The sequence below is a fragment of the Marinobacter sp. ELB17 genome (genome assembly GCF_000169375.1).
GTDB lineage: Bacteria > Pseudomonadota > Gammaproteobacteria > Pseudomonadales > Oleiphilaceae > Marinobacter.
The window spans coordinates 1-115343 of the sequence record NZ_AAXY01000008.1; the positions used below are offsets into that span (position 1 = coordinate 1).

Below are 115343 nucleotides of genomic sequence, written 5' to 3' on the forward strand. Positions count from 1 at the left end.
AATCTCTGCCCCTCTAAATCGGGCTGTCCCTCAAGCGAGATGCGCATTCTACAGACTTCTCGGAACAGGTCAACGGAGAAAGTGAAAAAGATTCCCCATGTCTCGGTTTACCCTTACTTAGCGCTACAAACGCGCGCCCTTTGCAATTAGAAAAGGGGCCTAAGCCACTTATTTATACTCTACCCACAACTTACTTACACCCTATATTACGCTGGGCGACGGGGCTTTTTACGAAATAAGGCCCGCACCGGCCCTGTCAGCGCATACACCAAGAAGGCGCTGAACAACACGGTGGCTGGATCCAGCGCAATGACCACAAAAATCAGCACCACCAGCAGAATCGCTGCGAACGGTACCCTACCCCGCATGTCGAGATCTTTGAAGCTCTGGTAAAGAACATTACTGACCATCAAAACGCCAGCACCGGCAACCACAAACAGTGTTAAAGCCGTTAACCAAGCTGCTGGCTCGAACGCATGAAAGCACCAGACCATTCCTGCCACGGCCGCTGCTGCCGCAGGGCTTGGCAAGCCAACAAAGTACTTCTTATCGACCGACCCGATCTGAGTGTTGAAGCGAGCCAAGCGCAGAGCCGTTCCGGCTACATAAATAAAGGTTACCGCCCAACCCAGCTTACCCAGACCATTAAGCGACCAAAAGAACGCCACCAACCCCGGCGCTACACCAAAGGCCACCATATCGGCCAGGGAATCATACTCTTCGCCAAATTTACTTTGGGTGTTAGTCATGCGCGCAACGCGCCCATCTAGCCCATCCAGAATCATAGACACGAAGATGGCAATAGCAGCGTTGTCGAAAATGCCGTTGGCAGCAGAGACAATCGCGTAGAAGCCCGAAAACAAAGAGGCTGTAGTGAGCGCATTAGGCAGCAGGAAAATACCTTTATGGCGAACAGGCGCCCCTCCAACCAACTCTTCTTCAATAACCTCTCCCGGCGGGAGCTCGTGAACGTCTTCCGTACCTTGGCCGGCAGAAGCAGGCACATCTGGCTTGTTGGCCGGATTAGATTCGGCAGATTTCTTTTCGTCAGTCATTCCAATTACTCCGGAAAGTATTTGGCCGCAGTATATACGAAAAACGCGGCCACACGGGCCGCGTCTTACAAAACCGAAAGCCTGGGCTTTTAGTTTTTGTCTTTATCTACGATCTTGTTGGCAGAGATCCACGGCATCATACCGCGCAGCTTTTCGCCTGTCTGCTCAATAGGATGGGCAGCGTTAATACGACGTGCAGCAGTCATGGACGGGTAGTTGAGAGCACCTTCCGAGATGAACATCTTGGCATATTCGCCGCTCTGGATACGCTTCAATGCGTTGCGCATGGCCGCACGGGATTCCGCGTTGATGATTTCTGGGCCTGTAACATACTCGCCATACTCTGCATTATTAGAGATGGAGTAGTTCATGTTGGCAATGCCGCCTTCGTACATCAGGTCGACAATCAACTTGAGCTCGTGCAGACACTCGAAATAGGCCATTTCAGGCGCATAACCCGCTTCGGTCAGGGTTTCGAAACCGGCTTTTACCAGCTCAACCGCACCACCACACAGAACCGCCTGCTCACCGAACAGATCGGTTTCAGTTTCGTCTTTAAACGTGGTTTCAATAATCCCGGTACGGCCGCCACCCAAACCACTGGCGTAAGACAGGGAAAGGTTTTTAGCGTTACCGGATGCATCTTGGTAGATGGCAATCAAGTCAGGGATACCGCCGCCTTTGACAAATTCAGTCCGTACGGTATGACCAGGCGCCTTAGGGGCGATCATGATCACGTCCAGATCTTTACGGGGAACAATCTGGTTGTAGTGAATAGCGAAACCGTGAGCGAAGGCCAGCGTAGCGCCCTGTTTCAGATTCGGCTCAACTTCGTCACGATAAAGCTGTGACTGAAACTCGTCTGGTGTCAGAACCATCACCACGTCGGCAGCTGCAACAGCTGAAGGTACATCAGCCGTTTTCAAGCCATAGGCTTCTGCCTTGGCAATCGAAGACGAACCGGCGCGCAAACCAACCGTTACGTCTACACCGGAATCTTTCAGGTTGCAGGCATGGGCATGCCCTTGGGAACCAAAACCAATAATGGCTACTTTTTTGCCCTGAATGATCGAAAGATCACAATCCTTATCGTAATAAACCTGCATGACTAACCTCTATTGTTTGAGCGGCCCTGGGGGCCTGCGTTCTACGTTATGAATTCTTTAAAATCAATAGCCTTGAAAACCAATAGCCTTAAAGGCTGAGCACTTTTTCACCGCGAGCAATACCGGATACACCGCTACGCACTACCTCCAGAACACCGGTTGCACCAATGGCCTGAATAAAGCCATCCAGCTTGGCACTGTCGCCCGCCAGCTGCACGGTATACACCGAACTGGTGACGTCAACGATCTGGCCACGGAAGATGTCTACGGTGCGTTTGATTTCAGCGCGCTGGGAGCCCGTTGCTTTCAGCTTCACCAGCATGAGTTCACGTTCGATATGGGCACCCTCGGTGAGGTCAACGAGCTTGATCACTTCAATCAGCTTGTTCAGCTGCTTGGTAATCTGCTCAATCACCCGCTCGGAACCCGTAGTCGTTACAGTCAAACGCGACATTGTCGGGTCTTCGGTGGGCGCAACCGTCAGGGTTTCAATGTTGTAGTTGCGCTGCGAAAACAGACCCACTACCCGCGACAGCGCACCCGGCTCGTTTTCCAACAAAACAGAAATGATTCGACGCATGGTTACACCTTCTCCGTTTTGCTGAGCCACATATCTTTCATTGAGCCACGGGCCACATGCATCGGGTAGACGTGTTCAGAAGGGTCCACGTAAATGTCCACGAACACCAGTTTGTCTTTCATGGCCAGTGCTTTTTTGAGCATGGGCTCCAGGTCTTCCTTACGCGTAATCTTAATACCCTCGTGGCCATAGGCCTCCGCGAGTTTGACGAAGTCCGGCAAGGAGTCCATGTAAGAATGCGAGTGACGTGCCCCGTAATTCATATCCTGCCACTGTTTAACCATACCCAGAGCCTGATTATTCAGGTTGATGATCTTCACCGGCAAGTTGTATTGCTTGCAGGTCGACAGCTCCTGGATATTCATCTGGATACTGCCTTCGCCGGTGATGCAGAGCACTTCTTCATCCGGAAAGTTCAGCTTTATGCCCATCGCTGCCGGCAAGCCAAAGCCCATGGTGCCCAGACCACCGGAGCTGATCCAGCGGTTGGGCTTGTCAAACTTGTAGTACTGAGCGGCAAACATCTGGTGCTGCCCCACATCGGTGGTGACATAGGCATCGCCGTTGGTCAGGCGGTGCAGCATTTCCACCACTTCCTGCGGCTTGATAACGTCATCACTTGTTTCATAGCGCATACCGTGAAAAGCGCGCCATTCGTCGATCTGCTTCCACCAGGATGCCAGCGCATCGGCGTCGGGCCTGACCTTGCTTTCCTTGATCAGCGACTGCATTTCTTTCAGCACAGAATCCACCGGCCCAACAATGGGCACATCGGCGCTGATGGTTTTGGAAATTGACGCCGGATCGATGTCAATGTGAATAATGCGGGCACCAGGGCAGAACTTCTCGGTCGCGTTGGTAACGCGGTCGTCAAAGCGCGCACCGATAGCCAGAATAAGGTCCGCGTGATGCATAACCATATTGGCTTCGTAGGTGCCGTGCATGCCCAACCAACCAATGTGCTGCTTGTCGCTCGCCGGATAACAACCTATACCCATCAAGGTATTCGTGATGGGGTAACCCAGGCCGCGCACCATTTCAGTCAGTTGGCCAGAAGCCTTACCCAGAATGACACCACCGCCCGCGTACACAATCGGTCGCTTGGCCGCCAGCAGCATGTCCACTGCTTTTTTGATCTGACCGGCGTGGCCACGAATGGCGGGATTATAAGACCGCAATTTGGTTTTTTTCGGAAACACATACTCGTAGCGATCATTAGGTGCGGTCATGTCCTTTGGAATGTCCACAACCACCGGGCCAGGTCGGCCGGTTGTCGCAATGTAGTAGGCCTTGCGAATAATTTCCGGAATTTCGGACGGGTGACGCACGCTGAGGTTGTGCTTCACCACCGGGCGGGAAACACCGATCATGTCGGTTTCCTGGAAGGCATCTTCGCCAATCAGCGTTGATGCTACCTGCCCACACAAAACCACCATCGGAATGGAATCCATAAAAGCAGTCGCAATACCGGTGATGGTGTTTGTCGCACCGGGCCCCGAGGTAACCAGCACTGTACCCGCTTTGCCGGTAGCACGGGCATAGCCATCAGCCATGTGCACCGCCGCCTGTTCGTGCCTGACCAGGATGTGCTTGACGGTATCCTGCCTGAACAGGGCATCGTATATATGCAGGGCTGCCCCACCCGGATAGCCATAAATGTTCTCTATGCCTTCATCCTGTAACGAACGGATGAGCATATCGGCGCCAGACAATAACTCCACGTTTTCGACCCTCTTCTGCAAATGAGTTAATCGGGGTACCACCCCGGCTACCTGGATATACGGTTGTGTGGCTTTTTGTGAAAGCTGAACCGATACTCCATGACGCCCAGCCAACAAAGGTTGTCTCCCGGCCAGCCGCCCTCCTGAGGGTTGCGGAGAACAGCCAGTCAACAGATTGCACGTAAGCAACAACCGTAACCGCAACGATGGGCGGTGTGTTAGGCGCGGTAATAAACGGGGGAAATATGAACGGGATTGCCGACTACATCCCCTCCCGCATTCAGGCAATTAGTAATTCTGACAGCGGGAAACTCCCTGTCAATAGCCGCTTTGGCTAAATAGACTGTTACTTATTTGAACCAGGCAAAAGAAAAAAACCAAATGAGCTGGCATGATTGTCCCAATACGCTACGACTACAGCATAATTGGCCATTCAACCGTTTCCTGCGACAGGTCAACCACAGCGGACAATAAACGATGACGATACAACTAAAAATAATGGCTCTGTTATTGGCAATGGCGCCAGCCATGGCAAATGCAGCGACAGTATACAAGTGGACCGATGCAGACGGCGTTACCCACTTTGGCGATCGCCAACCCACAGGCACTCAAGCTGAACAGATTAGCGTAAGGTCTGGCCAGTCCAACTTCGTGAACAGTAACTCATCAGCCCAGCAGCAGGTGAATGAGCTGGAGCAGCGGCAGCAAGCCGCCAGCGAAGAATCACGCGCATTCGATGCTGCGGCTACCCGCCAGGCGCAACGCAAAACAAACTGCGCCGTGGCGCAACAGAATCTTGAGATAATCAGCAACAACGCCCGTATCCGAATCACCGAGGATGGCGAGCAACGATTCCTGACCCCAGACGAGATCTCGCAGCAAAAACAGACGTACGAAGGCATCGTTGAACAAAACTGCGGTGCTGAAAAAGCACTCTGAACCCGCCCGTAACGGGCATGTTCAGGGCACACTCAATGCATTGCAGCCTGACCATCACATATTCAAGGCCTGTTAGGCCTTACTAAACACCAGCGCGCCCTCTTCAACACGGGTGCGAATGGTATCCCCAGGGCCGAAGCTGCCTTGCAGCAACTGCTGCGCCAAGGGGTTTTCGATCATCCGCTGAATCGCCCGCTTCAGCGGCCTTGCGCCGTAAACCGGGTCGTAACCGACGTTGGCAAGCAACGTCATCGCGCTTTCGTCCAGCTCCAGAGCAATATCCTGCTGCTGCAAGCGCTTGTCGAGAAGCTCGATCTGCACTTTGGCGATGCCACGGATCTGGTTCGCTGCCAAGGGATGAAACACCACCACTTCGTCTACCCGGTTTATAAACTCGGGGCGAAAATGAGTGCCGACTTCGTCCATCACCAGGGCTTTCATGGCGTCGTAGTTTTCTTCTCCCGCATGCCGCTGGATGATTCCAGAGCCCAGGTTAGACGTCATCACTATCACGGTGTTGCGGAAATCGACGGTGCGGCCTTGGCCGTCGGTCAGACGTCCATCGTCAAGAACCTGCAGCAGAATGTTGAACACATCCGGGTGCGCCTTCTCTACCTCGTCCAGCAAAAGCACGGAATAAGGTCGCCGGCGCACGGCTTCGGTCAGGTAACCACCCTCTTCATAGCCCACATAACCCGGGGGCGCACCGATAAGTCGCGCTACGGAGTGCTTCTCCATAAACTCCGACATGTCTATGCGTACCATGGCGTCGTCGGTATCAAACAGAAACGATGCCAATGCCTTACACAACTCAGTTTTTCCGACACCGGTGGGGCCGAGGAATAAAAAGGAGCCGTTGGGACGATGGGGGTCCGACAGCCCGGCGCGGGAGCGGCGCACGGCGTTGGCCACCGCTTCTACGGCCTCGTTTTGTCCGATCACCCGCTTGTGCAAGGCCTCTTCCATGCGCATCAATTTATCGCGTTCGCCCTCAAGCATTTTCGACACCGGAATACCGGTCCACTTGGAGACGATTTCTGCAATTTCTTCCTCGGTCACCCGGTTGCGCAGCAGGTCATTTCCATCATCTCGGCTTGGCTTGCCATATCCAGCTGGCGCTCAAGCTCAGAATTCGGCCATACTGCAACTCGGACATTCGGCCAAGGTCACCGGCTCGCCGGGCACTCTCCAACTCGGTTCGCGCGTGTTCAAGCTCGCTTTTGATTTTCTGCGAGCCGTGTAAGGCGGCCTTTTCAGCGTTCCAAACTTCCTCTAAATCAGCGTATTCACGCTCCACCCCGTCAATCACGCTGGAGAGTTCTTCCAGACGTTTTTTCGATGCCGGATCAGTTTCTTTTTTCAGCGCTTCGCGCTCAATCTTCAGCTGAATCAGGCGGCGTTCCAGGCGGTCCAGCGGTTCCGGCTTGGAGTCCATTTCCATACGAATCTGGCTTCCAGCCTCGTCCACCAAATCAATGGCTTTGTCCGGCAGTTTACGGTCGGCAATGTAACGACTCGACAGTTTGGCGGCAGCAATAATGGCACTGTCGGTTATTTCAACACCGTGGTGCACCTCATAGCGCTCTTTCAGGCCACGCAGTATAGCAACGGTGTCTTCTTCGCTAGGCTCGTCTACCAGCACTTTCTGGAATCGGCGCTCAAGGGCAGCGTCTTTTTCAATGTGTTTCCGGTACTCATCCAGGGTGGTCGCGCCCACGCAGTGAAGCTCACCGCGGGCCAACGCCGGCTTCAACATGTTACCGGCATCCATCGAACCTTCGGCCTTACCGGCACCCACCATGGTGTGAATTTCGTCAATAAACAGGATGATCTGACCTTCTTGTTTTGTTAGTTCTTTCAACACAGCTTTCAGGCGTTCTTCGAACTCACCGCGAAATTTAGCACCGGCAATTAGCGAGCCCATATCCAGAGACAATACGCGCTTGTTTTTCAGGCCTTCGGGTACTTCGCCATTCACAATACGCTGGGCAAGACCTTCCACAATGGCGGTTTTACCCACGCCAGGATCACCAATCAATACCGGATTGTTCTTACGACGGCGCTGCAGTACCTGAATAGTGCGGCGGATCTCGTCGTCACGACCAATCACTGGGTCAAGCTTGCCCGACTCGGCCATTTCGGTCAGGTCGATGGTGTATTTATCCAATGCCTGGCGATTTTCTTCGGCGCCAGCGTCATCAACGGATTCCCCACCGCGGGCGTTTTCGATGGCTTTTTCCAGCGCGGCCTTGTCCACACCTTGTTCGCGAAGAACCCGCCCCAGGCTACCGCGATCTTCCAGCGCTGCCAGCAACATCAGTTCGCTAGAGACAAACTGGTCTTTACGCTTTTGCGCGAGTTTGTCGGCAATGTTAAACAGGCGGCCCATATCGTTGGACATGGCAACGTCGCCAGCGCTGCCTTTCACTTCGGGCAGGCTCTCAATTTCTTTAATGACCGCTTGGCGAATTCGGGTGGGCTCGCCGCCAGCCTGTTTCAGCAGCGGTTTAATGGAGCTGGAATCTTGGTCTAACAGAGCCTGCATCAAGTGCAACGGCTCTATAAAATTGTGGTCTTTGCCAACAGCAAGGGACTGCGCGTCGGCCAGAGCGCTTTGCAGGCGGCTGGTTAGCTTGTCGATTCTCATGAAGGGCGCTCCGGTTCTTTGTGCAATGGGCCGGTATCGGCCTATTGAATCTGCTTTGTTACTTAATGTAGGGGCGAATAGGCAGACTTCAAGCTAGTAACCGATGGAGTGTCAGAAAATTGACGGGGGTCAGTTACGGCTAGCATTTAACACAGCTGCTGCTTTAATGAAGCGCTATCAGCGTGGCCATTCGGCCGGTTTGGCCGTCGCGGCGGTAGGAGTAAAAGCGCTGGGCATCGCTAACGGTGCATAGGCCGCCACCATCTATCGAGCTAACGCCCGCTTGTTGCAAACGCTGCCTTGCCAGTTGGTAGATGTCGGCCATGTAGTGGCCGGGACGTGCGCCCCGGCTTGCGAACGCGCTGGATGCTTGCGAGCGGTGGTTGATAAACGCCTGGCGCACTTCTGGTCCTACTTCGAACTGGTCGGAGCCGATGGCAGGACCGAACCAGGCCATCAGATTTTCGGCGGGTTCGGCCATTGCTGCTATCAGGTTTTCTAACACGCCACCGCACAGGCTGCGCCAGCCGGCGTGGGCTGCGCCGACTATCGTTCCTTGGCGGTTGCAGAGTAGGACCGGCAGGCAGTCGGCGGTGAGGATGGCGCACACCACGCCGGGTTCACGGGTGTAGCTGGCGTCAGCGGGCGGAAGTTGGCTTAGGCTTTGTGCCTTAAGCTCAACCACGTCCGTGCCGTGCACCTGATTTAACCAGGCAAAGCCTTGTGCCGGCAGGCCAAGGTGATCCGCCAATCGTTGGCGGTTGATGGCGACATGCTGAGGGCGATCGTTAACGTGATCGCCCAGATTCAGCTGATCCCAGGGCGCCGCGCTAACGCCGCCCTGGCGGGTGCTGCTGAACGCCTGTACGCTGGCCGGAGCTGGCCAGACAGGCGCTATTAACTGCAGATCAGAATTCATCGTTTTCCATATCTTTTACGTGCTTACGCAGTGCTGCCAGCAGCAGCTGGAAATCCTCTGGCAAGGGCACATCCCAACTCATTGTTTCGCCGGTTTGCGGGTGTTCCAGGGTCAGCTGACGCGCGTGCAGGGCCTGGCGATGAAAGCCAGACAGCACTTCGCGCAACTCTTCGGTAGTGCCTTTGGGCAAACGCAGGCGGCCGCCGTAGACAGGATCGCCCACCAGCGGGTGTTTCACGTGGGTCAGATGCACACGAATCTGGTGGGTACGTCCGCTTTCCAGTTTGCAGCGCACATGAGTGTGGGCCGAAAAGCGCTCAATCACGCGGTAGTGGGTAACGGCCGGCTTGCCGGATTTCACCACCGCCATCCTCTTACGTTCGGTGGGGTGGCGCCCGATTGGGGCATCCACAGTAGCGCCGCCGGTCAGTGTGCCTACTACAACGGCTTCGTATTCACGGCCCATGGTGCGGGTTTGCAGCTGGTTTACCAGCGAGGTGTGAGCAATCAGGCTGCGCGCCACTACCATGACGCCGGAAGTGTCTTTATCCAGGCGGTGCACAATGCCGGCGCGCGGCAGGTTTTCTACTTCCGGCGCTATATTCAGTATCGCGTTCACCAGGGTACCGTCGGCATGACCAGCCGCCGGGTGCACCACCAAACCGGCTGGCTTGTTGATGATCAGTATGTGCTCGTCTTCATAAACAATATCCAGGGTGATGGCTTCTGCCTGCCAGGTCACCTGCGCTTCCGGTTCGGCATCCAGCTCGAGCTTGTCACCCAGCATCACTTTATCACGGGGTTTGCACTGGCCGCCGTTCACAGTCAGGGCGCCGCTTTTTACCCAGGATTGCAGGCGCGAGCGTGAGTGCTCGGGCATTAGCTCTGCGGCGGCCTGGTCCAGGCGCTTGTCGCTCAGTTTGGGTGGTATTACAAAACTGGCGATAATTCGGTTTTCAGCTGACATTAAGCCCCCAGGGCCTGGTTGTGTTACGTTTGGCTCATATTACGACAAACAGCCGGGCTTCTGTTGTGCTTCTACTGCACATCCAGTGCCTTCCCCGTTACAATGGCGGCTCTTTGAACTTTTCGACATTATACGGGATTCCGGCATGAGATCAGTTGTCCGTTTATGGGTAGTGTCCGTAGTGGTTGTGCTATTCAGTGCCTGCGCCTCAAATACGCAAGAGCAGGTATTGCCCGAGCAAACCTATTACGAGAACGCCCGCAGCGCCATGAATTCGGGCAATTTCAACGAAGCGGAAACCAATCTGGATGCTCTGGAAACTTACTATCCGTTTGGCCGTTACGCCGAGCAAGCCCAGCTTGACCTGATTTTTGCACGCTACCAGAACCTTGATCTGGAAGGCGCCCGCGCCGCGGCGGATCGCTTTCTGCGCCTGAATCCGCAAAGCGAACACGGCGACTACGCCCTATTCATGCGTGGCCTGGCCTCGTACAACCTGGACATTGGACTGGCCGCGCGCTACTTCCCGATAGAAGCCAACGCCCGTGCCCCAGGCGAACAGTTGCAGGCGTTCCGCGACTTTTCCGAGTTGCTCAACCGCTATCCTGACAGTTTGTACGCCGCCGATGCCCGCCAGCGGATGATTGCAGTGCGCAACCGCATGGCTGAGCTGGAACTTCACGCGGCGCGCTATTACATCACGCGGGAAGCCTACATTGCAGCCAATAACCGCGCCCGCTATGTGGTGGAGAATTACCCCAGCTCACCCGTGGTGGAAGAAGCCATCATTATTCTGGCGGAAACATTTCGCTTTTTAGACATAAAAAAAGGCAGCCAAGACGCCATTGCGCTGCTGCGGACAAATTTTCCGGACAGCATAGCGTTTAACCAAAACGGGGAATTTGAGCCCGATATTCTGCGCAAAGAGAACCGCTCCCTTACCAGCGTGATCACTTTTGGCCTGATGGGCGACGAATAACGTCGCTGTTTGCAAGTCGCGAAATCGGGGCCAATAACGGCCCCGATTTTTGTGATAGCCGACCAGCTACAGCTTTTTCAATCTCGTCTACCATCCAAACCTTATTGTGCCTAGTTCCAATTACCAAATTGATCGAACGTGTTTGTACGCTCGGATTCGTTCGTCTACTGTAACCAGCGGTACGTTGAAGTGTCTGGCGAGCGCGGTGATCATTCGATCGGCAGGGTCTTTGTGGAAGTCACCCGGTAAGCGAGTTGATTCAACACCTACGACCTCGTCAACTGGCACAAACCGCACTCCTTCAATCTCGCTGACAGTCTCTAACCAATCATCGAGATTCATTCCCAGGGTCAATCGGTCGCGCCCAACAAGCAAAGCAATCTCCCATGCTGATATAGCTGACACCAGAATGATTCCATCCTCATTCTGCTGCTCGTGCTCTATGGCGGCCTTGGCGTTCGGAGAAAGCTGTCCATCACCATTTACCCACCATATCAAGGTGTGCGTATCGAGAGCGATCAAACCAGCGCCTCCCAGTCATCCTCTGCTACCGGCTCGGTCGGATTCCGAAACTCCAAAACACTGCCGCGCAGCCGCTCAAGTGGCGAGCGCTGGTCATTCCGATAGCGTCGAATCTCTACTGTTGGCTGGCCTCGATCCGTAATCACCAACGAACCACCAGAGGCTTCTACCTTCCGGAAATACTCAAGGGCTTTGGCCTTGAATTGCGATTTTGTTACGAGCTCTTGGTTCATTGTCACACCGTAGTCATTGGCTATAGTCATCACTATATATCGATATAGTGACTACCGCAAGGGATCACTTGTAATTGGCCACTTTTACGCTTGACCCCTTCGGTTAATGGTTTGTGGAATATCCCGGGGAGGCATGGCCTCAGACCACAGCCGCCTCCTCGTCTTTCAGCGCCAGCTCCACGTGGAAGTGCGCCGGACCGGTCAGGTTGACCAAGGCGTCGAGACCAAACTTGTTGATGCGACCGTTCAGCAGGTCGTTCAGGCGGGGTTGGGTGATACCCAGGCGCTGTGCCGCCTCTTTCTGAGTGACGTCCCACTCCTTCACGCGCCTGGTGATCTGAATCATCAGCTCGGAGCGCAGGCGCATGTTCAGGGCTTCTTCAGGGGTGTCTTCAATCGCATCCCAAACACTTTCGAATCGTTCGTTTGCCATGTCTGTCACCTGGTTAGGTTCCATGTAGTTCTGTTGGGTCTTAATAAAGTTAGTAACTTTGCGCCGCATTCCAATATCAGTTTTGAGCAAACCAGAGCAAACCTGATAGCGATAACCAGTGTTCTTGAGCGTCATTACCTTTGCCACAACGAGCCTCCCGTTTTCCCATTACTCGGTTACCCGATAGCTAGGCGCAATCTTCTTCGCAAATTCGGGGCCAATTGGTACTTTTATACGCCGCTTTTCCAGCCGTTAGTAATGGGATAACGGCGGTCTTTACCGAAGCCCCGCTCTGAAACCCGCACACCTATTGGCGCCTGCCGGCGTTTGTATTCGTTAATATCCACCAGGCGAATCACCCGTTCTACGTCTGTGCGGTCAAAGCCTGCGGCAATAATCACCTCGGCGCTTTCATCCTGTTCGACATAGCGTTGCAGAATGGCATCCAGAACGTCATAACCCGGCAGGTTGTCTTCGTCTTTCTGATCTGGCGCCAGCTCAGCCGACGGCGGCCGTGTAATCACCCGTTCGGGTATAACCGGCGCCACCGTATTGCGATAACGCGACAGCTCGAACACCTGTGTTTTAGCAACGTCTTTGAGCACATCAAAGCCGCCGGCCATATCGCCATAAAGCGTCGAGTAACCCACCGCCATCTCGCTTTTGTTGCCTGTGGTCAGCACCAAAGAGCCGAATTTGTTCGACAGCGACATCAGCAAAACACCCCGCAGGCGAGCCTGAAGATTCTCCTCGGTGGTGTCCACAGTGGTGCCGGTGAAGGGCTCGGCCAAGGTCGCCATAAAGGTATCGTACATGGGTTCGATTGAGAACACATCGTAGTGCACGCCCATAGTGCTGGCCTGGGCCTCTGCGTCTTGCAGGCTGATATCCGAGGTGTAGCGAAACGGCATCATCACCGCCCGCACCTGCGCCTTGCCCAGCGCGTCTACCGCTATGGCCAACGTCAGCGCCGAGTCGATACCCCCTGACAAACCCAGTACCACAGACTTGAAGCCATTTTTCCCCACATAATCCCGAACACCCATCACCAACGCTTGGTAAACCGCCGCGCTTGCGGACAGCGGCTGTGGTAATGGTTGAGTAACCGGCTGGCAGATTTCGCCACATTTAAAGTCTACAACGAACAGGCCCTGTTCAAACTGCGGCGCTTCTGCAGCAATTTCACCTTTGCCGTCGGCCACCAGCGAACCGCCATCAAACACCAACTCGTCCTGAGCGCCAACCAGGTTGACGTACACAATGGGCACGCCAGCGGCTTTGGCCTTACGCTGAACCAGAGCTTTACGCCGCAGCTGCTTGCCCTTGGAATACGGCGACGCATTCAGATTCAGCACCAGTTTTGCGCCAGCCGCTGCGGCAGTCTCAACCGGACCCTCTGCCCACAAGTCTTCACACACCGTAATACCGACATTGACGCCCCGCAAACTGACAACCGATGACTCAAAGCCACTGGCAAAATAGCGTTTTTCATCAAAAACCTGATAGTTAGGCGGGCACTGTTTGAAATAACGATGGCTAATCTTGCCGTTTTCCATCACCAGCGCAGCATTATAGAGTTTGCCGTTTTCACGCACCGGCGCACCAAACACCACAACCGGTGCCAACCCTGCCCCGCAGATTTCATCGATTGCCGCTTGTACGCGAATGTCCAGGCTTGGCCGCAGCAGCAAATCCTCCGGCGGGTAGCCGGTCAACGCCAGCTCGGGGAATACCACAATGTCAGCCTGGTGCTGGTCATCGGCTTGCCTTACCGCCGCAACAATCCGCTGGGCATTGCCGGGTATATCACCGACCAAAAAATCCTGTTGAACCATCACCAAGCGCAAAGGGCCCGGTGTTTGTGGGGATCGGGGCTGATCCGCTGTTAACGACATAGGTCGGTTCCTGTTACTGATGCCTTAAAAAAGGCTATTATAAACGCGCAGCCGCGCCAAGTCTGCGGCAGCACCCTTAGTGGGCGTAAGCACCTCCACCGGCAGCCAAAGGCTGCCTCCACCGTGTATATGGCACTATTTATGACAGCGTCTTCCACGCCGCCCACGCTCTCCAATCCGTCAACACTTTCCACAACGACGGCGCCCGCAGCCAGCGCCGGCGACTTGCTGAGTACACGCCAGCGCGGCGAGCTGTTTCGGGTCTATAACTACTATCGTCTGGTGCTGGGCATATTGCTTATCGGGCTACTGCTGGTGGATACCACCAGTTTTGACGGTCGCTTCCGCCAACTGGACTACTTTCAGGCGGGCGTAATCGCTTATCTGGCCGTAAACGCGTTTATAGCGGTGTTAATGATTGCCGGTTTCCAGCCCAGTGAGCGCCACATCAGCGTCTCCATTTTGCTGGATATACTGATTATTCATGGCCTGCTGGTCAGCAGTTCCGGCATCACCAATGGCATGGCAAACCTGGTGATCGTGTCAGTCGCCGCTGGCAACATCATGACGCCAGGGCGCATGGGTACATTTTACGCTGCCTTAGCCACTCTCAGTTCACTGGCCATTGCACTTTGGGCCATGCTGGAACAGGGCAAAAGCGCCGATGACGTGGTGCGGGCCGGGTCATTGGGTATTGTTTATTTTGTGACCGCCGCCGCTTTGCAATACATCGCCATCCGCCTGCGCCGCAGCGAAACTCTTGCCAACAGTCACGCCCGAAGCCTCGCCGAGCTGGAACAGATTAACCAACAAATCATTCAGCGCATGCGCACCGGTATACTGGTGTTAGACCGTGAAGGCCAGGTTCGCCTAATGAACGCCGCTGCCAACGAGATGCTGGCAGGGTATACGGTTTCTGCGCAGCTAGCAGAAACTGAAAAAACAGCGGGCGCACACCTTCTGCCCGCAAGCCTGCTAGCAGGATTCAAAAGCTGGCTGCTGCACCCGCAACAAAGCACCGCGCCATTTCAGCCCACAAGCACGTTGCCCCCCATACAAGCCACGTTTGCGCACCTGAACCAAAACGGCGGCGAGCTGGTATTGATGTTTCTGGAAGACATCAGCCGCGTAACCCAGCAGGCTCAACAAATAAAGCTCGCCTCACTGGGCCAATTAACGGCCAACATCGCCCATGAAATTCGCAACCCGCTGGGGGCGATCAGCCACGCAGCGCAGCTCTTGGACGAGTCGCCGAATATGGATACGGCCGACCAAAAGATGCTGGCGATTATTCATCGCCACTCAAAACGTGTGAACGCCATTATAGAGAATGTGCTGGGTGTGTCTCGCCGCGAAACCTCAGCCGCCGAGCCGATTGATCTACAGCCCTGGTTAGAACAGTTTCGTGACGATTTTTTGCAAACCCACAGTCAACATAAACCCGTGCTTATCCGCCTTAGCGTCCAGCCTGGCGCTTACCCCACGGCACGTTTCGACACCAGCCAGTTGGAACAAATTCTGATCAACCTATGCGACAATGGATTACGCTACAGCCAATTGCACTCTGGCGAGGCTAAAATAGAAATACTTGCCGGAATCGCCGCCGACGGCGCCCGCGCCTACATTGATATCAAGGATTACGGCCCGGGAATTGCCAAAGAAAACACGTCGTCTGTATTCGAACCGTTTTTTACAACCGACAAAAGTGGCACCGGCCTGGGCCTTTATCTGGCAAAAGAATTGTGTGAGGCGAATCAGGCCCACCTGTCGCTGATTAACGCCGAACGGCCAGGTTGCTGCTTTCGCATTATGTTTGCCCATCCCGGGCGTGTAATCTGAAGGGAAATATGACCAAACTCACTGCGCTGATCGTAGACGACGAACCTGACATCCGTGACCTGCTAGAGATCACCCTCAGCCGCATGGGCTTGAACACGGTCACCGCAGGCACTCTGGCAGAGGGCATCGCGGGCATGCAAAAGCACACCCCAAGTGTGTGCCTGACCGATATGAACCTGCCAGATGGCAAAGGCATCGAGCTGGTGCAATGGATTCAGCAGCATGCGCCCAACACGCCGGTCGCCGTTATAACCGCCTACGGCAGTATGGACATCGCCATTGAATCCTTGAAAGCAGGTGCTTTTGATTTTGTGTCAAAGCCCGTTGAACTACCGCGGCTGCGGGAGCTGGTCAACACCGCCCTGAAACTGGCCCAAAACCCAGAGCCTGCGCAAGAAGACAATAGCGACCCAGGTTTGCTGCTGGGTAATTCCGCCCAGATTCTTACCCTACGCAACCAGGCTCGCAAACTGGCCCGCAGCCAGGCGCCGGTCTTTATTCAAGGCGAATCTGGCAGCGGTAAAGAGCTGGTCGCGCGCACCATTCACCAGCAGGGCCCTAGATGTGATGGGCCGTTCATAGCCGTAAACTGTGGCGCCATTCCGTCTGAATTGATGGAAAGCGAGTTTTTCGGCCACAAAAAGGGCAGTTTCACCGGTGCCGTCGATAACAAAGCAGGCCTGTTTCAAAGCGCCAGTGGCGGCACCCTGTTTCTGGACGAAATCGCCGACTTACCGCTGCCCATGCAAGTAAAACTGCTGCGAGCTATTCAGGAAAAAGCGGTACGCCCGGTTGGCGACAGCCACGAAGTGCCAGTCGATATCCGCGTGCTTAGCGCAACCCATAAAGACCTTCCGAGGCTGGTAAAAGATGGTCTGTTCCGCCAGGACCTGTTCTATCGCATCAACGTGATTGAAATCCGCGTGCCGCCGCTGCGCGAACGCAGCGGCGACATTGCGCTGCTTGCCAGGCACATACTGCTGCGCATCGCCCGCGAATACGAGTGCACACCCATCGCTCTTACCGATGCCGCCGTCGACTATTTAAAGGGCTATCATTTCCCGGGTAATGTGCGTGAGCTCGAGAACATATTGGAGCGGGCGTTCACTCTGTGTGACGGCGATTTTATTGATAGCGGCGACCTTCAGCTTGGCAGCTCTTGTAGCAGCATGGGTACGCCTTCGGTGGCACCGACAGCTGAGGGAATGGCAATGGCGGATATCGAAATTTTGGGGCAAGGCCTGGGCCTCGAGGGATATCTCGATAGCATAGAGCGTAAGGCTATTGAGCAGGCGCTGGAAGCAACGCGCTGGAATAAAACGGCTGCGGCGAAAAAGCTGGGGATTAGTTTTCGGGCGTTGCGGTATAAGTTGAAGAAGTTGGGATTGGATTAACAAACTACAGTGCTCGATACTGTAGTCTGAAGTTGCTCAGGAAGAGCAAACTCTCATATAAAAAGGATTTTTACCATGAAAACCCAGGTTCGAGGTGGTGGCTTTACTCTGCCAAGTTATAATCAAATCGTACGTTCCAATACGGCGAATAGCGTTCGCAATGAGTTATTTGGGCTTTTGAACTTCGCCCGTTTAGGAGCCATGCATCGCCAGCACATCGTTACAGTCTGCCCACTGAATAGCCATAATAGCTGCCACGGGCATCTCCCTTTCCGATACAAGCCTGAAGGCCCTAACTTTGGCAACAAGCCATTTTCTGAGAGACTAACTGATTTATGTAACGTCACCCGGCGCTCGGAGGAGCAACTTCTGACCGTACCTGAAGGCCATATCGAACTGGAAAACCACCTAGGGGGATAGGCGCGAGGTAGTAAAATGGCCGGAGATTAGCTTTCCGATCCTGCGGTCAAAGTTAAAGAAGTTGAGGGTAAAATGGGAGGCACCTGATCATCCATCACACAAGCCCTTAACCTGCAGCATTCCTAGCTCGCCAAGAATAAGTCGAGCCTCAACACACTGATAAAATTAGTGACAAGGATGTCATCAAATGCGATATTTCATATCAATGCGGGGCTTTTCTTTGCTCGAATTGCTAATTGTGCTTTCCATTTTTTCGATACTTACAACGATTGCATTTGCTAATCTCACCCCCTCCATTGCAGAACATCAGACCGAAAGAAAAACCAGAGATCTGTTGAAGTTATTTAACTTAGCCAAAACCACTGCGATTAGCGACAGCATATTAACGACAATATGCCCAATCGATGATGGTGGTCAGTGTTCTAAAAACTGGAACCTCTATCCGATCGCACTGTTCCTTGACCCCAACAATGACAGGGAGCTCAAGAACACAGGAGCGCTAATTCAAATACTCCCCCAAACTCCAAACGTGCGACTTGATGTTGCTCCCAATTGGAAGAGTTACTTCCAATACGACAGATTAGGCACATCCCATGGCAGCATGGGCAATGTGTCAATTTGCAATACAGGAAGTACGCTTTACTCCAGCAGGCAATTGGTAATCAGCCTTTCTGGGCGCGCCCGCCTGAGCGTGGACCGTAATTATGACGGAATAGCTGAGCGCAGTGATGGCACGACTGTCCAGTGCTCTGACTGAACAGCACTGCCTGCACCGACACCGACACCGACACTTAATCAACCAGCATTACCAACAGCTAGCGCTAGTCCCCGTTTTCTGTCCTATCTGATTAATAGTGAACGTAGCGCACTGGGCGTCGTCCGCCTGACTACCAACAGCCGTTGCCGTAATCGAATAGCACGTGAATGGAGGCCCACCTGCACAAGCGGCGTTACCCACTGACAAAGCATAGTAGCCTTCAGGAGAGCTTTGGCCGTCGCTGTTGGTCACCAACGCACCAAGATCCCCACTGCCGGCATAGGAGTTGTTTGTCGCAAAAAATTGTTCCTGACGAGCTGCCGCTTCCGACAGCGCAATTTTTGCGTCTGACCGGCGTGTTTTTTGAATACTATCTTGATAACTCGGTAAGGCAATCGCTGCAATGATGCCAATGATAGCCACCGCTATGAGCAGTTCAAGAAGCGTAAAACCCTGACTTCGACACTTCATTACGTTCTCCTGGGAAAGGCGAGGAGTTGTTTGACTCCTCGCCAATAGAGATTATTGGAGGTTCACTTCTCTCCAAGACTGGCGGGAGCTGCTGGTAGAACCTACCTTCGCGTCGGTGAGCTGCAACTGCCCGGTCGAACTCTGGGTTACTATGGTTACAATGCTGTCGCTACTATTCCCAAGCTTGCTGGCCGCATCGTTGCTGACAGCAGTTGGCCCCGAAGCTAATCCTTGGCCGAGATCTATATACGGCGATGCAACTTCATCATCCGCAACCTTACTGGAATCTTCAGGTGAGAAGACTTCGAAAGGTGGTGCCACACCGGCCTGAAAATCAATACCGAATAGACGGCTTGTGCCCTCAGGTTTACATGACAGCGCAGACGGCGTGTATTCCGTAAAGAACAACACCGAGCGCACCGAATCCGACGAGCTTAGGTTGCGCCCCGTCGGATCGGAGCCGTCTTTTTTGAGATCTCGGTACCAACCTAGCCTTTGACGCGGCAACTCGTACTTGAGCTGATTGAAACTGTCCACGATCGTACCATCAGGCATACTGACTGAAGAGCCGGATTCTGATATAGCACCAGTATCTCTCACCTCGATACCGGTCACATTCTTCAGTTCGCCAGTAGTCACGGTAGCGTCCGTCTCGGTTCCAGAGGCGACAGGCTCGTAAATACCAAAATATCGATTTTGCTCTGTCGTAACGTTATCTTCGGCGGCGAAAAGGCGACCTGTACCGAAATAGACCCAACGGCGGCCTTGACTGTCTTTGGTCAGATACGGTCTGGCAACAACCGGACGATTGGTATCAATCAGCGTGCTTGTCGTGGTCAATCCGGTCAGATCAAGGCGTAATCGCTCCACGGATCCGGTTGAAGTCGCTGCGGGATCACCCGATATAACACCAAAGTAGGCAGTATTGTCTACATAGTTGTCTTCCCAGTCCACAACGCCTATATCTCCGACAAAACTATTGGAATATCCCCCACCCAGCGTCTTGGGATACCCGCCGAGGAACGACCGAGCCTCCAGGTCATAGACGAAAATCTTTGCCTGCTGTTCACTAACTACCTTTTCAATATCCGTCGGTCCAGACCCAAAGACCAGATACCAGTTGTTGACAGCCGGTGACTCATAGCTCGTTCCTTGCACCCGCTGCTTGAACAACGCTGGAACACTGGTGGTGAACCCAAGGTCAGGGTGTGAAATTTCAGCCATCAACTCAGGCGGCTGCTCTGGATCAGTAACGTCCATTACGATGTAGGTTGATCGCAGCGTCTGGTCATCCGTGCCGTCCGCATTCGAATCCACCTGAGTCGTGCCGCCGCCCAAGCGCATTCCCACCACCAATACTGTTCCCCAGCCATTCGGATGCGTTGCGTCATCAGGAAACACATTTGCATCAAATGTAAGAGGTTGCCCGTCAACGTAATATGTATGCGCATAGCTAGGGTTGGTCAACCACTGCAGATGTGGAAGCGCCGCCTTAGGAATATATGACCACAATTCAGAACCCAATGGGTGAGCCACTGTGGTGGTGGCGTCGGCAAAGCTGTTAGTCGTTTCAAAACTCCTCGCGGAATCATTCCAGAAACCAGCGTTAAAGGCATGCAACATCCCATCATTGGCGCCCACGTAAACCACGTTGCGGCGATCTTTATACTGCGCTCTGAATTCCGCGTAAGTACTGTCCTGGTGCAAAACGTCGTAGTTGCTGGAAGGCTTTGCAACCAATGCAGGCGTCGAGTTTACGATATCTCCCAAGCGCCTAACCTCCGAGCTCCCATCTCCGTCTAGATCAATAGTCCGATTACGAAACCCGGCGATACCTTCTTCACCACGGATAAAGCGAACCACTTTGTTGGAAAGTTCACCACTTCCCGTATCCAGATAATTCAGGAACGTATCGTCAAACGCCGTGCGGTAGACAATTTTAGCTGAGTTCAAAGCAGTCAACTTGTTATTAAGCGCATCAAAGGCTGTGACACGGTCCTCTTTCGCTAATGCCAGTTGATCCTCTGCCTCAGAAACATCAGCAGCTGATGCGCCCTCCGATTTCAATCTGTCCAACTCCGCCTGCTTCAGCAAAACACTATCACTGGCTGCTCCAGCCTGTGCCTGTGCCACGTCATATTCGCTTTGCGCGGTGTCCAAGTCAGATTTAGCAGCCTGTTCCGCAGCCACTAGGCCGGCAAGATCTGTGCTTAGCAATGCCGTGAAGCCAAGTGTATTCTTGCCATCAATGGAAGATAGAATGTAGCGCCCGGTTGATGCGTTGGCACTGTAGACTCTCTGCGTGACAGGGTCAGATATCGCACTTAATTGGTCCTGCGCCCGCCAGAGGGACTTAAGATCTTCCAACCTAACGGTTTCGACAGGCGTACCGGTGCTTGTATCCGGAGGGGTTAGACTGTCTCCAGATAAAAATAGCTCAACTTCGGTTTTATCATCGACGACATTGTAGGAATAGATTGCAACCCGATCGACATCGTAGCCATCAAGCTGGGCATTTTGGTTCGTGTCCTCTCGAAGCAGACCAAATCGGTCAATAAATAAGCCAAACAGACTTCCGGTCCAAGTCACCTCGGCTCCAGCGGCATCCTCGATTGAAGGACTGTAGAGCGCTTGAAAAACAGCACCCTCGCCACGAGCATTGTTTGCCAATACGGAGGCTGCCGAAGAGCTTGATGACCGATTGAAAATGTTGAGAAAAATCGATCCGAGTGCCGCGTCAAGCGTAGTCGAGTCATTAGCAAATAACGTTGCTTTTGTGCCACCAGCAATCGCAATCTTGTTCAATAAAGACTTATCAACACCCGTTGGCAGTCCAAAGCCTACAACGTAGGTGCGCACGCCTTGGCTGAGCAGTGCCGCCGCTTCATCAGCTACGGCATCAACCGCAGACGTTACATCCGTAGTCTTGGAACCAGACTTGTTTACCGAGGGCAAGCCGTCGGTCACCAGCACCACATAGTCCTGTGTGCCACAGAAATTGGGGGTAGGCGCCAACGTTGATACGCCAGAAGCTGCCTCCCCGTTTGACAACGTTCCCCCAAAATACTTACTGGCGCTTTCCAGTGTTCCAGCCAAGGGTGTTAGCCCGGCGTTACGCAGCGGGGTATCCGATGATGAAGAAAACTGCGACGTATTAAGTTTGTTCAACAATCGAGTCTTATGGGCGGCGTCCACGTCGTCGATCGCAACGTGTAACATTCCCTGCCCTGGTGACGAATTAGAAAACCATGACAAGCTCACATACTGCCATGTCAGGTAGGTACCGAAATCAAGAATGTTTTGGGCAAAGTCGCTATCGGACGCCTCAAATCGACTACTAAACAGGTACTGTGAAAACCCCGCAGCGCCAGAATCACTCGTATTCGTTTTTCTCTGGTAGCAGTCATAATTATCCCAAGGACCCGAAGCAGTCTCAGAGCCGTTATCAAAGTCTGCTGTACTAGAATAACAAAACGCATTACCAAGATTACTCGATGAATAGAAAGGCAGAGCGACGTTATAGTAAATATAGGCGCCAGAATTTGTTGGATTACTTACTCGGTTCCGTTTTGTCACAGACGCACGATCACCTGTGAACGTCGCATCGTAGTTATTCGGATTAAAGCTCGCATCGTATTGACTATCGTGCAAATACCTCTTATTGATACCCGATTGCTTATAGGCCATTAAACCGATTCGCGTTCGATCACCGAAATTGTTCACTATGGCTTTAACAGCTGTTCGGGCAATCTCTGATTTACTGCCCGAATTAGCACTTCCGACGGCGCGCCCTGTGGGCGCTTCGTCCATACTGTTGGAGTTGTCCAAGACAACCAGGACGTTGGGCTTATCGCCAGAGGCACTTACATTAATTAACGGGGGAACCGCTACAAAATCGGCGGCATTTTCAGCGTAAGAATAACTTGCTGAAAGAAGTAGGCTTAACGTGGCCGCAAGGCCAGTCAGCAACCTTGCTGTAAAACTCGGAATCCAAAAAAAGAATGACATAACAGTCTCCAGAGACGGGATTCGTCCCAGATTTAATAAATCGTGACTTCTATCAAGTAATCATTCCTAAACTTGAGCATAACTTCAGATTTCGACTCACTGACCGGTTGGCTCTTTTCCCTTTGATCCCGCACTTTCGCAGCGGCCGGAACCTCAAACACGCCAACCGACGTAATCAATTTTCGATCATTGGAATATTCAATAAGGTCACCACGCAAGAAACGCTCACCGGAAACAGAAGACGGTGCTTCTGTCACGGAAGTTATCGTGGTTACTGCTCCAACACCCGATGACAAAAAGCCTAATCCAACCAAACAGGCTGAACAAAAAAGCATCCGCTTGAGACTTCCGCGATTTTTCATGATTACTCTCCTGATGAACCACTAACGTGATCATTGCAATACCTTGAAGGTAGATTGAAGCATCACCCGGGCGCCACCATTGGCACCTTCAACAAAGCTCGATATGCGATACATGTACGCCCAGTCTGCACCGTAAGGTGGCGGAGCAACCGGCGTTGCTGACGCGTTAGGGTCGGCCACGACGTAGCACAGGAACTCGATGATGTAGCGCGGTTTGTTCGTTAACTCTGGAAAATTCTGGCTGGAGGCCACTGACCGAGCACTAGAAGACCAGGTCGCAGGGTCCCTATGAGGTTCAGAGCTACTGTCAAACACACAAGCGCTGGCGGAAGAGTATGTGCCGTTAAAGCACCTGCCCCCATTACAAATATCAGTGAAACAGTCGCCCCCGGCGCCGCATCCCGCTGCAAAGTCTGCTTCATTGAACCCTTGGCTTATGGATTGCGCCGCCCTTTCACCCTCGGCTAACACCGCTTCCGCTGCCTGGAACGCACGTTGTCGATCCTGATAATTGGTCGCCATTTTCTGGCCAAGGGATACGCCGCCAATAGAGCCGACCGCTACGATCGTCAAAATCAGAAGCAATAAGAGGCTTACCAACAAGGTATTACCGCGCTGTGACTGCATCATGACGTGGCTCACTTATTACGGATTTTGATGGTTGACACAAACTGTTGACGCAGAAATCGGTCATCCGGCGTGTAGTCTGTTCCCGCAAAACGGAACGGTTGTGGCTGGCTGGCAATCGCAGCCAGAGACCTTACCAGCATGTTCAGTCGCACCACCGTCACATCACTCCAGTCAGTTACGTCATCCGAATCAACATAACGCTCCGGGGCGCCGTCACCGTTCAAATCTTCCCCGTAAATGAACTGTATATTCTCAACACCCTGAACCAACTCTTCACTGGCGACCGCAGCAGAGCCGGACTGTATCACTCGTCGATACAGCGAAGGCACGCCGTTAGGGGCTAAATCAACGTAATACCCGTGGGCTTGAGCCCGCATCACAGTGGCGCCACGATCAGGGCTATACCGATAGTCAACCGAAGGAGCGACGCCACAACTGGAACCCAGTGCTTTTTGACAGTTACCCGGACTCACGCTTCCGCCCGGATTATGATTCACCTTGTTCGTTCCATTGCCAGTGTGCTGCATAACAGAAGTGTGGTTGCAGTCGGTAACGACGAGTATGTCGCCATTCGCGAAATCGTGTGAGCCGGCAACATCAATCACTGCGGATGAGGTATTGTGCGAAGTTACATTGAATTGCCCCGTTGAGTCGTCGGCCCGCCGTATGGTCAGGAGGTCACTTCCGGGAACCGCCGCCGCATTCACAACCGGACCTAAGCTATTCGGAAACTCAGGGCTTGGATAACCTGCGTCGTCGCCATCCCAGCCACGAACCGCTCTGGTGAAGTCGATTTGCCACCCGCTGCCACCAACGGGGTTGAGAGTGTTCACAAATTTACCTTCTGTACTGCACCCCCAAAAGCCCGCCATTCGCACATCTCTGTTCAATTGGTCCAAGGCAAAGCGAGCATTTTCCTGCATCCACCCGAGTTCCTCGTTGAAGGCGTAAGTCCGCTTTGAGGAAAGATATACCTGAGAAGCTCCCAGCAATAGCAGTAGCCCCAGCCCAATGGATATCATCAACTCAATCAAGCTGAAACCTGACTGCTTTTTTGGTAAGAGAAACATCATCTAGCCCTCAAAAAGCGGTCCGAAACGAGACCTGTTTAATAATGGGAGTCCCACTGCCGATCTTGTCTTGCCCTGCCTTCGTCGCAGCTTCAACGCGTGCGTTGTCGAATTGAAGGGTGACTATAAATGCCGGTTCTGCGCCGCCGGTTTTAACAATCGATCCTTTGCCATCAGGGAGCACCGCCGCCAGATCCGCTCTCCAACTGCCTAAGTCGAAATCTGCTATTTGAATCGCAGTGCAATTCGCCGACGGTGAATAGCAATTGCTGAACGAAGGCACCGCATCAGAAAAATCGATCTGATAGTTGTCAACCTGCGACTGATTCGCTCGCATGCGATCCATTATGTCGTATGCCAAAACATTCGCTCTGGATTGATAGAGGACACTCTGATTCATTTGAAGAGCGCGAGTTTGTAGTCCAGCGATACCGAGGATACCAACGGAAAGGACCAACAAAGAGACCAACACCTCTATCAAACCGACACCGGTAGATCGCCTAATACTTTTATGCTCTTTTAGTCTCACTGTTCGTTTCTCCGCTCTACTTTTAATCATCGAATGTCGTTGCTAAGGACAGGTCAGATCATTGCCAAGAATGTCTTCCCGGATACTGTTCGAGTCTGTATCTGATGCAAACCGCAGCGTTCCGGAGCTCTGAATAATCAAGCCGCGAGCACCAGAAGCCTGATTGTCTTCGCCACAAACCTTAAAGGTACCTCTTTGGTCAACCGTGTATCCCTGCCCATTAAATTGAATAAAGCCAGCGCTGGCGTCACTCCAAGTCATAGAAAAGTCAGTATTCACCGTGTCACGAACCTGCAGCATCGTCTCCCCGATGGTATAGGCTCCGTCAGCGTTCGCGTCACCAAATACAATCCAACCCTGCTGCCAATTTCCGCCACAGGAAGCCTGATTAGCACTGGCACAAATAGTGACGACCCGATTTCGTTTAATCGCTTCTGATCGCGCATAGCGAATAGCGCCAGTAGCTTCCTGCAAGTATGAAGTCGTGCGGTTCGAGGAGAGCAACGATATAAAACTGGGCGAAGCAAGTGCTACCAGAATACCGAGCAATGCAATTGTCACTAAAAGCTCAATGAGCGTAAAACCAAGTGTTTTTCTAATCATAGGTAACTACATCCGGTTAGTCCGCTGTTAGAAAGTATCAGTATTTCCGGGCATTGGAATGCGTTAGATGATGGGCGGTGCAATTCAAGGGATAAGCGGCGGAAACTCTAAAAATTGTGGATTTACTCACATTCTCACCGCGGCTTCTATAACGGTCGGCGAGCACAAACCATCACATTTACGGATCGGCGGCATCAGTCGTCTATTTGGACAGCATCAATCCGCAACTCTTTCGGCATAGAAAACACAATATTCTCTTCACGCCCGGCAATCTCCTCCGGCACATCACCGCCGAGTTCACGCAGGCGGGCAATCACGGCACTTACCAGTACTTCAGGGGCCGAAGCTCCAGCGGTTACGCCGATGGATTTTTTGCCGTCTAGCCAGGCGGGGTCAATTTGTGCGGCTTCGTCGATCAGATAGGCCGGTGTGCCCATGCGCTCCGCCAGCTCGCGCAGGCGGTTGGAATTGGAGCTGTTGGGGGAGCCCACCACCAGCATCAGGTCGCACTCGTCGGCCATTTGTTTGACGGCGTCTTGGCGGTTTTGGGTGGCGTAGCAGATGTCGTCTTTGCGCGGGCCTTCAATTTTTGGGAACTTTGCCCGCAAGGCATCGATTACCCGCGCGGTATCGTCCATCGACAGGGTGGTCTGGGTGACATAAGCCAGTTTTTCAGGGTTTTTGACGTCCAGCTTTGCTACGTCGGCTTCGTTCTCCACCAGGTAGATATCGCCGCCGTTGGCAAAGTTATACTGACCCATGGTGCCTTCCACTTCCGGGTGGCCATGGTGGCCAATCAGCACGCATTCGCTGCCGTCACGGCTGTAACGCATGACTTCTATGTGAACTTTGGTGACCAGTGGGCAGGTAGCGTCGAAGACTTTCAGGCCGCGGTCGGCTGCCTCTTTTTGCACGGCTTGAGACACTCCGTGGGCGCTGAAAATCACCAGTTTGTCGTCTGGCACTTCGCTTAGTTCTTCCACGAAGATGGCGCCGCGCTTGCGCAGGTTATCTACCACGGATTTGTTGTGCACCACTTCATGGCGTACATAAATAGGTGCGCCAAACACGTCCAGAGCGCGATTAACGATATCAATGGCGCGGTCGACACCGGCGCAGAATCCACGGGGGTTTGCCAGACGAATTTGCATAGTGTTCCTATCTCAGGCCACAGGAGTTCAGTGCGCAGGGCCTACCGGCTCTACGTCTATAATTTCTACGTCGAAGGTTAGTGTACGCCCAGACAGCGGGTGGTTGAAGTCCACTTCTACTTCGTCGCCCTCTACCCAGCTGATGGTACCCGGCAGCTCTTGCTGACGCGCGTCGGCAAAGGAGACCACCACACCTGGCTCCAGCACCATGTCGGCACCGAACACATGGCGCTTCATCACCTGTAAGTTGTTGGGGTTGCGCTGGCCAAAGGCTTTTTCCGGTGGCACCTGATAGCTGGCTTTGTCACCGGCTTTCATGCCCATCAGATAGGCTTCAAAATTCTCTGGCAGACTTTCATCGCCAATGTCCAGGGTGGCCGGGTTTTTGTCGAAGGTGGTATCAACCACTTCGCCGCTGTCGAATTTCAGGGCAAAATGCAGGGTAACCCGAGTGCCTTTATCTACAGGGAGCTCTTTCATAGTAGTCAGTCGCCTTTTGTGCCCGCATCGGCGGGTTTGCGAAACGTATCGAGTATTATCATGGCGGCGCCAATGGTGATGGCGGTGTCGGCCAGATTAAAGGCCGGGAAGTGCCAGTTCTGCCAATAAAAATGGAGAAAATCCACCACGTAACCGTGCACCACACGGTCATACACATTACCCAAAGCGCCACCAAGAATCAGCGCGAAGGCAATGGCAGACCAGGTTTCATGGCGCTCCAGCTTTCTCAGCCATAGCACCAGCACTACGCTGACCACCAACGCCAGGATCACAAAGAACCAGCGCTGCCAGCCTGCGGCACCGGCTAAAAAACTAAAGGCGGCGCCAGTGTTGTGCAGCAGCGTAAAGTTAAACAGTGGCATCACCGGTACCGGGTTGCCGTAGCTGAGCATGGCGGTGGCCATTGCCTTGGTGCCCAGATCAATAGCGATCACCAGCGCAGTCAGCCACAACCACCTCAGTTTGCCCGCGCGGGGCTTAACGCTAACGTCGGATTTTCCCATGGCAGAGCCCATCAGGCGAAAGCGCGGGTTTCACCCGAGCCATACACGTTGGTAACACAGCGACCGCACAAATCGGGGAGGTCTGCGTGGCTACCTACGTCGGCGCGGTGGTGCCAGCAGCGCTCGCACTTGGTATTGCTGGCGGGGCGCACCTGCACCAACAGCCCTTCATAACCGGTTTGTTCGGCGTCAACCGCCTCGCTTGCCGGCTTCACGTCAGCTTCCGAGGTAATCAGCACAAAGCGCAACTCTTCGCCCAGATGCTTTAGTTTCTCGGCCAACTCGCCATCGCAGAACAACGTTACTTCTGCGCTTAGGGAACCCTTGATAACGCCTTGCTTGCGGGCGTCTTCCAGGCGTTTGTTCACCGCTTCTTTCACGGCGGAAATGTCGCGCCAGTAATCACGGCCCAGCTCCACGCTCTGCGGCATTTCACTCAGGCCTTGGTACCAGGTTTCGTAGAATACGGTGTCGCCGCGCTCACCCGGCAGGTGCTGCCAGATTTCATCGGCGGTAAAGCTCAAAATCGGCGCAATCCAGCGCACCAAAGCTTCGGCTACATGGTAAAGCGCGGTCTGGCACGAACGCCGAGCCAGGCTGTCAGCTTGGGTCGTATACTGGCGATCTTTGATGATGTCGAGATAAAAGCCGCCCAGAATGGATTCACAGAAGTTGTACACCTTCTGGTAAATCCGCAGGAAGGCGTAGTTTTCATAATCTTCGTGGATTTCATTCTGCAATTGCAGAGCGCGATCCACCATCCAGCGGTCCAGCGCCATCATGTCGGCCGGGGCGACTGTGTGCTTGGTTGGATCGAAACCTGTCAGGTTACTCATCAGGAAGCGCGCGGTGTTGCGGATGCGGCGATAACCGTCGGCACTTTGCCGTAGAATGTCTTTGGAGACCGTCATTTCACCGCTGTAATCGGTCGCCGCTACCCACAGGCGCAGAATGTCGGCGCCCAGATCGTTAGTCACCTCTTGCGGCGCGATCACGTTGCCCAAGGATTTAGACATTTTGTAACCCTTGCCATCCACGGTAAAGCCGTGGGTGAGCACCTGCTTGTACGGTGCCACGCCGTTGATGGCAATGGAAGTTTTCAGGGACGATTGAAACCAGCCGCGGTGCTGGTCAGAACCTTCCAGGTACAAATCGGCCGGGAACTGGCTCAGCTCTTCGCGCACCCGCAATACCGATTCGTGGGTCACACCGGAGTCAAACCATACGTCCAGGGTGTCCAACACTTTCTCGTAGTGATCGGCGTCGTCGCCCAGAATCTCGCGGGCATCCAGGTCATACCAGGCATCAATGCCATCGATTTCGATAGCCTGAGCCACTTTTTCGATCAGGCTCTGGGTGTTCGGGTGCAGATTCTGGGTTTCTTTGTGGATAAACAAGGTAATCGGCACGCCCCAGGTGCGCTGGCGCGATACGCACCAGTCCGGCGACTGGCGCACCATGGCTTCGATGCGGTTCTGACCCCAGGTAGGCACCCAGCGAACGCCCTTAATCGCTTCCAGAGCGTCGGCGCGCAGGTTTTCTTTTTCCATGCTGATAAACCACTGCGGTGTGGCGCGGTAAATCAGCGGTGTTTTGGTGCGCCAGCAATGGGGAAAGCTGTGGCGGAACTTTTCTTTGCGTACCAGCTTGCCTTCCCGGGTCAACGCGTCGCAGACCGGGTCATCCGCCTTGTACACGTGAACGCCAGCGAACTCGCCGGTCGCACTGGTGTAGGTGCCATCGGCCTGAACCATGTTCAGGGTGCCAATGCCGTAGGTTTTGCCCACCACAAAGTCCTCCACACCGTGGTCTGGCGCGGTGTGAACGGCGCCGGTACCTGCGTCGGTAGACACGTGATCGCCCAGAATCACCGGGACGTGTTTGTCATAAACCGGGTGTTGCAGCGCCAAATGCTCCAGCTGGGCACCGGTGCATTGTGCCAGCACTTGGTAACCGGCCACATCCCAGCGTGCCATAACGCCCTCTACCATAGCGCTGGCCAGAATCATTCGCTCCGGACCGGCGCCGACATCGGCTTGCACCAGCGAGTAATCCAGCTCGGCGCCCAATGACACCGCCTGATTGGCGGGAATGGTCCAGGGCGTGGTTGTCCAGATGACGACGGACACATCGCCTTCACCGGCGCTGGTATTGAACAGCGACAGGGCTTTGGTTTGATCCACTGCGGTAAAGCGCACGTCGATCTGGGTAGAGGTCTTGTCCTGATACTCTACTTCCGCTTCGGCCAGAGCCGACTGCCCTACCACGCTCCAGTAGACCGGTTTGTAACCGCGCACCAGGTGGCCCTTGTCTACAATTTTACCCAGCGCACGCACAATGCCCGCTTCTACTTTCGGGTCCATGGTCAGGTAAGGCTTGTCCCACTCACCCATCACGCCCAGGCGGATAAAGTCGGCTTTCTGGCCGGCAATCTGCTTGGTGGCGTAATCGCGGCAGGCCTGGCGGAAGGTTTTGTAATCTACCTTCACACCGGCTTTGCCGATTTTCTGCTCTACTTTGTGCTCGATAGGCAAGCCATGGCAATCCCAACCGGGCACGTAAGGCGCATCAAAGCCCATGAAGCCACGGGACTTAACAATGATATCCTTCAGGATTTTGTTAACCGCGTGCCCAATGTGAATGCTGCCGTTGGCGTAAGGAGGGCCATCGTGAAGAATGAACTTGTTACGCCCGGCGCGCTGTTCGCGCAAGTTGCCGTAAACGTTCAGGTCCTGCCAGCGTTTGAGCATTTCAGGCTCGCGGTTGGCCAGGTTACCGCGCATGGGAAAAGCGGTTTCCGGCAGATTCAGAGTGTGCTTGTAGTCGCTCATGATGGCTGTGCGTGCTCTATTGGGTCAGTTTAAGTCAGTCTGTGTTCGCAGTACGGTTCGCAGCTAGGCTCTCAGCAAGCCAGCGCCGGGCGCTGCTGAAATCTTTGGCAATCTGGGTTTTCAGGGCGCCAACCGATTCAAAGCGGACTTCATCACGCAGGCCGTGGTGAAAGGTGACGTCAAGCCTCTGCCCGTAAAGCATACCGGCGTAATCAAACAGGTGCACTTCCAGTGCCGGGTGTTTGCCGTCGACGGTCGGCCGCAAGCCAATATTGGCGATGCCGTCGTGCAGGGTGCCATCGGCCAACCTTACCTTTACCACGTAAACACCCCGCAAGGCGGGTATTTGGGCCAGGCGGATATTCGCCGTTGGTGCGCCAATCTCACGCCCCAGCTGGCGCCCATAAACAATGCGGCCAGCAATGTGATATTTCCACCCCAGAAAATGTTCGGCGCTATCCAACTGGTTATCAGCCAGCAGTTTACGGATGCGGGTGCTGCTAACGCGGTCGCCCTCGATCACCACAGTGCGGGTGTTTTCAACTGTAAAGCCGGCGTCAGCGCCCACTTTCTCCAAAAAATTAAAATCACCGGAACGATCACAACCAAAACGGAAGTCGTCTCCCACCACCAGGTGCTTCACCGCCAGGCCTTGAATCAGCAGGCTATCCACAAAGCCCCAGGCCGAAAACTGGCGGAACTGCTCGTCAAAACGCAGGCACAGCACCGCATCAATACCCTGCCCTCGCAAAGCTTCCACTTTCTGGCGGAAACCGGTCAACCGCGGCGGCGCATCCACACCGCGAAAGAACTCCTGAGGCTGGGGTTCAAAAATCACCACCACCGAGGGCAGGTTGTGCTTTGCGGCTTGTGTTTTTACCTGTTCCAGAATCGCCTGATGGCCGCGGTGCACGCCGTCAAAGTTGCCCACGGTAGCCACACAGCCACGCGCCAGTGGGCCTTCGCCCGATTGCGACAGCGTTTTCAGGTTGGTCAGGCCGCGAATCAAGCGCATGCAAAGCAAACCTCTTTGCTAGTGAATATTGCCAATGAATAGCGGCAATAAAATCGTGCCAAGAATTACAGCCAATAAGCGCTTGGCACATGATAAGGCGCGGGATTATACCTCACCTGTGGCGAAAATGTCTGATACGCACCCCGGCCAGCGCCAGTGTAACAAAGTACGCAAGTGTGCCTGCAATCACCAGTATTGCCATATCCTGGGAACGCTGAAAGCCGCCGGCCGCCAGCCACTGATTCACCGGCGCGTTCAGCCACAAAATCACCGCCACCAGCGCGCCGTTCGCCAGCGCGAGCTGCAGCCCAAACTTGCCCCAGCCGGGCTGGCTGCGCCAGGCGCCGATGGCCTTCAAACCGCGCCACAGCAAAAAGGCGTTGAGCCAGGCCGACAGCGATGTGGCCAGCGCCAGGCCTGCGTGCGCCAAGGGGAAGATCAGTATCAGGTTGAACACCATATTAGCGACCATGGCGATGATGCCAATTTTTACCGGGGTGCGAATGTCCTGGCGGGCAAAAAAGCCCGGCGCCAGCACCTTGATCACCATGAATGCCAGCAGGCCCGCGGAATAAGCGCGCAGGCTTTGAGCCGACATGGCCACATCGCGATCAGTCACTTCGCCATAGTGAAACAGAGTGGCAATGAGCGGCTCAGCCAGCAATCCCAAGGCCAGCGCAGACGGCACACCAATAATCAACACCGCCCGCACCGCCCAATCCAGAGTGGCGGAGAACTGATCCGCCGAGTCCGCCGTGTGCTTACGAGATAAGCTGGGCAAAATCACCGTTGCAATGGCTATGCCGAACACCCCTAAAGGCAACTCCGCAAGGCGGTCGGAATAGTACAGCCAGGACACACTGCCGGTTTGCAAAAACGAGGCAAGAACGGTGTCCAGCAGCAGGTTTATCTGGCTTACCGATACGCCGAACAGCGCCGGCACCATCAGCTTCAGAATCCGGCTAACGCCCTCATGGCGGTAATCCACCCGTGGCCGCGGCATCAAACCCAGACGCATCAAAAACGGTAGTTGGAAAAACAGCTGTAAGGCACCGGCAATCAACACACCCCAGGCCAGCGCCATTATCGGCTCGTTCATGAGCGGCGCTAGCCAGACGGCGGCAGCAATCATCGCGAGATTCAGCAACACCGGCGTAAACGCGGGAACGGCAAAGCGATCGTAGCTGTTGAGAATGCCACCGGCGAACGCCGTCAACGAGATCAGCAATAAATAAGGGAAGGTGATCCGTAACATGTCGCTGGCCAGTGCGAATTTTATGTCGTCGCCCAAAAAACCCGGGGCAAACACCGCCGTCAGCACCGGCGCGCCAAGCATGGCCACCAGAATGACCCCCAACAGCACCAGGCCCAACGAGCCGGCAACCGCATCCACCAGGCGCTTTACTTCGGTTGCCGGCTGGTTTTCACGATAAGACGACAGCACGGGCACGAACGCTTGCGAAAACGCACCTTCGGCAAACAATCGGCGTAGAAAATTAGGAATCTTGAAGGCCACAAAAAACGCGTCCGCACCGGCACCAGCACCAAAATAGCGAGCGATCACCATATCCCGCACCAGCCCCAGCACCCGCGACGTCATGGTCATCACCCCTACGACACCAGACGAACGCAGCAGGCCCGGCGCAGGTTTAATCGCGCTCACGGCGGGCACCGACGGCTCTGATGGGCGCGGCGATTCGGGTGTCGGGCCTTGGGGCCCGGGAGACTGTTCAGACATGGTGTTTTGGCCGACAAAAATAGAGAAGCGGGAGTTTATCACAAGCCCTGCCTCCGCTGGCATTGATCACTTTTTGACTTGACAAGTCTCATCGTTGGCGGCATAGTTCCGCGTCATTTATTTCGACGCGCTGGATCTGGCGCGCCCGCGATGAAAGAGAGTTGCGATACGGGTGACTGAAGGGTCACTGCAACTGCATCTGGCGCTCTCAAACCAAATATTCAGCAACGAATTCAAGTACTTTCAGGAGTTTTACGGTGGCAAATTCCCCGCAATCCAAAAAGCGTGCACGTCAAAACGAGAACAGTCGCAAGCACAACACCAGCCTGCGTTCCATGGCTCGTACGTACATGAAAAAGATTCACGTTCAAATCGCTGAAGGCAATTATGAAGGCGCGAAAGCTGCTTTTCTGCAAGCCCAGCCGATTCTGGACAGCATGATTAACAAGGGTATCTTCCCCAAGAACAAGGTTGCTCGCATTAAGAGCCGCCTGAATATCAAGGTGAAGGCACTGCAAGCGGCGTAAGCCACTTTGGTGCACGAAAAACCGGCCAGTTGGCCGGTTTTTTTATGTCTGCAGAAACGGCAAGGAATAACGCTAAGAAACTATCATTATCTAAGAGGCAATCACCATGTTGTCGCGGTGAATCAGCTCTTCACCGGTCATAAAGCCCAGCAATTCCATGATGCGATCACTAGACTGGCCAGCAATCAAACGTGCAGCAGCGGCGTCGTAATTCACCAGGCCACGAGCCACTTCGTTACCCTGCTCATCCAGACACGCCACCATCTCGCCGCGGCGGAATTCACCACTGATACGGGTAACGCCTACAGGCAGCAAGCTGCGACCACCCTGTCGCAACACCCGCGCCGCGCCATCATCAATCACTAAAGCACCACGGGTTTGCAGGTGACTGGCCAGCCACTGTTTGCGAGCCGCTACACGGCCCTGCTCCGGCAATAAAAGCGTACCCAACGCTTCGCGTTCGCGCAGCCGGCCCAGAACATTGTCGATGCGCCCGCCCACAATCACCGTGAAGGCTCCTGAGCGTGCTGCTAGCCGCGCCGCACGAAGCTTAGTCTGCATACCCCCGCGACCCAGCGCGCCGGCGCTACTGCCGGCCATGACATCCAGGTCGCGGTTACTGGCGAAGCACTCGTTCACCAATGTTGCGTCGCTGTGTTTGCGCGGGTCTTTATCAAACAGACCCAGCTGATCTGTGAGGATAATCAGGCCGTCAGCTTCGACCACGTTGGCCACCAACGCACCTAGGGTGTCGTTATCACCAAAACGGATTTCATCGGTCACCACCGTATCGTTCTCGTTCACGATCGGCACTACGCCCAGCTCCAATAACGCCCGCAGGGTGCTGCGGCCATTCAGATAACGCTTGCGATCAGACAGGTCGTCGTGGGTCAGAAGAATCTGGGCGGTGTGTATGCCGTGGCGCTTGAACTGTGCCTCCCAGGTTTGTACCAATCCCATCTGCCCTACGGCCGCGGCTGCCTGCAATTCATGCGCCTGCTGTGGCCGGCGAGTCCAGCCTAACCGGCTCATGCCCTCGGCAACAGCGCCGGATGACACCACCACCAACTCGACACCGGCTTGCATTAGCGCCGCCATCTGGTCTACCCAGCAGCCCAGAGCAGGCACATCGAGGCCTTTACCGTCGTTGGTTAGCAGAGCACTTCCGATTTTTACCACCAGGCGGCGGGCCTGTTGCAGCTGGGCGCGTTCAGTCATGATTTTAATACGGTCTCTTACAGGTGCCACCTACTCCGGGGCGTAAACCACTTCTACGTCACCATCATCGTCGTCGAAGTCGTCATCGTTGTCTTCTTCGCGGGCCGCGCGGCGAGCCATCTTTTCTTCGGTGATGCGGGCGCGGGCCTCTTCATCCATCTGGCGGCGGCGGACTGCTTCCTGCTCGGCAGCTTCGGGGTTTTCAGCCTCTTCTGCCGCACGCTCCTCAATCCAGCGCATAACGGCTTGAGTCAGGGGCTTGGTACCTTCGCCGCTCAGGGCAGAGATACTGAATACCGGACCTTTCCATTCCAGCTCATCAACGATGGCCTGGCAGCGGTCTTCGCGCTCGTCTTCCGGCACCATGTCAACTTTATTCAGCACCAGCCAGCGATCGCGATTAGCCAATGTTTCGCTGAATTTTTCAAGCTCGTGGGCGATGGCTTTTACCGCATAGGCCGGCGATGAACCGTCATAAGGGGCCACGTCTACCAGGTGAAGCAGTAGGCGGGTACGCACCAGGTGCTTCAGAAAACGGATGCCCAGACCGGCACCTTCGGCTGCGCCTTCGATTAGGCCGGGAATATCGGCAATCACAAAACTCTGGTGATTCTGCACTCTGACCACGCCCAGGTTTGGCACCAGGGTGGTAAACGGATAGTCCGCCACTTTTGGCGTCGCCGCAGATACAGAGCGAATAAAGGTCGACTTACCGGCATTGGGCATGCCCAACAGGCCCACATCGGCCAGTACTTTCAGCTCTAGCCGCAGATTCCGGGTTTCACCCTCAGAGCCTTTCGAAGTCTGCCGTGGCGCACGGTTAATAGAGGACTTGAAGCGGGTGTTGCCCAGGCCGTGAAAACCACCCTGAGCGACTTTCTGGCGCTGACCTATGCGAGTCAGGTCACCCAGAACTTCGTGGGTGTCCATGTCCACTATGGTCGTACCCACCGGCACCGGCAGCACCAGATCTTCGCCTTTGGTACCGGTGCAATTGCGGCCGGAACCCTGTTCGCCGTTATGGGCTCTGTGCTGGCGCTGAAAGCGGTAGTCAATCAGAGTATTCAGGGCATCGTTGGCTTCCAGATACACAGAACCGCCATCGCCACCATCGCCACCGTCAGGTCCGCCCCGAGGCACGTATTTTTCACGGCGGAAACTCAGGCAACCGTGGCCGCCTGTACCTGCTTCCACAATGATGGTGGCTTCGTCTACAAATTTCATATTGGCTGTTGCTCTTTATGGTATTGGCTGCTGATCTTTACGATGCTGGCTGAAGCTCTTGCTGATAACTGTGCACTAAAAGCGAAACCCTACAAACCAAAAAACCCCGCAGCCTCAATGAAGCAGTGCGGGGCTTTCGGAGACCACTACTTATGCAGCTGAGACGATGCTTACATATTTGCGGTTCTTAGGGCCTTTTACTTCAAACTTCACCTGACCTTCGGCTTTGGCGAACAAGGTGTGATCCTTGCCCAGTCCAACGTTAATGCCTGGATGAAAACGGGTTCCACGCTGACGAACAATGATGCTGCCTGCGGATACGCTTTCGCCGCCGTAGCGCTTCACACCAAGTCGTTTCGACTCGGAATCGCGACCGTTACGGGTACTGCCTGCTGCTTTTTTATGAGCCATGATAAGCCTCCTGATTAAGGGGTGATTCCCGGGATTAGCCCTGGATACCCGTGATCTTTACTTCAGTAAACCACTGGCGGTGGCCCTGACGCTTCATAGAATGCTTCCGGCGACGGAACTTGATGATCTGGATCTTGTCGTGACGACCGTGGCTGACGACTTCTGCAGTCACTTTGGCGCCGTCAACAACCGGTGCGCCTACTTTAACATCGTCGCCGTTGGCGATCAGCAAAACACGGTCGAATTCAATGTTACTACCGGTTTCTACTTCCAGCTTCTCCAGCTTCAGAGTTTCGCCTTCCTTTACACGGTGCTGTTTGCCACCGCTAACAATAACTGCGTACATGTCTGCTCTCCGCGATTGACCCATCCCTGCTCTTATCCACCTGGTTCTAAGGGAAGCGCTTTGGCAACCCTATAGCAGGGAGCGCAGGTTGGGATGAGTTGGGCGCGTGATTGTACGAAAAGCCGCCACGCAATACAAGCTGTGTTGACACTCTTGACCGAGTTACGTTGACACTCTTCGCCTTGTTACCTAGCATTGCCGCGACCTGCCTGTTTTATCGACAGCAACAACACCGCCAAACACCGGAACCCTTCATGACAGCCCAACGCATCTACGACACCGTGGCAGACGACTTCAGCCGCGTTAACGAACTGATTATCCAGCGTTTGTCATCCGATGTTCCGATGGTCGAAAAAATTGCGCAGTACATTATTGAAAGCGGTGGCAAGCGCTTGCGGCCCCTGCTGGTCCTGCTCGCAAGCCGCGCTACCGGCTATAACGAAGACAATCACCTGAAACTGGCCGCTGTTATCGAATTTTTGCACACCGCCACCCTGCTCCATGACGACGTGGTGGACACCTCCGACATGCGCCGCGGGCGCAGCACCGCCAACGCCAAGTGGGGCAACGCACCCAGCGTGCTGGTGGGCGACTTTCTATACGCCCGCGCCTTTGAAATGATGGTCGAGCTGGAAAGTCTGCCGATTATGAAGGTGCTATCACACGCCACCGCGGTGATTGCCGAAGGCGAAGTGATGCAACTGATGAATGTGAAGAATCCAGACTTGACCGAAAACCAGTACATGCAAGTGATTCATAACAAAACGGCGATGCTGTTCGAGGCATCGTCGCACTCCGGCGCCTTGCTAGCCGGCGCAAACCACGCCCAGGAAGAAGCGCTGAAGAATTATGGAAAGCACTTGGGGCTGGCATTTCAACTAGTGGACGACGTACTGGACTATCGCGGTGACGCCGAAACCATGGGTAAAAACGTGGGTGACGATCTGGCCGAGGGTAAAACAACATTACCGCTGATTTATGCCATAGCCAACAGCAACGATGACGAAAAAAAGCTGATTCGCCGTGCGATCCGCAAGGGCGGGCTAGACGATCTACAACCGGTGCTGGCGATTATAAACACCACCGGCGCGCTGAATTACGCCATGGACAAAGCCAAAAATCAGGCGCAGCAGGCCAAGGACTGCTTGCAAAGTCTACCCGCTAGCGAACACCTCGACGCGCTCCACCTGCTGACCGACATTGCGGTTGCCCGCATCAGTTAAACAGCAGCCACCCGGCAATCAAAACCCTTTACCCACAAAAAAACCTGCATCGCAACGATGCAGGTTTTTTTGTGGCACGCAGCCTTTCCAAAACGTGAGCGTTATTCGAAAGCCCAGCGCAGGAAGTTTTTCTTTTCTTCGTCTGAGGCGTTTGCCCACACAGCTTTCAAAGTGTCCAGCGCATTGCCTTGCGCTGCGACTGATGTCGCTTGAACGCCTGCTGTTCCCGGAATAGGTGTTCTGGCCAGTGCCTGGCTTGGCACGTAATTCGTTGATACGGTCGCTACCTGGCCAGCACTGCTTACAATCTCCGCTGAAAAATCTTTCATCTCACGCTCGGCTTCTCTACGCGTTGTCGGCTTGTTAAAGCGGAACTCGTAGACGGTGCCGGCTTTGGCGTCGAAGCTGGCCAGATTCGGCTTGCTTTCAACAATATCAACCTTGGACTCGCCATTATCCACGACGGTGGTCTTTGCCCAGATGGTTTTGTAAACAAACACCACATCGTTCTGGCCGGGCAAAAGAGCGTAGTCGAGCGCCAGATCGTCCATCAGGAAGTTGCCCACGGAGCGCCCGTTAACCTGGGTTACCCGAATTTCTCCCGGTGCTCTCAACGTCGCCGCATTCACGGCCTGGGCCGGGTTACCTTGCCAGGTTTCTACACGGCTCATGGAGCTGGAACAGCCAGCAAGAACGACCAGCATAACGGCAGGAAGCAGCAACCTGAAAACAGAAAACGAGCCAGACAGACGGCAATGATTCATTGGATCTCCTTGATGCAACAATAAAGAAAAGGTGCAAAATCAACTGTATTGGCTACAGCCAGTTTTTGTTCTACGCATTCTGACCAGCGGCCGTGAGCAGGGCAAGCGCCGCAGGGCCAGTTTTACAAAAACTATGCCGTTGTCAGGAAAAAACCTGCGGCATAATCCATAAATCAATCAGGTAAAGGCAAACCAAGGCCATTATGGCGGCCACTACATCATCCACCATAATACCGAAGCCCCCAGGCAGGCGCTCGTCCAGCCAGTTAATGGGCCACGGCTTTATAACATCAAAAAAACGGAACATGACGAAAGCAAGTAATACGCCAACGATGTGGTCTGGAAACAGCCCCAGGGCAATCCACATGCCCACAAACTCGTCCCAGACAATACCGCCGTGATCGTGCACTTTCAGATCGCGGGCGGTTTTTCCGCACAGCCACACACCCACGATAAACGCCAGAGCCACAATGGCCCAGTATATGGGCTGGGGTAGCCAGGAAAACGTATACCAGATAGGAATGGCCGCCAGGCTGCCCCAGGTTCCGGGTGCACGGGGCATTGCGCCGCTGCCAAAGCCAAACGCAAGAAGGTGAACAGGATCGCGCAAAAATCCGGGGGGCAATAGGCCTTCCGGCAAATCCGGTTCTGTTGAAAAGTCGTTCTGGCTCATCGGGGCCCTGATGAAGGATGAAGAATGTCAGCCACCCGCTGCTAAGTGATCGAAAAGTGATCGAAGCCCGGACGCCGTAAATAAACCATACCTGCGTCTGCATTTAGCCGCAAGCCTGGCTCCTGCTGCACCTGCCCGATCACCGTCAGTTGCCGTTGCAATCCGCGGCTGGCGGCGGCCCAGCACTGTTCGGGGACGGTTACGCAGAGTTCGTAATCGTCGCCGGACTGCAATGCAAACCCTGCCGCTGCGTCGCCCTTGATCCGCCGCAGGGCTGCCGATAGAGGTAGTGCTGCAAGATCGATGGTTGCACCCACGCCAGAGGCTCGCAAAATATGCAGCAAATCGGCATGCAACCCATCAGAGATATCAACCGCTGCTGAAGCCACCGAACGCAGCGCAATACCCAGTTCCAGCCGTGGCTGCGGATAATGATAGCGCTGCAGTACACTGGCTGCGTCAGTCGCGGGAGCCGTGTCGTACAAAAAGTCCAGCGCCGCACCGGCATCACCCAGTTGGCCGCTAACGCACACCAAGTCTCCCTCACGTGCGCCGTCGCGACGCAGAGCCTGGCCCTGGGGAACGGTGCCATGCACTTGCAGGCTCAGCGTTAGGGGGCCTCGAGTCGTATCACCACCCGCCAGCGCAATGCCAAACTGTTGGCTGGCCTCAGCCAGCCCGGCGGCAAAGCCTTCCAACCAGGCCTCATCGGCGGCAGGCAAGGTCAGAGCCAGTGTAAAGCACACCGGCTGTGCGCCCATAGCGGCCAGATCACTCACCGCAACAGCGAGCGAGCGCCATCCCAAAAAGCGCGAACAATAACCAACGGGGAAGTGCACGCCTTCAACTAGCGTGTCCACTGAAAACACCAGGTCCTGGTGGGCAGGCACACGCTGAATAGCGCAATCGTCACCCACTCCAAGCAACAAACCGGAGCCGTCTAAGGCGGGCTTCGCCGCCTTCGCCATTGGCGAAAAGTAGCGGCGAATCAGCTCAAACTCGCCCATGGCAGCCACTAGCGCTGGCGGATTTCAGCCAGCCGCAGCCGCCGGCTTAGTTTGTCCAGTATGCTGTTTACAAACCGGTGACCCTCGGTACCGCCAAAGCGTTTCGCCATTTCAATGCCTTCATTAATGACGACCTTGTAGGGCACATCCAGGCGAAATTTCAGCTCATAGGCGCCTAAGCGCACAATGGCCAGTTCTACCGGATCTACTTCTTGCAGCGGGCGATCCAAAAAAGGCTCGATCAAGCGGTCCAGTTCAGCCTGCTCACGGCTGGTGCCGTGCAGCAGGTCACGAAAATACAACAGGTCCACTTTGCTCATGTCGTTATCGACCATGAACTCGGCTTCAATGTTAGAAATTGCGCTTTTGCTGAAATGGCGCTGGTATAACCCCTGCATCGCCATTCCACGGGCGCGGCGGCGATCACCGGCTTTGGGCTGGGCGGATTTTCCCGGGCTCGAAGTTGGCTCGGGGGTTGAACCGGGAATAGTATCTTCGGGTAGGCTCATTACTCACCCAGCTTCTTGAACAGGCTGACCATTTCAAGCGCTGTAATAGCCGCTTCTGCGCCTTTATTACCGGCCTTGGTGCCTGAACGTTCAATAGCCTGTTCGATGGAATCCACAGTCAGAACACCAAAGGCTACCGGAATATCGGTTTCCAGGCTGACGGCACCCAAACCACTGGCAGCTTCGCCAGCAACGTACTCAAAGTGCGGCGTGCCACCACGAATAACAGCGCCCAGGGCGATAATGGCGTCGTAATTGCCCGTTTCTGCAACGCGCTTGACCGCCAACGGCATTTCGTAAGCACCCGGTACACGAATCACAACAATGTCTTCATCCGCGATACCGTGGCGGGTCAGGGTATCCAGAGCACCGTCCACCAGGCTCTCTACCACAAAACCGTTAAAACGCCCCACAACCAGAGCATAACGGCCGCTGCAGTGGATAAAATCGCCTTCAATTACTTGAACTTCCGCCATCGGTGGCTCCTGTCAGGCTGCCGCAGCATACGGCAGCGGATTGATCATTCGGGGATATAAGGCACGTATTCGACCACTTCCAAATCAAAGCCGGAAATGGCGGAGAATTTCATCGGCGGGCTTAACAGGCGCATTTTGCCCACACCAATATCACGCAGAATTTGCGAACCAGTGCCTACCGTAAAGTACACGCCAGAGCTGTCTTTGCCGGCACCGCTACGACCATGTTCATAGAATTCCTGAATACGGTCTTCCAGGTTGTAACTGTCTTCAGCGCCGTTAAGCAAAACCACAACACCGAGCTTCTCAGCAGCCACCTTTTGCAGCGCCCGATGCAACGGCCAACTACGAGAATCGCGCCGGCGGGCTCCCAGCAAGTCGCGCAGGGTATCGGTAATGTGTACACGCACATGCACCGACTGCTCCGGGGAAATATCCCCCATGGTTAAGGCCAGATGAATGGTGCCATGAATGCTGTCACGGTATGTGTGCAGCTTAAACAGGCCGTATTCGGTGTCCAGCTCGTTTTGCTCTATGCATTCAACCGTGCGTTCGTTGGTGGTGCGATAGTGAATCAGGTCTGCGATGGTGCCGATTTTCAGGTTGTGCTCGGCGGCAAAGGCTTCGAGATCTTCGCGCCGCGCCATAGAGCCATCATCTTTCATGATTTCACAGATCACGCCCGCCGGCTCACAACCCGCCAACGCAGCCAGGTCGCAGCAAGCTTCGGTGTGGCCAGCGCGGCTGAGCACGCCGCCGGCGTCTGACATCAGCGGAAAAATATGGCCCGGCTGCACCAGATCTGATGCTTGGGCATCGCGGCCTACAGCGGCTTGCACGGTACGAGCGCGGTCGGCAGCTGAAATTCCGGTGGTAACACCCTCCGCCGCTTCAATAGACGCGGTGAACTTAGTACCAAAACCAGAAGCATTCTGGTTAACCATCAGCGACAGCCCCAGCTGCCTACAGCGATCGCGGGTCATCGGCATACAGATCAGCCCACGACCAAAACGCGCCATAAAATTGATATGCTCGGCCTCGCAATGCTCGGCCGCCATGACCAGATCGCCCTCGTTCTCGCGATCCTCGTCGTCCATCAAAATAACCATTTTGCCCTGACGAATATCTTCAACAATATCTTCGATCGTATTCAGTGCCATACGCGGTTGCACCCTTGCAGCGCTCCTGCCCGGAGCCACCGTGAATTGATAGTTAGCGACGCGCCAGAATCAGCCTCTGGTCGGCGCCTAGCTGACGCCGGTCAAGCACCTGCCATTGTATTTTGTCTGCCATGGATTCCAGCGGCAAATTGGCCGTTGGCCGCCCGGTACTGCCAAGGAATACCGGGGCCTGATAGAGCCAGAGTTCATCCACCAGATTCTCACTGATAAAGCTGCCTGCCAGAGTTGGCCCGGCCTCTACCAGCACTTCGTTGATGCCTATATCGCCCAGCGTGTCCAACATTTCAGCCACGTTTACGCCCTTGTCGTGCCAGGCCACGCCGCGTAGGCGTATGCCCAACGCAGCCAGATCTTGAGCCGCGCTGGTCGCCAGCGAGGCAGTAGCACAGAATACCTGTACTTTACCGCCGCGGAAGATCTTCGCAGATGCTGGCGTGCGGGTATCGCGGTCGGCAATTACCCGTAGCGGTTGCCGCCCGGGCTCGGTGGCGCTGCCAATATCGCCCATTTCTTCGCGCCGCACCGTTAGCGACGGATCATCCGCCAGCACCGTACCCACTCCGGTCAGAATGGCGTCGCTCATGGCGCGCAGGCGCTGAACGTCACTGCGCGACTCTGGCCCGGTAATCCATTGGCTCTCACCCGATGCCATAGCCGTGCGGCCGTCCAGACTGGCGGCCATTTTTAGCCGTACCCATGGGCGCCCGCTAGTCATACGCTTCATAAAGCCCGGGTTTAACTTAGCGGCCTCGCCTGCCAACAAACCCACGTGAACGCGAATACCGGCAGCCCTGAGCATCTCCAGCCCGCGCCCGGACACATTGGGGTTTGGGTCCAGCGTAGCAGCAAAAACCCGTGCCACGCCGGCTTCTATCAGCGCTTTGGCGCAGGGAGGTGTGCGCCCGAAATGACTGCAGGGCTCCAGTGTGACATACGCCGTAGAGCCGCGGGCGGAAGTACCGGCCTGGCTCAAAGCACGCACTTCAGCGTGGGCTTCTCCAGCGCGTTCGTGCCAGCTTTCACCTAGAATGCGATCCCCGCGGGCAATCACGCAGCCCACACGGGGGTTCGGGTGAGTGGAATAACGGCCACGCCAGGCCAGCTGAACAGCACGGGCCATAAAGGCCCGGTCGCGAGTGGTGATCATGACTTTCTTTCCGCGCCCGAATCCGCCAGTGCCTTAGCTACGTCTGCCACCGAATCACCATTGCCGGCGGTAAGACGCTCGATTTCTTCCTTGAATTCGTTCACATCCTGAAAACTGCGATACACCGAAGCAAATCGCACATAGGCTACTTTGTCTAGCTGGCGCAGCTCAGTCATCACCTCTTCACCCAAACGCATAGATTTTACTTCGCGCTCGCCGGTGGCACGCAGCTGCGCCTTGATGTGGCTCAGCGCGGTATCTATTTGCTCGATACTAACCGGGCGTTTTTCAAGCGCCTTCATCAACCCGGAACGCAGTTTTTCTTCGTCAAAAGGCTGGCGGGTGCCGTCCTGTTTCACGACCCGCGGCATAACCAGCTCGGCGGTTTCAAAGGTAGTGAACCGTTCGCGGCACGAAAAACATTCCCTGCGGCGACGCACCTGATTTCCCTCTGCCACCAGGCGCGAGTCAATCACTTTGGTATCGTCTTCACCACAGAATGGACAATGCATAATCAGAAACTCTGGAGAGAACCCCAGGCCCAGCCCAAACGGGCCTGGCCTGGAGTAACAACTGGCAACTTACGCGTATACCGGGAAGCGGGCGCACATGGCTTCAACCTGCCCGCGCACACGGTCAATCACGGCTTCGTCGTTCAGGTCGGCAAGAATGTCACAAATCCAGCCGGAAAGTTCGCGACATTCCGCTTCGGCAAAACCACGAGTGGTAATAGCTGGCGTACCAATGCGCAGACCCGACGTAACAAAAGGCGAGCGCGGGTCGTTCGGTACCGCGTTTTTGTTCACGGTAATATGAGCCCGGCCCAGTGCTGCATCGGCGTCTTTACCGGTGATGTCCTGTTTGATCAGGCTTAACAGGAACAGATGGTTTTTGGTGCCGCCGGACACCACGTCAAAACCGCGATCAACAAACACTTCGGCCATGGCCGCAGCGTTTTTAACCACTTGCTGCTGATACGTCTTGAACTCGGGGCTCATGGCTTCTTTGAAGCAGATCGCTTTGGCCGCAATCACGTGCATCAGCGGGCCACCTTGGCCACCGGGGAATACCGCGGAGTTCAGCTTCTTGTGCAGAGCTTCGTCATCACAGGCCAGAATCAGCCCGCCGCGGGGGCCGCGCAGGGTTTTGTGGGTGGTGGTGGTCAGCACGTGGGCGTGGGGGACTGGGTCAGGGTAAACACCCGCTGCCACCAGACCAGCTACGTGAGCCATGTCGACAAACAGGTAGGCACCCACTTTATCGGCAATCTCGCGGAAACGGGCGAAATCAAGATACTGCGAATAAGCGGAGAAGCCGGCAATGATCATCTTCGGCTTGTGCTCCACCGCCAACGCTTCCACGTCGTCGTAATTGATCAGACCTGTGTCGGTGTCGATACCATATTGAACAGCGTTGTAAATTTTGCCGGAGAAATTCACGCTGGCGCCGTGGGTCAGGTGGCCACCGTGAGCCAGGCTCATGCCCAGTACCGTATCGCCCGCATTCAGCAGAGCTAGAAACACCGCCGAGTTGGCCTGTGAACCAGAGTGCGGCTGCACGTTGGCGTAGGCCGCTCCGAACAATTCTTTGGCGCGATCAATAGCCAGCTGCTCGGCAATATCTACAAACTCACAACCGCCGTAGTAACGCTTGCCGGGATAACCTTCCGCGTACTTGTTGGTCAAATCACTGCCCTGCGCCTCCATCACCCGCGGACTAGTGTAGTTCTCCGACGCAATCAGCTCGATATGAGCTTCCTGGCGATGGCTCTCCGCCTGCATGGCGTTCCAGAGCTCGTCGTCAAAACCGGCGATTTTCATATCACGATTAAACATGGATGCGCTGCCTCTGTGTGCTTGGCTGACCGTAAAATTTAGCCCACTATCATAGCTCATTGTCGGGGGTAAAATCACCCTTTAAACCGCCAGCGACTGTTGACGCAGGCCAACACATGATTCCGTACTGTTCAAATCGGAGACAGATTTGCGCTCGGGGACAGGTTTCAAATCTGTCCCCGATCTGTGAAACCTGCTGCCTGGGGACAGATTTCGAACCTGTCCCCAAATACAGTGAAATCTACTTCAATTGCTATAACTGGGCCATTTCGCTACCTTAATGCGGTTAATTCCGCACATTTGAAACCCCGGAGGATTCCACTCTTATGGCCCAGTACGTATACACAATGAACCGCGTTGGCAAAGTGGTTCCGCCCAAACGCGAGATACTCAAGGACATTTCCCTGAGTTTTTTCCCGGGCGCCAAAATTGGCGTGCTCGGCTTGAACGGGTCTGGCAAATCCACTCTGCTGCGCATTATGGCCGGCATTGATCAGGATTATTCCGGCGAAGCCCGCCCCCAGCCCGGCATTAATGTGGGTTATTTGCCCCAGGAGCCAGAGCTGGACGACAGCAAGACCGTTAAGGACATTGTCGACGAAGCCGTAGCCGATGTTCACAACGCGCTAGCAGAACTCGACCAAGTGTACGCCGCTTATGCCGAACCGGATGCCGACTTTGACACCCTGGCCAAAAAGCAGGAAAGACTGGAGGCTGTGATTCAGGCCACCGACGGCCACGACATTGAACGCAAAATGGAAGTCGCCGCCGATGCTCTGCGCCTGCCTGCCTGGGACCAGATGGTAAAAAACCTGTCCGGTGGCGAACGCCGCCGCGTTGCCTTGTGCCGCCTGCTGCTGTCGGGCCCGGACATGCTACTGCTGGACGAGCCCACTAACCATCTGGATGCCGAATCGGTTGCCTGGCTGGAGCGCTTTCTGCACGACTACGAAGGCACCGTTGTAGCCATCACTCACGACCGTTACTTCCTGGATAACGTTGCTGGCTGGATTCTGGAGCTGGATCGCGGCCACGGCATTCCGTTTGAAGGCAACTACAGTCAATGGCTGGAAAACAAACAGAATCGCCTGGAGATGGAATCCAAGCAAGAAGCCTCACATCAAAAAGCTGTGAAACACGAGCTGGAATGGGTGCGCAGTAACGCCAAAGGCCGCCAGTCCAAGAGCAAGGCCCGCCTGGCGCGCTTTGAGGAAATGAGCTCGCAGGAATTCCAGAAGCGCAATGAAACCAATGAACTATATATTCCGCCCGGGCCCCGTTTAGGTGACGAGGTGATTGAAGTGAACGGCATTAGCAAAGCTTTTGGCGATCACCTGCTGTATGAAAACGTGTCGTTACGAGTACCACAGGGTGCCATAGTGGGCATCATCGGCGGAAACGGCGCAGGTAAATCCACACTGTTCCGCATGATCATCGGCGCAGACCAACCCGATGCCGGCACCATTACCGTCGGCGAGACCGTAAAGCTGGCTTATGTGGACCAGAACCGCGATCTGGACGGCAGCAAAACCGTTTGGGAGCTGCTCAGCGAAGGCCGGGACATTATCAAGATAGGCAACTACGAAACGCCGTCGCGGGCCTATGCCGGCCGTTTTAACTTCAAAGGCTCCGACCAGCAAAAGCGGGTGGGCGACTTGTCCGGTGGCGAGCGCAATCGCCTGCACCTGGCCAGCCTGTTAAAAGAAGGCGGCAACGTGCTGCTGCTGGACGAACCTACTAACGATCTGGACGTAGAAACCTTGCGTGCTCTGGAAGAAGCCCTGTTGAACTTCCCTGGTTCGGCTTTGGTGATCTCTCACGACCGCTGGTTTCTAGACCGGGTAGCTACTCACATTTTGGCGTTTGAAGACGACGGCGAAGTGATTTATTACGAAGGCAACTTCAACGACTACGACGAAGACCACAAGAAACGCAAAGGCGATTCTGCCATGGTGCCACAACGCATGAAGTACAAAAAGTTAGCGTGATCTAGTCAGCTTTGGGAGTCTGCCCGCCCATGGGCGTCAGCAGATTCCCTAATTCCCGCTCCAACAGAGCAGGATCCCCAAGATTCAGCTCCACCAGCCGGCGCAAATGCGTGGCGCTATCCATATCTATGTACTGCACCTGAAACCCCAAATGCTGGTCTTCGACGTGGCGCAACACCACCGCCATCACAATACCAGCCTCGGTACCGTTCAGAAATACGGTTATCTCACAGGGTTCATCCACTGCCACAACCCATTGCGGCGGACGTTGCAAAAGCACGCCTTTCAGCGAAATATCCAGCACCTGAGCCTGCCAGATCTGCTCGTGCCACTGCACTTCGCAGGCGGCATCAAACTCAATGCGGTGAAAACGGCGTTGCTCGGTAGCGGGGGTTGTCACAAAGAACTCCTGAAGACGGACTTACTCGTGACTATAGACTGGCTCAAGACAAACCGAAAGCGCCAATAGTTGGCAGCGTGACTGCTGCTCTCCGCTCTATTGGACGGAGCCTCCCACTTCTTAGGCAACAACCGGCCCCCGGACCGGGGACAGATTTAAAATCCGTCCCTAACCTTGCTCTTTCACCAATATGTTTGCGCAGATTTTGCTAAAGTTCGTCGAGAGCCGTCAGCGCGTCACTCAGCTTTGTCACCGGAATAACCTTCATGCCGTTAATGGCTTTACGCGGGGCATTGCCTTTTGGCACCAGCGCGTGGGTAAAGCCGTGCTTGGCCGCCTCGTTAATACGCTCCTGGCCGTTGGGCACCGGGCGAATTTCGCCAGACAGACCTACTTCGCCAAAAATCATCAAATCTTGCGGTAGCGCACGGTCGCGGAATGACGACACAACGGCCGCCAAAAGTGCTAGATCGGCACTGGTTTCAGCGACTTTCACGCCGCCCACCACGTTCACAAACACATCCTGATCCGCCACGTGCATGCCACCATGACGATGTAGAACCGCCAGCAACATGGCCAGCCGGTTTTGATCTAGCCCCACTGCCACTCGCCGGGGATAACTACCCTGAGCCATATCGACCAGCGCCTGAATTTCCACCAGCATGGGCCGGGTGCCTTCCCACACCACCATCACCACACTGCCGGGCGCAGCTTCTTCGCCACGATTCAAAAAAATAGCGGATGGGTTTTTCACTTCTTTCAGGCCCTGCTCCAGCATGGCGAACACGCCCAGCTCGTTCACCGCACCAAAGCGGTTTTTAATACCGCGCAAGGTGCGATAGCGGCTATCGCTTGAGCCTTCCAGCAAAATGGAGCAATCAATCATGTGCTCCAGCACTTTTGGCCCGGCCAGGCTGCCGTCTTTCGTGACGTGCCCCACTAATAGCAAAATGGTGCCGGTCTGTTTTGCAAAGCGGGTCAGAAACGCCGCGCTTTCACGTACCTGTGACACGCTGCCGGGCGCCGATTCGGAATCGGCCACGTGCATCACCTGAATACTGTCGATCACCAGAATTCGTGGTTTTTCCACTTCAACAATCTGTAACAGCCGCTCGACGCTGGTCTCTGACAGCAATTTCAAATCTGAGGTGGGCAGGCCAAGCCGCTTGGCGCGCATGGCCACCTGTTGCAGAGATTCCTCGCCGGTTACGTAAAGCGCCGATACCGAGCTTGCCAAGTTGCACACAGCCTGTAACAGCAGGGTGCTCTTACCGGCGCCGGGGTGCCCGCCCATCAACACCGCCGAACCTTCTACCAGGCCACCGCCCAGAACCCTGTCAAATTCGGCCATGCCGGTGCTCAGGCGAACCTGTTCCGCCAAACTGACATCATTCAGGCTCTGCACCGCCGACAGGCTGCCGGCAAAACCTTCGAAGCGGGAACCGCGGGCGCTTTTATTGGCCGGTGCCGAAAAGCCGCGCACCTCACTGAGAGTGTTCCACTCTTTACAGGCCGTACACTGGCCCTGCCACTTGGAGTAGTCGGCACCACAGTCGGTGCAGACAAACGCGGTTTTCACTTTGGCCATAAATCAGCTCTGGTACTGTTCGTTTTAATGGTGCTCTTAGTTTTGGTGGTGCTCTTAGTTTTGGTGGTACTGCGGGCTCAGCTCTACCACCGCTTCTATGAACGCGCCGGCGTGGGCAGGGTCTACATCCGGCGTAATGCCGTGGCCCAGATTAAAAATGTGGCCCGTGCCATGGCCAAAGCGGCGCAAGATATCGCCCACTTCTTCACGGATGCGCGCGGGCGGCGCGTACAGCATGGTCGGGTCCATATTGCCCTGCAGCGCGACCTTGTCGCCAACTCGAGCGCGGGCGCTGCCAATGTCAGTAGTCCAGTCCAGTCCCACGGCATCCGCGCCGCAATCGGCAATCGACTCAAGCCACTGGCCGCCGTTCTTGGTGAACACAATCACCGGCACCTTACGGCCTTCGCTTTCCAGATTCAGGCCAGCGATGATTTTGCGCATGTACTTCAGGGAGAACTCTTCATAGGCCCAGGTGCTGAGTACGCCGCCCCAGGTGTCAAAAATTTGCACCACTTGGGCGCCGGCGCGAATCTGCCCGTTCAGGTAATCGGTAACCGCATCCGCCAAGTGGTCCAGCAACTTATGCATGACTTCGGGCTGGCCGTACATCAGTTTTTTGGCTTCGCGGAAATCTTTCGACGAGCCGCCTTCCACCATATAAGTGGCCAAGGTCCAAGGGCTGCCGGAGAAACCAATCAGCGGCACCCGTCCGTTCAGCGCACTGCGGATCGTCGACACCGCGTTCATCACGTAATCCAGATCGACCTCAGCGTTGATTTTTGGCAGCGCGTCTACATCAGCGGCAGAACGGATGGTGTGTTTGAACTTCGGGCCTTCACCGGTTTCAAAATACAGACCCAGACCCAGCGCGTCAGGAATGGTCAGAATGTCAGAAAACAGAATGGCTGCGTCCAGCGGGAAACGCTCCAGCGGTTGCAGAGTCACTTCACAGGCCAGCGGCGTGTTTTTGCACAAACTGAGAAAGTCACCGGCCTTGGCGCGGGTGGCGCGATATTCCGGCAGATAGCGACCGGCCTGGCGCATCATCCAGACCGGCGTGCGGTCTACGGGCTGGCCCATCAAGGCGCGAAGGAAACGATCGTTTTTCAGTTCAGTCATAAAAATGTCCAGCGTTCTCAGTCATTAAAGGGTCATTACATTCAGCAGTCAATGATACCCCGTTTGTATCAATAAAAAAGGGCGACCTGTTTTTGACAGGTCGCCCTCCGCTTCACATCAACGCCGATTTCAGATATCCAGATAATCCAAAATGCCTTCGGCTGCCTGGCGACCTTCCCATATGGCCGTTACCACCAAGTCGGAGCCCCGCACCATGTCGCCGCCGGCAAACACCTTGGGATTGCTGGTCTGGAAGGAAAAATCCGCCTGCTCCGGCGCCGTTACCAAGCCGGAATCGCTGGTACTCACCTGGTGCTGGCCGAACCATTCTGCTGGACTGGGACGAAAACCAAAGGCCACCAGCACCGCGTCTGCAGGAATGATTTCCTCACTGCCCGGAATCACTTCCGGCCGGCGGCGACCATTTTCGTCAGGCTCGCCAAGCTCGGTAGACACCACTTTCACGCCTTCCACATGACCGTCACCGACGATAGCCACCGGTTGGCGATTAAACATGAAGTTCACACCTTCTTCGCGGGCATTCGATACTTCCCGCCGTGAGCCGGGCATATTGGCTTCATCGCGACGGTAAGCACAGGTTACGCTGGCGGCTTGCTGGCGAATGGAGGTGCGATTGCAATCCATGGCAGTGTCTCCACCACCAAGCACCACCACTCGCTTACCCTGCATATTGATAAAGTCCTCAGTACTGACTTCAAAGCCCAGACGGCGATTTACGTTAGAAATCAGAAATGGCAGAGCCGCATGAACGCCGGCCAGATTTTCGCCGGGGAAATCACCTTGCATGGAGGTGTAGGTGCCCATGCCCATAAATACCGCATCGAAGTCACTGAGCAAATCGCTCATCTGGATGTGTTTACCCACCTCGGTGGACAGGCGAAATTCAACGCCCATTTCTTCAAACACTTTGCGGCGGCGCGCCATTACCGACTTTTCCAGTTTGAACTCGGGGATGCCAAATGTCAGCAGTCCGCCAATTTCCGGATAAATGTCAAACACCACCGGCGTTACACCGCTACGCACCAGCACGTCGGCGCAAGCAAGACCCGCGGGCCCTGCCCCAATCACCGCTACCCGCTTGTCGGTGCGCACCACCTTAGACATATCCGGCTTCCAGCCCAGGGCAAAGGCGGTATCTGTAATGTACTTTTCTACCGAGCCGATGGTGACCGCGCCGTAACCATCATTCAAGGTGCAGTCACCCTCACACAAGCGGTCTTGCGGGCACACTCGCCCACACACCTCGGGTAGCGAATTGGTCTGATGGCAAAGCTCCACGGCCTTCATGATGTTGCCTTCGGCCACCAGCTTCAGCCAGTTGGGAATGTAGTTATGTACCGGGCACTTCCATTCACAGTATGGATTACCACATTCCAGACAACGGTGAGACTGGGACGCCGCCTGATCCTGGGTAAAAGGTGTGTAAATTTCATTGAATTCCTTTTTGCGCTTGCGGGCCGGAACCTTTTTCGGGTCTACCCGCCCTACTTCTACAAACTGGAAGTCGTTATTCAGTCGCTCTTTCATGGTTAACTCTCTACATTCGTCTGTTCGCACTGATTCGCCGCGGGGCGTATCCGTTGGGTGTCGACGGGCGGGCCCTCGCTGGCTTTATTCCGGGCGCGCCCGGGTATTGGCCAGCAGGCTACGCAAGTTTGCGGCCTTGGGCTTCACCAGCCAGAACCGGCCAATGTAATCGTCGAAATTCGCCAGCAGATGCTGGCCCCACTCACTGGCAGTTTCCGCAATGTGTCCACGAATAATGCTGCGCAGGTGGTTGCGATAGGCTTCCATACTTTCACTGGAGATTCGCTGTATCTCCACAAGCTCATGGTTGTATTTATCAACAAAGGTATTGTCCTGGTCCAGAACATAAGCAAAACCACCGGTCATACCTGCGCCAAAGTTGTGTCCGGTTTGACCCAGCACTGTCACCAGGCCGCCCGTCATATATTCACAGCAATGGTCACCTGCACCTTCTACCACCGAATGGGCGCCGGAATTGCGCACGGCAAAGCGTTCGCCGGCCGTACCTGCCGCAAACAAATTACCGCCGGTAGCACCATACAGACAGGTATTACCGATAATCGCAGTTTCCCGAGCCTTGAAAACACTGCCGCGGGGGGGGTAAAGCACCAGTTTGCCGCCGGTCATGCCTTTACCCACATAATCGTTGGCGTCGCCTTCTAATATCAGGTTCAGGCCGGCGACGTTCCACACACCAAAGCTCTGACCAGCCGTACCGGTCAAATCCAGCGTAATGGGGGCATCTGCCATACTTTGGTTGCCATGCAGAGCGGCTATTTCACCCGACAGCCGTGCACCAATAGAGCGGTCACAGTTAGTTACTCGATAACTCCAGGCACCACCGCTCTTGTTGTCGATGGCACTGCGGACGTCGCTGAGCATTTTTTCCGCAAGCGTACCCTTATCAAAAGGTTCGTTGCGTGGGACCTGGCAGGTTTGCGGTTTATCCGCTGGAATCTGATCGTTGTTTAGCAAGCGGTTCAGGTCCAGTTTGCGCTGGCGTTCGGTATCACCCGGCAGACGCACCAGAAGGTCTGTGCGGCCTACCAGCTCCTGCAGGGAGCGCACTCCCAGCCGTGCCATCCATTCACGGGTTTCTTCCGCTACAAACCGGAAGAAGTTCATAGCCATTCCCACCGTGCCTTTGAAGTGTTCGTCACGCAGTTGCTCATTCTGGGTTGCCACACCGGTGGCGCAGTTGTTCAGGTGGCAAATTCGCAGGAATTTACAACCCAGCGCTACCATCGGCGTGGTGCCAAACGCAAAGCTCTCGGCACCCAGGATGGCGGCCTTCACCACATCCAGGCCGGTTTTTATGCCACCGTCGGTTTGCAGGCGAACTCTACCGCGCAAATCGTTGGCTCGCAGGGCCTGCTGAGTTTCCGCCAGCCCCAGTTCCCAGGGCGAACCGGCGTAGCGGATTGACGTCAATGGGCTTGCCGCCGTGCCACCGTCGTAACCCGACACCGTAATCAGATCCGCATAAGCTTTCACGACGCCCGCTGCGATAGTGCCCACACCAGGCTCAGACACCAGCTTCACCGACACTAACGCTTGCGGGTTAACCTGCTTTAAATCAAAAATCAGCTGGGCCAGATCCTCGATCGAATAAATGTCGTGGTGTGGTGGCGGCGAAATCAGCGTTACGCCCGGCACCGAATAACGCAAACGAGCAATTAGCGCGTTCACTTTACCGCCTGGCAGTTGTCCACCCTCACCCGGCTTAGCGCCTTGGGCAATCTTAATCTGCATAACGTCGGCGCTGCGCAAATATTCAGCGGTAACGCCAAAACGGCCTGAGGCTACCTGCTTTATTTTTGAACGTTTTTCGTTGCCATAGCGAGCCGGGTCTTCGCCGCCCTCACCGGAATTTGAGCGTCCACCCAGGGTGTTCATGGCCACCGCCAGGGCCTCATGGGCCTCTGGCGACAGTGCACCCAGGGACATCCCCGCCGAATCAAATCGGGTAAAAATCTGCTCTACCGGCTCAACCTCGGCCAAGTCCACCGGCTGAATGCCTTCGCGGAACCCGAGCAGGTCCCGCAGGGTGGCCACCGGCCGATGATTGACCAACCCGGCGTACTCCTGATACTGACGATAGTCGCCACTGGTAACGGCATCTTGCAACTTGGCCACAATATCCGGATTGAAGGCGTGGTATTCCTGACCGTGCACGTATTTCAGAATACCACCCGGTGATAGTGGCTTGCGCGGCTTCCACGCCAGCTTGGCCAGTTGCTCCTGGTCGTGCTGAAAGTCGTAGAAATCGGCGCCCTGAATCCGGCAGGGCACGCCCTTGAAGCACAGATCGGCCACTTCATCGGCCAGACCGATGGCCTCAAACAACTGGGCTCCGCGATAGGAGGCAATAGTGGAAATGCCCATTTTGGACAGGATTTTCAGCAGGCCCTTGTTAATACCCTTGCGGTAGTTATTCTTGGCGTCGATAGGGTCCACCAGCATTTCGCCGGTGCGAATCAGGTCATTAAGCACCTGGTACGCCAGGTATGGGTAAACCGCTGTGGCGCCAAAACCGAATAGCACCGCAAAATGGTGAGGATCTCGCGCCCAGCCGGTTTCTACCACAATGTTGGAGTCGCAGCGTAAGCCCTGAGCGACAAGATGATGGTGCACGGCGCCGGTAGCCATGAGCGCGTTCACTGGCAGGTGGCCCTGCTGCAAGACGCTGTCACGTAGAAGAATTTGCGATTTGCCATCGCGCACCGCCTGTTCTGCAGTGGCGCACACGCGCCTGATTGCCTGCTGGAGACCTTCCTCCGGGACATAGCTCAGCGCAATCGCTTCTACCGCAAAGCCGGGACGGTCACTCACCAACATACGCTGAAATTTTGCCGGCGACAGAACCGGGGTATTTAGAATCACCCGATCGGCGTGCTCAGCCGCTTCTTCGAACACATTGCGCTCGGCTCCCAGGCAGGTTTCCAGCGACATCACGATGGCTTCGCGCAGCGGATCAATGGGAGGGTTGGTGACCTGGGCGAACTTTTGGCGGAAATAGTCAGCTAAGTGACGCACTTTACTGGACAACACAGCCATTGGCGTGTCGTCGCCCATGGAACCTACTGCTTCCTGACCGTTCTCGCCCAGAGGGCGCAGAATCTGGTCGCGTTCTTCAAATGACACGTTGAACATCTTCTGGTGAATCAAAAGCTCGTCGGCGCCCAGCAGTTCGAAATCCGGGGCGTCCTGATGCAGTGTGGACTCTACCCGCAGGGCGTTTTCCCGCAGCCAGCGTTTATACGGCTGAGCCGTTTTCAAACGTTGATCGATATCGCGGGTGTGCAGAATCTCGCCGGTTTCTGTATCAATGGCCAGCATCTGCCCGGGGCCAACGCGACCCTTGGCTACCACGTCATCCGGCTTGTAACCGTAGGTACCGATTTCCGAGGCGACGGTGAGAAAATCGTTTTTGGTGTGCACCCAACGCGCCGGGCGCAGGCCGTTGCGGTCAAGCATACACAAAGCGTAGCGGCCGTCGGTCAATACCAGGCCGGCAGGGCCGTCCCAGGGTTCCATGTGCATGGAGTTGTATTCGTAAAAGGCGCGCAGGTCTGCGTCCATGGTGTCTACGTTTTGCCATGCCGGCGGCACCATCATCCGCGCAGCGCGGAACAGATCGACACCGCCTGCCAGCAGCAATTCCAGCATGTTGTCCATGCTAGAGGAATCGGAGCCGGTCAGGTTAACCAGAGGTTGCAGCGTTTTCAGGTCCGGCAGGCGCGGCGAACTGAATTTGGCTGCACGGGCAATCGCCCAATTACGGTTGCCATCAATGGTGTTGATCTCGCCGTTGTGGGCAAGATAACGGAATGGCTGCGCCAGCGGCCAGCGCGGCATGGTGTTGGTTGAAAAGCGCTGGTGGAATACGCAAATGGCGGTCTGCAGATCCGGGTCGTCCAGATCGCGATAGAAATTCGCCAGGTCTGCAGGCATCATCAAGCCTTTATAGGCCAGCGTGCGGTGCGACAGGCTGCAAATATAGAATTCGCTGTCGTCAGCCAGATCACGCTCGGCAAAACGGCGGCCAACAAACAAACTAATGGCAAAGTTACTTTCTGGTTTGCCCGCAGGCAATACAAACACTTGCTCAATGCGTGGCATACAATCCAGCGCCATGGGGCCCAGGCAAGAAGTATCGACCGGCACATCGCGCCATCCCATCACCTCCAGCCCCTGCTCACACAGACGCCTTTCCAGAACCGCCTTCGCGGCCGCCGCCTGGCCTTCTTCGGAGCTCAGAAACACCTGGCCCACAGCGAACAGATCACCAGGCTCTTTGCCAAACTGCGCACGGGCAACCTTGCGCAGAAAACTGTCCGGGCTTTGCAACAACAGCCCGCAACCATCGCCGGTTTTACCATCGGCGGCAATACCGCCGCGGTGAGTCATACACGTTAGCGACTCAATGGCGGTTTGTAGTAATTGATGGCTGGCTTCGCCCTTGGTGTGAGCAATCAGGCCAAAGCCACAGTTATCTTTGAATTCACCGAGTTGGTACAAGCCAGTTGTCATAAGCGCAATCTCTCTGTAAAAGCCTTTATTATCAATGAGCCAGCGAAAATAGCGCAAATAGCTCCATGACATTTTTAACATAGGTACCGCAGTTTACGCAGATGAAAATTCGCTGCTCAAACGGCAATTTAAAATTTTTAACGTTATGCACCAGTACGGATCACGAAAACCAGGGAATTCTACCAGCGCACCAAAACGGGTCGATTTTGGACATTCAGGGCTACAAACTCCTGTTCTCACGCACCCAAGGTTCCCCCGACACCAGGTCAGCAGGAAGAGTTTGCGCCGCCTGCTGCGCGGCATCCTTACTGGGGTAAGTGCCTTGAAACACCATGAACCACTGTTTACCGTTACGCTCACCACGGGTATACACCATCGCATCTACCTGCGGGTAACGACGCAAAATATTCAATGCGGTCTGCTCCAGGTTGCCGGCAACCAGCTGGATGGTCCAGCCGCCACTGCTGCGGCGCTGCAGCAAGGGCACGAAGCGATCCGGCCTGGCCGGCGTAAAAGCTGCTTGAGCAGGCACTGTCCCCGCTGCTATTCGCGGCGAAGGTACAGGTTGAGCTTTAGACACCACTGCCAACTCGGGCTCAGGCTCAATTAACGTTGCAGGTTCGGGCTCTGGATTATCGATAACCTGTTTTCTAGTGGAGTCACTGCCTGTAATGGAACTTTCTCCTGTCGCAAGCTGGTTGCCTGAGCGCGATGCTGGCTGCGCGATGACTTCGGGCTGCATCACCGGCTCTTGCTCTAATTTTGGCTCTGAATCATCCGTAGCGACGACCGGCTCTGGTGCGCCCTGGCCCGTTGGCGGCGTTGGCTGTGCTGCCGTGCCTTGCTCTGGTGCTACCTCCGGGCCGATCGTTATGCTCTTGCGCACGCGCTCTAGCGTTTGCGCCTGGGCGCTGTCGTCTTCTTCGCTCATCACAGTGTCGTACTGGCGGGAAACAAACCACCAAGAAGCCGCCAGCAAAACCAGTGCCAGTAACGGCCATCCCAACGTACGCCAGGGCATTCTGGCACGGTGCCGCGTAGGAGCAGCCCGCCCTGCCATATCCAGCCATACAGAGGGAGTTATACGTTGAATCGCGTAAAAGTTACCCAGACTGCGGGTATAAATTTGCTTTAAGCGATCTGGGCTTAACAGCTCACCGGCATTACCGCCAGCAAGCTTCACCCTAGGATGCAGATATTCCGCCAGTTCATCCCGGCTTAAAGGCGCCAGTGTAATCTGGTGCACGGTTCCCGAAGCCTGCTGCGCAAGCTCCATCATGCCAGGCAGCGCTTCCGTGCCGGCGAACACCGGTAAAGCTGCCAAACTACGATTGGCGCCCCAAAAACCGTTAAGCAAAAGATTCAACACCTCTGCCGGCGCCTGCTCGGCGTTATCGATCAGCAGTACCATGCGCTGGCCTTTGCCGGCACGCTGCTCAGACCATTTAAAAAACTGCAACAGGGCAGCTTTGGGGCCGGCCTCTAAATCCAGGCAGCGGGCCACTATAGACAAATCCCGCACCAGTGCCTGAGGGCTACCCAACGCTGCACTACCCAGGCGATGAAACTCCAGCCGCGACGATTCACTGCGCACCAGTTCTGCCAGCAGGCGGGTTTTTCCTAGCCCGGATGGGGCGCTAACCAACACGGCCATGTCGCCGAAACCACTCATCTGACGTAAGGATTCAAGGGCAGATTGGCGCTGCGCGCCGGCAAAAAACGGAGCTTCCATCGCGGAAGGATCTGCCCGCAAACCAAAGCGCTCCTGCAGGCGGGGGAAAAGACCCCCGACTTCCTGACTGTTCAGATTGTCATCGTTGACCATGGCGATATCGTCTCGGGCTCTGGGTTCAACGCTGGCAAAAAGCGTTCAGGGTTGCTTCAAGGTTTTTGCGCGCAGTTTTGGCGGTCACAACCGCTTCGCCCACCGCCTGCAACAGAACCAGCCTGAGCCGCCCATCTACATTCTTTTTATCCACTGCCATCAGCTCTATGAAGTCGTCCGGGCGCATAGCTGCAGGCGCCAGCGGCGGCAATCCGGCACGGCTGATCAGGCTGTAAATCTGCTGGCATTCGGCAGCACTGATAAAACCTTCGCGGGCGGAAAGATCCGCTGCCATCAACATGCCGGTGCCAACGGCTTCTCCGTGTAACCAATTGCCATAGCCGGCGAAAGTCTCGATAGCGTGGCCGAAGGTGTGGCCAAGATTAAGTATTGCTCTTAGGCCGCCTTCGCGTTCATCAATGGCCACCACTTCCGCTTTGCAGACGCAAGAACGGTAGATGGCCTGTGCGACCTGCCGCGGATCCTTTTCAAGCAAAGACCCAAGATTCTGATCCAGCCAGTGCAGAAAAGGCAGATCGCGAATCAGACCGTACTTGATGACTTCCGCCATCCCGGCTCGGACTTCCCGGTCTGGCAGCGTCACCAGGGTACCGGTATCAATCAGCACGGCTCGGGGCTGATGGAAAGCCCCTATCATGTTTTTACCCAAGGGGTGATTGATCCCGGTTTTGCCACCAACGGAGGAATCCACCTGCGACAGCAGCGTTGTTGGAATCTGGATGAACGCTACGCCGCGCTGGTAGCTCGCCGCCGCAAACCCGGTCATGTCCCCCACTACGCCTCCGCCCAGAGCTACCAGGGTCGTCGTGCGATTGTGCCTGTGCTGCAGTAGCGCATCAAAAATCAGATTCAGGGTTTGCCAGTCTTTGTGTTTTTCGCCATCCGGCAAAATCACCGAATCTACCTGCTTACCTGCAAAACAGGCTTTTGCCTGCTCCAGATAGAGCGGGGCCACGGTGTTATTAGACACAATCATCACCTGGGAACCGCCAACATAACGCGTCAAGTCATATTGCCCCAACAGCTGCTCGCCAATCAGTATCGGATAGCTTCGTTCGCCCAGGTCTACCTCAAGTTCACGGAGTAATTCAAGCATGATGACGACCTTCCTTTCGAATCTGGCGTATGTGACGGGGTGTTTTTGGGTTCAGCAGATTAACCAGTTGGCGCACCACCAATCGCGGGCTTTTGCGATCTGTATACATGGTGATGGTCGCCAGCTCGGTGTAAATAGGATCACGGATCGCGAATAGATGGCGCAGTACCGCTTCCGGATCCGCTGTTTGCAACAGCGGGCGATTTCGGTCTTTACGGGTGCGTTCTAACTGGTGCTCGACCGATGTGCGCAAGTAAACAATCACCGAATTACGACGCAATAGTTCATGATTCACGTCACGCATAACCGCGCCTCCACCGGTCGCCAGAATGATACCGGCCTCGGTAGACAGCTCGCTCAGCATGGCGGTTTCGCGCTGGCGGAACCCGTCTTCACCCTCTACATCGAAAATCCAGGGAATATTGGCACCGCAGCGCTCTTCAATAATTCGGTCGGTATCCAAAAAGCGGTAGTCCAGCTCACGCGCTAACATACGGCCGATGGTACTTTTACCGGCCCCCATGGGACCAACCAGAATAACTCGCTTGGGCAACAACATAACGTCCGCTCAATAAGGTTCAAGCCGGTCAGAATAGCATAGGGGCAGTCATTCTATAAGAATGTCCGGTTCTGCCGCGGGTTTCACACGCACAAAAAAACCGCCGTTTTTAGGCGGCGGTTTTTTTTGTTGCAGATAACTTAACGAACCAGGTCGTTTTTGATGATTTTCGGGGTAATGAAAATCAGCAGTTCGCTACGCAGCTCGGTAGTCTGAGTGCGCTTGAACAACCTGCCCAGGTAGGGAATATCGCCCAAGAACGGTGTCTTGGTGGTGGTTTCGGTGTTGGTCGATTCGAAAATACCGCCCAAAACGATGGTTTCACCGTTGGCGACCAGCACCTGAGTCGTCACCGAGTTGGTGTTGATGGCCGGGCCGTTGGGGGTGTCTTCGCCACGGGAGTCCTGAGTCACCTCAAGGTCCATGATGATTTTGTCATCCGGCGTGATCTGCGGCGTTACTTCAAGCGACAACACAGCTTCTTTAAATGATGTGCTGGTGGCGCCGCTGCTGCTGGCTTCCTGAAACGGAATTTCCTGACCCGATTTAATAGACGCCGTCTGGCGATCCGCGGTAACAACTCTAGGCTGGGACACGATTTCCGCTTTGCCATCGCTTTCCAGCGCAGACAGCTCGAGGTCGACCAGGAAGTCACCTCCGCTGAACCCAACGGCAAACGATGAGGCGCCATCGCCAGATACACCAAGATCTACCGCCAGAGCACCCGGGAAGGTAACCGAGGTTGAATTTGCAGCCCCGGCGCCCATTACACCACCGACTGTTTCTAAAGAACCGCCTACCACCGTCGAGTTATTACCATTATTGCCATAAGATGCACCGCCCCAGCGAACGCCCAGGCTCTCGGCCACGTTGGTTTGCGCACGCACAATCCTGGCTTCAATAGAAACCTGACGCACAGCTACGTCCCAAGTGGACACCAGGCGGCGAATTTCGTTTAGCTTTTCAACGGTTTCACGCACACTGATGGTGTTAGTTCGGGAGTCTGAGGAAATGAAACCGCGACTGGAAATCAGCTCTTGGTCGGCCTGCACCAGCGCTACTACTTCGGCAGCTTTTGCGTAATTGACCTGAATGATGTCCAAACGAAGCGGGGCAAGCTCGGCGATCTGCTTGGTTGTTTCCAGTTCCAGCCGTTCACGGGCGGCGATTTCATCGGCGGGCGCTACCAATAATACATTGCCAATCTGGCGCTTATCCAAACCTTTGGTTTTCAAAATTAGATCCAACGCCTGATCCCAAGGCACATTCTGCAAGCGCAGCGTGATGCTACCACCAACGGTATCGCTGGCCACCAGATTCAAACCGGTAAAGTCGGCAATCAGCTGAAGTACCGAGCGAACTTCAATGTCTTGAAAGTTTAGCGAGAGCTTGTCGCCGGAATATGGGAACTTCTCTTCGCGACGGACTTCTGCTTCTTCTGCGCTCAGCCGTTCAACACTCACGGTAAATTCGTTGCCAGACTGGTACGCAATGTAGTCATAGTCGCCTTCCGGACGAATCTCTATAACCGCACTGCCACCCTCAATAAAGGTGTCGATCCGTTGTACCGGCGTGGCAAAATCTGTCACGTCCAAACGGCGGCGCAGGCGCTCGGGCACAGTCAGGTCCGGCATGGTCAGTCGAATTTTTCCGCCCAGTTCGCTCAGGTTAACCTGAGTCGTCGCACTGGCCAGACGCACAACCACACGGCCTTCACCTTGTGCACCGCGACGAAAATCAACGTCTGCCAACGCCGGCGCTGCGTCCGCTGACGAGGCAACAGGGCTGGCACCGTCAGATCCCGCAACGTCACTGGTTACATCTGCGGAATCGCCGCCAATAATCATCACCAACGCGTTGTTATTGCGCTGAGTGGTGTAAGGAACCAGCTCAATCAGGTTGAAAATAAGGCGGGTACGGTCGTTGGTTTCAACAACGGTCATGCTTTGCGCATTTCCGCTGCCCAGCGGCAAGCTGCGGGCACCCAAGGCACTGGTGGTGTCTTTCAGGTCTACCGCAATACGAGCGGGGCGCTCAATGGTGTAACCCGTCGGTTCAGGCGGTGGGCCGTCAAACTGCAAAGTCACTTCCAGCCGATCCCCGGGTAAAGAGGAAAACGACACATCCTGCAAAGTGGCAGCGCTAGCCAGGCTGGACAACAACCCAACGGTTACCGCGCAGACAATTACGTTGAGTTTTTTGAACATCGCTAGCCTCGGCTTCAAGCATTTTTGTGCATTCACGTTGCTGTTATTCATTATTGTGCCGCTCCATCGCTATCACCTTCGTCCAGCGACAGTTGGCGCGGGCGTTCTACCCATCCGCCACGGCCGTCGGGCACGATTTCCAACAGTTCGACGCGGGTCTCGCCTACACCCACAATTCGACCGTAGTTTTTACCGATAAAATTGCCGCTGTTTATACGGTGAATGCCGCCACTGCTGTCTTTTACCAAGGCAAACAGCGTGCCTGCACTGTTGCGCAGGGTACCCACCATATCCAGTTCTTTCAGATCAAAGTTCTCCAGCACTTCCCGCGGCCGGTCCATATCCGGCTTTACGTCATTCATCGCTTGCTGTTCCTGCTCGCTGATCATCGTCAGCTGCACGTCGATGGGTGGCTCAAACGGCGAGCGCTGATCTGACGCCGAATAGCTAAACGCCTCGTAAGCGTTGAACTCCGGCAATGGTTCGACAAACCCCCGGGGTTTTGCCCGAGTTTCCTCCATAAACACGTCGAGATCGGAAAAGCCGCTGCTCTGTGAACAGGCTGTCAGCGACAATACCAGGCACAAACCCAGACAGGCTTTTCCGGCATGGTTTACCGTCATGCTCATTCTCCGGCCCGGTAGCGATAGGTACGGGCAACAACCTGCATGTCCAGCTGATCGTTGTCCGCTCCGGTGGGTTTAATGGTCAAATCATGCAAAGTCACGATTCGCGGCAAGCTCGCCACGCTGCTAACAAACGCAGCCAGTTCATGGTAAGAGCCCGACACCCGAATATTAATAGGCAGTTCGGAATAGAAATCCCGTTTCTGCTCCGGCTGCAGTTTCACTTCCTGCAGAGCCAGTCCACTGCCCAGCGCGGTATTGGTAATGTCTTCCAAAAGGCCTGGCACTTCGGTTTCACTTGGCAACTGACGCACCAACGCACCGAAGGTTTCTTCCATTTCTACCATCTGCGCTTTGAACACGCTGAGGTTGGCCACCTGATAAGCCTTACTCTCATAATTCTTGCGCAGTTCCAGCTCTGTACTTTCTACCCGGTCCAGTTGCGCAAACTGGTCCTTTATAAAGAACCAGTAGCCGCCACCCATAATCAGACCAAACACCAGCAGTAGCACAATGGCCTTTACCGGTGCCGGCCAGATACCGGCGTTGTTCATGTCCAGATCATTGATATCGAATTCGTTCAGGCTTTTCAGCGAGTCCGCAAGGCTCATTGTTTCTCCTCCCCTTCAATGCCAGGGCTTTGCTGACTGACGGACAAATTGAACTGACTGTAACCTGCACGGCGGGCATCAGCAGTCGACACGTTGGACAGATTCGGATTTGTAAACCAATCGGAGTCTTCAAACTGACGCATCAGCGATGAAATCCGGCTGTTAGACTCTGCCATACCCACCAAGTCCAAGCGATCACCGACCTTCTTCAAATCGGTGAAATACAGGCCATCGGGCACGGTACGCACCAGCTCGTCGAATACCCGCACAATAACCGGGCGCTTGCCCTGCAAATCCTGAATGACTTTCATTCGCGCTAGAAGCTCGTTGCGCTTACGCTTCAGACTTTCAATTTCTTTGATCTGCTCATCAAGCTTACTGGCCGCTGTTTGAATATAAGCATTGCGGGATTGTTGATAGGCAATGCGGCTGTCTACGTTGTTTTTCCACAAAAACGCCAGGCCGCTTGCAATTATGGCAGCGCTCAGCAGCATCACCACAAACTGTTTCTGTTTTTCTGCGCGCAGCTCTTCACGCCAGGGCCGAAGATTGATTCTTGCCATTAGTCGAAGCTCCTCATTGCCAGACCACACGCGATCATCAACGAGGGAGCATCGTTACTCAACGCCGACGCATTAACCCGCGAGCTAACAGCCATGTCCGCGAACGGATTGGCTACCAGCGTGGGCCTGCCCGTTTTTTCCTCTACCATGTCAACAAGCCCGGGTATTGCCGAGGTGCCGCCGGCCAAAACCACATAATCCACCGAGTTGTACTGGCTGGCACCAAAAAAGAACTGCATCGCCCGAGCGACCTGCTGCACCACGGCCTCGCGGAACGGGCTCAACACTTCGGCTTCATAATCATCGGGCAAGCCACCCTGCTTTTTGGCCAGGCCGGCTTCCTCCAGCGACAAACCATAGCGGCGCTGGATTTCTTCGGTTAATTGCTTGCCACCAAACACCTGTTCGCGGGTATACACAGTTTTGCCTTCGACAATCACGCTCAACGTGGCCATGGTGGCGCCCACATCCATGATCGCCACGACCAGATCGTCGCCGTGGGAGTTCAATTGCGATTCAATCAGTTGATAGGCACGCTCGAGGGCATAGGCCTCTACGTCAACCACCTTGGTGGTCAGGCCAGCAATATTCAGTGCGTCTTGGCGCACATCAACGTTCTCTTTGCGGCAGGCAGCAATCAGCACATCAACCTTATCCGGATTGGCTTCAGAGGGACCCTGTACCTCGAAATCAATCGCGACTTCATCCAGCGGATAAGGAATGTATTGGTCTGCCTCCAGGGCAATCTGGTCTTCCATTTCGAAATCGTTGATGCCGCCATCCATCTGGATCACCTTGGTGATCACCGCGGAGCCGGATACGGCAACGGCTACTTGCTTGACGCCAGAGCGGGATTTGGACACCACGCGCTTGATCACGTCACCTACGGCTTCAACATCCGTGATGTTTTTTTCCACCACAGCATTTGCAGGTAAAGGTTCGACGGCATAACTTTCAACCCGAAAGCGGTCGCCCTGTTTTGACAATTCCAAAAGCTTGACCGAGCTTGAGCTTATGTCCAAGCCCAGCACAGCACTGGATTTCTTTCCGAAAGATCCAAACACGCGCTCACCCTATAACTGGTTAATTGCAGCCGGCTATGTACTTTGTATGTTTTTTATTTAAGAGAATTTCTTCTGTTTTCCGATTACAATCCCTATTCTTCTTAACGCAGGGCTTTTGTATCAGCGAAGTAGTCTCCTTTCCTAATGCAATGGTTCAAATCATAGACCTATATCCAACTGTTGTCAGAAAAAAATGTCCTATTTGATGCGTACATCTCGCCTTTTCATCTGGCTTTTTCTAACCGGACTGAGTGTCACCCTTGTCCTTGGTTCCGGCTTCTATTTGTATCTTCGGCCTGGCCTTCCCGCAGCGGAGCAGTTATTCGATATAAAACTGCAAACACCGCTGCGGATATTCAGTCAGGACGGCAAATTAATAGCAGAATTTGGTGAAAAGAGAAGGACACCCGTCACAATCGAGCAAGTTCCCGAGCGCCAACTGCAAGCATTTCTCGCTGCAGAGGACTCCCGTTTCTATGAACACTTCGGCGTAGATATAAAAGGTTTGGCACGGGCCGCACTGGAACTGGCCTCTACCGGCCACATACAGTCCGGAGGCAGCACCATCACCATGCAGGTGGCAAAAAACTACTTTTTGTCACGGGATCGCACGTTCATTCGTAAATTCAACGAGATTTTGCTGGCCCTGCAAATTGAACGTGAGCTGGACAAAAACACGATACTCGAGCTGTACCTCAACAAAATCTATTTGGGCAACCGCGCCTACGGTATTGCTGCCGCCAGCCAGGTTTACTACAACAAACCCGTGAGCGAATTAACGCTGGCCCAGATGGCCATGCTCGCCGGCCTGCCAAAGGCACCGTCAGCCTTTAATCCCCTGGCAAATCCAAGCCGCGCTCTGGCACGGCGAAACTGGATATTGGGGCGCATGAAAGAGCTTGAGATGATTTCTCAGGACGACTACGAACAAGCCGTTAATGCCGAATTGACAGCCACCTATAACGCCACCGAAACCGAAGTGGACGCCGATTACGTCGCCGAAATGGCCCGCTCTGAAATGGTTCGGCGCTTTGGCGATAACGCCTACACCGATGGCTACTCGGTGACCCTGACCGTAGACAGCGTAAAACAGCAAACCGCCACTGACGCCCTGCGCCAAGGGCTTGAAGCCTATGATCGCCGTCACGGGTTTCGCGGTGCGGTAGGGACCATTGACACCAAATCGTTGAATGCCAACGAGCTCGCCACGGCCTTGCGCTCTTACCCGAGAACCGGGCCGCTGATCCCTGCCGTGGTGCTGAAAACCGACGATAATAACGGCACGGCCACGCTGCACGCCCGCCTCCTTGGCCCCGTGACCATGACGTTAGACACCATGACGTGGGCCCAGCGTTACCGCACCGAAAACCTGACCGGCCCGACGCCAAAAAAACCGTCAGACGTACTCAGCCCTGGCGATGTGGTTTATGTGAAAGCGCTGAATAACGCGGCTCCCCAGCCCACCGACAACGGCCAAGAACAACCCCTCACTGACATCGTGCAAAATGTAGCGCTGTATCAAGTGCCGCGAGTCGAAGGCGCGCTGATAGCCTTAACCGCAGAAACCGGTGCCATTGAAGCGCTGAGCGGCGGCTATAGCTTTGGGCAAAGCAAATACAATCGAGCCATCCAGGCCAAGCGTCAGCCCGGCTCCACGTTTAAACCGTTTCTTTACCTGAACGCTCTGGAATCTGGATTTACCCCGGCAACGCTGATTAACGACTCGCCCATTGTATTGGAAGAGAAAGGCCAAGAAATCGCCTGGCGCCCGCAAAATTCATCCGGCCAGTTCTACGGCCCCACACGCCTACGCGAAGCCCTCTACCGCTCACGCAACCTGGTGTCTGTCCGTTTGCTGCGCGACCTTGGCATTCAGCCAATGCTGGATTACCTCAAACAGCTAAAAGTACCCACTGCAGACATGCCCGCTAATTTATCGCTGGCACTGGGCAGTGGCTTGCTATCGCCGATGGAACTGGCACGGGGCATGGCCGTTATTGCCAATGGTGGCTATGACGTAGAGCCTTTCCTGATCCGCCAAATTGAAGACGCGCGAGGCACGGCCGTCTACAAAGCACCCGACGTGATTCTTTGCGACAGCAACTGCGGTAACGCCGTTGCAATTGACGAAATTGATTTGCAGGACACGGACAACAGCGGTGACACAAACGACGATTTCATTGTGACCGAACTGAGCGACGAGCCTTTGGAAAGCGTCGTACAAGCGCCGGCCCGACTGATGCCAAGACTGGCCGACGAGCGCTCGGTGTACATTTTGCACTCCATGATGCGCGATGTCATCAAACTGGGCACCGGCCGCCGTGCCAGAATTCTGAACAGGGACGATCTTGCCGGCAAAACCGGCACCACCAACGAACAGATAGACACCTGGTTTGCTGGCTTCAACTATCAGCAGGCGGTTATTGCCTGGGTCGGATTTGACCAGCCAGCGCCCTTGGGCCGAAACGAATTCGGCGCCAGCACCGCCTTGCCCATCTGGATCAACTACATGAAAGTCGCTCTGGACCAAACACCCTCTGCGCAGATGCCGCGCCCAAATGGCATTGTGAATGTGCGCATTAATGCAGATACCGGCAGGCGCGCCCGCCCCGGCGAAGAAGGCGTATTTGAACTGTTCCGTGAAGAAGACGAACCCGAGGTCATCAGCGCGGAAGAACGCGGCGGCCTGGGAACTGGCGACACCGACGATATTTCCCGGCAACTGTTCTAGGCAACTGATTGCAGCAGGTCTGAGTGTCGCGGTCGGCCTTCGTAGAGAACCGAGCGCCCACAAAAAAACCGGCGGAGCCTAAATTTAACAGGCACCGCCGGTTTTTTATTCGCTTAACGTCTGGTTGATTAAATAATATCGTCCATGGATTTAAGCGGGTAATGCGCCGGGTATGGGTTACGAGCCACACCGGTATCAACTGCTGCACGGGCAACAGCCGCCGGAACCACTTCCAGCAAACGCACGTCCATCGGCTTCGGAATAATGTAATTCCTGCCGAACTCGAAGCTGTCAGCGCCGTAGGCTTCGCAGATTTCTTGAGGCACCGGCTCTTTCGCCAGTTCGCGGATAGCGTTTACCGCAGCAATCTTCATCTCTTCGTTAATCACTGTGGCACGAACATCCAGTGCGCCACGGAAAATGAAGGGGAAGCCCAGCACGTTGTTCACTTGGTTGGGATAATCTGAACGGCCCGTGGCCATGATCAGGTCATCGCGCACTGCGTTCGCAATCGCCGGATCAATTTCCGGATCCGGATTTGAACAGGCGAATACAACCGGGTTAGGTGCCATTTTCTTGAGCTGTTCAGCGCTCAGTAAGTCCGGGCCGGAAAGACCCACAAACACATCAGCACCGTCGATGGCATCGTCCAGAGTGCGTTTATCGGTATCGTTGGCGAACATCGCCTTATACTGGTTCAGATCGTCGCGGCCAGAGTGAATCACACCCTTGCGGTCCACCATACAGATATTCTCGGAACGCACACCACAACTGATCAGCAGCTTCATGCAGGCAATGGCGGCAGCGCCGGCACCCAGGCACACAATGGTGGCTTCTTCAATTTTCTTGCCCTGCAGTTCCAGCGCGTTAAGCATGCCGGCGGCCGTTACAATGGCGGTACCGTGCTGATCGTCGTGGAATACAGGTATGCTGCACTTTTCAATCAGCGCTCGCTCGATTTCAAAACACTCAGGCGCTTTGATATCTTCGAGGTTGATGCCGCCAAAGGTATCGGCAATGCGTTCAACGGTTTCAATAAAAGCCTGAGGGCTTTCAGAATTGACTTCAATATCAAATACATCAATACCGGCAAAGCGCTTGAAAAGAACGCCCTTACCTTCCATTACTGGCTTGCTGGCCAGTGGGCCGAGATTACCCAGGCCCAAAATCGCGGAGCCGTCAGAAATAACCGCCACCAGATTGCCTTTCATGGTGTATTTGTAGGCGTTTTCGGGGTCACGGGCGATCTCGCGGACCGGCTCGGCAACTCCGGGACTGTATGCCAGTGCAAGATCGCGGGCTGTTTTTGTGGGCTTGCTGATTTCTACACTCAGCTTGCCAGGCCGCGGCTTGGCGTGATATTCAAGGGCTGCTTCTTTCAGATCTTGAGACATTGCCACTATTCCGTTTGTCACGTTTAAGGGTGTAAAGCCGCCGTACTGAATTACAAATGTACTTATGGCGGGACGACATTATGGCCCGCGCCGCATAAAACGACAAGGGCCATCCCACCGTCCGGTAAAGCGTCAATACGTCTTATTGCGTATGTTCGGTCACAGAAGCGAGCTCTGTCATTTTTTGAGACAAAAAAAAGCGCCCGAAGGCGCTTTTTTGCAATTCGCTGGCATTAATCTTCTTTCTTGCCAACAATACGACCACCAAAACGCTTCTGGAAGCGGTCAATACGGCCGCCGGTATCCATAACTTTCTGCTTGCCGGTATAGAACGGGTGGCACTGTGAACACACGTCTAACTGCAGGTCACGTCCAACGGTAGAACGGGTATGGATCACATTACCGCAAGAACAGGTAGCGGCGATGTTTTCGTACTTAGGGTGGATACCTTCTTTCATGGCGAACCTCGTCAGGTTATGCCGCCACCTGGTCACGATTACGGCTGTTCCGAAGAATGTTCCGTAGAGTGTTCCGTATGCCAGGCACCGCATATTTGAATCAATAAGAGAGACGGGGCACAATTGACCCTGTCCAACAGAGCGCGAATATTACTTGCAAACTGCCACCCAGGCAAGCGCCACACTGCTGAATTCCCATGCCCACCGGCGCAGGCCGCCACAACCGGCGCTTGCACAAGGATACGAACATACCGTGACACTTATAGCCGTTGCAGCGCCTGCCAGGCATAGCTTCCATCCAAATGCGCAAAACCCGTGACCAGGGTTGTACGCATCGCCATGAACCGCCCGCTGCGAAGGCTGTTTGACTACACCCTTGGCGCCGGCCTCAGCCTTCAGCCCGGCCAGCGGGTTCAGGTTCCCTTTGGCCGCCAGCAGATAACCGGACTGGTTACTGCGGTAGGCGTAACCCCGCCGCCCGGGGTATCACTAAAGCCGGTTCGAAGTGCTATGGAAGGCTGGCCTGCGCTACCAAAGGAAACACTGCGACTGCTAAGCTGGGCCAGCGACTATTACCAACACCCGCTGGGTGAATGCCTGTTTACGGCCTTACCGCCAGCACTCAGGCGCGGCCAGCCAGCATTGCGCAAAACCGAAGCCTGGTGGCGCGCCCGCAGCAGCGGTGCGGAGCTGCCACCCCAGGCCCACCGTCAAAAAGCCTTGCTAGCCTGGCTTTTGCAGTATTCCCAGGGCGCTGCGACAAGCTCCATCTTAAGCGCCGGCTTTAATCGCAGCCAGCTGAAGACCCTGGAACAAAAGCAGCTGATTGAAGCCTCCGAACCCGTGCTGGCAACAACACCCACCGAGAGTTTTGCGGCACCCACGTTATCACCGGCACAAACAGATACCGCAGCACAGCTTCCAGACCCGGCCAAGGGCTTTAGCGCCTGCCTTCTATACGGCATCACTGGCAGCGGTAAAACAGAAATCTACCTGCATTATTTAAAGCAACATTTGAGTGAACAGGATCAGGCCCTGGTGCTGGTGCCAGAAATAAACCTGACACCGCAAACCGTGGCCCGCTTCCAGCGCTATTTTGGCCAGCGGATTGTGGTGTGGCACTCGGCACTGAACGACAGCGAGCGCCTGGACACCTGGCTAAAAATACGCCACGGCGAACCCGTCATACTCATTGGCACCCGTTCGGCGGTTTTGTTGCCCTTTACCGGTTTGCGCACGCTGATTGTGGACGAAGAACACGATAGCTCCTACAAACAAGGCGATGGCTTTCGCTATTCAGCGCGCGACCTTGCGGTATACCGCGCCCATCTGAACAAATGCCCGGTGATACTCGGCTCGGCCACGCCCTCGCTGGAATCCTGGCACAACGCGCAGCAAGGCAAATACACCTTGGCCACATTGGAGGAGCGGGCCGGCAACGCCAGACCACCGCGAATAAAACTGCTGGACATTCGCAGCCGGCCTTTAGAAGGCGGCCTGTCGCGCCCCGCCCTTAACGCAATCAAGCAGGTTTTGGACAACGGCGAACAGGTGCTGGTGTATGTGAACCGCCGCGGCTTCGCGCCGGTGATGATGTGCTTTGACTGCGGCCATATGGTGGAATGCCCGCGCTGCGACACCCGCCTGACCTACCACCGCCGTGACAATGCCATGCGCTGCCATCACTGCGACTTTCAGGCCGCCGCAACAACCCAGTGCCCGAAGTGCCAAAGTGATGCGTTCAAGCCCGTCGGCCAGGGTACCGAGCGCAGCGAAGACATACTGACCACCGCCTTCCCCGACACCCCGGTGGTGCGGGTTGACCGCGACAGCACCCAGCGTAAAGGCAGCATTCAAGCCATTCTGCAAACCGTAAACACCGGCGAGCCCTGCATTTTAGTGGGCACTCAAATGTTGGCCAAAGGCCACGATTTTGCCAACGTAACGCTGGTGGTGGTTATAAACGCCGACGGCGGCCTGTTCAGCGTAGACTTCCGCGCCCCTGAACAGCTCCTACAAACCCTGCTGCAAGTCAGCGGCCGTGCGGGTCGCGGCGACAAGCCCGGCACCGTGCTGGTGCAGACCTGCCATAGCGACCACCCACTGTTAAGAACACTTTGCACGGGCCGCTACGGGGATATGGCCGAACAGCTTTTAGTCGAGCGCGAAGGCGGCCAACTGCCGCCTTACCGCGCTATGGCCATATTCCGCGCCGAAGCCGACACCATGGAAAAAAGTTTGCAGGTACTGGACACCATAAAACCCCTGGCCCAGGCACCGGGTCTGGAAATCTGGGGCCCACTGCCAGCGTTGATTGCCCGTCGCGCCGACCGCTACCGCGCCCAGCTGGTCATAAACGCCGATAACCGCAAGCGCCTGAACAAAACCCTCGCCGACGTTTGCCTGCATCTGGATCAACAAAAACAGCCCTCCGGCAGCCGCTGGATGATCGACGTGGACCCACAGGAAACAGGCTAGCGCCCTCTATCACCCCGCCTGGCTTTTGCTTACAAAACCAGTTTCCGCGATAATATGGCGCTTCTACTCTGGTGGGCGCCCTGCCCCATTTCCACTTCCGTTCAGCCGAGCTATTCAACAGCATGAAAGAGACCGTTTCCGACCTGCTTCAGTCTGCCCTGGCGGCGCTGCAATCTGAAGGCGTTTTGCCCGCAGATCAGAACTTTGCGCCACAGATTGGCAACACCAAAGACAAATCCCACGGCGATTACGCGTGCAACATTGCGCTGGTGGCGGCCAAGTTCGCCGGCTGTGCGCCGCGCAAACTGGCGGAGGCGCTGGTAGCCAACTTGCCGGCCAGTGCAGCGGTCGACAAAGTGGAGATTGCCGGGCCGGGTTTTATCAACTTTTTCATGAGTACGGCCAGCGCCTTTGGCGTTGTGAATGCGGCACTGGAACAGGCTGAAGACTTTGGCCGCAACCACAGCGGCAAGGGCGAAAAAGTACAGGTGGAATTTGTTTCCGCCAACCCCACCGGCCCTTTGCATGTGGGCCACGGTCGCGGTGCCGCAATAGGTGACTGCATTTGTCGGCTACTGGATGCCAACGGCTATCAGGTTACCCGCGAGTTTTATTACAACGACGCTGGCGCCCAGATCAACAACCTGGGGTTATCCGTTCAAGCCCGGGTAAAAGGCCTGACGCCAGATCACCAAAGCTGGCCTGAAAATGGTTACCGCGGCGACTATATTGCCGACGTGGCCGAGGCCTATTTGGCCGGAAAGACGATTACGGCAGACGAACGCTCGGTGACCGGCCAGGCCGAGCCGGACAACCTTGAAGCCATTACGAATTTTGCCGTGGCTTATCTGCGCCGCGAGCAGGACCTTGACCTGAAAGCCTTTGGCGTCGAATTTGACGTGTATTTCCTGGAATCCTCGCTGTACAACGACGGCAAGGTTGAAGCCACCGTAAAGCGCCTGCAAGAAAACGGCTACACCTACGAAGACGGCGGCGCCCTGTGGCTGAAAACCACCGAATTTGGCGACGATAAAGACCGGGTTATGCGCAAAACCGACGGCGGCTACACCTACTTTCTGCCGGATGTTGCCTATCATCTGGACAAGTGGCAGCGCGGTTTTAGCACGGTTATTAACGAACAGGGTGCCGACCACCATTCAACCGTTACCCGCGTTCGCGCCGGTTTGCAGGCGTTGAATATCGGTATTCCGGAAGGTTGGCCAGATTATGTGCTGCACCAAATGGTGATGGTAACCCGCGGTGGTGAAGAGGTGAAACTCTCCAAACGCGCAGGCAGCTATGTCACTCTTAGCGACCTGATTGAAGAGGTAGGCCGCGACGCCACCCGTTTCTTTCTGGCGGCACGGCGAGTGGATTCCCAGCTGACCTTTGACATTGATCTTGCGCGCTCGCAAACCAACGAAAACCCGGTGTATTACATCCAGTACGCTCACGCCCGCATTTGCAGCGTGTTGCGCAAGCTGGCTGTCGAAGGCGTGCAGCGTGGCCGTCACGAATCCTTAGGCGACCTGACTCTGCTGACGCTGGATGAAGAAAAAGAACTGGCCAACCAGCTGGCAAAATATCCTGAGCTGGTTGCCAGCGCCGCTGCCCAGCGCGAGCCCCACACCCTGAGCCAGTACCTGCGGGAATTGGCCGGCCTGTTCCACAGCTATTACAACGCCCACAAGGTGCTGATTGAAGACACCGCCCTACGCGATGCCCGCATCAGCTTGTACTTGGCTGTACGCCAGGTAATCGAAAATGGCTTAGACCTGCTGGGCGTTAGCGCTCCGGAAGAGATGTAACCAAAAAAATGTCGCGAGACTACGCCCGCAAATCGTCACCCAACCAGGCCACTACGCCTCGTCAAAAACCGGGCAAGCCTGCCCTGCCTGCCCGCACCCGGGTGCCGAAAGCCGCCGCTCCGGCGCGAGCTCAACACGGTAGCCTGTCGATGAAATCGGTATTGGCACTGGCGGCTGTGGGCGGTTTTATCGGCTTTATTGTGTACCTGAACAGCTTGCCTGGCAGCGAGGCACCCGGCAAAGACGCGGCGCCCACTGTGCAGAAAGCGCCGGCCAAAACGCCAGCATTGATACAACCGGAAATCGTCAAACCCCAATTCCGTTTTTACGAAATGCTGCCGGAAACCAAGGTAATGCCATCCACGGTGGACGAATACACGCCTAGCCCAGGGCGCCCGGAAGTCGATTACCTGCTGCAGTCCGGTTCATTCCGAAAAGCGGAAGATGCCGAACGCCAGCGCGCCGAAATCGCTTTCCAGGGTTTACGCGCAGCGGTACAAAAAATCGATCTGGAGGACGGCAATGTCTGGTATCGAGTGAATGTCGGCCCGTTCACGTCCCGCAGCCAAATGAACGCTGCTGTGGACAAGCTGGTGTCTATCAGCATTCAGCCGCTGGTGCGGAAAATCCCCAAAAAGGGCTAGTCTCTTTTGATTCTGATGCGTAAATCAAAGATTGAGCGCTGAACGTTCTGCCTTGAAAATCGCGGCGTTGCCTCCATAACTGCGCTAACACATTCGATCAGGCAACTGGAGCCCACATGACCACCATACTTTCCGTACGCCGCGACGACGAAGTCACCATGGGCGGTGACGGCCAGGTGTCCTTTGGCAATACCGTAATGAAGGGCAACGCCCGTAAAGTGCGCCGCTTGTACAACGGCCAGGTTTTAGCGGGCTTTGCCGGGGGTACCGCCGATGCATTCACCTTGTTCGAGCGCTTCGAAGCGCAGCTGGAAAAACACCAGGGTAACCTGACCCGCGCCGCAGTGGAGTTGGCCAAAGACTGGCGATCAGACCGGGCGTTACGAAAACTCGAGGCACTGCTGGCGGTGGCCGATAAAACTGCCTCACTCATCATTACCGGTAACGGCGATGTTATAGAGCCAGAAATGGGCCTGATTGCTATTGGTTCCGGCGGCCCTTTCGCCCAGGCATCTGCCCGCGCGCTGTTAGAAAACACCAACATGAGTGCCCGCGAGATTACCGAAAAAGGCCTGATTATAGCGGCTGACATCTGCATTTACACCAACCAGAATCGCACCATTGAAGTGCTTTCTGCCAACGATTAAGCCGGAGCGATCATGTCTGCACTGACTCCCAGAGAAATTGTCCTCGAACTGGACAAACACATTGTTGGCCAGCAGGAAGCCAAGCGCGCGGTAGCCATTGCCCTGCGCAATCGCTGGCGCCGGATGCAGCTCAACGACGAGCTGCGTGAAGAAATCAGCCCCAAGAATATTCTGATGATTGGCCCCACCGGTGTCGGTAAAACTGAAATTGCCCGGCGCCTGGCCAAGCTGGCGGACGCACCCTTTTTGAAAGTGGAAGCGACCAAATTTACCGAGGTGGGTTATGTGGGTCGCGATGTAGATTCCATCATTCGCGATTTGGCTGATATGGCCGTGAAAATGCTGCGTGAACAGGAAATGAAGCGCCACGAAAACAGCGCTCTGGACGCCGCAGAAGATCGCATTCTGGACGCCCTGTTGCCACCGGCGCGGGATTTCAACGACGACAACAAGCCGCGGGAAGATTCGGCCACCCGCCAGATGTTCCGTAAAAAACTGCGGGAAGGCGAGCTGGACGACAAAGAAATTGAGATTGATCTGCGCAACAGCAGCGCCGGTGTCGAAATTATGGCACCGCCGGGTATGGAAGAAATGACCAACCAGCTGCAAAGCATGTTTGCCAACATGTCCCAAGACAAGCGCAAAACCCGCAAGATGCGAGTGGCTGATGCCCTTCGTCGGGTGAAGGATGAAGAAGCCGCCAAGCTGGTGAACGAAGAAGAAATCAAACAGAAAGCGGTACAGGCTGTTGAGCAAAACGGCATCGTGTTTCTGGATGAAATCGACAAAGTGGCCAAGCGCTCTGAAAACAGCTCCTCGGATGTATCCCGCGAGGGTGTTCAGCGTGACCTTCTGCCGCTAATTGAAGGCAGCACGGTCACCACTAAATACGGCGCTATTCGCACCGATCACATCCTTTTTATCGCCTCTGGCGCCTTCCACCTGACCAAGCCGTCAGACCTAATTCCAGAGCTGCAGGGCCGCCTGCCGATTCGCGTAGAACTGCATGCGCTAACGCCCAACGATTTCAAGCGCATTCTGACAGAGCCGGATGCCTCGTTGGTGCAGCAGTATGAAGCATTGATGGGCGCCGAGGGCCTGAAGCTCAGCTTTACCGACGACGCCATTACCCGCTTGGCAGAAGTAGCGTGGAAAGTGAACGAGAACACCGAAAATATCGGCGCACGACGTTTGCACACCATGTTGGAAAGACTGCTGGAAAGCCTGTCATTCGATGCCGGCGACAAGATCACGGAAGAGTTCGAAGTCACCGCCGAGTACGTCGAGGAGAAACTTGGCAAATTGGCGGAAGACGAAGATTTAAGTCGCTACATTCTTTAGCGGGCAATAGCTAAGCGACCAGGGTAAGAATGCATTCTGGTCGCACGCTATCAAGACCGGGCCTTTTCTGTTTGCCCAGTAACGCTTTGCAAGCCGGCCGCCAGCCGGCTTTTTTGTGTCTGCGATTTTGCCCTTAACGTGGTCTGTAGTGACTCGCCAAACAGACTGGTGCTGACCGTGCGATCTGTGTCATTCAGACAGTCGTGGCGCAGAGCAATGCCGTATTTCGCCAATTTGGGTTCCAGTTCTGCAGCACGAAGGCGCAAATCGCGTCGAGTAACCTGATAGGCGTGTTCGCACAGCAAACGCCGGGATTCAAAACTGAACACATTGGAGCCAAACAGAATGGCGTCTTCGATGCTGGGCTCAAACAGCACAATGTCTTTGTCCGGATAGTCCTGGGCATAACGGTCTATCCCGGACTGCATGCGCGAATGCACCATGGTGCGGTAGGTTTGAGCCAGCACATTGGGCATGCCAGAGCGGGTCATCTCGCCGGCTGCCAAGGTACCGGCTTTCATGGCTGCAGTCGCGTCTAGCGGTACCTGGGGATTGATTGCCAGCACCAGGTCAGCCTGATGGTCAAACGCCACCGAGGCGTGAAGGCCTTTACGCAGGGTTCCATCGACGTAGTAATGGCCGTCTATTTCCACCGGTACGTAAATGCCCGCCGAAGCCGTACTGGCCTGAATGGCTTTGGAGATGGGCACGGCGTCAAACCCCGGCGCACCAAAACACACCGACTTGGAACTCTCCACATCGGCGGCCACAATGAACAGCTGGCGCTTGAGTTGGCGGAAATCGTTGGTGCGGCCCAGCATGGTGAACGCACGCCTTAAGTAATGGTGCAGGCCTTCGTTATTGAACAGCCCGGCGGGTGCGGCTTGGGCCAGAATGGTCAAGGCTTCCAGCAGGCTCTGATCGTAGGGGTTGTGAAAGAAGCGGGTGAGCGCGGTGGTAATCAGCCCGGGTATGGCCAGTAAACGGCGGCCCATTTCAGCGAAGGCCGGACGGTAAAAAACACCGGGATGAAACGGGTGCAATTCAGATTCGTTGCGCACAAAAATTCGACACAGCTGGGCGGTGGTTACCTGGTTCACCAAGTGAGCCGCCACAAACGACCCCGAGTTCACCCCAACGTAAACATCCAGATCGTTGAAATCTAGCCCTTCCAGAGCTTCGTCAAGCGCCCTCAGTGCACCTATTTCGTAAATGCCGCCAATCGGGCCGCCGCCGCCTAACGCCACACCGATTCGGGGTTTGTTGCCGCTCGCTGCGTTCGCCGGCTGCGTTTTTTTTGTCAGTTTGCCGTGACTCATAGCTTGGCCTTCTCGAGTTATTCAGGCGGATGCCGAGGCTACCTCTGCCAAAGTTTTACCAGTGGATTTTCCGGGCCGCATATAGCGGCCGAATCCGGCATTACGCAACGCCAGGTCGACACAGCTTTTGATCACATGGGGCGAATCCAACAGCAGGATGTCCTCTAACAAATTTGTCGCCCACTCAAGACTTACACTGCGAATCACCGATTTCACTTTTGGCAGGCTGGCTGCGTTCATCGATAGTGAATCGTAGCCCATGGCCATCAGCAATACGGCGCCGCCCGGGTCCCCCGCCAATTCGCCACACACACCCACCGGTTTGCCCACGGCATGGGCGTCTTGGGCAATACGCACCAGCGCCTGCAGCACAGCAGGATGGTAAGAATGGTACAGCGGGGCCACACGGGGGTTGTTACGATCTACAGCCAATAAATATTGGGTTAAATCGTTGGTGCCCACCGACAGGAAATCCACCCGGTCGGCCAGTTCGCGTATCTGGTATACCGCTGCCGGCACTTCGATCATTACGCCCACTTTTGGCATATGGATGTTGTAACCGTCTTCACGCACTTCGTGATATACGCGGTAAATCAGATGAAGAGACTCTTCCACTTCGGAAATATTGCTGATCATTGGCAGCATAATCTGCAAATTGTTCAGGCCTTCGCTGGCCTTCATCATCGCCCGCACCTGCAGCTGGAAAATCTCCGGGTGGTCCAGGGTGACCCGTATGCCACGCCAGCCCAGAAACGGGTTTTCCTCGTGGATGGGGAAATACGTCAGGCACTTGTCGCCGCCGATATCCAGGGTGCGCATGGTCACCGGGTTAGGCGCAAAGGCTTCCAACTGCTCGCGGTAGTATTCGCGCTGTTCCTGTTCCGAAGGGAAGCGATCTTTAATCATGAACGGCACTTCCGTGCGGTACAGACCAATGCCTTCGGCGCCGTGAGTCAGCGACCGCACCACGTCGGTCATCAACCCGGTGTTTACCAGCATTGATACCCTGTGATGGTCGGTGGTTTCACAAGGCAAATCGCGCAGGGCTTCGAGGCCGCGAATCAGCTCGTTTTCTTCGTCGCAGATAACTTGGTAATAAGCGCGCAGATCCGCCGATGGCGACGCGAAAATCTGGCCTTCAAAGCCGTCGACCACCAGTTCCTTGCCGTCGAGCTGATTCACGGGTATGTCAACCAGCCCCATTACCGTGGGTATGCCCATGGCGCGGGCCAGAATGGCCACGTGGGAGTGGCTGGAACCTTTCACCGACACCAACCCCACCAACTGGCCCTTAGGCACTTCGCCCAGCATAGCGGGGGTGATCTCTTCACTCACCAATACGGTGCGTTCGGGGTATTCCAGGCTGGCTTGCTCGCCTTCCTGCAGATGCGACAATAAACGCCGACCCAGGTCGCGCACGTCTACCGCCCGCTCCTGCAGATAATGATCATCCATCATCTCGAAATTGCGCACGTACTGCTGCACAACCTGTTTCAGCGATCCTTGGGCCCAGTTACCTTCGCGAATTTTACCGTTAACTTCGTCCGGCAGGGCTTCATCGCTGAGCATGCGCAGGTAAACATCAAACAACGCCTGTTCCTGCGGCCTCAGCTGCGAGGCAAGTCGTGCTGCCACCCGTTCGATGTCTTCGCGCACGGCACTGACCGCGCACTGGAACAAGTCGAGTTCGTGCTCAATATCATCCGTGGCTTTTTCCGGCACAAGGTCAAGGTCTGCCGCCGGATAAACGGCTACGCCGGTGCCAATGGCCACGCCGGGGGCTCCGGGCACGCCGTCAAAACCGATGTCATGAGCTTCCTCGCCGGTGAGCGACAAACCACCAATGGCGCCCGTGGCCTCGCTGTGGGCGATCACCCCGCTGAGCTGAGCTGAGATAGTCACCATAAAGGCTTCTTCGCCTTCATTAAAACTGCGGGAACTCTCACGCTGCTGCACCACCAGAACACCCATCAGGCGGCGATGGTGAATAATGGGCACACCCAGAAACGAGCGGAAGCGTTCTTCGCCGGTTTCAGGAAAGTAACGGTAACGGGGATGGGAAGGCGCATCTTCCAGATTAATCAGCTCTTCCCGCGAGCCCACAAGGCCCACAAGGCCCTCGGAATAACCCAGGCTAACTTTGCCCACGGCTTTGCGATACAGCCCTTCAGTGGCCATCAGTACGTAGCGGTTGGTAGCAGGGTCTAGCAGATACACCGAACACACTTCGGTGTTCATGGCTTTTTGCACACGCGAAACAATAATGCTCAGCGCCTCCTGCAGGTCGCGGGCGCTGTTTACTTCCTGGACGATCGTTCGCAATGTACTCAGCATGTTGGGATTAGCCCGTCGTCATGATTGTTCCTTCAAGCGCCGGTTGTGCTCGGCACGTCGCGCCTGCTCCATGTTATGGAACAGCCGCGGCGCCAGCTCGCGCAGCGCACGTCGGTAGACTTCTTTTTTGAATGAGATCACCTGCCCTAACGGATACCAGTAACTTACCCACTGCCAGCCGTCGAATTCCGGTGAATCGGTGCCGTCTACGCATACCTGCGCGTCTGACGAAAGCATCCTCAGCAGGAACCATTTCTGTTTTTGACCTACGCACAACGGGTGCGAGTTGTGGCGAACCATTCGCCGCGGCAAGCGGTATCGCAACCAGCCCCGCGTACAACTGATGATTTCCACATCGCAGGCGCACAGCCCGACTTCCTCCCCAAGCTCCCGGTACAATGCCTGTTCCGGTGTTTCATCCTGATGAATTCCGCCTTGCGGAAACTGCCAGGAGTTTTGGCCTATGCGCCTCGCCCACAACACTTGCCCTTTGTGGTTGGCCAGAATGATTCCGACGTTGGGTCTGAAACCGTCTGAGTCGATCACGGTACAGTACCTCTTTAAGAGTCGGTTAACCGCGGCAAAATGCGACGGTCAGATTTTTCCAAGTTGCTCTCATTCTTGCAGAATCCCAAGAAATCGGCAATCACGGCTGTTTGCGTGCGGCCATGATAAACTGCGGCACACTTCAAGACGCCGGTAAGTGCCGGCTTTTAGCCACCTTAATCACCGAGGCAAAATGATGACTCTGGCCATATTCGATCTGGACAACACCCTGCTGAACGGCGACAGCGACCACGCCTGGGGCGTTTTTCTGGCGGCGCAAGGCATTGTAGACGCAGATGCGCACCGCAAAGCCAATGACCGGTTTTATCAGGACTACCTGAACGGCGAGCTGGACGTGTTTTGCTATCAACGTTTTGTGCTGGAACCCCTGGCGCAGTTTTCACTGGACGAACTGCACACCATGCGCGAGCGTTTTATGGCCAGCCACGTGCAACCGATGCTGCAAACCAAAGCCGCCGAACTGCTACACCAGCATCGCAGCCAGGGCCACACACTGATGATTATTACCGCCACCAATCATTTTATTACCAGGCCAATCGCCGACCTTTTGGGCATTGAGCACTTGATTGCCACCAACCCGGAAGTGGTGAATGGCCGCTTTACCGGAGAGGTGTCGGGCACGCCCAGTTTTCAGGGCGGAAAGGTAACGCGTCTGAAGCAGTGGCTGAGTGAAAACGATGAGTCATTGGACGGCGCCTGGTTCTACAGCGATTCCATCAACGATGCACCACTGCTGGAACAGGTTGCGAATCCGGTGGTGGTCGACCCGGATTCGCGCCTGGAAGCCATGGCCCGCGAGCGCGATTGGCCCATTATGTCGCTGCGGGATTGATTCCCCCTGCGACTTTTGGGAGCTGGATAGCCGGGACTATAAAAACCCGGTCAGCGAACGCACAAAGCAGGATTTGATGTAATCGGTTTCCGCAATGCCCGGAATAATCGGGTGGTCTGGCGCCTGATGGCCCTGCTCCAGCAGCTGCACAAAGCGGTCAATTTTGCGACCGCTACCACGAATGATGTCCACCAGTTTTTCCTGGGACAAGTGCATAGAGCAAGACGCCGACACCAGCAAGCCGTCCCGCTCCAGCAGGCGCAAACCCAGCTGATTCAAGCGGGCATAGGCTTGCTCACCGGCTTTCTGGTCGCGGCGGCGGGGTATCAGTGCAGGCGGGTCTAGCACCACAATGTCGAATTTCTGTTTTTCATCCGCCAATGCTTTTAACGCGTCAAAGGCGTCGCCTTCAATCGTATCAACGTTCGTCAGTCCGTTCAGGCGGGCGTTGTGGTGCACCGACTCAATGGCTGACGCCGAGCTGTCTATGCAGGTCACGCTGGTGGCGCCGGCACTGGCGGCCTGTATGCCCCAACCGCCCACGTAACTGAATACATCCAGCACCCGCTTGCCCGGCGCGTAGGCCTGCAAACGCGCACGGTTCATGCGGTGGTCGTAAAACCAGCCGGTTTTCTGCCCGCCCGCCAGCGGCACTTCAAACTTGACGCCGTTTTCTTCCAGTTGAAGCATTTCAGGGGCGCTGCCGTGGGCCTGCTCCACATAGTTTTCCAGACCTTCCACTTTGCGCATTTTGCCGTCGTTCTTCAGCACAATAGAGCTGGCCTGGGTCAGCCTTTGTATTGCCCGTACAATGGCGTCCTTCATCTGCTCCATGCCGGCGCTGGAAATTTGCACCACCACGGTGTCCCCGAAGCGGTCAATCACCAGCCCGGACAGGCCATCGCTGTCACCAAAAACCCAGCGGTAAAACGGCTTGTTAAACAGCCGCTGGCGCAATTCCAGCGCAATTTCCATGCGCTGGGTAAGCCGTTGTGGGGTCATGCCATGGGTTGGGTCACGGCTAATCAGCCGGCCACAAATCAGCGCATGGGGATTCACAAACACGGTGCCCAGAGGCTTGTCGTTCGATGCGCGCAGCTCTGCCTGAACACCGGCTTCGAAGCCTGTCAGCGGCGAGCGTTTAATATCCACTTCATTACTGTAGACCCACAAGTGGCCTGCCCGCAGACGGCGCTCGGCGCCCTTGCGGAGGTATAACACCGGGAAATTCATAAAAGATTGTTACTCCGCTGCGACCAGGTCGCTGTAAGTGTCTGCATCCATCAGGCCATCAAGCTCGCCGTCGTCGGTCATTTTCACCCGAAACAGCCAGCCTTCGCCGTAAGGGTCTTCGTTCACTTTTTCCGGCTCGTCTTCTAGCCGCTCGTTAATTTCGACCACTTCGCCCGTTACCGGGCTGAATACGTCTGAGGCAGATTTGACGGACTCCACCACGCCGGCTTCTTCGCCGCCGGTCACGGTAGCGCCCAGCTCCGGAACGCCAATATAAACCACGTCGCCCAACTGCCGCTGGGCAAAATCGGTAATGCCCACGGTGGCCAGACCGCTTTTATCTACCCGCACCCACTGGTGGGTTTCAAGGTATTTCAAATCAGAGGGAACATCGCTCATCGGTCGAATCCTGATAAGTTAAAATGAGTTTGTAGTACCAGATTGGCCGCATTTTAGCTGAATAACCGACGTCTCGTCTGGCTAATTCGTCAATCCAGCGTCTAGCGCGATGTCGTCTCGGCGAACCTCTGTGGCAAGCTTCATAAACGCACTGAGGTAATCCACATTGCGGTCGCGCTCGCGACAGCCCAGAAAGATCTGTTTACCAATGCCCGTTTCGCCCAGCTGCACCGGCACAATGGACATACGCTGCTGGTATTCCTGCACCAGCCAACGTGGCAGAGCCGTTACACCGCGGCCGGCAGCGACCATCTGCAACATAATGTCGGTGGTTTCGATGGTTTTGTGCCGCACCGGGCGAATGTTGGCCGGCAGTAGCAGGTGGGTGTATACATCCAGACGCTCCACCGCCACCGGGTAAGTGATCAGAATTTCTGGCTCCAGATCTTGCGCGCTGATCCAATCGTTGTGTGCCAATCGATGGCCACTGTGTACCACCAGCACCTGCTCGTAATCAAACACCGGTTCAAACACCAGGCCCGGCCGGTGCAACGGGTCTGGCGTTACCAACAAGTCAATATCATGGCCAAAGAGCGCGCCAATACCGCCAAACTGAAATTTCTGCTTTACGTCTACGTCTACCGTGGGCCAGTGCCCCAGATACGGCCCCACCACTTTTAACAGCCACTGATAACAGGGATGGCATTCCATACCAATGCGCAGTGTGCCTGCCTGGCCGCGGGCGAACTGATCGATTTGCAGTTCAGCATGCTCGAATTGCGGCAGCAAACGGTTCGCCAGAGCCAGCAGGTATTTGCCCGCCTGGGTCAACTGCAGTTGCCGGCCTTCGCGTAACCATAAAGGAGTGCCGAGCTGCTGCTCCAGTTTACGGATGGAATGACTCAGCGCCGACTGGGTCAGGTGCAGGCGTTCGGCGGCGGCGGTCAAGGAGCCACCCGCTTCTACGGCCCGCAGAACCTCCAGATGGTTACGTTCAATCACAGATCTGCCCAATCATAGCTCAGCCTAACGTGAATAGAATTCATGGATATGTGAAATAATACCATTATTTTTCATAACTCCTCAGCGGTAGTCTGATTGTTCATAACCAACAGCAATCAAAACACACGCTTTATTCCGGAGATGAACATGACCATTACCCACAACCTGGGCTTTCCCCGCATTGGCGCCCAGCGCGAACTGAAATTTGCCCAGGAAGCTTTCTGGCAGGGCAGAATTGACGCTGACGAACTGCAGTCTAACGCAGCCACTTTGCGCACCAAACACTGGCAGCAACAAAAAGCGCAGGGGCTGGATTGGGTGCCCGTGGGGGACTTTTCTTTATACGACCAAGTTCTGGACATGAGCGCTACCCTGGGCAATCTGCCCGAGCGCGCCAGCGCCAACGACGGCACCGAGCTGGACCATTATTTTCGCGTGGCCCGCGGCCGCTCCGCCAGCGACAGTGCCTGCGACCCTGTCCATGCGGGTGAGACGAACGAATGTCACGCAGGCGAAATGACCAAGTGGTTCGACACCAACTACCACTACATCGTGCCGGAGTTCCACGCCGACACAGAATTTAGTCTGAACGCCAATCGCCTGGTAGCGCAACTGACAGAAGCTCGCGCGCAAGGCGTTGCCGCAAAACCGGTGATTCTTGGCCCGGTGTCGTATCTGTTGCTGGGCAAAAGCAAAGACAACAGTGACCGCCTGGCCCTGTTAGAAAAACTGCTGCCGGTGTACGGCGAGTTACTGCAAGCCCTGGCGGACAATGGCGCCAGCTGGGTGCAGATTGACGAGCCGGCGCTGGTCACCGAACTCAACAGCGACTGGCGCCATGCCATTACTCTCGCCTACCACCAGTTCAAATCCGCACCGGTAAAGCTGCTACTAACCACCTACTTTGGAGAACTGCGTGAGAATCTGCAGCTGGCCTGCGAACTGCCAGTGGCGGGCCTGCACCTGGACGCCGTTAGCGCACCGGCGGAAGTTCAACGCCTGGTTGACTGGTTGCCAAGCCACAAAGTGCTGTCGTTAGGAATCATAAGCGGTCGCAACATCTGGAAAACCGACCTGCCGGCAACGCTGGACTGGCTGGAACCCATACAGCAGAAACTGGGTGATCGGCTATGGCTAGCGCCGTCCTGTTCACTGCTGCACGTGCCGGTGGACCTGGCTCAAGAAACCGAGCTGGATGCCGAAGTACGCAACTGGCTGGCCTTCGCCCAACAGAAACTGGAAGAACTGAACCTGCTGGCCCGCGCCTTGACCCACGGCCGCAACACCGTTGCCGCAGAACTTACCGCCAACGCGCAAGCGCTGGCCAGCCGTCGCCATTCACCGCGGGTGCACAATCCAAAAGTAGCCGCATCGGTGGCGGCGATCACGCCCGAACTGGGCCAGCGCAAGAGCCTGTTTGGCAAACGTATTGCTCTGCAACAGCAGCTCTTGAATCTGCCGGCCTTTCCAACCACCACCATCGGATCTTTTCCGCAAACCGCTGAGATTCGCCAAACCCGACTGCAATTTCGCAAGGGTGAGCTGGATGCCGCCGCTTACCAGGAGCGCATTCGCGAGGAAATCGCCCATTGCGTGCACCAGCAGGAAGAATTGGGACTGGATGTACTGGTGCACGGTGAAGCCGAACGTAACGACATGGTGGAGTATTTTGGCGAACAGCTGGACGGCTATGTGTTCAGTCGCTTCGGCTGGGTGCAGTCTTACGGCTCCCGCTGTGTGAAGCCACCGATTCTGTTCGGTGATATCTCGCGGCCAAAAGCGATGACGGTAGACTGGATAAACTACGCCCAGTCGCTCACCAGCAAACCGCTTAAAGGCATGCTGACCGGCCCGGTCACCATTCTGAACTGGTCCTTTGTGCGCGACGATCAACCCCGCCGTGACACCTGTTTGCAGCTGGCGCTGGCTATTCGCGAGGAAGTGCAGGATTTGGAGGCAGCTGGTGTAAAAATCATTCAGATTGACGAAGCCGCGCTGCGCGAAGGCCTGCCATTACGCCAGACCGATTGGGACAGCTATCTTCAATGGGCGGTAGACGCTTTCCGCATAACCGCTAACGGCGTGAGTGATCAAACCCAGATTCACACCCACATGTGCTATTCGGAGTTCAACGACATTATCGCTGCCATCGCCCGCATGGATGCCGACGTGATTACCATTGAAACGTCGCGTTCCGACATGGAACTGCTGAACGCCTTCAAGAACTTTGACTACCCTAACGACATTGGCCCCGGTGTTTACGACATTCACTCCCCGAACATTCCGCAGGTCGATCAGATTACCGGCTTGATGAACAAGGCAGCGGAACGGATTCCGGCGCAGCGGTTGTGGGTAAACCCGGATTGCGGCCTGAAAACCCGCCGCTGGGAGGAAGTGCAGCCAGCGCTGCGGGCTATGGTGAGCGCTGCCAAAGAGCTGCGCCAGAAACTGGCAGAGCAAACCGCTTAAACAGGCCTAAGTAGATAGGGGTGGATAGCTGATCGCAGCCTAGTAGCCCCCGCTGTCGCGATCCAGCACTACCTTGAAATCCAGCGCCCGGTGCACCTTGGTAGTAAACCCACCGTCGCTGCCCAGCTCGAACCAACGGTACCCGGGCGGGCGCTCTTCAACCGAGAACTCACGGGCGCCGGCGGTAAACTGAATACAGGTTGAGGGCGTGCCCAACAGGCGCACGCCGTTTTCTTGTCGGTCCACTTCCTGATGAATATGGCCCCAGGTGACAACCCTAACCTGTGGGTGGCGATTAATAATTTCCCAGAAAGCGTCACGATTGTGCAGGCCAATATCGGCCATCCAGTTGGCGGCTATATCCACCGGGTGATGATGCAAAGCTATCAGCGCGGGCAACCGGGGGTTCGCTGTCAGAGTTGCGTCCAGCCATTCCAACTCTTGCCGGGTTAACTCGCCGTGCACCTTGCGCGGTACCGATGAGTCCAGCATCAGAATCTGCCAGCCGCCCTGCTTCAGGTGTTTCCGTTCGGCACGGTAGCGTTGGGCCACTGGCCACAGCCAGTCCGTATTGTCGTGGTTACCCGGAATCCAAATGCTGTCACAATCAAATCTCGCCAACGCTTGCGCCAATGCCTCGTAGGCGTCAACGCTGCCATCCTGTGCCAAATCACCGGTGGCCAGCACCAAATCTGGCTGACCGCAGCGTTTCAGTACGTCATCAATCACCGCGGCCAGACTGTCGCGAGTGTTCATGCCAAGCAACTTACCATCGCGGTCGGCTTTCAGGTGGGGATCTGTCAGTTGCAGAACTCTTAGCGGTCGCTGCTCTTGCAGCAAAGATTGAGTCGTCATGAGGCAGATCCGGCAAACATCGCGTTAAGGGTGACTTCCAGTTTACGCTGCCCGGAGCTTACGGACCCTTTGCTGAATGCTAAAGAAGTCACATTCTGGCCAGTTCAGGCCGTGTTTTTGTGCGGTTTAGCAGGTTATCAAAACGATTGGGCGGAATTAATTCTGGCAGTCACCCGATGTCCAGACCGCATGTTCCATTGGCAGGTGGCCAAAACGCAGGCAGTAATCCAGCCAGTCAGTCAAAAAACTGTTCACCTGCATTTTTTCATCGGGATGGTGCATATAGCGATTAGGGTAATCGTTCACCGGCGCAATCTGGCGGCCACGGTAACAGCTGATCACTTCCGCCATACTGGCATCATGATACACCCGCACGGTCATTTTCGGATTGTTCAGCCAATGCCCGGCGTTGTGCACCTGTTCAAGCAGCAGGGTTTCGGTAAAGCGCGCGGTTTGCAAAATTTCGATACGCACCCGGCCTAAATACTGGTGTTCGCGGTGAAGCTCAAACTCTGCAACGGGCTGACCGTCGGCTTCCAACTGGCGCAGCTTACGCAGCCTTTGATAATTACCATCACCTAAAGCGCCCAGCTGCCGCAGGTCTGGCACGTAGCGTTTGGGTCTCATCATTTAGCGCGGGAGACCCCGTCCTTCAGGTCGGGGAGGGATAGCGCGTCGTGCTTCAGCGCGACTCGTTTTTCCTGTCTCCCTCCTCCTTTCGTTGGTTGGGTTGGATGTGATAGCCGTAGCCATCCGCTCGTTGGGTTAAAGCACAGTGGCGATGAGATATTCCCTGGATGGCGCCACTGTTTGTCTGAATATTGAAGCTTCCGGTCTTGCGAACGGCGACTCTGCCCAGCCAGGTGCCAGCTTTCGTGCCTGTCGGCACCACGGCGCGCACCATGTCGCCGGTCTGAAAACCTTTGACTTGCTTCTGGCGCATCAGGTAACCGCGGGGGAAGCCGTGCTTTGTTAAGCGCGTGCGCTTATAGCTGCCACGCCCGGTGGCCTTGATCGCCAAGGTTGGAACGTCCCAGCCCTCTACGATCTCGACTTCTCCGACGCAAGCCGCATCCAGCGCGTGTGTCTTAGGAATGTTCAGTCGCCGACGATTGAACTTGGTGCGGCCGCCGGTACCCACTTCAACCGGCAGGCCCGTCTGCTTCAGGGTCTGATAGAGCGCCCACCGGGTTGAGTTGACCGCTGAAGCGTCTCTTAAGGGCTTTTTGCACTGTTTGAGGATGCGATCCAGCCTGGCCTGATGGTTCTTTAGCCGCTTGGATGTGGCAAAGAATGAAACCAGGGACTTCCGGTTCTTTTCCTGATTGCACGGCCGGCACGCCAAGGTCAGGTTGCTGATGCGATTCGAACCACCGTTGGCTTTTGGGTCGATATGCTCTATCTGCAGCGGTGTGTCTTTGTCGGTGCAGTAAGCGCACTCGCGCCCCCACTTCTCCAGCAGGTATTCGCGGACCTCGTAGCCGAGCAAGGTACCCTGCTGATATTCGACACCGCTGATTTCGGGGTTCGCCATCTTTTGCGTATCGAAACGCACCAGCTCCTGGCTGATAGACACAACCGGCACCAGAGATCGAAGCCGATTCAGCAAGCTTTTCGTGGTGTCCACCCGGTGTTGCAGGCTCGGGGCCAGCCAGCCTTTGGGCTTGGTTCGATTCAAAAATCTGGGTGCCCGGTACCGCAGTTGATTGCGGCGCCGGCGGCGAAACGCCCGGCGTTGTTCCAGTGACTTGCTGATCTGACGACCGCGATGGGCCAACTCCATTAACGCCAGAACGTGTTGCTTCTGGCCGTTTTCTCTCACCACTGCAATCCCGGTGGTTTTGCTGCCGGGATCGATCTTGATACGGACCGGCTGTGTGATACCACCGGTACGGTCTTTCAGCCGGATCGTAAACGGATACGCACGCACTACCACCGCTCGACCACGGTCGAGTAAAAGCCACGCACGCCTTTCGGTGCACGGCATAAGGGGGTGTTTGCGTCTATCCAATACGAAGACCGACATCGTTTTCCTTTCAATGAATGCCCTTACGGGCCTTGTAACGGAGGCCGAAGCCTCTCTCCCCTCGGGAATGTCCGTGACCGGCTCCTGCGATGTCGCAGCGACCTAAACCTTCGGCGTTTTACCTTTCATCTGAGTCTTCCAGAGCGCCGAACTGAGGAAGCATTCGGCGGTGGGTCTTAGCGACCTGTCACGGACGTAGCGGGTTGGTGTCCGCTTTCCCTGGTCAACCTGGCTTGCAGGGTGTTCTCTACAAGCTCCGTCCTTTAGGGCGGGGTAGTTGACCGATTCATACCTTCCCGCAGGCGCGGGCGATTCAGCTCAAGCCATTGCAATGCAATAATGGCGGCGGCGTTGTTGATACGACCGTCCTTGATCATGGCTATGGCGTCCTCAGCAGCCAGCACGTGGGCGCGAATGTCCTCGTGTTCGTGTTCAAGGCCAAACAGACCGCCGGCGTTTGCACTGCTGATTTCACCATAATACAGATAAATCATTTCAGTGGTGCCTCCGGGCGACACCAGGTAACTGCAAATAGGGTCCAGGCGTTTAAAAATCAGGCCGGCTTCTTCGTCGGCTTCGCGGTGAGCCACGTCTTCCGGGTTTTCGCCCTCTTCGTTCATGCCCGCCACCAGCTCCAGCAGCCAGGGCGACTGGTTGCGCCCGATCGCCCCCAGGCGAAACTGCTCCAGTAATACGACTTGATCGCGCTGCGGATCATAAGGCAGCACGCAGGTGGCGTCGCCGCGGACAAACAGCTCGCGGGTGAAAGTGGGCATGGTGCGGCCGTCAAAACGCGGGTGACTTAGCCACAGCTTGTCCATGCGGAAAAAGCCTTGAAACACGGTTTCACGCTTTTCGATGCTGACGTCGTCAGCTTGAAACTGGAACGGTTTGGTCATGGTGTGCCCTAAGCTAAAAACAGTTTTGAAAGATAGTCGCTGGCCTGCATGGATTGCAAGTATGGTGTAAGGCTGGTTTTGGGATTGACTGGCACGCGCTAATACATGCCTTCTACAACGGTAGAGCTACCGGCGATAATTGGCCATAATGGGAAATACAGATTTGCTTGCCACCAAGCGGGCACTCGCCCAAGCGCACAGGTTCTCAGGAGATAAAATGAAGAAACAATTGCTATCCGGGCTTATTGGCCTTTTTGCGGCTACGCCCGTGCTTGCCATGAACCTGATTGAAACCTACGAAAAAGCGATCTCTTACGACTCCGGTATTGCCGGTGCCAGAGCCACACTGGATGCGACTGAGGAAGCGACGGGAGTAACACGAAGCTTTCTGCTTCCCCAGCTCAGCGCATTTGGCGGTGCGACCCACGACGACTCGGACGAACCGACCAGTAACGACAGCTACAAGATTCTCCGTTATGGTTTACAGCTGACTCAGCCGCTGTTCCGGGCTGAAGAGTGGTTCCGGCATGACGTCAGCAAACTGGACACAGACGCCGCCAGAGCCGATTACAACCTTGCTCAGCAGCAGCTGATACTGGATGTTGCCACTGCGTATTTTAACGTGCTCAGGGCAAACGATGCGCTGAGCACTGCACGGGCAACGGAGGCAGCTATCCAGCGGCAGTACAAACAGGCACAGGAACGGTTCGACGTTGGCCTCATAGCGATTACCGCCGTCTTCGAAGCGAGAGCAAGCTTTGACGACAGTAAGAGCCTGCGCATTGCGGCAGAGAACGACCTCAATGTTGCCAAGGAGCGACTGGCACGGCTGACGGGCGAGTACGCCACCAGCGTCGAGAACCTGCGCCAGGAGTTTCCTCTCAGCAGGCCCACACCAATGGACCCTTCCGTCTGGGAAGAAACTGCCTTACAGCAGAACTGGTCGATTCAATCAGCCAGTCACGAACTGGCAGCCACCGAAGCGCAATTGAAGGTAGCCAAGGCAGGGCACTATCCGACACTTGACCTGACAGCTTCCCACGTTAACTCCGATCTCCGGGGCCTGGGTGGCTTTTCTGGTGTGCAAACTCAGGGTGGAGGTACCACAACCATTAACTCAATCAGCCTTGAACTCAACATTCCGCTGTATAGCGGCGGAGGTACCCAGGCAGGTGTACGTCAGCAGAGGGCATTGGTAAGGGTCTCGGAACAGCAACTCAACACGACGCAGCGCGATGTCAGAGTGGACACCCGCAGCCTTTTCCTCACCGTAAATAACAACATCGAATCCGCTTCCGCCCTGGAGCGGACAATCATTTCCCGTCGCAGTGCTCTCGAAGCAACCAGAGCGGGATACGAAGTCGGCACACGAAATATCGTCGAAGTGCTGGATGCCGAGCGCGCTTACTATGTAGCGCTGCGAGACTTCGCCAACGCCCGCTACGACTACGTGGTGAACTCGTTACGGCTTAAGCAGTCAGCTGGCACCCTAAGCCCGCAGGACCTGGTAGAGCTGAACAACTGGCTGAGCGCAAACGCACCGGGCATCGAAGCCCTGGCCAACGACGACACAACCTTAAGTAGCCAAACAATGAGCCAGTAAGCCGGTAGCCGTATTTTTCAGCCAGCGGGCCTAAACCCGCTGGCTGATGCCGGCCACCACACGGTCCAACGCGCCTCGGTTACTTTCCACTACCGCCAAAGCGCGCTGACCGCTTTCGTGCAACGCCTGTTGATTATTTAATAGCCGACTCAGACACACTAACAACTCCCCAGCAGACTCTACGATGGTCACTCCATCGTGCTCCTGCAGGCACTTATAAATCGACTCGAAGTTGAATACGTGGGGGCCAGAGATCACCGCTATCCCCCAGGCCGCCGGCTCCAAAGGATTGTGGCCGCCGCGCTCAATCAACGAGCCGCCAATAAAAGCAAGATCACTGGCGCCATAAAGCATCATCAGTTCGCCCATGGTGTCGCCTAAATACACCTGAGCAGCATCGGGGCTATCGTTCAACGATCGACGGGCCAGCCTGAAACCTGCCTTTTTAACAGCGCTGGCGACCAGCTCGAAACGCTCGGGATGGCGCGGCACAATAATCATCAGCGCATCGGGTACAGCCGCCAGTAGTTTTCGGTGGGTTTTAAGCAGCTGCCTACTTTCACCGTCGTGGGTGCTGCCGGCAATCCAGACCGGACGACCGCCAAAGTGCGCCTTCAACTGCTGAGCCTGCTTGCGCACCCGCGGTTCAATGTCCACGTCAAACTTCACACTGCCAGTAACGGCAACCTTGTCAGCAGCCACGCCAATTCGACGAAACCGCGCTGCATCTTGTTCAGCTTGCGCCGCCACCCAGCTAATACTCTGCATGACGGGTCTCGCCAAACTTCGAACGCGCTCATAACCCCGCGCCGAACGCTCCGATAGACGCGCGTTGATCAAAAACACAGGTACGCGCGCTTTACGGCTCTGGCTGATTAGATTCGGCCAGATCTCCGTTTCCATGATAACCAGAATACTCGGCTGAACCCGCGCCAGAAAACGATTTACCGCGCCTGGTGTATCGTAAGGCACGTAAGCGTATTGCACCTTTTTACCAAACATTGTCTGAGCCTGGGCTAGCCCGGTGTCGGTCATCGCCGTCATCAAAATGGTAACATTCGGATTACGCACCAAAAGTCGCCGCACCATGGGTGCCGCGGCAATCGTCTCCCCTACCGACACCGCGTGTACCCAGATAACAGGGGCACTTACCGCCGGTGCAAAGCCAAGACGCTGGGCCCAGTTACGGCGCAAGTCTGGAGAATGGCGACCGCCCCACCAAAGGCGCAGCAAAATATAGGGCAGCAGCAGGCGGATCAGTTGGGAATAGATAAATTGCAGCACAGCGGGCTCCGAATAAGGCAGTGCGCTATCATAGACCAAACACCAGCGATTTGCCTTTAACAGCGGCACCCGCTATTGCTAGCGCCTGGGCTTGCCGGTGCTCTGGCTTACTCAAAATTTCAAAGACGTGCGAGTTTGACCTTAGTGAAGAATAAATACCGTAAACAACCGCGAAATACCGACTTAAGTGCGTACCGTCACCCACGCTGGTGGCCTACCTGGGCTGCCATGTTTTTTATGTGGCTGGTAGCGCAGCTGCCCTTACGCGTGCAGTGGTGGCTCGGCTCCGGCCTGGGCCGCCTCGTTTGGCGCCTGGGTAGCAGCCGGCGGCGCATTACCGAGACCAACATCCGCCTGTGTTTTCCGCAACTCACTGAGCAGCAGCAACGCGAATTGGTCAAAAAATCTTTTATCGCCAATGGTATTGGCTTGCTGGAAATTGGTGTGTGTTGGTTTTGCGATACCGCCAAACTCAAAGCCATTACCACCTTACATGGGTTGGAGCACTTCGAGCGCGCGCTGGAAGGTGGCAAAGGCGTGCTGTTGGTCGGCGGACACTACAGCACACTGGAAATGGGGGGCAGCCTTGCCACCCATTTCATAGAATCAAGCGTCATGCAGCGGGACCACAACAACCCGCTGGTGAATGCAATAATGACCCGCGCTCGCGAGCGCCGCTACGGCATGGTGCATGGCGCCCGCGACTTGCGCGGACTGTTTCGCAGCCTGAAACAGAACCACGCGGTCTGGTACGCGACCGACCAGGATTACGGCCGAAAAGACATCGTGTTTGCGCCTTTTTTCGGGATACCAACCGGCACCATTACCGCCACTTCTCGCATTGCCGAACGCAGTGGCTGCAAGGTGGTGCCCTTCAGCCACTTTCGCCGCACCGGCAAACCGGGCTACGACATTTACTTTCATCCGGCTCTGGAAAGCTTCCCAAGTGGCGACGACCTTGTTGACGCAACCGCGATTAACCAGACCATAGAGCAGGAAATAAAACGCGCACCGGACCAGTACCTATGGATGCACCGTCGTTTCAAAACCCGACCCGATCCAGATGACCCAGGCTTCTATGGCCGCAAACGCTAACTCATCCTGCCCGGTTATCTGGCTGCTCACCGACAACAAACCAGGCCACCGCAACCAACTCAAAGGCCTGGGCAACCGCCTGCGGGTATTGGCCGGTGCCTCGCTGCACTGGATAGACGTGAGCACCGTCAAAACGCCCCTATGGCGAGTACTCCTGGGACGGCCGCCCGCGCTCGATCCTGCTCTGCCAAAGCCAGACCTGATCATTGCTGCCGGCTCCAAAACCCACCGTTTACTGTTGGCCCTGCGCAAGCTTAAAGGCGCGCGCACACTGGTGCTGATGAAACCGGGCTTCCCACTGCGCTGGGTGGATGGCGCCATTATTCCCCAACACGACGGAGTGAAACCGGACCCGAACCTGTTTCTGACCCAGGGCGCAATCAACGCCGTAACCCCCGTTAAAGAACTGGGTACGCAGCCCCGCGGATTAATTCTGGTGGGTGGTCCGTCAGCACATTTTCAGTGGAGCGACCATGCTGTTCTGGCACAGATCCAGGAATTGCTGCACAGCTACCGGCAATGGAGCTGGGTTATCAGCAGTTCCCGGCGAACTCCGGCTAGCTGCCTGCAGGCGCTGACTGCGCTGGAAACCAACCGGATTCAAGTGTTAACACCGCAGGATACCGGTGAACACTGGCTCAGCAACACCTTGGCGCAAAGCCGTTGCGCCTGGATAACCCCCGACAGCATGTCGATGGTGTGCGAAGCGGCAACCTCTGGCGTACCCACCGGGGTGTTCCAGCTGCCAGCCAAGCGCCGCAGCCGCGTTGCCCTGGGCCTGGTCGCCATGCAGGAGCAGCATCTGGTGGGCACCTGGGATGACCACTACAAGGTTATGACCGCTAACCCCGGATCACGTATTCTATTCTGGCAGGCAGACGCTGCGGCACGCTGGGTTATGAAACACTTCTTATCAACTGGGCTTTAACGGTCAACTACCCCGCCGTGAACGACGGGGCTTGTAGAGAGCACCCTACACGCCAGGTTGACCAGGGAAAGCGGTAACCAACCCGCTACGTTTACCACAGGTCGTTAAGACCCACTTCGGTGTGCTTCCTCAGCACCGGACACTGGAAAACTGGAATCACGCTGGCGAAAGGTAAAGCGCCGAAGGTTTCAGTTGCCGCGCAAGCGGGAGCCGGTGGTAGACATTCCCGAGGGGAGAGAGGTTTCGGCCTCCGACACCAGACCCGTAAGGGTTATTATTGGAAAACGACATGGCTGTTTTTGTACTCGACAGACAGAAGAACCCACTGATGCCATGCTCGGAAAAACGAGCCCGGCTCCTGCTGACCCGCAAACGAGCGGTCGTGGTGCGAGCGTATCCGTTCACTATTCGCCTAAAAGACCGCGCTGGCGGTGTCGTTCAGAAAGTCATACTCAAGATCGACCCTGGCAGCAAAGAAACCGGCTTAGCGGTGTCCAGAGTCAGCGCCCAAGGGGAGTATGTCTTGTGCTTGATCGAGCTGATTCACCGTGGCCGCCAGATCCGCAAAGCGCTGGACCAGCGCCGGGGATTTCGGAGTCGGCGCCGTGGTCAACTGCGCTACCGTGCACCAAGATTCAACAACCGGACAAAGCCAAAAGGCTGGCTGGCGCCAAGCCTGCAGCATCGAGTGGATACCACCACCAGTGTCATCAAACGTCTTCGTGCCTTGGTGCCGGTCACGTCGGTCAGCCAAGAGCTGGTGCGGTTTGACCTGCAACAGATGGAGAACCCCGAAATCAGCGGCGTTGAGTATCAGCAAGGCACTTTGTTGGGCTACGAAGTTCGGGAGTATTTATTGGAAAAATGGGGCCGAGAATGCGCCTATTGTGGCGAGACCGACACGCCACTGGAAATCGAACACATTGTTCCGAAATCGAACGGCGGCTCCAACCGAATCAGTAACCTGGCCATCGCCTGTCACGACTGCAACAAAGAAAAAGATACTCAAACTCTTGCCGTTTTTTTCCAAACGTCCAAACGCCTGAAAGACAAACAACCTCGGCTAAGCCAAGTTTTAATCCAGTGCAAACGTCCCTTACGGGACGCTGCAGCGGTGAACTCAACCCGCTGGGCGCTGTTCCAGTCGCTGAAAAACACAGAGCTTCCCGTGGACGTCGGCACCGGAGGACAAACCAAATTTAACCGTCAAAGACTCGGCATCCCCAAAACCCACGCCCTTGACGCGGCTTGTGTCGGCGTTGTCGAACACGTGTTTGACTGGGAAAAGCCCACGTTGCGGATAAAAGCCACCGGTCGCGGCAGTTACAAGCGCACACGCTTAACAAAACACGGCTTCCCTCGCGGTTATCTGATGCGAGAAAAGTCGGTTTACGGCTTTCAGACCGGCGATATGATTCGAGCGATTGTCCCAACCGGCAAAAAGGAAGGCATCTGGCTAGGCCGGGTGGCCATCCGAAAAACCGGCAGCTTCAACATTCAAACTTCCAGCGGTGCCGTTCAAGGGATCTCCCACCGGCACTGCCAGCTCATGCAAAGAGCGGATGGCTATGGTTACCACTTACAACCCACACCACAAAAAGGAGGAGGGAAACAGGAAAGTCTGTCGTGCTAACGCACGACGCGCTATCCCTCCCCGACCTAAAAGGACGGGGTTTCCCGCGCAAAATCGATGAAAATTCTTCAGGCGCTGCCAGCGCTGCACAGTGGTGGTGTAGAGCGGGGTACCGTCGAATTCGCCAGACAGCTAGCGCACCTGGGCCATAGCTCCTATGTTGTGTCTAGCGGCGGACCCCTGGCGGATATGCTGGAGCAAGAGGGCAGCACCCACATCACCATGCCCATACACCGCAAATCATTGGCCTCATTTGGCCAGATCTGGCCAATGGCGCGGCTACTGAAAGAGGTGCAACCCGATATTGTGCACGTGCGCTCGCGCATGCCCGCCTGGATTATTCAACTGGCGTTGAAAACCCTGGACAAACAACTGCGCCCGGCCATTGTTACCAGCTTCCATGGAATGTATTCGGTAAGCCCCTACAGCGCGGTGATGACCAAAGCGGACCATATTATTGCGGTGTCGAACTGCGTAAAAGACTACGTAATTGACAATTTTTCTGTGCCCGAGCAAAAGATTACCGTGATTCAGCGCGGTGTCGATGTGAACTACTTCCGCAAGCGCCCGCCTTCCGAGCAGTGGCGCCAGGATTTGCTGCTAAGCTATCCCCAACTAAGTGATAAGCGCATCCTGATGATGCCCGGGCGAATTACCCGCTGGAAAGGGCAGTTACAATTTTTGGAAGTGATGGCTGAACTGATCCATAACACCCATGTTGGAGGAAACGAGCGGCCCTACCACGGCATTGTGGTGGGCGGAGCCGAACCCGGTAAAAAACACTTTATGGAGGAGCTGACCCAGCGTCGTACCCAGCTAGGCCTGCAACAGCACGTCAGTTTTCTGGGCCAGCGCAGCGATATGGCTGAGTTGTACCAGCTAGCCGACCTGGTGTGTCATTTGTCAACCAAACCCGAACCCTTTGGCCGCACGGTCACTGAGGCCTTGGCTTCCGGCACGCCGGTTGCCGCGTTCAACCGCGGCGGCGCCGCCGAAACCCTGCAAGCCTGCTTTCGCGAAGGACTGGTCACACCAGACGATGTTTCCGGCTTTGCACACACAGCTCAACACTTGCTCAGCCACAACCAACATACTATCGAAATCCCCTACCGCTTCAAACTGCAGGCGCAAACAGACACAACCCTGGGCGTGTATGAACGCGTTCTGACGACACGAGGGCGATAGCGGTGGCCGATTCGAACACTTTGGAAATTCTGTTGGTAATGGTATCGGCAAACCCCGGTGTTGGCGGATTGGAGAAACACACCCGTGACTTGGCGAACGGCCTGGCAAAAGCCGGCCACCGCGTGACCGTCATCTGCGCCACTGCGCACCAGGATGGACTAGCCCAAGAAATTGGGCGCGTTGCGCTGAACCCAAAACAGTCACGCTACAACCCTCTGTTATTAGCGATGCTTTATAAACAAATTCGCGACGGGAAGTACGACGTGGTGCATGCCCAGGGCACCAAAGCCGCTGCGCTAATGGCAACACTGGCGCGTTTTTCGCACGCACTTGCACCCGCCCTGGTGGCCAGCTTTCACGGTTTCAAAACCCGCTACCCTGCCTTGCACCGCTTCACCGCGGTGATTACCGTCAGCAACGCACTTGCTGAGCACTTACCGTGTGCCAAGGTTCAGGTTGTGTACAACGGTCTGCCAGCCGAGCACTTGGAGACAGCTCTGACAAAGGCAGCAAAAGCGCTGATAACAGCCTCGCCAAAACCGGTATGGCTTGCCGTTGGGCGCCTGGTCAGCGTGAAAGGTTTCGACTTCCTGATCGACAGCTTCAAAGGCGTGAAAGGTTGCCTGTATATTGCCGGCGAGGGCCCTGACAAAGCGCTGTTACAACAGAAAATTCTCGATAACGAACTGCAACACAGGGTTACCCTGCTTGGCCATCGCGACGATGTTCCAGCGTTAATGGCCGCCTCCGATGGCGTGGTCATCTCGTCACAGCGGGAGGGGTTTTCCTATGTGTTCGCCGAGGCCATGCTGGCATCAAAACCGGTCATTTCGACCGACGTGCCTATTGCCAATGAGTTTCTGCCGGAACACCATATTTACCGCGGCAACACACCCAACGGCTTCGCCAGCCTGGTGAATAGTGACCTACACACCGTTTACCACGATCAGGCCTGTGCTCGGGAACGCGCTCACAAAGAGTTAACTATAGAGGCCATGATCAACAGCACAGTGGCCGTTTATCATAAGGCATTCGTGCGATCTTAAAGTGGCCCTGCCTTTATTCTTTGTTGGCACCGGCTTCGGCGCTTTTTCTGCGCTTAATCTGCGCCAATACCTGGAGTTCTTTCGCTTTTGCCAATCGCATGAAATTTCGATTTGCCGCGATGATAGACAAACTGAGGCCAAACCAGCCGTTCATGAACTGACGGCGTAGCAGATAGTACTTCAGAAATTTCAGCGGAAATTCTCCAAACAATCTCAACGAAGAAATACGGCGACCTTTCGCTGCCAGAAACCTCGCCTGCTCTGACGATAACTGAAGATACTTTTCTTCCATCTGCCCGAGCGTGATAAGCGTTCGGTGTAATACATCCCCCTTAAGAAACGCGATGCGCCCTTCGCGAACTTCTGGGCGATCGTTGTTGCTGTCTTTTTCCGGCTTGATCGCGGCTTTTGAACGGCGGTAAAGGCGCAGAATCTTCTTGGGACGATCATAACGAAAAGGATGTTCCGGATACGGCTGAGACAGCACCCAGCGCATCTGAAAGCCCGCTATATCATCCTCAATCGGCGCGGAAAAACGCTCTTTGATATTGTCGACCAAGGCATCAGACAGCACTTCGTCTGCGTCTAGGTCCAACACCCAGTCATTGCGACACAGGCTGGCCGCAAACGCTTTTTGTGAGGCAAAGCCCTGCCAGTGGTTGTGCACAAAACGCGCACCCGCGCTTTCCGCTATGGTTTGTGTTTTATCGGTACTGCCGGAATCGACAACAATAACTTCATCCGCCCAGCCTGCCACCTTTGCGAGCGATTCGGGCAGGCGCGCTTCTTCATTTTGAGTGATGTAATAAACAGAAACCGGAAGCTTGCCAGCGGAGTTATGCTGAGGTTTTAATTGTGACTTGGGCAAAAGCAATATAATCACCTCTCTGTGGTAACATTGGGCCGATCGGTCCTTTGTTCATCATGGCGCTTTTGCGCTCAATCAAACCCGGAGTAGCCTCATGATTTATCCGGTAATCTTGGCCGGTGGCACTGGCTCACGACTTTGGCCACTCTCTCGCCAGCTAAATCCCAAACAGTTTCTGAAACTGACAGACCCGAAGTGGTCGATGCTGCAATCCACCGTCGCCAGGCTCAATGGCCTGCCGGTGCAGCCGCCGCTGATCATCTGTAACGAAGAGCACCGTTTCATTGCCGCTGAGCAAATGCGCCAGGCGGGCTTTCAGGGTGCTCATATTATACTCGAGCCCTGCGGCCGTAACACAGCGCCGGCCATCGCGCTCGCCGCACTGCAATTGCAAAAGGCCCGCCAGAAAGGCCAAGAAGACCCGGTAATGCTGGTTCTTGCAGCAGACCATCTTATTCAGAATGTGCCGGCCTTTCAAAAGTGTGTTCAACAGGCCAGCACCCTGGCACAAGCTGACAAACTGGTTACGTTTGGTATTACGCCAACGCGCCCGGAAACCGGCTACGGTTATATTTGCCACGGTGACCCCATTAACGAGCACGGCCATACAGTTAAAGCCTTTGTTGAAAAGCCCGATGTAGAAACCGCAAAATCCTACCTGGAATCTGGCAACTACCTTTGGAACAGCGGCATGTTCATGTTCCGCGCCGGCCGCTACCTGGAAGAGCTGGGGAAGCACCGCCCGGATATTCTGGCCGCCTGCGAGGCAGCCATGGAAAACGTAAGCCAGGATTTTGATTTTACCCGTATCGACGAGGCCCATTTCGCAGAGTGCGCGAATGAATCGGTAGACTACGCGGTCATGGAAAAAACCGACGCTGCTGCGGTTGTGGCGCTAGACGCCGGCTGGAGTGATATCGGTTCCTGGTCTGCGCTGTGGGAAGTCAGCCCGAAAGATTCCCACGGTAACAGTAGCAGTGGCGACGTGATGACTCTGGACACCAATAACACCCTGGTGCGCGCCGACAGCCGCTTGCTGGCAACACTTGGCGTTGACGATCTGGTGATCATTGAAACCAAAGACGCCGTGTTGGTGGCGCACAAGGACAAAGTGCAGGACGTAAAAAAACTGGTGGCGCAGCTGCAAGCAGACGGGCGCCACGAGCACCTGAACCATCGAGAAGTCTACCGCCCCTGGGGCCTGTACGACTCCATCGACAACGGCGAGCGCTATCAGGTTAAACGCATTACCGTAAAACCAGGCGCCAAGCTGTCCGTGCAAATGCATCATCACCGCGCCGAACACTGGGTTGTGGTCAGCGGCACCGCGAAAGTGACCAACGGCGAAAAGACCTATCTGGTCACAGAAAACCAGTCTACCTACATTCCTTTGGGCCAGGTTCATTCGCTGGAAAATCCGGGCGTAATCAATCTGGAACTGATTGAAGTGCAATCTGGTTCCTATCTTGGGGAAGACGACATCGTTCGTTACGAAGATACCTACGGTCGCACATGAAAAAGCTAAAATATTACACGATTGCCTCTTTATTGCGCGTGGTTAGCTGGTTAAGCCTGAGTGCTGCGCAACGGCTCGGGGGGTTTGTTGGGAGTATTCTCTGGCGGCTGTCCACAAAAACCCGCCAGGTGACCGACATCAATCTCTCCATCTGCTTGCCAGAGCTGACGGCCGGCGAACGCGAGCAATTGTCGAAAGACTCGGTAAGACACACCACCATGACAGCGCTGGAAATTCCGCTGATATGGGAGTGGCCTGTGGACAAGTGCCTGGGCCTGGTTCGCGAAACCGTCGGCCTTGAATTAGTGGGCGAAGCACTGGCTAGCGGCAAAGGGCTGGTTTTGCTGGCTCCGCATTTGGGCAACTGGGAACTGGCGGGGCTGTTTTTTTCGTCCCGTTACAAAATGGCAGCCTTATACAGCCCGCCCAACATGGCCGAGTTTGAGGAATACATGATCAAGGTGCGCAGCCGTTTGGGCTCCGAACTGGTGCGGGGCGACCGGCGTGGTTTGCTGCGCATGATGACAATTTTGAAAGAAGGCGGCGTTGCGGGCGTACTTCCAGACCAGTCTCCGCGAGGAAAAACCAACGCCTACGCACCGTTTTTTGGTACGGACGTGAAAACCATGACGCTGGTGGCCAAGCTGATGCAGAAAACCGGGGCCAATGCTTTGGTAACCTACGCAGAGCGGCTAGCGGGAGGCCAGGGATTTCGTATTGTGATCGAAAAACCGGTACCAGGATTGGCCGATGAAGACCCGATCGTCGCCGCCACCGCGCTTAACCAATCCGTGGAAAATTTGGTGCGCCAGGTTCCCTGCCAATACCAATGGGAATACAAGCGCATGCGGCACCGGCCGCCGGGACTGCCTGACCCCTATAAGCCCGGCGTGTTGACCTAACCAAAACGGTTCCCGCACAGCCCAAAATGGCGATTAGGCTGTGCAAACTGCGGTATATAAATCCTGATAACGACCCGCAATTGTTGATGGGCTGAACGCCTCTAACTGCGCGGTGGCGTTATCGCTCAGTGCCTCTCGGCGCGGTTGAGAGTCAAGCAGCCCGGCAATAGCTCGGGCCAGATCTGGCGCATCGCCGGGCGCAACCAGCAGCCCGGTTTTTTCCTGTTCAATCATATCCGGAATGCCGCCGGCCCGGGCGCCAATCACCGGTACGCCGTGCTGCATGGCATCCAGCACCGTTGAACCCAAACCCTCGTGCAGCGATGGAAATACAAACACCTCCAGCGCCGCCAGCCAACTGCCCACGTTATTCTGGTGGCCCACAAAACAGACATTGCAAGCGTTGCCAGCTTGCTGCTTTAGCCAGTCTTCATCTGGCCCTTCACCCAAAAACACAAACATAACATCCGGGTAGTTCGCAGCCAGCTGTTGCGCCGCTGCGATGGTCACCTGATAACCTTTGTGTTCCAGTAAGCGCCCCACCTGCCCTACCAGACGCTTTCCGGCAAAGCGCTGGCGAATGGCCGAAACGTCTGCCGGTACGGCTTCGAAACCGGAAAAACTGGAAGGAATAACGGCGATTGTAGCGCTGGCCACCCGTGCCAGCACGCTTTGTGCAATCGCGTTACTCAGGCACACGACGCGGCTGGCCGCCGTGTAGGCCGCGCGCGTGAACCGGCCCTTACCCAGTGGGTTATCCACCCGCCGGGTGATCAGATAGGGCGTTTTTCGCAGCCGCCTTTCCAGATAGGCCCAATACGCCGCTTTGCCGTCGTGGCAATGAATCAGATCCCAAGCGCCAGCGGTGTGCCCTAGCAAAAAGTGTTTGCAGCTGCGAAACTCCAGGCCAGGCAGGCCCGCCAGCTCATCAAACAAACGGCTGCCGGGGCGGGCAACCAACGTTTGCTGATGTTGCCGGCCGGCAAGTTCGCGGATTAGATTCACCGTTTGTCGCTCGCCGCCGGAGAAACCTCCGGCAAGATTTACATGGCAGATACGCATACCAACATCGGCCTTTTAATGTTTAAATAGCCGCAGTTTAAGTGACGCCCCGATAAAAGGACACCTGCCCGTGAAGCTACTTGTCATCAGCTCCTACGTTGACACCTTGAACGCCGTTCGCCCAGAAGCCGAGATGCTCATCGAGCTGTCAAAGTTGGGGGTGACCGTAGAATTGATGACTCAGCCCGACGCCGAATACCGTTCCCGCTTTGAAAGCGAAGGCATCAAGGTTCACGGCTATCACCCGCGCAAGAAATTTGAACGGGAGGCCATCGCCCGCATTCGCAACATACTCAAAGACGACCACTTTGACGCAGTTTACAGCTTCAACAACAAAGCTATTGCCAATGTGAATCTGGCGGCCCTGGGCCTACCGGTAAAAGTGCTGACCTACCGCGGCCAAACCGGCAACATCTCGCGCTGGGACCCCAGCTGTTACCTCACCCACCTGAGCCCGCGGGTAGACCGCATTCTGTGCGTGTCCAAAGCCACCCGCGACGATTTGCAGCAGCATGTATGGGGCAACCGCAACAAGGTTTGCGCCGTGTACAAAGGCCATGACCTACAGTGGTACCAGGACACGCCTGTAGACCTCACCAGCCTTGGCATTCCTGCCGGTGCGTTTGTAGTGGGGTCGGTAGCCAATCTTCGCCCGCGCAAAGGCCTGCCGGTGTTACTGGAAGCGGCGCGGGACCTCCCGGCCGACAGCAACATACACGTGTTATTGGTGGGTGGCGGCCTGGACACACCGGAAGTGGACACATTAATTGCGGCGTGCCCGATAGCCGAGCGCATTCACCGGGTTGGGTTTCGCCGTGATGCGCCAGCCTTGATTGCCGCTTGCGATGTGTCGGTGCTGGCTTCCACCACACGCGAAGGCCTGCCAAAAACCGTTATCGAAGCCATGGCTTACGGCGTGGCACCCATTGTCAGTGACACCGGCGGCAGCGTCGAGCTGATTGAAGATGGCATTTCCGGCGTTCGGGTCACACCCGGCAGCGTGCAGGAAATATCCGCCGCCATCAAACGCCTGTACGCGGACCCAGTTGCCTGCAAAGCCATGGGCGAAAAGGCCAGGCTGCGCATTGCCAGCCACTTTCACGTAAAACAGTCCGCCCAGGCGTTACTGCAGGTGCTCACGGAAACCGTCAACGGCGAGTTTTAATCCACAAGGCGGCGTATTTGTTGAACACATAGTGCGCCGTAAACACCGCCAGCAAAAACCCGTGGCGACCGTCCAGAAAACCGCGTTGGAAAATGTACTTGCGCAGGAACGCCGCCGTGCTGTGGCTGCAGGCGTCAAACAGGTTGGCTTTCTTACCGCGTCGGTGTCGCCCTTCCGCCCAGTCGGCCGCGTAACGCACCGACTTGCTCAGGTAATCCTGAAAATCCGTGGCGGTGTAGTGTAATAACTCACCGCTCAGCTTTTTCACCTGCGCGCCGTCGCAGTGTACTTTTTCATGCACCAGGGCATCGTTATAAGCAAACTCGGTACGCCGGTACAACCTGACAATGTGGTCCGGATACCAGCCAGAGTGGCGAATAAATCGCCCAAAAAACCACGACAGGCGGCTCACCTCAAACACAGTATTCACCGGCGTGTCATCAATCGCTGCCTGCACCGCCAACGCCAGCTCGTCACTAACCACTTCATCTACGTCCACCCAAAAAACCCACTCACCCTGGGCGTACTGTTGGGCGTGCTGGCGCTGGGTTCCGAATCCGGGCCAGGTCTGCGAGGTGAATATGCGCGCACCGGCACGCTTGGCAATGGCCAGGGTGTTGTCGGTAGAACCCGAATCGAGCACCACAATTTCATCGGCAAACGTCAGGCTTTGCAGGCAGCGTTCGAAGTCTTCACCGGCGTTTTTTGTGATCAGTACCGCGCTCAGTTTCAAAGGCACGCCTCCATCACCCGTTGCACAGGAATGTTGGTCAGGCATTTGTAATGACCAAAGCGGCAGGTTCGCTCAAAACAGGGGCTGCATTCGATAGGGTACTGAATAATAGTAGCGCGCTCTGTGAGCGGGGGCGTGAATTCCGGGCTGGTGGAGCCGTAAATGGCCACAACCGAAGCGCCCGAAGCGGCGGCTACGTGCATCAAGCCAGAATCGTGGCTCACCACCCGTTGGCAGTGATGGAACAGGTCGACGGTGTCCTCAAGGCGTGTTTTTCCACACAGATTAAACACCCCGGCTTGGCCGCCAGCAATTTCATCACCCGCAGGCACGTCTTTCGGGCCACCCATTACCCACACCTGGTAACCCTGCTGCACCAGTTCCCCGGCCAAAGCCCGGTGATTCTGCAGTGGCCACTGTTTAGAGGGGCCGTATTCAGCACCGGGGCAGATCGCAATGGCCGGCAGGCCAGAATCCAAACCGAGACTGGCCATCACCGCGGCCGCATTATCGTTATCTACCCTCAAAGCCGGCAATGGCACGGTGAACTGATAGTGCTGGTATTCTTCTGGGGTTAGACCCAGCCCCATGTAACGCCACACGGTGCGATCGGTAATGGTTTGGCCGCTGCGTGTAGGACGACGCTTACGGCCATCGGTCAGCAACAGCGAACGGCCCTCACCACGAAACCCGACGCGCTCGGGAATTCCGGCCATAAACGGCACCAGCGCCGATTTGAACGACCGCGGCAGGATAATAGCTTTATCGTAGCCTTTCAGGCTGCGGGCCAGCTGCCACTGTGCTTTTATGGCTAATTTCCCGCTGCGCCAAGGCGCGGCAATGCCACGGTCTACTTCCGGCATACGGGCAATGATGGATAGCGACCAACCCGGGGCCAGCACATCAATCACGGCCTCCGGATCACGCTTTTTAAGCTCAATGAACAATGCCTGGGCCATCACCATATCGCCTACCCACGACGGCCCCACCACCAGATATTTCATCGGTCAAGCCATTGCAGATACTGGGTGACGCCACTGGCGACATTGGCAAACGGCTCGCTGTAGCCGGCGCCCCGCAACTGGCTGATATCGGCTTGGGTGAAGCTTTGATAGCGACCTTTCAGCTCATCGGGGAACTGTATGAATTGAACCTGGCCTTTACCGTGATAATCAATCACAGCGCTGGCGACATCCAGGAAAGACTGCGCTCGCCCGGTGCCCAGATTAAAAATGCCGGACTGATCAGGGTTGTCAAAAAACCACAAGTTGACCTTACACACATCGCCAACGTACACGAAGTCACGTTGCTGGCCGCCATCGCTGTAACCGTCCCAGCCTTCAAACAGTTTCGGGCTCTCGCCAGCTTTGATTTGCTGGTGCAGGTGGTAAGCCACAGATGCCATTTTGCCTTTATGCTGTTCGCGCGGGCCGTACACGTTGAAATAACGAAAACCCACCACCTGGCTTTTTACGGTGGGCATCAAGCGGCGCACGTACTGGTCGAATTGCCATTTGGAGTAGCCGTAAACGTTCAGCGGTTTCTCGCAGCTAAGGTCTTCGCGGAATTCGTCACTGGCGCCATAAACAGCAGCACTAGAGGCATACAAAAACGGCACTTGGTGATCCAGACACCAGTGCAACAAGACTTTGGAATAGGCGTAATTGTTTTCCATCATGAAACGACCGTTCCACTCGGTGGTGTCCGAGCAGGCGCCCTCGTGGAATATGGCTCGAATACCCATGGGCAAGGCGTTGTCTTTCACCTTTTGCAGAAACCCGGCCTTGTCCATGTAGTCGGTGATATTCAACTCGGCCAGATTGCGAAACAGGGTGCCGTCCGTCAGGTCGTCCACCACCAGAATATCGGTTTCACCCCGCTGGTTCAGGGCGTGAACAATGTTGGCTCCAATAAAGCCGGCTGCGCCAGTAACAACAATCATGCATTCTCTCCTGAGGGGACAACAGGCGGGTTCCGTAATTACAGATTTATAAACATAATATTACTCTCTTTCCGCTTTGCCTAAAACCGGGCGAATCGCATTCAAGTAACGGCCAAACCCCATGTCGCACCTAATCAACAAGGGTTTGAATTGCCGGCAAAACCCTATACAGCTGGCCAGCAGGCGCGTGTTACACTTCGCGCTTTAGGTTTGCGCCCGCTTCGGGCGACTCAAGACACGTTCTGACACCGGAGGCGCTAATGTCCCAGGAAAGCAGTTTTCTCGCAGCACTGGAGCGGCACCGTGCAGCTTTTTCCATTATGGAAGACCATCAGGAAGACGCGCTCAGGTTGCTAAAAATGACCGTCGACTGCCTTAGCCAGGGCGGAAAAGTGATGTTTATGGGCAACGGCGGCAGCGCCGCAGATTCCCAGCATCTTGCTGCCGAGCTGATGGTACGATACAAAAAAGAACGGGCGCCACTGGCGTCTATCGCGCTGACCACAGACACATCCATACTCACCGCTCACCCCAACGACTATGAGTTTGCCAGCGTGTTCGAGCGCCAGGTACAAGGCTTGGCCAGGCCACAGGACCTGGTGATTGGCCTGACCACCTCTGGCCAAAGCGACAATATCAACCGCGCACTGGCGGCCGCAAAACACATAGGCGCCGCGACTGTCGCCCTCACAGGCCGTGACGGCGGTAAGGTAAAAGACATCGCAGACTTGCCCATTATTATCCGCTGTGACGAAACCGCCCGCATTCAAGAGGCCCACATGTTTATCGGCCACTGGCTATGCGAAGCTCTGGACGAGGCCATCACCAACGGAGACCTGGCGCAATGATCGACCCGTCTCAGCTGGGCAAACTGCACCAGGCCTCGGTATTGGTGGTGGGTGATGTGATGCTGGACCGCTATTTTACCGGCGACACCCTGCGCATCTCACCGGAAGCCCCGGTTCCGGTTGTGCGCGTATCCAACACTGAAGACCGTGCCGGCGGCGCGGCCAACGTAGCGCGCAACATTGCCCACCTGGACGGCCGCACCACACTGCTGGGCCTGACTGGCAAAGATATTGACGGTGACCTGCTGCAGAAACTGTTGGTGACCGAGCGGGTAACCTCCGAACTGATTGCTTTGGATAGCGCCCGCACCATTTCCAAAACCCGCATTATCTCGCGCCAGCAGCAGATGATCCGGCTGGATATGGAAGATGTGTTTGCCCCGGCTCAGGCTCGCGTTCTGACTGACCGATTCAAGGCTCTGGTGTCCGCTTTTGATACGGTCATTATCAGCGACTACGCCAAAGGCTCGCTGGCCTACGTTCAAGAAATCATCCAAAGCGCTCGCAGCGCGGGCAAAACTGTTCTGGTTGATCCCAAAAGCAGCGATTTCACCCGCTACCAGGGTGCTTCCGTTATTACGCCCAACCTGACCGAATTCCGCGCCGCGGGTGGTGTGGATGACAGCGAAGAACAGATGCTGGAATCCGCCCGCTCGTTGCTGCACAAGGCCGGCATTGCCGCCATGTTGCTGACCCGCAGCGAACAGGGCATGAGCCTGATAACGCTCCTGGAGCACCATCACTACCCGGCAGAAGTGCTGGAAGTGGCTGATGTAACCGGCGCCGGCGACACGGTGATCGCCACGCTAGGAACCTTGTTAAGCGCCGGCTTCGAGCTGCCCAAGGCTGCTTGGCTGGCCAACCTGGCCGCCGGTATTGTGGTGGCAAAACTGGGCGCTGCGACCGTGTCTCCCGAAGAACTCGCCGCCCGCGCCAGCCAGCAGCTGTCATCAAAAACCAGCGGTTACTACCCCACCACAGCTCAAAGCCTGCAGCATATTGAATACGTGCGCGCCCAGGGCGAGCGCATTGTATTTACCAACGGCTGTTTTGATATTCTTCACGCCGGTCACGTGCGCTATCTGGCCCAAGCCCGGGCGCTGGGTGACAGACTGGTAGTGGGTTTGAACAGCGATGCCTCGGTAAAGCGCCTTAAAGGCGAGGCCCGCCCGGTGAACCCGCTGGAAGACCGCATTGAAGTACTGGAAGCCCTGGCCTGCGTAGACTGGGTAGTTCCGTTTGGTGATGACAGCGCTGAAAACGACACCCCCGAACAGCTGATTCGCAAAATACAGCCCCAGGTTTTGGTCAAAGGCGGCGACTACTCGGTGGAGACCATCGTAGGCGCCGAGTTTGTTCAGCAAAATGGTGGCGAAGTAACAGTGCTTCCGCTTTTACAGGGACGCTCAACCAGCGGAATAATCACCAAAGTACGGGGTTGATTTGGTCAGTCTGGGTTCCATCTGCATATTGCGGCTATCGGCCATTGGCGACACCTGTAACGCCGTATCCGTGGTGCAGGCCATCCAGGCCCGGCACCCCGCGGCCCGCATCACTTGGGTTATTGGCAAAGCCGAAGCCACGTTACTGCAAGGGCTGCCCGGCGTAGAGCTGGTGGTGTTCGATAAAAACGTCGGTTTTTCGGCCTATCGCAAGCTGCGCAAGCAACTGGCCGGCCGCACCTTTGATGCGCTATTGGTTATGCAACTGGCTCTACGCGCCAATCTCGTCAGCCTTTGCATTTCTGCCAAGCGGCGGATTGGTTACGATAAGGCCCGCAGCAAAGAGCTGCACAGCCTGTTCATCAACGAGCGTATTCAGCCAGCCCGGAAGCCCCATGTTCTGGACACCTTCCGTCAGTTTTCATCCGCACTGGATGTCCCCCTGGCGACCCCTTGCTGGCATATCCCGGTTGCCCGTGACGATGAAAACTGGGCAACCAACCAGCTGGGCCAAAGCCGCCAACGCGGCTTGGTCATCGTGCCCGCCGCTTCGGCCGCCGAACGCAACTGGTTACCGGAGCGATACGCAGCCGTCGCCGATTACGCCTGTAACAACGGATTTTCGGTTTATCTCTGCGGTGGCCCCGGCGCCACAGAAGTGGCACTTGCCCAAGCCGTTTCAAGCCACTGCAAAACACCGGTGCGCAACCTGGTTGGCCAGTCTACTCTGAAGCAGCTGTTCGCACTGATCAAACAGGCTGATATGGTCATCGCCCCCGACACCGGCCCCCTCCACATGGCCGTGGCCGCCGGCACACCGGTTATTGGGCTTTACGCCCACAGCAACCCGGCGCGTACCGGCCCTTACGGCCAACAGCAGCGTGTGGCAGACGCCTATACACCGCTGCTGCTGAAAAAGTTCGGCGACAAAGCAGGGCAATCTCCATGGGGGTTACGTTTGAAGGGCGATGAGTTGATGACCCACATTTCTACCGAACAGGTGTGTAGCCTGTTCGACCAAGTAAAAGAAGAGAACAACTTATGAAGCGTAAAGCCGTGTTTTTAGACCGGGATGGCGTTATCAACGTAGACCACGGCTACGTTTATCGGCCAGAAGATTTTGAGTTTATTGATGGCGTGTTCGACACCTGCCGCCACTTTCACCAATTGGGTTACCTGCTGATTGTGGTCACCAATCAATCCGGTATCGCCCGTGGCATGTACACCGAACAGGACTTTCAGGCCCTGAGCCACTGGATGCAGAAGAGGTTTGCTGAAGAAGGCGCTCCTATCGCCCATGTATACCACTGCCCGCACCACCCCAAGTTTGGCACCGAAGCCGAGCGCGGGTGCCAGTGCCGCAAACCTATGCCAGGAATGATTCAGGCCGCTATCGCTGATTATGATCTCGACCCGGAACAGTGCGCTATGGTGGGTGACAAACGCGGCGATATGGAAGCCGCAACAGCTGCGGGCCTGGGTAGAAAATTTCTGGTTACCTCCGGGCAGTCACTTTCACCCGCAGACAGAAACACAGCAGACGGTGTCTGGCAATCTCTGAAAGAAGCACACCAGGCCATTTGTGACTGATGTTTAAACCGATTTCACTTCCAAACCGGGTAGTTAAGCCGTGAAGAAACTTGTTGTTGATCTGGATGGAACCATCACTCTTGCCAACACCTCAGATTACCGCGAGGTGCTGCCGAATACCGAGGTGATAGAGACCCTGCGTCGCTACAAAGCCATGGGCTACGAGATTATTATTCAGACAGCCCGCAATATGCGCACTTACGAAGGCAACGTGGGCAAGATCAACATTCATACGCTGCCAATCATTACTGAGTGGCTTGAAAAGCACCAGGTGCCTTACGATGAAATTCACGTAGGCAAGCCCTGGTGCGGTTTCGATGGGTTTTATATTGACGACCGCGCCATACGGCCGTCGGAGTTCACTCACCTTTCGCCCGACGAAATCCAGCAGTTGATCGAACGTGAGAAACACCCATGTTCCTGATTATGTCGGCAGATTATGTCAGCCCTGAGTTGCGCTCCGAGTTTGGCGCCCTGCCCCCAAGCTTCCTACCATTGGGCAACCGCCGGCTGTTCCAGCACCAGTTTAAATGCGCGCCGGCGGCCAGCCGCATTTTTATCTCTGTGCCTGAATCTTACACCGTGAACGAGCACGACCGTTATTGGCTGGCCCAGCACGCCGTGACAATTCTGCTCGTTCCAGATGGTCTTAGCCTGGGCGCATCCCTGGTGGCATCCCTGAACCTGGCGGAGCAACCTCTGGATACGCAGCTTCAGGTGTTGTTTGGTGACACTCTAATTGACCCTTTGCCCACAGGGCGCGATATCATCGCGACCGCCAAAGTGGATGACAACTACGATTGGGCCGTAGTCACTGAGGACATGGATAACTGGCTGGTCAGCAGCAAAGAGACACCTACTCTGGAACAGTACAGCGTAGTCACCGGCTATTTTAACTTCAGCAGCCCGCGGTTACTGATCCGCTGCATCACCCAGTCCAACTGGAGTTTTCTGAACGGCCTGTCTCGCTATAACAAAGCTCAGGGGCTGGATACCGTGGATGTCAGCAATTGGTTGGATTTCGGACACGCGAATACGTATTACCGCTCGAAATCCACATTCACAACCCAGCGTGTGTTCAATGAACTGACTATCACGCCGCGCTGGATCGAAAAATCTGGAGCCCAGAGCACCAAAATTACCGCCGAAGCACTCTGGTTTGAAAATATTCCGCCCATGATGCGTCAATACACACCTCAGTTTCTGGGCGCCGATGCGCGAGTGCAGCACGCAGATGGTTATCTGTCCTATCGGCTGGAATACCTGCATCACACGGCGCTGAACGAGCTGTTTGTGTTTGCTGAACTGCCCCCCCTGGTTTGGAAAAACATTCTTCGGCAGTGCATGGTCTTTATAAGGGATTGCCAGGGATTTACTGCAACAGGCGACAGCCCTTACTCATCCCTTGATGACCTGCTGCAAAACAAAACCCGCCAGCGGATAGAACAGTTTTGCGCAGCAAGAGGCGTTTCGTCCCAGGCGTGCTTTGAATACTCGGAACCCGGATCAGGCAAACCGCTACGGCTGTCGATAGATGGCCTGATTGAAAGGAGCATGCCTTTTTTGCCCGCCAAAACATCAAACGCAACGTTAATGCACGGCGATTTTTGCTTCAGCAATATTCTCTACGATTTCCGTACCGACAGGATCAAAGTCATCGATCCCCGTGGCATGACCACCGACAACCAATTCAGCATTTACGGCGACTTACGCTACGACATCGCCAAGCTCAGCCACTCTGTGTTGGGCATGTATGACTGGATCATTGCGGGTACCCACGAGCTGACAGTCAACGGCCAAAATTTGCATTTCAGCATTCCTCATCTTGAAAAACATAAGGCGATTCAGCAGTTGTTTCTCAAGTTGGTGAGCGAACAGTTCGGGGTAAGCGGCACTGAACTTTACGCCATGCAAATTCACTTGTTTCTCTCGATGTTGCCGCTGCACGCAGACGACCCCGCCCGACAAGACGCACTTTTGGCGAATGCATTTCGACTTTACAACTTACTGGACGGGGCAGCTCGATGATCGTTATTCCTATGGCCGGCCTGAGTTCACGCTTTTTCAAAGCAGGTTTTAAACTGCCAAAGTACATGCTGCAAGCCCACGGAAAAACCCTGTTTGAACACTCGGTGCAGAGCTTTGAGCACTACTTTGCAACCCACCCGTTTGTGTTTATTGTGCGGGATGTTTTCGAAACGCCACAGTTTGTTGAAGCCAAAGCGCAAGCACTGGGCATAAAAGATTTTCGCGTAGTCACCCTGCAAGATGAAACCCGCGGCCAGGCCGAAACGGTCTATCTCGCCCTTAAGGCCCTGAGCGTTGAGAAAGGCCCGATCACCCTATTCAACATAGACACTTTTCGGCCAGACTTCCGTTTTCCACAACAAGCACTGATCGGCGACGGCTTTCTCGAAGTATTTGAAGGTGAAGGGAGCAACTGGTCTTTCGCCCGCCCATTGAGCGCCGATTCGCAGCGGGTTGCAGAAACCGCTGAAAAAAATCCGATCTCCAATCTGTGCAGTGACGGCCTGTATCACTTTTCAGATGCGGGTGATTTTATTGAAAGCTTCGAACATTATGAAGCCCAGCCTCCTAGCGAGTGGGCTAAAGGCGAGTTGTACATTGCCCCTCTGTACAACTATCTGATAGAAAACGGACGCGCCATTTTTTACATGCTGATTAGCATGGACGAAATCGTTTTTTGCGGAGCGCCGGATGAGTATCAACAGTTTCTATCAAACAACAAGCAAAGGCCATCGGTGTAACATGAAAATAGCTTTTATTCTTGGTGGAGGCACATATTGGCAATCGCTTTATCGCGTGACTTCAGATGTCGCTGAAGAAATTCGAAAACAAGGCCATCAGGTCGACTTTGTATTTTGGGAGAACCCAGGACCGATCGAAGGCAATGACAAGTATCTGAAAATTTTTGGGCTAAATAAAGAAAGCAAG

At 55.4% G+C, this 115343-nt stretch carries 101 protein-coding genes and 2 pseudogenes (1 of these 103 running past the window's edge); 34 read left to right on the top strand and 69 right to left on the bottom strand.

Going from position 1 to position 115343, the window contains the following annotated elements; all coding sequences use genetic code 11:
- Window positions 1-206: 206 nt before the first annotated feature.
- The 4 genes from pssA to MELB17_RS11200 form a co-directional block, all read right to left on the bottom strand.
- On the bottom strand, window positions 207-1055 hold the full coding sequence (pssA, locus tag MELB17_RS11185) for a CDP-diacylglycerol--serine O-phosphatidyltransferase (RefSeq protein ID WP_007350351.1): 849 nt from the start codon (window positions 1053-1055) through the stop codon (window positions 207-209).
- Between the two features lie 89 nt (window positions 1056-1144).
- Window positions 1145-2161, bottom strand: coding sequence for a ketol-acid reductoisomerase (gene ilvC, locus MELB17_RS11190; protein WP_007350352.1), 1017 nt, complete (start codon window positions 2159-2161; stop codon window positions 1145-1147).
- A gap of 88 nt (window positions 2162-2249) precedes the next feature.
- Window positions 2250-2741 carry an acetolactate synthase small subunit gene (ilvN, locus tag MELB17_RS11195; RefSeq protein WP_007350353.1) on the bottom strand — a complete coding sequence of 164 codons (492 nt, stop codon included), beginning with the start codon at window positions 2739-2741 and terminating at the stop codon, window positions 2250-2252.
- Between the two features lie 2 nt (window positions 2742-2743).
- The gene (locus tag MELB17_RS11200) at window positions 2744-4462 is read right to left on the bottom strand and encodes an acetolactate synthase 3 large subunit (protein WP_007350354.1); all 1719 of its coding nucleotides are present in this window, start codon (window positions 4460-4462) and stop codon (window positions 2744-2746) included.
- A gap of 477 nt (window positions 4463-4939) precedes the next feature.
- On the opposite strand from MELB17_RS11200, the gene MELB17_RS11205 reads away from it, so the two are divergent.
- Window positions 4940-5401: a DUF4124 domain-containing protein gene (locus tag MELB17_RS11205; protein WP_007350355.1), complete on the top strand. Its 462-nt coding sequence runs from the start codon at window positions 4940-4942 to the stop codon at window positions 5399-5401.
- Window positions 5402-5473: 72 nt separating this feature from the next.
- On the opposite strand, the pseudogene clpB reads toward MELB17_RS11205, so the two are convergent.
- From clpB to rluD, 3 genes and pseudogenes are all read right to left on the bottom strand, one after another.
- A pseudogene (clpB, locus tag MELB17_RS11210) lies at window positions 5474-8048 on the bottom strand (ATP-dependent chaperone ClpB).
- 163 nt (window positions 8049-8211) lie between these two features.
- Window positions 8212-8967 (bottom strand): peptidoglycan editing factor PgeF, encoded by a 756-nt coding sequence (pgeF, locus tag MELB17_RS11215; RefSeq protein WP_007350358.1) that lies wholly within the window; start codon window positions 8965-8967, stop codon window positions 8212-8214.
- A complete protein-coding gene (gene rluD / locus MELB17_RS11220) occupies window positions 8957-9934 on the bottom strand; it encodes a 23S rRNA pseudouridine(1911/1915/1917) synthase RluD (protein ID WP_007350359.1) in 978 nt (325 codons plus the stop codon). The genes pgeF and rluD overlap by 11 nt, the downstream gene beginning before the upstream one ends.
- Before the next feature lie 145 nt (window positions 9935-10079).
- Here rluD and MELB17_RS11225 point away from each other — a divergent pair, with 145 nt between their 5' ends.
- Window positions 10080-10913, top strand: coding sequence for an outer membrane protein assembly factor BamD (locus MELB17_RS11225; RefSeq protein WP_036184562.1), 834 nt, complete (start codon window positions 10080-10082; stop codon window positions 10911-10913).
- A 120-nt stretch (window positions 10914-11033) separates the two neighbouring features.
- Here MELB17_RS11225 and MELB17_RS11230 read toward each other — a convergent pair whose 3' ends face one another.
- From MELB17_RS11230 to MELB17_RS11245, 4 genes are all read right to left on the bottom strand, one after another.
- A complete protein-coding gene (locus tag MELB17_RS11230) occupies window positions 11034-11435 on the bottom strand; it encodes a type II toxin-antitoxin system VapC family toxin (RefSeq protein WP_007350361.1) in 402 nt (133 codons plus the stop codon).
- Window positions 11432-11668, bottom strand: a complete 237-nt coding sequence (locus tag MELB17_RS11235) for a type II toxin-antitoxin system Phd/YefM family antitoxin (RefSeq protein WP_036184568.1) — start codon at window positions 11666-11668, stop codon at window positions 11432-11434. The genes MELB17_RS11230 and MELB17_RS11235 overlap by 4 nt, the downstream gene beginning before the upstream one ends.
- A 139-nt stretch (window positions 11669-11807) precedes the next feature.
- Window positions 11808-12101 (bottom strand): helix-turn-helix domain-containing protein, encoded by a 294-nt coding sequence (locus tag MELB17_RS11240; protein ID WP_036184604.1) that lies wholly within the window; start codon window positions 12099-12101, stop codon window positions 11808-11810.
- Between the two features lie 230 nt (window positions 12102-12331).
- Window positions 12332-13996 carry an NAD+ synthase gene (locus tag MELB17_RS11245; protein WP_007350364.1) on the bottom strand — a complete coding sequence of 555 codons (1665 nt, stop codon included), beginning with the start codon at window positions 13994-13996 and terminating at the stop codon, window positions 12332-12334.
- A 141-nt stretch (window positions 13997-14137) separates the two neighbouring features.
- Here MELB17_RS11245 and MELB17_RS11250 point away from each other — a divergent pair, with 141 nt between their 5' ends.
- The 4 genes from MELB17_RS11250 (at window position 14138) to MELB17_RS11260 (ending at window position 18406) form a co-directional block, all read left to right on the top strand.
- Window positions 14138-15835 (top strand): sensor histidine kinase, encoded by a 1698-nt coding sequence (locus MELB17_RS11250; RefSeq protein ID WP_036184570.1) that lies wholly within the window; start codon window positions 14138-14140, stop codon window positions 15833-15835.
- A gap of 8 nt (window positions 15836-15843) precedes the next feature.
- Window positions 15844-17229, top strand: coding sequence for a sigma-54-dependent transcriptional regulator (locus MELB17_RS11255; RefSeq protein WP_007350366.1), 1386 nt, complete (start codon window positions 15844-15846; stop codon window positions 17227-17229).
- A gap of 75 nt (window positions 17230-17304) precedes the next feature.
- Window positions 17305-17649, top strand: a complete 345-nt coding sequence (locus MELB17_RS24580; protein WP_157133286.1) for a Tfp pilus assembly protein FimT/FimU — start codon at window positions 17305-17307, stop codon at window positions 17647-17649.
- Window positions 17650-17836: 187 nt separating this feature from the next.
- On the top strand, window positions 17837-18406 hold the full coding sequence (locus MELB17_RS11260; RefSeq protein ID WP_007350367.1) for a GspH/FimT family pseudopilin: 570 nt from the start codon (window positions 17837-17839) through the stop codon (window positions 18404-18406).
- A 48-nt stretch (window positions 18407-18454) separates the two neighbouring features.
- Here the strand turns inward: MELB17_RS11260 and MELB17_RS11265 are convergent, their stop codons facing one another.
- From MELB17_RS11265 to murJ, 14 genes and pseudogenes are all read right to left on the bottom strand, one after another.
- Window positions 18455-18877, bottom strand: coding sequence for a type IV pilin protein (locus MELB17_RS11265; protein WP_007350368.1), 423 nt, complete (start codon window positions 18875-18877; stop codon window positions 18455-18457).
- Window positions 18878-18928: 51 nt separating this feature from the next.
- Complete coding sequence (locus MELB17_RS11270; RefSeq protein ID WP_007350369.1) at window positions 18929-22885, bottom strand: PilC/PilY family type IV pilus protein; 3957 nt, start codon at window positions 22883-22885, stop codon at window positions 18929-18931.
- 32 nt (window positions 22886-22917) lie between these two features.
- Window positions 22918-23247, bottom strand: a complete 330-nt coding sequence (locus MELB17_RS11275; RefSeq protein ID WP_007350370.1) for a hypothetical protein — start codon at window positions 23245-23247, stop codon at window positions 22918-22920.
- A 30-nt stretch (window positions 23248-23277) separates the two neighbouring features.
- Complete coding sequence (locus MELB17_RS23250) at window positions 23278-23877, bottom strand: PilX N-terminal domain-containing pilus assembly protein (RefSeq protein ID WP_007350371.1); 600 nt, start codon at window positions 23875-23877, stop codon at window positions 23278-23280.
- Between the two features lie 8 nt (window positions 23878-23885).
- On the bottom strand, window positions 23886-24710 hold the full coding sequence (locus tag MELB17_RS11285; RefSeq protein ID WP_227498887.1) for a PilW family protein: 825 nt from the start codon (window positions 24708-24710) through the stop codon (window positions 23886-23888).
- Window positions 24711-24863: 153 nt separating this feature from the next.
- A pseudogene (locus MELB17_RS26490) lies at window positions 24864-24950 on the bottom strand (prepilin-type N-terminal cleavage/methylation domain-containing protein); the annotation flags it as partial.
- A 7-nt stretch (window positions 24951-24957) separates the two neighbouring features.
- A complete protein-coding gene (gene pilV, locus MELB17_RS11290) occupies window positions 24958-25476 on the bottom strand; it encodes a type IV pilus modification protein PilV (protein ID WP_198136484.1) in 519 nt (172 codons plus the stop codon).
- A gap of 42 nt (window positions 25477-25518) precedes the next feature.
- Complete coding sequence (locus tag MELB17_RS23255; protein WP_007350374.1) at window positions 25519-26079, bottom strand: GspH/FimT family pseudopilin; 561 nt, start codon at window positions 26077-26079, stop codon at window positions 25519-25521.
- Between the two features lie 194 nt (window positions 26080-26273).
- A complete protein-coding gene (gene ispH, locus MELB17_RS11300; protein WP_007350375.1) occupies window positions 26274-27230 on the bottom strand; it encodes a 4-hydroxy-3-methylbut-2-enyl diphosphate reductase in 957 nt (318 codons plus the stop codon).
- Between the two features lie 27 nt (window positions 27231-27257).
- Complete coding sequence (locus tag MELB17_RS11305) at window positions 27258-27710, bottom strand: FKBP-type peptidyl-prolyl cis-trans isomerase (RefSeq protein WP_007350376.1); 453 nt, start codon at window positions 27708-27710, stop codon at window positions 27258-27260.
- 5 nt (window positions 27711-27715) lie between these two features.
- A complete protein-coding gene (lspA, locus tag MELB17_RS11310; protein WP_007350377.1) occupies window positions 27716-28246 on the bottom strand; it encodes a signal peptidase II in 531 nt (176 codons plus the stop codon).
- Window positions 28246-31065: an isoleucine--tRNA ligase gene (gene ileS, locus MELB17_RS11315; RefSeq protein ID WP_007350378.1), complete on the bottom strand. Its 2820-nt coding sequence runs from the start codon at window positions 31063-31065 to the stop codon at window positions 28246-28248. The genes lspA and ileS overlap by 1 nt, the downstream gene beginning before the upstream one ends.
- Before the next feature lie 34 nt (window positions 31066-31099).
- The gene (gene ribF / locus MELB17_RS11320; protein WP_007350379.1) at window positions 31100-32080 is read right to left on the bottom strand and encodes a bifunctional riboflavin kinase/FAD synthetase; all 981 of its coding nucleotides are present in this window, start codon (window positions 32078-32080) and stop codon (window positions 31100-31102) included.
- A 112-nt stretch (window positions 32081-32192) separates the two neighbouring features.
- A complete protein-coding gene (murJ, locus tag MELB17_RS11325; RefSeq protein WP_227498882.1) occupies window positions 32193-33818 on the bottom strand; it encodes a murein biosynthesis integral membrane protein MurJ in 1626 nt (541 codons plus the stop codon).
- A gap of 257 nt (window positions 33819-34075) precedes the next feature.
- On the opposite strand from murJ, the gene rpsT reads away from it, so the two are divergent.
- Entirely contained in the window at window positions 34076-34345 is a 270-nt protein-coding gene (gene rpsT, locus MELB17_RS11330; protein ID WP_007350381.1) for a 30S ribosomal protein S20, read from the top strand.
- 90 nt (window positions 34346-34435) lie between these two features.
- Here the strand turns inward: rpsT and proB are convergent, their stop codons facing one another.
- From proB to rplU, 4 genes are all read right to left on the bottom strand, one after another.
- Window positions 34436-35563, bottom strand: a complete 1128-nt coding sequence (gene proB, locus MELB17_RS11335; RefSeq protein ID WP_007350382.1) for a glutamate 5-kinase — start codon at window positions 35561-35563, stop codon at window positions 34436-34438.
- A gap of 30 nt (window positions 35564-35593) precedes the next feature.
- A complete protein-coding gene (gene cgtA / locus MELB17_RS11340; RefSeq protein ID WP_007350383.1) occupies window positions 35594-36787 on the bottom strand; it encodes an Obg family GTPase CgtA in 1194 nt (397 codons plus the stop codon).
- A 150-nt stretch (window positions 36788-36937) separates the two neighbouring features.
- Window positions 36938-37198, bottom strand: a complete 261-nt coding sequence (gene rpmA, locus MELB17_RS11345) for a 50S ribosomal protein L27 (RefSeq protein WP_007350384.1) — start codon at window positions 37196-37198, stop codon at window positions 36938-36940.
- Window positions 37199-37232: 34 nt separating this feature from the next.
- Complete coding sequence (gene rplU / locus MELB17_RS11350) at window positions 37233-37544, bottom strand: 50S ribosomal protein L21 (RefSeq protein ID WP_007350385.1); 312 nt, start codon at window positions 37542-37544, stop codon at window positions 37233-37235.
- A gap of 254 nt (window positions 37545-37798) precedes the next feature.
- Between rplU and MELB17_RS11355 the strand changes: the two genes are divergently transcribed.
- Window positions 37799-38767: a polyprenyl synthetase family protein gene (locus MELB17_RS11355; RefSeq protein WP_007350386.1), complete on the top strand. Its 969-nt coding sequence runs from the start codon at window positions 37799-37801 to the stop codon at window positions 38765-38767.
- Between the two features lie 101 nt (window positions 38768-38868).
- Here the strand turns inward: MELB17_RS11355 and MELB17_RS11360 are convergent, their stop codons facing one another.
- The 9 genes from MELB17_RS11360 to glyA form a co-directional block, all read right to left on the bottom strand.
- Window positions 38869-39531 (bottom strand): DUF2057 family protein, encoded by a 663-nt coding sequence (locus tag MELB17_RS11360; protein WP_007350387.1) that lies wholly within the window; start codon window positions 39529-39531, stop codon window positions 38869-38871.
- A gap of 142 nt (window positions 39532-39673) precedes the next feature.
- Window positions 39674-40204 (bottom strand): phosphatidylglycerophosphatase A, encoded by a 531-nt coding sequence (locus MELB17_RS11365; RefSeq protein ID WP_007350388.1) that lies wholly within the window; start codon window positions 40202-40204, stop codon window positions 39674-39676.
- 41 nt (window positions 40205-40245) lie between these two features.
- Window positions 40246-41211 carry a thiamine-phosphate kinase gene (gene thiL / locus MELB17_RS11370; protein ID WP_036184619.1) on the bottom strand — a complete coding sequence of 322 codons (966 nt, stop codon included), beginning with the start codon at window positions 41209-41211 and terminating at the stop codon, window positions 40246-40248.
- Window positions 41212-41219: 8 nt separating this feature from the next.
- Window positions 41220-41720: a transcription antitermination factor NusB gene (gene nusB, locus MELB17_RS11375; protein WP_007350390.1), complete on the bottom strand. Its 501-nt coding sequence runs from the start codon at window positions 41718-41720 to the stop codon at window positions 41220-41222.
- The gene (ribE, locus tag MELB17_RS11380; protein WP_007350391.1) at window positions 41720-42196 is read right to left on the bottom strand and encodes a 6,7-dimethyl-8-ribityllumazine synthase; all 477 of its coding nucleotides are present in this window, start codon (window positions 42194-42196) and stop codon (window positions 41720-41722) included. Before ribE ends, nusB begins: the two co-directional genes overlap by 1 nt.
- Before the next feature lie 44 nt (window positions 42197-42240).
- Window positions 42241-43356 carry a bifunctional 3,4-dihydroxy-2-butanone-4-phosphate synthase/GTP cyclohydrolase II gene (gene ribBA, locus MELB17_RS11385; protein ID WP_007350392.1) on the bottom strand — a complete coding sequence of 372 codons (1116 nt, stop codon included), beginning with the start codon at window positions 43354-43356 and terminating at the stop codon, window positions 42241-42243.
- Window positions 43357-43408: 52 nt separating this feature from the next.
- Window positions 43409-44524, bottom strand: a complete 1116-nt coding sequence (gene ribD / locus MELB17_RS11390) for a bifunctional diaminohydroxyphosphoribosylaminopyrimidine deaminase/5-amino-6-(5-phosphoribosylamino)uracil reductase RibD (RefSeq protein ID WP_007350393.1) — start codon at window positions 44522-44524, stop codon at window positions 43409-43411.
- Entirely contained in the window at window positions 44521-45036 is a 516-nt protein-coding gene (gene nrdR, locus MELB17_RS11395) for a transcriptional regulator NrdR (RefSeq protein WP_007350394.1), read from the bottom strand. Before nrdR ends, ribD begins: the two co-directional genes overlap by 4 nt.
- Window positions 45037-45105: 69 nt before the next feature.
- Complete coding sequence (glyA, locus tag MELB17_RS11400) at window positions 45106-46359, bottom strand: serine hydroxymethyltransferase (RefSeq protein WP_007350395.1); 1254 nt, start codon at window positions 46357-46359, stop codon at window positions 45106-45108.
- Window positions 46360-46685: 326 nt separating this feature from the next.
- On the opposite strand from glyA, the gene ettA reads away from it, so the two are divergent.
- Window positions 46686-48347, top strand: a complete 1662-nt coding sequence (ettA, locus tag MELB17_RS11405; RefSeq protein WP_007350396.1) for an energy-dependent translational throttle protein EttA — start codon at window positions 46686-46688, stop codon at window positions 48345-48347.
- A 1-nt stretch (window position 48348) separates the two neighbouring features.
- Here ettA and MELB17_RS11410 read toward each other — a convergent pair whose 3' ends face one another.
- The 13 genes from MELB17_RS11410 to MELB17_RS11470 all read right to left on the bottom strand — a co-directional run bounded on the left by MELB17_RS11410 (window position 48349) and on the right by MELB17_RS11470 (window position 66110).
- Window positions 48349-48747, bottom strand: a complete 399-nt coding sequence (locus MELB17_RS11410; protein ID WP_007350397.1) for a PilZ domain-containing protein — start codon at window positions 48745-48747, stop codon at window positions 48349-48351.
- Between the two features lie 208 nt (window positions 48748-48955).
- The gene (gene radA / locus MELB17_RS11415; protein ID WP_007350398.1) at window positions 48956-50335 is read right to left on the bottom strand and encodes a DNA repair protein RadA; all 1380 of its coding nucleotides are present in this window, start codon (window positions 50333-50335) and stop codon (window positions 48956-48958) included.
- A 54-nt stretch (window positions 50336-50389) separates the two neighbouring features.
- Window positions 50390-51457, bottom strand: coding sequence for a uroporphyrinogen decarboxylase (gene hemE, locus MELB17_RS11420; RefSeq protein WP_007350399.1), 1068 nt, complete (start codon window positions 51455-51457; stop codon window positions 50390-50392).
- A 129-nt stretch (window positions 51458-51586) separates the two neighbouring features.
- Entirely contained in the window at window positions 51587-53005 is a 1419-nt protein-coding gene (locus MELB17_RS11425) for an FAD-dependent oxidoreductase (protein ID WP_007350400.1), read from the bottom strand.
- 84 nt (window positions 53006-53089) lie between these two features.
- A complete protein-coding gene (gene gltB, locus MELB17_RS11430; RefSeq protein WP_007350401.1) occupies window positions 53090-57538 on the bottom strand; it encodes a glutamate synthase large subunit in 4449 nt (1482 codons plus the stop codon).
- A 220-nt stretch (window positions 57539-57758) separates the two neighbouring features.
- Complete coding sequence (locus MELB17_RS11435; RefSeq protein ID WP_007350402.1) at window positions 57759-59363, bottom strand: SPOR domain-containing protein; 1605 nt, start codon at window positions 59361-59363, stop codon at window positions 57759-57761.
- Between the two features lie 25 nt (window positions 59364-59388).
- Entirely contained in the window at window positions 59389-60480 is a 1092-nt protein-coding gene (gene aroB, locus MELB17_RS11440; protein WP_007350403.1) for a 3-dehydroquinate synthase, read from the bottom strand.
- The gene (gene aroK, locus MELB17_RS11445; protein WP_007350404.1) at window positions 60473-61039 is read right to left on the bottom strand and encodes a shikimate kinase AroK; all 567 of its coding nucleotides are present in this window, start codon (window positions 61037-61039) and stop codon (window positions 60473-60475) included. The genes aroB and aroK overlap by 8 nt, the downstream gene beginning before the upstream one ends.
- A gap of 140 nt (window positions 61040-61179) precedes the next feature.
- Window positions 61180-63297, bottom strand: coding sequence for a type IV pilus secretin PilQ (gene pilQ, locus MELB17_RS11450; protein ID WP_007350405.1), 2118 nt, complete (start codon window positions 63295-63297; stop codon window positions 61180-61182).
- Window positions 63297-63869, bottom strand: a complete 573-nt coding sequence (locus tag MELB17_RS11455; RefSeq protein ID WP_007350406.1) for a pilus assembly protein PilP — start codon at window positions 63867-63869, stop codon at window positions 63297-63299. The genes pilQ and MELB17_RS11455 overlap by 1 nt, the downstream gene beginning before the upstream one ends.
- Window positions 63870-63871: 2 nt before the next feature.
- Window positions 63872-64483, bottom strand: coding sequence for a type 4a pilus biogenesis protein PilO (locus tag MELB17_RS11460; protein ID WP_007350407.1), 612 nt, complete (start codon window positions 64481-64483; stop codon window positions 63872-63874).
- Window positions 64480-65046 (bottom strand): PilN domain-containing protein, encoded by a 567-nt coding sequence (locus MELB17_RS11465; RefSeq protein ID WP_007350408.1) that lies wholly within the window; start codon window positions 65044-65046, stop codon window positions 64480-64482. The genes MELB17_RS11460 and MELB17_RS11465 overlap by 4 nt, the downstream gene beginning before the upstream one ends.
- On the bottom strand, window positions 65046-66110 hold the full coding sequence (locus MELB17_RS11470; RefSeq protein WP_007350409.1) for a pilus assembly protein PilM: 1065 nt from the start codon (window positions 66108-66110) through the stop codon (window positions 65046-65048). Before MELB17_RS11470 ends, MELB17_RS11465 begins: the two co-directional genes overlap by 1 nt.
- Before the next feature lie 193 nt (window positions 66111-66303).
- Here MELB17_RS11470 and MELB17_RS11475 point away from each other — a divergent pair, with 193 nt between their 5' ends.
- Window positions 66304-68841, top strand: a complete 2538-nt coding sequence (locus MELB17_RS11475) for a penicillin-binding protein 1A (protein ID WP_007350410.1) — start codon at window positions 66304-66306, stop codon at window positions 68839-68841.
- Window positions 68842-68969: 128 nt separating this feature from the next.
- Here the strand turns inward: MELB17_RS11475 and MELB17_RS11480 are convergent, their stop codons facing one another.
- Both MELB17_RS11480 and rpmE read right to left on the bottom strand, forming a co-directional pair.
- The gene (locus MELB17_RS11480) at window positions 68970-70235 is read right to left on the bottom strand and encodes a malic enzyme-like NAD(P)-binding protein (RefSeq protein ID WP_007350411.1); all 1266 of its coding nucleotides are present in this window, start codon (window positions 70233-70235) and stop codon (window positions 68970-68972) included.
- 233 nt (window positions 70236-70468) lie between these two features.
- Window positions 70469-70693, bottom strand: coding sequence for a 50S ribosomal protein L31 (rpmE, locus tag MELB17_RS11485; protein WP_007350412.1), 225 nt, complete (start codon window positions 70691-70693; stop codon window positions 70469-70471).
- 315 nt (window positions 70694-71008) lie between these two features.
- On the opposite strand from rpmE, the gene MELB17_RS11490 reads away from it, so the two are divergent.
- The 5 genes from MELB17_RS11490 (at window position 71009) to hslU (ending at window position 77611) form a co-directional block, all read left to right on the top strand.
- Window positions 71009-73171: a primosomal protein N' gene (locus MELB17_RS11490; RefSeq protein ID WP_007350413.1), complete on the top strand. Its 2163-nt coding sequence runs from the start codon at window positions 71009-71011 to the stop codon at window positions 73169-73171.
- Between the two features lie 122 nt (window positions 73172-73293).
- Window positions 73294-74979 (top strand): arginine--tRNA ligase, encoded by a 1686-nt coding sequence (gene argS / locus MELB17_RS11495; RefSeq protein WP_036184624.1) that lies wholly within the window; start codon window positions 73294-73296, stop codon window positions 74977-74979.
- Between the two features lie 8 nt (window positions 74980-74987).
- Window positions 74988-75623: an SPOR domain-containing protein gene (locus MELB17_RS11500; protein ID WP_007350415.1), complete on the top strand. Its 636-nt coding sequence runs from the start codon at window positions 74988-74990 to the stop codon at window positions 75621-75623.
- 116 nt (window positions 75624-75739) lie between these two features.
- Window positions 75740-76270 (top strand): ATP-dependent protease subunit HslV, encoded by a 531-nt coding sequence (gene hslV, locus MELB17_RS11505; protein WP_007350416.1) that lies wholly within the window; start codon window positions 75740-75742, stop codon window positions 76268-76270.
- A 12-nt stretch (window positions 76271-76282) separates the two neighbouring features.
- Entirely contained in the window at window positions 76283-77611 is a 1329-nt protein-coding gene (gene hslU / locus MELB17_RS11510; RefSeq protein WP_007350417.1) for an HslU--HslV peptidase ATPase subunit, read from the top strand.
- A gap of 50 nt (window positions 77612-77661) precedes the next feature.
- Here the strand turns inward: hslU and MELB17_RS11515 are convergent, their stop codons facing one another.
- Genes MELB17_RS11515 through MELB17_RS11525 form a run of 3 tightly spaced genes read right to left on the bottom strand, consistent with a single transcriptional unit; the run spans window position 77662 to window position 81810 of the window.
- Entirely contained in the window at window positions 77662-78930 is a 1269-nt protein-coding gene (locus MELB17_RS11515) for a patatin-like phospholipase family protein (RefSeq protein WP_007350418.1), read from the bottom strand.
- A gap of 21 nt (window positions 78931-78951) precedes the next feature.
- Window positions 78952-81264 (bottom strand): phosphoenolpyruvate--protein phosphotransferase, encoded by a 2313-nt coding sequence (ptsP, locus tag MELB17_RS11520; RefSeq protein ID WP_007350419.1) that lies wholly within the window; start codon window positions 81262-81264, stop codon window positions 78952-78954.
- 18 nt (window positions 81265-81282) lie between these two features.
- Window positions 81283-81810 carry an RNA pyrophosphohydrolase gene (locus tag MELB17_RS11525; protein ID WP_007350420.1) on the bottom strand — a complete coding sequence of 176 codons (528 nt, stop codon included), beginning with the start codon at window positions 81808-81810 and terminating at the stop codon, window positions 81283-81285.
- A 196-nt stretch (window positions 81811-82006) separates the two neighbouring features.
- On the opposite strand from MELB17_RS11525, the gene MELB17_RS11530 reads away from it, so the two are divergent.
- Window positions 82007-82663, top strand: coding sequence for an HAD family hydrolase (locus MELB17_RS11530; protein ID WP_036184583.1), 657 nt, complete (start codon window positions 82007-82009; stop codon window positions 82661-82663).
- A gap of 36 nt (window positions 82664-82699) precedes the next feature.
- On the opposite strand, the gene MELB17_RS11535 is transcribed toward MELB17_RS11530, so the two are convergent.
- The 3 genes from MELB17_RS11535 to MELB17_RS11545 all read right to left on the bottom strand — a co-directional run bounded on the left by MELB17_RS11535 (window position 82700) and on the right by MELB17_RS11545 (window position 85297).
- Window positions 82700-83896, bottom strand: a complete 1197-nt coding sequence (locus tag MELB17_RS11535; RefSeq protein ID WP_007350422.1) for a class I SAM-dependent rRNA methyltransferase — start codon at window positions 83894-83896, stop codon at window positions 82700-82702.
- Between the two features lie 9 nt (window positions 83897-83905).
- Entirely contained in the window at window positions 83906-84295 is a 390-nt protein-coding gene (gcvH, locus tag MELB17_RS11540) for a glycine cleavage system protein GcvH (RefSeq protein ID WP_007350423.1), read from the bottom strand.
- 81 nt (window positions 84296-84376) lie between these two features.
- Window positions 84377-85297 (bottom strand): LysR family transcriptional regulator, encoded by a 921-nt coding sequence (locus MELB17_RS11545; protein WP_007350424.1) that lies wholly within the window; start codon window positions 85295-85297, stop codon window positions 84377-84379.
- Window positions 85298-85444: 147 nt separating this feature from the next.
- On the opposite strand from MELB17_RS11545, the gene metE reads away from it, so the two are divergent.
- Window positions 85445-87766: a 5-methyltetrahydropteroyltriglutamate--homocysteine S-methyltransferase gene (metE, locus tag MELB17_RS11550; RefSeq protein WP_036184585.1), complete on the top strand. Its 2322-nt coding sequence runs from the start codon at window positions 85445-85447 to the stop codon at window positions 87764-87766.
- 39 nt (window positions 87767-87805) lie between these two features.
- Here the strand turns inward: metE and cpdA are convergent, their stop codons facing one another.
- From cpdA to MELB17_RS11570, 4 genes are all read right to left on the bottom strand, one after another.
- Window positions 87806-88621, bottom strand: a complete 816-nt coding sequence (gene cpdA / locus MELB17_RS11555; RefSeq protein ID WP_007350426.1) for a 3',5'-cyclic-AMP phosphodiesterase — start codon at window positions 88619-88621, stop codon at window positions 87806-87808.
- 156 nt (window positions 88622-88777) lie between these two features.
- Window positions 88778-89251 (bottom strand): DUF1249 domain-containing protein, encoded by a 474-nt coding sequence (locus MELB17_RS11560; protein WP_007350427.1) that lies wholly within the window; start codon window positions 89249-89251, stop codon window positions 88778-88780.
- 52 nt (window positions 89252-89303) lie between these two features.
- Window positions 89304-90647, bottom strand: coding sequence for an RNA-guided endonuclease IscB (gene iscB, locus MELB17_RS11565; RefSeq protein ID WP_083796380.1), 1344 nt, complete (start codon window positions 90645-90647; stop codon window positions 89304-89306).
- Window positions 90648-90910: 263 nt separating this feature from the next.
- Window positions 90911-91546: an NUDIX domain-containing protein gene (locus MELB17_RS11570; RefSeq protein WP_007350429.1), complete on the bottom strand. Its 636-nt coding sequence runs from the start codon at window positions 91544-91546 to the stop codon at window positions 90911-90913.
- Between the two features lie 217 nt (window positions 91547-91763).
- Between MELB17_RS11570 and MELB17_RS11575 the strand changes: the two genes are divergently transcribed.
- Window positions 91764-93149 carry a TolC family outer membrane protein gene (locus MELB17_RS11575; RefSeq protein WP_007350430.1) on the top strand — a complete coding sequence of 462 codons (1386 nt, stop codon included), beginning with the start codon at window positions 91764-91766 and terminating at the stop codon, window positions 93147-93149.
- 30 nt (window positions 93150-93179) lie between these two features.
- Here MELB17_RS11575 and waaA read toward each other — a convergent pair whose 3' ends face one another.
- A complete protein-coding gene (gene waaA / locus MELB17_RS11580; protein WP_036184627.1) occupies window positions 93180-94433 on the bottom strand; it encodes a lipid IV(A) 3-deoxy-D-manno-octulosonic acid transferase in 1254 nt (417 codons plus the stop codon).
- A 144-nt stretch (window positions 94434-94577) separates the two neighbouring features.
- Here waaA and lpxL point away from each other — a divergent pair, with 144 nt between their 5' ends.
- The 5 genes from lpxL (at window position 94578) to MELB17_RS11605 (ending at window position 100320) form a co-directional block, all read left to right on the top strand.
- On the top strand, window positions 94578-95528 hold the full coding sequence (gene lpxL, locus MELB17_RS11585) for an LpxL/LpxP family Kdo(2)-lipid IV(A) lauroyl/palmitoleoyl acyltransferase (protein ID WP_083796385.1): 951 nt from the start codon (window positions 94578-94580) through the stop codon (window positions 95526-95528).
- Complete coding sequence (locus MELB17_RS11590; RefSeq protein ID WP_007350433.1) at window positions 95512-96456, top strand: mitochondrial fission ELM1 family protein; 945 nt, start codon at window positions 95512-95514, stop codon at window positions 96454-96456. Before lpxL ends, MELB17_RS11590 begins: the two co-directional genes overlap by 17 nt.
- Window positions 96457-96745: 289 nt before the next feature.
- On the top strand, window positions 96746-98089 hold the full coding sequence (gene iscB, locus MELB17_RS11595; RefSeq protein ID WP_083796381.1) for an RNA-guided endonuclease IscB: 1344 nt from the start codon (window positions 96746-96748) through the stop codon (window positions 98087-98089).
- Window positions 98090-98146: 57 nt separating this feature from the next.
- Window positions 98147-99274 carry a glycosyltransferase family 4 protein gene (locus MELB17_RS11600; protein ID WP_007350435.1) on the top strand — a complete coding sequence of 376 codons (1128 nt, stop codon included), beginning with the start codon at window positions 98147-98149 and terminating at the stop codon, window positions 99272-99274.
- A gap of 2 nt (window positions 99275-99276) precedes the next feature.
- Window positions 99277-100320, top strand: a complete 1044-nt coding sequence (locus MELB17_RS11605) for a glycosyltransferase (RefSeq protein WP_007350436.1) — start codon at window positions 99277-99279, stop codon at window positions 100318-100320.
- Window positions 100321-100333: 13 nt separating this feature from the next.
- On the opposite strand, the gene MELB17_RS11610 is transcribed toward MELB17_RS11605, so the two are convergent.
- Window positions 100334-101188: a glycosyltransferase family 2 protein gene (locus tag MELB17_RS11610; RefSeq protein ID WP_050774926.1), complete on the bottom strand. Its 855-nt coding sequence runs from the start codon at window positions 101186-101188 to the stop codon at window positions 100334-100336.
- Window positions 101189-101282: 94 nt separating this feature from the next.
- Here MELB17_RS11610 and MELB17_RS11615 point away from each other — a divergent pair, with 94 nt between their 5' ends.
- Window positions 101283-102704 (top strand): mannose-1-phosphate guanylyltransferase/mannose-6-phosphate isomerase, encoded by a 1422-nt coding sequence (locus MELB17_RS11615; protein WP_007350438.1) that lies wholly within the window; start codon window positions 101283-101285, stop codon window positions 102702-102704.
- Entirely contained in the window at window positions 102701-103606 is a 906-nt protein-coding gene (locus MELB17_RS11620; protein WP_007350439.1) for a lysophospholipid acyltransferase family protein, read from the top strand. Before MELB17_RS11615 ends, MELB17_RS11620 begins: the two co-directional genes overlap by 4 nt.
- 33 nt (window positions 103607-103639) lie before the next feature.
- Here the strand turns inward: MELB17_RS11620 and MELB17_RS11625 are convergent, their stop codons facing one another.
- Entirely contained in the window at window positions 103640-104668 is a 1029-nt protein-coding gene (locus MELB17_RS11625; protein ID WP_007350440.1) for a glycosyltransferase family 4 protein, read from the bottom strand.
- Between the two features lie 70 nt (window positions 104669-104738).
- On the opposite strand from MELB17_RS11625, the gene MELB17_RS11630 reads away from it, so the two are divergent.
- Window positions 104739-105833, top strand: coding sequence for a glycosyltransferase family 4 protein (locus tag MELB17_RS11630; protein WP_007350441.1), 1095 nt, complete (start codon window positions 104739-104741; stop codon window positions 105831-105833).
- Here MELB17_RS11630 and MELB17_RS11635 read toward each other — a convergent pair.
- The 3 genes from MELB17_RS11635 to rfaD are packed head-to-tail and all read right to left on the bottom strand — an operon-like array spanning window position 105817 to window position 108508.
- Window positions 105817-106572: a glycosyltransferase family 2 protein gene (locus MELB17_RS11635; protein WP_227498884.1), complete on the bottom strand. Its 756-nt coding sequence runs from the start codon at window positions 106570-106572 to the stop codon at window positions 105817-105819. The genes MELB17_RS11630 and MELB17_RS11635 overlap by 17 nt on opposite strands.
- Entirely contained in the window at window positions 106563-107570 is a 1008-nt protein-coding gene (waaF, locus tag MELB17_RS11640; RefSeq protein WP_007350443.1) for a lipopolysaccharide heptosyltransferase II, read from the bottom strand. Before waaF ends, MELB17_RS11635 begins: the two co-directional genes overlap by 10 nt.
- On the bottom strand, window positions 107567-108508 hold the full coding sequence (gene rfaD / locus MELB17_RS11645; RefSeq protein ID WP_007350444.1) for an ADP-glyceromanno-heptose 6-epimerase: 942 nt from the start codon (window positions 108506-108508) through the stop codon (window positions 107567-107569). Before rfaD ends, waaF begins: the two co-directional genes overlap by 4 nt.
- 260 nt (window positions 108509-108768) lie before the next feature.
- On the opposite strand from rfaD, the gene MELB17_RS11650 reads away from it, so the two are divergent.
- The 8 genes in view from MELB17_RS11650 to MELB17_RS11685 are tightly spaced (at most 40 nt apart) and all read left to right on the top strand, a layout consistent with a single transcriptional unit that may run on beyond the window.
- Window positions 108769-109356: an SIS domain-containing protein gene (locus tag MELB17_RS11650; RefSeq protein WP_007350445.1), complete on the top strand. Its 588-nt coding sequence runs from the start codon at window positions 108769-108771 to the stop codon at window positions 109354-109356.
- The gene (hldE, locus tag MELB17_RS11655) at window positions 109353-110798 is read left to right on the top strand and encodes a bifunctional D-glycero-beta-D-manno-heptose-7-phosphate kinase/D-glycero-beta-D-manno-heptose 1-phosphate adenylyltransferase HldE (RefSeq protein ID WP_007350446.1); all 1446 of its coding nucleotides are present in this window, start codon (window positions 109353-109355) and stop codon (window positions 110796-110798) included. The genes MELB17_RS11650 and hldE overlap by 4 nt, the downstream gene beginning before the upstream one ends.
- Window position 110799: 1 nt before the next feature.
- On the top strand, window positions 110800-111843 hold the full coding sequence (locus MELB17_RS11660; RefSeq protein WP_007350447.1) for a glycosyltransferase family 9 protein: 1044 nt from the start codon (window positions 110800-110802) through the stop codon (window positions 111841-111843).
- A complete protein-coding gene (gene gmhB, locus MELB17_RS11665) occupies window positions 111840-112388 on the top strand; it encodes a D-glycero-beta-D-manno-heptose 1,7-bisphosphate 7-phosphatase (protein ID WP_007350448.1) in 549 nt (182 codons plus the stop codon). Before MELB17_RS11660 ends, gmhB begins: the two co-directional genes overlap by 4 nt.
- Before the next feature lie 40 nt (window positions 112389-112428).
- Window positions 112429-112812 (top strand): HAD hydrolase family protein, encoded by a 384-nt coding sequence (locus MELB17_RS11670; protein ID WP_007350449.1) that lies wholly within the window; start codon window positions 112429-112431, stop codon window positions 112810-112812.
- Window positions 112803-114416: a hypothetical protein gene (locus tag MELB17_RS11675; protein ID WP_007350450.1), complete on the top strand. Its 1614-nt coding sequence runs from the start codon at window positions 112803-112805 to the stop codon at window positions 114414-114416. Before MELB17_RS11670 ends, MELB17_RS11675 begins: the two co-directional genes overlap by 10 nt.
- The gene (locus tag MELB17_RS11680) at window positions 114413-115156 is read left to right on the top strand and encodes a glycosyltransferase family 2 protein (RefSeq protein WP_007350451.1); all 744 of its coding nucleotides are present in this window, start codon (window positions 114413-114415) and stop codon (window positions 115154-115156) included. The genes MELB17_RS11675 and MELB17_RS11680 overlap by 4 nt, the downstream gene beginning before the upstream one ends.
- On the top strand, window positions 115107-115343 hold the beginning of the coding sequence (locus tag MELB17_RS11685; protein ID WP_198136485.1) for a glycosyltransferase. Its footprint extends 945 nt past the window's final position; the window shows 237 of its 1182 coding nt (coding positions 1-237); it begins with the start codon at window positions 115107-115109; its stop codon lies off the right edge, out of view. The genes MELB17_RS11680 and MELB17_RS11685 overlap by 50 nt, the downstream gene beginning before the upstream one ends.

Bases quoted from the DNA above. Each gene is read 5' to 3' on its own strand.
- pssA (WP_007350351.1), bottom strand. From the start codon at position 1,055: ATGACTGACGAAAAGAAATCTGCCGAATCTAATCCGGCCAACAAGCCA.
- ilvC (WP_007350352.1), bottom strand. From the start codon at position 2,161: ATGCAGGTTTATTACGATAAGGATTGTGATCTTTCGATCATTCAGGGC.
- ilvN (WP_007350353.1), bottom strand. From the start codon at position 2,741: ATGCGTCGAATCATTTCTGTTTTGTTGGAAAACGAGCCGGGTGCGCTG.
- MELB17_RS11205 (WP_007350355.1), top strand. From the start codon at position 4,940: ATGACGATACAACTAAAAATAATGGCTCTGTTATTGGCAATGGCGCCA.
- pgeF (WP_007350358.1), bottom strand. From the start codon at position 8,967: ATGAATTCTGATCTGCAGTTAATAGCGCCTGTCTGGCCAGCTCCGGCC.
- rluD (WP_007350359.1), bottom strand. From the start codon at position 9,934: ATGTCAGCTGAAAACCGAATTATCGCCAGTTTTGTAATACCACCCAAA.
- MELB17_RS11225 (WP_036184562.1), top strand. From the start codon at position 10,080: ATGAGATCAGTTGTCCGTTTATGGGTAGTGTCCGTAGTGGTTGTGCTA.
- MELB17_RS11235 (WP_036184568.1), bottom strand. From the start codon at position 11,668: ATGAACCAAGAGCTCGTAACAAAATCGCAATTCAAGGCCAAAGCCCTT.
- MELB17_RS11240 (WP_036184604.1), bottom strand. From the start codon at position 12,101: ATGGCAAACGAACGATTCGAAAGTGTTTGGGATGCGATTGAAGACACC.
- MELB17_RS11245 (WP_007350364.1), bottom strand. From the start codon at position 13,996: ATGTCGTTAACAGCGGATCAGCCCCGATCCCCACAAACACCGGGCCCT.
- MELB17_RS11250 (WP_036184570.1), top strand. From the start codon at position 14,138: ATGACAGCGTCTTCCACGCCGCCCACGCTCTCCAATCCGTCAACACTT.
- MELB17_RS11255 (WP_007350366.1), top strand. From the start codon at position 15,844: ATGACCAAACTCACTGCGCTGATCGTAGACGACGAACCTGACATCCGT.
- MELB17_RS24580 (WP_157133286.1), top strand. From the start codon at position 17,305: ATGAAAACCCAGGTTCGAGGTGGTGGCTTTACTCTGCCAAGTTATAAT.
- MELB17_RS11260 (WP_007350367.1), top strand. From the start codon at position 17,837: ATGCGATATTTCATATCAATGCGGGGCTTTTCTTTGCTCGAATTGCTA.
- MELB17_RS11265 (WP_007350368.1), bottom strand. From the start codon at position 18,877: ATGAAGTGTCGAAGTCAGGGTTTTACGCTTCTTGAACTGCTCATAGCG.
- MELB17_RS11270 (WP_007350369.1), bottom strand. From the start codon at position 22,885: ATGTCATTCTTTTTTTGGATTCCGAGTTTTACAGCAAGGTTGCTGACT.
- MELB17_RS11275 (WP_007350370.1), bottom strand. From the start codon at position 23,247: ATGAAAAATCGCGGAAGTCTCAAGCGGATGCTTTTTTGTTCAGCCTGT.
- MELB17_RS23250 (WP_007350371.1), bottom strand. From the start codon at position 23,877: ATGATGCAGTCACAGCGCGGTAATACCTTGTTGGTAAGCCTCTTATTG.
- MELB17_RS23255 (WP_007350374.1), bottom strand. From the start codon at position 26,079: ATGATTAGAAAAACACTTGGTTTTACGCTCATTGAGCTTTTAGTGACA.
- ispH (WP_007350375.1), bottom strand. From the start codon at position 27,230: ATGCAAATTCGTCTGGCAAACCCCCGTGGATTCTGCGCCGGTGTCGAC.
- MELB17_RS11305 (WP_007350376.1), bottom strand. From the start codon at position 27,710: ATGAAAGAGCTCCCTGTAGATAAAGGCACTCGGGTTACCCTGCATTTT.
- lspA (WP_007350377.1), bottom strand. From the start codon at position 28,246: ATGGGCTCTGCCATGGGAAAATCCGACGTTAGCGTTAAGCCCCGCGCG.
- ileS (WP_007350378.1), bottom strand. From the start codon at position 31,065: ATGAGCGACTACAAGCACACTCTGAATCTGCCGGAAACCGCTTTTCCC.
- ribF (WP_007350379.1), bottom strand. From the start codon at position 32,080: ATGCGCTTGATTCGCGGCCTGACCAACCTGAAAACGCTGTCGCAATCG.
- murJ (WP_227498882.1), bottom strand. From the start codon at position 33,818: ATGTCTGAACAGTCTCCCGGGCCCCAAGGCCCGACACCCGAATCGCCG.
- proB (WP_007350382.1), bottom strand. From the start codon at position 35,563: ATGACTGAACGCGCCCAGCTGCAACAGGCCCGCCGCCTGGTGGTAAAA.
- cgtA (WP_007350383.1), bottom strand. From the start codon at position 36,787: ATGAAATTTGTAGACGAAGCCACCATCATTGTGGAAGCAGGTACAGGC.
- rpmA (WP_007350384.1), bottom strand. From the start codon at position 37,198: ATGGCTCATAAAAAAGCAGCAGGCAGTACCCGTAACGGTCGCGATTCC.
- rplU (WP_007350385.1), bottom strand. From the start codon at position 37,544: ATGTACGCAGTTATTGTTAGCGGTGGCAAACAGCACCGTGTAAAGGAA.
- MELB17_RS11355 (WP_007350386.1), top strand. From the start codon at position 37,799: ATGACAGCCCAACGCATCTACGACACCGTGGCAGACGACTTCAGCCGC.
- MELB17_RS11360 (WP_007350387.1), bottom strand. From the start codon at position 39,531: ATGAATCATTGCCGTCTGTCTGGCTCGTTTTCTGTTTTCAGGTTGCTG.
- MELB17_RS11365 (WP_007350388.1), bottom strand. From the start codon at position 40,204: ATGAGCCAGAACGACTTTTCAACAGAACCGGATTTGCCGGAAGGCCTA.
- thiL (WP_036184619.1), bottom strand. From the start codon at position 41,211: ATGGGCGAGTTTGAGCTGATTCGCCGCTACTTTTCGCCAATGGCGAAG.
- nusB (WP_007350390.1), bottom strand. From the start codon at position 41,720: ATGAGCCTACCCGAAGATACTATTCCCGGTTCAACCCCCGAGCCAACT.
- ribE (WP_007350391.1), bottom strand. From the start codon at position 42,196: ATGGCGGAAGTTCAAGTAATTGAAGGCGATTTTATCCACTGCAGCGGC.
- ribBA (WP_007350392.1), bottom strand. From the start codon at position 43,356: ATGGCACTGAATACGATCGAAGATATTGTTGAAGATATTCGTCAGGGC.
- ribD (WP_007350393.1), bottom strand. From the start codon at position 44,524: ATGATCACCACTCGCGACCGGGCCTTTATGGCCCGTGCTGTTCAGCTG.
- nrdR (WP_007350394.1), bottom strand. From the start codon at position 45,036: ATGCATTGTCCATTCTGTGGTGAAGACGATACCAAAGTGATTGACTCG.
- glyA (WP_007350395.1), bottom strand. From the start codon at position 46,359: ATGTTTAATCGTGATATGAAAATCGCCGGTTTTGACGACGAGCTCTGG.
- ettA (WP_007350396.1), top strand. From the start codon at position 46,686: ATGGCCCAGTACGTATACACAATGAACCGCGTTGGCAAAGTGGTTCCG.
- radA (WP_007350398.1), bottom strand. From the start codon at position 50,335: ATGGCCAAAGTGAAAACCGCGTTTGTCTGCACCGACTGTGGTGCCGAC.
- hemE (WP_007350399.1), bottom strand. From the start codon at position 51,457: ATGACTGAACTGAAAAACGATCGTTTCCTTCGCGCCTTGATGGGCCAG.
- MELB17_RS11425 (WP_007350400.1), bottom strand. From the start codon at position 53,005: ATGAAAGAGCGACTGAATAACGACTTCCAGTTTGTAGAAGTAGGGCGG.
- gltB (WP_007350401.1), bottom strand. From the start codon at position 57,538: ATGACAACTGGCTTGTACCAACTCGGTGAATTCAAAGATAACTGTGGC.
- MELB17_RS11435 (WP_007350402.1), bottom strand. From the start codon at position 59,363: ATGGTCAACGATGACAATCTGAACAGTCAGGAAGTCGGGGGTCTTTTC.
- aroB (WP_007350403.1), bottom strand. From the start codon at position 60,480: ATGCTTGAATTACTCCGTGAACTTGAGGTAGACCTGGGCGAACGAAGC.
- aroK (WP_007350404.1), bottom strand. From the start codon at position 61,039: ATGTTGTTGCCCAAGCGAGTTATTCTGGTTGGTCCCATGGGGGCCGGT.
- pilQ (WP_007350405.1), bottom strand. From the start codon at position 63,297: ATGAATAACAGCAACGTGAATGCACAAAAATGCTTGAAGCCGAGGCTA.
- MELB17_RS11455 (WP_007350406.1), bottom strand. From the start codon at position 63,869: ATGACGGTAAACCATGCCGGAAAAGCCTGTCTGGGTTTGTGCCTGGTA.
- MELB17_RS11460 (WP_007350407.1), bottom strand. From the start codon at position 64,483: ATGAGCCTTGCGGACTCGCTGAAAAGCCTGAACGAATTCGATATCAAT.
- MELB17_RS11465 (WP_007350408.1), bottom strand. From the start codon at position 65,046: ATGGCAAGAATCAATCTTCGGCCCTGGCGTGAAGAGCTGCGCGCAGAA.
- MELB17_RS11475 (WP_007350410.1), top strand. From the start codon at position 66,304: ATGTCCTATTTGATGCGTACATCTCGCCTTTTCATCTGGCTTTTTCTA.
- MELB17_RS11480 (WP_007350411.1), bottom strand. From the start codon at position 70,235: ATGTCTCAAGATCTGAAAGAAGCAGCCCTTGAATATCACGCCAAGCCG.
- rpmE (WP_007350412.1), bottom strand. From the start codon at position 70,693: ATGAAAGAAGGTATCCACCCTAAGTACGAAAACATCGCCGCTACCTGT.
- argS (WP_036184624.1), top strand. From the start codon at position 73,294: ATGAAAGAGACCGTTTCCGACCTGCTTCAGTCTGCCCTGGCGGCGCTG.
- MELB17_RS11500 (WP_007350415.1), top strand. From the start codon at position 74,988: ATGTCGCGAGACTACGCCCGCAAATCGTCACCCAACCAGGCCACTACG.
- hslV (WP_007350416.1), top strand. From the start codon at position 75,740: ATGACCACCATACTTTCCGTACGCCGCGACGACGAAGTCACCATGGGC.
- hslU (WP_007350417.1), top strand. From the start codon at position 76,283: ATGTCTGCACTGACTCCCAGAGAAATTGTCCTCGAACTGGACAAACAC.
- MELB17_RS11515 (WP_007350418.1), bottom strand. From the start codon at position 78,930: ATGAGTCACGGCAAACTGACAAAAAAAACGCAGCCGGCGAACGCAGCG.
- ptsP (WP_007350419.1), bottom strand. From the start codon at position 81,264: ATGCTGAGTACATTGCGAACGATCGTCCAGGAAGTAAACAGCGCCCGC.
- MELB17_RS11530 (WP_036184583.1), top strand. From the start codon at position 82,007: ATGACTCTGGCCATATTCGATCTGGACAACACCCTGCTGAACGGCGAC.
- MELB17_RS11535 (WP_007350422.1), bottom strand. From the start codon at position 83,896: ATGAATTTCCCGGTGTTATACCTCCGCAAGGGCGCCGAGCGCCGTCTG.
- gcvH (WP_007350423.1), bottom strand. From the start codon at position 84,295: ATGAGCGATGTTCCCTCTGATTTGAAATACCTTGAAACCCACCAGTGG.
- metE (WP_036184585.1), top strand. From the start codon at position 85,445: ATGACCATTACCCACAACCTGGGCTTTCCCCGCATTGGCGCCCAGCGC.
- cpdA (WP_007350426.1), bottom strand. From the start codon at position 88,621: ATGACGACTCAATCTTTGCTGCAAGAGCAGCGACCGCTAAGAGTTCTG.
- MELB17_RS11560 (WP_007350427.1), bottom strand. From the start codon at position 89,251: ATGATGAGACCCAAACGCTACGTGCCAGACCTGCGGCAGCTGGGCGCT.
- iscB (WP_083796380.1), bottom strand. From the start codon at position 90,647: ATGTCGGTCTTCGTATTGGATAGACGCAAACACCCCCTTATGCCGTGC.
- MELB17_RS11570 (WP_007350429.1), bottom strand. From the start codon at position 91,546: ATGACCAAACCGTTCCAGTTTCAAGCTGACGACGTCAGCATCGAAAAG.
- MELB17_RS11575 (WP_007350430.1), top strand. From the start codon at position 91,764: ATGAAGAAACAATTGCTATCCGGGCTTATTGGCCTTTTTGCGGCTACG.
- MELB17_RS11590 (WP_007350433.1), top strand. From the start codon at position 95,512: ATGGCCGCAAACGCTAACTCATCCTGCCCGGTTATCTGGCTGCTCACC.
- iscB (WP_083796381.1), top strand. From the start codon at position 96,746: ATGGCTGTTTTTGTACTCGACAGACAGAAGAACCCACTGATGCCATGC.
- MELB17_RS11600 (WP_007350435.1), top strand. From the start codon at position 98,147: ATGAAAATTCTTCAGGCGCTGCCAGCGCTGCACAGTGGTGGTGTAGAG.
- MELB17_RS11615 (WP_007350438.1), top strand. From the start codon at position 101,283: ATGATTTATCCGGTAATCTTGGCCGGTGGCACTGGCTCACGACTTTGG.
- MELB17_RS11620 (WP_007350439.1), top strand. From the start codon at position 102,701: ATGAAAAAGCTAAAATATTACACGATTGCCTCTTTATTGCGCGTGGTT.
- MELB17_RS11625 (WP_007350440.1), bottom strand. From the start codon at position 104,668: ATGCGTATCTGCCATGTAAATCTTGCCGGAGGTTTCTCCGGCGGCGAG.
- waaF (WP_007350443.1), bottom strand. From the start codon at position 107,570: ATGAAATATCTGGTGGTGGGGCCGTCGTGGGTAGGCGATATGGTGATG.
- rfaD (WP_007350444.1), bottom strand. From the start codon at position 108,508: ATGATTGTTGTTACTGGCGCAGCCGGCTTTATTGGAGCCAACATTGTT.
- MELB17_RS11650 (WP_007350445.1), top strand. From the start codon at position 108,769: ATGTCCCAGGAAAGCAGTTTTCTCGCAGCACTGGAGCGGCACCGTGCA.
- hldE (WP_007350446.1), top strand. From the start codon at position 109,353: ATGATCGACCCGTCTCAGCTGGGCAAACTGCACCAGGCCTCGGTATTG.
- gmhB (WP_007350448.1), top strand. From the start codon at position 111,840: ATGAAGCGTAAAGCCGTGTTTTTAGACCGGGATGGCGTTATCAACGTA.
- MELB17_RS11675 (WP_007350450.1), top strand. From the start codon at position 112,803: ATGTTCCTGATTATGTCGGCAGATTATGTCAGCCCTGAGTTGCGCTCC.
- MELB17_RS11680 (WP_007350451.1), top strand. From the start codon at position 114,413: ATGATCGTTATTCCTATGGCCGGCCTGAGTTCACGCTTTTTCAAAGCA.